The sequence below is a fragment of the Streptomyces sp. NPDC058653 genome, from assembly GCF_042716895.1.
GTDB lineage: Bacteria > Actinomycetota > Actinomycetes > Streptomycetales > Streptomycetaceae > Streptomyces.
Genome location: NZ_JBHXRM010000002.1, coordinates 174,961 through 288,684, shown reverse-complemented (window position 1 = coordinate 288,684; position 113,724 = coordinate 174,961). Strand labels below are relative to the sequence as shown.

Sequence of the window (113,724 nt, the reverse complement as noted above, 5' to 3'; positions counted from 1 at the left end):
GGCGGCCGGGGCAACCCGGACGACCCCGACGACGTGCGCGGCATCCCGCGCATACCCGGCCAGCGCGCCGCCGCGGACGATCTGGAACCGCCCACGGCGGACGCCCTGCGCCGGGCCGTCGAGAGTGCCGCGCGCGCCGCTCGGGCGGCGAAGGAGAGCCGCGAACGGGAAGAGCCGGATGAGGCGTACGAGACCGACGAGGCAGAGGCGAACGACGGGGACGGCGAGGACAGCAAGGACGGCGACGCGCGCGACGCGGCTGGGCCGGGGGCCGACGGCGTTACGGGCGCGGCCCCCGACAGACCGGGCGAGCGGGCCCGGCCGGGTGGACGGACCGGGCCGGGCGAGCCGTCCGTACCGAGCGAGCCCGCGCATCCGCCGGATCCGGCCCGGGAGCCGGACATGACGGGCGGCCGGCACCCGAACGACCCGCCGCCCGGCCCGCCGGCGGACCCCGTCGGCCCGCCTCCCTCGCACTCCGTACTGAAGTCCCTGCTCGGCGCCTGGGCCCTGGCCGCCTGCTCGCCCGAAGAGACGGTCCACGTCGAGAACCACCTCACCGAGTGCGCGCCGTGCGCCGACGAGGCCCTCAAACTCCGTGACGCCGTCGGCCTGTTGCAGGCCGACCGCAATCTGGATCTCCCTCCGCTGCTCCGCTCCCGGGTGCTGGAGACCTGCCTGGACCGCCGGGCCGCCCGTATCCCCGTGCCCGTCTGGGCCACCCCGTACGACGCCGAGACGGCCCGGCTCGACGCGCTGCTGCGGGACATCGGCGACGCGGAGTGGCACGCGCCGCTCCAGCTCAGATGGTTCGAGAAGGAGGAGTCCACCGCGCGCCGGGCCACCGTCGCCGGGGTGATCGGCCATCTCATGACCGTCGACGGGCTGGTGGCGTCGGCGCTGGGGCTGGACGATCCGCTGGGCTCGTCGGCGCCGGCCTCGCCGACCGACCGGACCGAGGCGTTCTGGCGTACGGCGCATCCGCCGCCCACCCGCACGATCCACGAGCCGTGGCGCGACCAGAGCCACACACTGATCAGGACGGTCTCCTTCGCGGGCCGCGGGGTGGCCGAACTCTCCGTCTCCTACGGCGAGTTCGCCCTGCCGTTGCGTGACGCGCTGATCGACCGGGCCTTCGAGTGCTGGATCCACGGCTGGGACATCGCGGCCGCGGTGGACTACCCGTATCCGCCGCCGAGCGGTCCGCATCTGCGCGTGATGATCGACCTCGCCGCGCAGCTGATCCCCTCCGCCCTCGCGGCCCGCCGCCGGGCGGGCCTGGCGTCACCGGCCCGCCAGTTGGTCGTGCCCGGTTCGCCGGGGCGCTCGCTGCATCTGGAGGTCGAGGGCGCGGGCGGCGGGGACTGGTACATCGCGCTGGACTCACCGGCCGCGGTCGGCACCGCCGAGCTCGCGGTGGCCCAAGTGGCGCTGGACGGCGTCGAGTTCTGCCAGCTCGTGGCGGGCCACATCTCGCCCGAGGAAGCGGCGGCGGGCCAGGACGGCGACCGCGAGGCGATCCGCGACGTCCTGTCCGCGGCGGCGTCGCTGAGCAGGCTGTAGCTGCGGGGCGGGTCCCGGCACACGGTGCCGGGCCGGACGGCTCCCCCGCCGGGGCGGGGTTCCGGCGGCGGGCTACGCGAAGATCACCGTACGGCTGCCGTTGAGCAGGATGCGGTGCTCGGAATGCCATTTCACCGCGCGGGCCAGCGCCTGGCACTCCACGTCACGGCCGATCGCCACCAGCTGCTCCGGGGTGACCTCGTGGCCGACACGCTCGACCTCCTGCTCGATGATCGGGCCCTCGTCGAGGTCTGCCGTCACATAGTGCGCGGTCGCGCCGATCAGCTTCACACCCCTGGCATGGGCCTGGTGGTACGGCTTCGCGCCCTTGAAGCTCGGCAGGAAGGAGTGGTGGATGTTGATGATCCGGCCGTTCAGCTGCTTGCAGAGATCCTCGGAGACGACCTGCATGTAGCGGGCCAGTACGACCAGCTCGACGTCCTCGGCGCGCACCAGCTCCAGCAGCTGGGCCTCGGCCGCCGGCTTGGTGTCCCTGGTGACGGGGATGTGGTGGAACGGGATGTCGTAGGAGGCGACCAGCTCGGCGAAGTCGGTGTGGTTGGAGACGACGGCGGCGATGTCCACGGGCAGCGCGCCGGTCCTCGACCGGAAGAGCAGATCGTTCAGGCAGTGGCCGAACTTGCTGACCATCAGGATGATCCGCATCCGGTCCCCGGCGTGGTGGAGCTCCCAGTCCATCCGGAAGGAGTCGCCGACGGCGGCGAAGCTCGCGCGCAGCTTCTCCACGGTCACCGGCGTATCGGCCGAGAAGTGGACCCGCATGAAGAAGAGACCGCTGTCACGGTCGCCGAACTGCTGGCTGTCCTCGATGTTGCATCCGGTCATGAACAGAAAGCTGGACACGGCATGCACGATGCCCTGTTTGTCCGGACAGGCGAGCGTGAGGACGTACTGGTCGGACAGGGTGGCCGTACGGTCGGACACGGCCTCGGGCTGCTGCGGGGCACTCATGGAACCCGAGGATTCCACACGGGACCCTCACCCGCACGGGGCATCCGAAACCGCCGCGAGGGAGCGGGCGGACCCCCATCGCCGGGCGGGCGCCGTGAGTCCCGGCGGGGACCGCGTACGACCGCGCGCGGCGCGCCCACGACCGCGGGTCCGGCCGCGTACGACGTCAGGCCGACTGCGTCAGGATCCGCAGCACGTCCAGCGAGCGCGGCACCGCGTCCGGGTCCTCACCGTCGTTCACGGCGAGCCTGACGTGCGCCTCACGCGCCGCCCGTACGGCCTCCGGCCAGCCGTGGTGCTCCAGATACACCGCGATCGGGGCGTCCGGCCCGACCTGGTGCATGATCCGGAGCACCCGCAGGACGGCGACGTCGACCAGCGCGGCCTCGCCGGAGTCGCGGAAGATCGTTCCGACGTATTTCTCGGCCGACCAGTTGTCCAGCCAGGTGTCCTCGACCAGCCGGTACACGGCGTCGGTGACGTCGCCGTACCCCTCGCGGCCGGCCAGCCAGTACTCCTGGTGGAAGACGGGATCGGAAAGCATGTGCAGCGCCGAGCGCACATTGCTGCGCCAGCGCCACCAGGGAATGTCATTGAGCGGCATGCCGCCCATGGTGGAGGAGCGACGGCCACGACGGGAAGAGTTGTCCGAACCTTGCTGCACAACAGAAGATCGTACGGTCAGTCCGGAAGTGATCACGATTGCCCCCCGTAATTCACCTCTCGGTCATGTGCGGTTGGACAAGCTCCACCTGGCAGTTACCCACAGGCCGGAAGTGTGCGGATACATGACCGGTAGGCAGCAGCGCTCGCCCTTCCCCCGCCCCTTCCGCCGGAATCCAGTGGTCCGTGCCCTGTGCACGCTGGTGGCCGGGGCGTCGGTGGTCACAGGATGTGGCGTTCTCCCTGGAGGCTCGGGGGGCTCCAGGGAGCCTGTCACGGTCATGACCTGGGCGCCCGAGGGGACCGCCGCGACGAACATGCCGGGTATGCCGGCGATGGCCAAGGCCTACGCGCGGTGGGTCAACGCGGCGGGCGGGATCAACGGCCACGAGCTGCGCGTGCTGACGTGCAACGAGCGCAACACCTCGGCGGGCGCGGCGGACTGCGCGCGCCTGGCCGCCGACAAGAACGTGACCGCCGTCGTCGGTTCGTACAGCCAGCACGGCAACGCCTTCATGGCACCGCTGGAGGCGGCCGGAATCCCGTATCTCGGCGGCTACGGCATAGCCGAGCGCGAGTTCACCAGCTTCGTCTCCTACCCGGTCAACGGCGGCCAGGCCGCGCTCCTGGCCGGGAACGGCATGCAGCTCGGCGGGGAGTGCGGACGCGTCTCCATCGTCCGGCCCGACACGATCACCGGTGACGCGATGCCGGAGCTGCTCAACTCGGGTCTGACCAACGAGAAGAACAAGGGCGAGGGAGAGGGCGGGAAGGCGACGGACGTGCGCGCCGCCGAGGACGCCACCGACTACACCGCCTCCGCCGAGAAGGCCCGCGAGAACGCCGCCGACGGCTGCGTCACCGCGGTGCTCGGCGACCGCACGGAAACGTTCTTCGACTCCTACCGGCGGCTTCCCGAGAACGGCGGGAACGTCCGTATCTCCTCGGTCCTCGGCAGCGTCGGCCAGCCGCTGGTGGACCGTACCGGCGGCTCGAAGGGCCTCTTCGAGGGCGCGTACGTCACCGGCTGGTACCCGCAGGCGTCGGACCCGGCCTGGGCGCCGATGCGCGACGTGCTGCGGAAGCACGCGTTCGGCGACGCCGACATCGACCCGGCGGACCCGGGCGTCCAGACCACCTGGATCGCCTACACCGCCCTCAGGTCGGTCATCGAGTCGATCGACCGGGACACGATCTCCTCGGGGACGCTCGCGCACGCCCTGGACACGGGCGCGAAGGTCGACACCGGCGGCCTCACACCGCCGCTGCGCTGGCGCTACGAGGACATGCTCGGGCTGCCCGGCTTCCCCCGCATCGTGAACAGCGAAGTCACGTTCCAGGTCGTGCGCGACGGCCAGCTGGTCGCTCTGAGGAAGGGCTTCGTGGACGTACGCGGGACCCTGAGCGACGCCGACACCAGCGCGTAAGCCCTTCCGGCCGAGCCTCACGGACCCCGGCGTCCGGCACGGCGCCGCGCCGCACCCCCGGACGTGTCCGGGCAGGTCCGGGAGATACGAGGGCGCGTGGCCCCACGCGGGGCCACCGGCGCCGGACGGGCGTCCGCCCGCCCGGCGTCCCACGCACTCGCCGCGCACCGTCACAGCTCCGTCGGGGCCCGCTCCGTGAGGCCGTACTTGGACGCGATGCCGTTCCACAGACCCGACGCCTTCTGCTTCGCCGCCGTCGCCTCGCCGCTCGCGCGGTTGCCCTCGGCCGCCGCCTTCGTCGTACGGGCCTTGCCGTCCTTGCAGCCCTTCTTGGTCTTCGCCTCGGCCGCCCACGTCGCGTAGTGGTCGTCCGCCGACGCGGAGGCCTGCCAGGCGTCGGTCAGCGAGTTCGACAGTTGACCGTGCTGCGGCAGCTTGTCGATGGTCACTTCCTTGAGCCGGGAGACCAGGTCGCGGCGCTGGTCGGCCGCGTCCTTGAGATCGGTGACGGCCTGGTCCAGGTTCTTGCAGCCCTTGATGGACTCGACCGCGCTGATCACCGCCGAGCGGCTGTCGTTGCTCTCGGCGAGAAGCTTGTCGAGCTCCTCGGCCTGCGGCTTGGCGGGGTCCTCGCCGGCCGCCTCGCCGTCCGGACCGGACGGCGAGGACTCCGACGACACCGTCTGGTTCTTGTCCTGCTTCTCGGAGTCGTCCCCGCTCATCAGCCAGCCCGCCCCGAGACCGAGGACCGCGCAGCCGACGACGACGGCGGCGATCAGCGGGAGCGGTGAGGACTTGCGGCGGCCGGCGGCCCGGCCCTGCGGGCCCGAGGGGTCCCCCGGGGCGCCCGGCTGTGTGTACGGGGGCGGGGCGCCGCCCTGGCCGTGGCCCTGCTGTCCGTGGCCCTGCTGGGAGTTCCCCTGCTGTCCCTGGCCCGGCGCGGCGCGCCTGCGGCCGTGACCCGCGCCGGCTCGCGGCCCCGGGGGCGGGGCCGCGGCGGGATCGAAGTGCGGCAACTGCTGGGTCTCGTCGGGCACCGCACCGCCGCCGCCGGGGGTCTCCGTGCGGAAGAGGCTGTCGAACTCGGCGGGCGGCTGACGGTCGCCGGGGGCGCCGGGCCTGATGCCGTACGGCGCGCCCGGGGGCACGGCTGGGATGTCGGTGGGGTCCACCGGGACGGGCGCGATGAACTGCGTCGCGTCCGCCTCCGAGGTGCCCTGTGCGGGCCGGCCCGGCTGGGCGGCGCCGAGGTACTGGGTGGATTCGGCGGGGCGCTCCGGCGGCAGCCCGCCGGGGTTCTGGCCCTGCTGGTACTGCGGCACCGGCGGTATGTACTGCGTGGCGTCGGCGGGACCGCCCCCGGGAGGCACCGGCGGTATGTACTGGGTCGCGTCGGCCGGACCGCCCGCGGCGGGGACCGGCGGTATGTACTGCGTCGCGTCCGCGGCTCCGCCGGGGGGCGCCTCGGCCGGCAGGGGCTGTGCGCCGTACCCGCCGGCTCCCTGCGTCCCGTACGCCCCCGGGGGCTCCTGCTGCGGGGGCAACGCCTGTGGCAGGGGCCCCGGGTGGGCGGGCGGCAGCGGCTGCGGGGGCTGCTGGTACGACTGCTGCTGGGGCGGCTGGTACTGCTGCTCCGGCTGCTGCGGCTGGTGAGGTTGCTGCGGTTGCTGAGGCGACCGGGCCTGCTGCGGGTAGCCGTAGCCCCCGCCTCCGCCCCCGTACGCCCCCGGCTCCTCGTAGGACCCGTAGGCACCCGAGTCCTGCTGGGGCGGCTCCGGCTGCGGCTGTGCCGCACCCGGCCCCCAGGGCTGCCCCCACGGCTGCCCGCCCGCCGGCGCGACCTGGTCGGCCGGGGGTGCGCCGGGGATCAAGGGGGGACCGCCGTCGGCGGGCAGCACGATGCCTTCGTGCGCGGGCCGAGCGGCAGGCGACTGCGGCTCGTCCCTTTGTCCGCTTTGCGTCACCGGGACTCCTAGTGTGGACCTACGGAATCGTCAGTTCACGCTACCGGGTGTTTCAGCGGCCCTGCCACGCGCCTGGAACCAGTCACAACCCCCCTGTTCAAGACAGCTTCCCGGCGTCGGCGACCAATCGGACACGCGTGTCCCGCCGGCCCCGCGACCGGTCCCACCCCCCATCCGTCCCGGTCACGGAGCCGCGCCAGGGGCACACCCCGCCCCGCCGGCCACCGCGCCAACTCCGCACGGTGGCCGTACGACTGCGGCACGGCAGCGCCACCTCCCCCGCCCCGGGCGGAAGTTGTAGCAAAGCCGTGTCACGCGGCCTGCATCTCCAGCCGGGCGCTGAACTCCCGTACCGCCGGCTCCGAGCCGTACGGCTCCAACCGCTGCTGGAGGTCTTCGAGATACTCCGCCCCCCTGCTGGAGCGCAACGTGGCGAGCAGCTCCGCCGCGCGCATGCCCGTGCGGCAGGCCTCCTCCACCTCACGCTGCTGGACCTGGGCGGTGGCCAGCAGGACGAGGCCGATCGCCCGCCGCCTGGACCGGGTCTCGGGGTGTCCCGCCAGCGAGTCGGACGCGTGGCGCGCCGCCGCCTCGGGCTGTCCCAGATCGCGGTAGCAGTGGGCCAACTCGTCGGCGAGATAGGCGTGGTCGAAGTGCGCGATCCACACCGGGTCGTCGTCGGTCTCCGGATCCGCGTGCTCCAGCGCGGTGAGCGCCCGGCCCGCGACCGCGTGGCACTGGCCGGCGTCACCCATCAGCGCGTGCCCCCGGGCCTCGGCGGCCAGGAACATGGCCTGCGCCCTCGGGGTGACCTGTCCGCGCGCGCCCTCCTGCGCGGCCCGCGCCAACTGGGCGATCTCGCGCGGGTTCCCGAGCTGGGCCGCGAGATGGCTCATGGACGCGGCCAGCACATAGCCGCCGTACCCCCGGTCCCCCGCGGCCTGGGCGAGCCGCAGGGCCTGGATGTAGTACCGCTGGGCGAGCCCCGGCTGGCCGGTGTCCACCGCCATGTACCCCGCCAGCTCGGTGAGCCGGGCGACGTTGGCGAAGAGCCTGCGGCCGACCGCCTCCCGGTACGAACCCGAGAGCAGGCCGGACACCACGCTGTTCAGATAGTGCACGACGACCGGGCGGACATGGCCGCTGCCGTAGCGGTGGTCCAGGTCGACCAGGGCCTCGGTCATGGCGGCGACCGCCGCGACGTCCGAATCCCCCACCCGCGCGCCGGTGTTGCGCGCCACCGACGCGTCGGCGCCCGTGATCAGCCAGTCCCTGCTCGGCTCGACGAGCGCCGACGAGGCCACCGCCGATCCGGAGAGGAAGTCCCGCCGGCCCACGTCGCTGCGCCACAACTCGCAGACCTGCTCGATCGCGCCGACGACGGTCGGCGAGAACTGGAGGCCGATGCCGGAGGCGAGATTCTTGCCGTTGGCCATCCCGAGCTCGTCGATGGTGACCGTGCGCCCCAGCTTGCGGCCGAGCGCCTCGGCGATGATGCCCGGGGCCCGGCCGCGCGGCTGCTGCCCGCGCAGCCAGCGCGCCACGGATGTCTTGTCGTAGCGGAGGTCGAGACCGCGCTCGGTCCCGACCATGTTGACCCGACGGGCGAGGCCGGCGTTGGAACAGCCGGCTTCCTGGATGAGTGTTTGCAACCGTTCGTTCGGCTGTCGGGCGACGAGAGGCCTGGCTGCCAATGGATACCCCCTGTGGCCGCAGTGATCGACGGAGTGATCACTGCCCGGCAGTTATGCCGTGAATGCGTGCGATGGTCGAAATCAGCAATCTTCGGTAACTTCTGGGAAACGCCCCCCGCTCGGCGTCGAGGTGTGTGACTCGCCTCACGCCTCCCTGATGGCAACCCTCGGTCACCGAATGTGGTTACCCATCTACGCGCCGCAACCTCGTGCGCGCCCCCGCCCATGCATCAGTGCGCCCCGCGTGCGTGATCGAGCCTCTTCGGCAACGGCCCCGGGCGCCCGTAACCCGAGCTGCGGGCGGGAGTTGTGCTCTCCGTGGACAAGACCATCGGAGTGACGGGCGTCACGGACGCCGCGCAGATCCCCAAGCAGCGGGGCGACCTGCTGCTCGACACCGCCGTGCGGTACGCGGAGGAACGGCACTGGGACGTGTTCCCCGGCACCTGGCTGGAGGCGGTGGGCGGCCACGAGCGCTGCTCCTGCGACCGCTCCGACTGCCCGGCTCCGGGGGCGCATCCCACCCGCCCCGACTGGGCGGCACAGGCGACCGGCAGCGGGGTCGCCGCCCGCAGACTGTGGTCGAAGCAGCCCCGCGCCTCGATCCTGCTGCCGACGGGCCGCACGTTCGACGCCCTGGACGTCCCGGAGTCGGCGGGGTTCCTGGCGCTCGCGCGGATGGAGCGGATGGGGATGGCGCTCGGCCCGGTCACCTGCACCCCCACCCGCCGGATGCTCTTCTTCGTCCTGCCCGGCGGCTCGCTGAAGGTCGGCGACCTCGTCAGGAAGCTGGGCTGGTCGGCGTCGGCGATCGATCTGCTGGCGCTCGGCGAGGCGCGGTACGTGGCCGCGCCGCCCACCCGGGTCGGTGGCGTCGGCGCGGTGCAGTGGGCCCGGCGGCCCACCCCGGCGAACCGCTGGCTGCCCGATGTCGAGGAGCTGATCAGCCCGCTGGCGTACGCGTGCGGGCGGGACGCGGCGGCGGCGCGCGCCCTTCGACCCTGAGGAGCCCCGGGGGGCGCGGTCTTATGGTGGGACTTCTCGACACCTCGAAAAGGGACACCTGAAGGGCAGTGCGGCATGCCGGATCACGTACCGGACCGAGCGGCGGAGCGGACAGGACGAACGGAGCGGGCGGCGCCGGGGGCGGCGGACGCCGTGGGTGCGGCGGGCGGGGCGCGTACGGCCGCCCCGCCCGCCGTGCGTGTGGAGGGCCTGTGGAAGCGCTTCGGTGAGCAGGTCGCCGTCGCGGGGATCGATCTCGACCTGCCGGCGGGCCAGTTCGTGGGTCTCGTCGGCCCGAACGGCGCGGGCAAGACGACCACGCTCTCCATGGTGACCGGCCTGCTGCGGCCGGACATGGGCCGGGTCCAGGTCGCCGGCCACGACGTCTGGGGCGACCCGGCGGCCGTCAAGGCCAGGATCGGCGTACTGCCCGAGGGGCTCCGGCTCTTCGAGCGGCTGTCCGGGCGCGAACTCCTCGGATACACCGGCCGGCTGCGGGGGCTGCCCGGTGACGAGGTCGACAAGCGCGCGACGCAGCTCCTCGACGTACTGGACCTGTCGGGCTCGCAGCACAAGCTGGTGGTGGACTACTCGACCGGTATGCGCAAGAAGATCGGGCTCGCGGCGGCGCTGCTGCACAATCCCGAAGTCCTCTTCCTGGACGAGCCGTTCGAGGGCGTCGACCCGGTGTCGGCGCAGACGATCCGCGGCGTCCTGGAGCGCTACACCGAGTCCGGCGCGACCGTCGTCTTCTCCAGCCATGTGATGGAGCTGGTCGAGTCGCTGTGCGACTGGGTCGCGGTGATGGCGGCGGGCCGGATCCGCGCGCAGGGGACGCTCGCGGAGGTACGGGGCGACGCGCCGTCGCTCCAGAACGCGTTCCTCGAACTGGTCGGCGCGCAGGGCCGCGACACCGGTGAGTCCCTGGACTGGCTGGGCGGTGCCCGGTGAGCGCGGGCCTGTCGGACGCGGTGGGTCCGGCCGGTCCCGCCGGCGCCACGGGTCCCGCCGGACCGGCCGGGCCCGTCGGCTCCGGTACGACGCCGGTCGTCACCCTCGGGACCCGCGCGCTGGCGCCCGTCTTCGTACGGCTGAAGCTGTCGCTGCTGCGCAACGGGCTGCGGCAGTCCACGGGCCGTACCGCCGCGTACGTGGCCTCCGTCGTCTTCGCGCTCCTCATCGCCGCCGGCCAGTTGCTCGGCCTGGTCCTGCTGCGCGGGAACGACGACGCGGCCACCCTCGTCGTCGTACTGACCGCGCTGATGGCCCTCGGCTGGGCGATGCTGCCGCTCTTCTTCCCCAGCGGGGACGAGACGCTCGACCCGAGCCGGCTGGTGATGCTGCCGCTGCGGCCCCAGGCGCTGATCGGCGCGCTGCTGGCCGCGTCCCTGGTGGGGATCGGGCCGCTGTTCACGCTCTGTCTGGTGCTCGGCTCGGCGATCGCCGTGGCGCACGGGGCCGCCGCCGTGGTGGTGTCGGTCCTCGTCGTACCGCTGGCGCTGCTGGTGTGCGTGGCGCTGTCGCGGGCCGTGGCCGCCGCGAACATCCGGCTGCTGACCTCGCGCAAGGGCCGGGACCTGGCGCTGCTGAGCGGTCTGGTGATCGCCGTCGGTATCCAGTTCGTCAACTTCGGCGTACAGCGGCTCGGTGAGGCGGGCGGGCTCTCGGCGCTCGAACCGGTGGCGGACGTCCTGCGGTGGCTGCCGCCCGCGTCCGCGATCGGCGCGGTGGACTCGGTGAGCGAGGGCGCGTACGGGCGGGCGGTGCCCCAATTGCTGCTGTCGCTGGCCGCGCTGGCGGCTCTCCTGTACTGGTGGCGCCGGTCGCTGGTGAGGCTGATGACCGCCCCGGACGGCTCGACGATCACCGCGTCCGCGGGACCGGCCCGCAAGGAGTCGGGGTCCGGGCTCGGCGGGCTGCTGCCCGACGGGCGCACGGGCGCGGTGATGCTGCGCAGCCTGCGGTACGTGTGGCGCGACCCCAAGACCAAGGCGGCGTGGGTCACTTCGCTGGCGGTCGGACTGATCGTGCCGCTGGTGAACGCCCTTCAGGGCAACGGCTCGATCTATCTCTCCTGCTTCGCGGCGGGGATGCTCGGCATCCAGATGTACAACCAGTTCGGGCAGGACACCTCCGCGTTCTGGATGGTGGCCCTGACGATCTCCTCGACGCGTGACGCGTATCTGGAACTGCGGGCGCGGGCGTACGCCCTGCTGGTGATCACGCTGCCGTACTCGGCGCTGGTGACGGTCCTCACGGCCGGGCTGCTCGGCGACTGGCAGGCGCTGCCGGAGGCGCTCGGGCTCTCCTTCGCGCTGCTGGGCGCGATGATGGCGACGGGCGCGCTGGCGTCGGCGCGTTTCCCGTACTCGATCCCGCAGGACAGCGCGTACAAGAACGTGGCCCCCGGGCAGGCGGGGCTGGCGTGGATCTCCATCCTCGGCGGCATGGTCGCGGGGGCGCTGTTGTGCGCCCCGGTGATCGGCCTGACGATCGCCCTGCACGTCTCGGGCGCGAACGCCTGGACGTGGCTGCTGCTGCCGGTGGGTACGGCGTACGGCGCGGGGATCGCGTGGGCGGGGGTCCGGCTGGCCGCGCCACGAACGGCATCGAACCTGCCGGAGATCCTGACGGCGGTGAGCAAGGGCTGAGGGGCGGGCCGGGCCGGGGGCGTGAGCGGGCAGCCGCTCCTCCCCGGTCCTGTCCGGCGGGGAGGCCATAGGCTCGCCGGTATGACTGTCACACTCAGCGCTGCCGCCCGGAAGGTCCTCGACGGCCGCAACCCCGCCGTCCTGTCCACGATCAACCCGGACGGCAGCCCCCAGACCTCCGTGGTCTGGGTCGGCACCGACGGCGACGAGCTGGTCATCTCCTCGCGGGCCGGGCGGCGCAAGGTGACGAACCTCGCCGCCGAACCCCGGGTCAGCGTCTGCGTGTTCGACCAGGCCGACCCGCAGAGTTACGTCGAGGTACGCGGCACGGCCACCGTGACCGAGGACATCGGCAGACGGACGGCCGTCGCGCTCGCCGAGAAGTACGAGGGGCCCGGCGCCGGCCGGACGTATCTGGACCTGCCGCCCGAGGTCGTACGCGTCACGATCCGCGTCACCCCGCTGCGGCTCACGGGCAGGGCGGTCTGAACGTCCGAATCGTCCGAACGTCTGAATCATCCAAATCGCCCGGTCCCAAACGATGCGGGCCGGGCGTCGCCGGACGCACGCGCTACGGCGTCAACGCGCCGTCCAGGAACGGCTCTATCGCGGCGCGCCAGGCCTCCGGCTGGTCGTAGTGCACGAGATGACCGGCGTCGTCCACCTCCGCGTACTGCCCGCGCGGCAGGACCCGCACCATCTCCTGCGCCTCCGCGCGGCCCAACTCGCCGTCCAGGCCCCGCACGACCAGCGTGGGACAGCGGACCTGCGCCAGCTCCTCCCAGTGCGCGTCGTAGACCCAGGTGGCACGTGAGCTGAGCATCTGGCTGCGGGAGAAGACCGGCCACCAGCCGTCGGCCCGCTCGGTCATCACCTCGGCGAAGAACTCGCCCCGGCCCGGATTCGGCCGCTCCAGCCAGGGATCGTCCTCGCCGAACCACTTCCGTACGTCGGCGAGCGTGGCGAACGGCACGGGCCAGGAGTCGAACCAGTCGTCCCACTGACGCTGCGACGCCGCCCCGAGCGCGGACGCCCGCATGTCGCTGATGACCAGCGCGCCGACCAGGTCGGGCCGCTTCGCGGCCAGTTGCCAGGCGGTGAGCGCGCCCATGGCGTGACCGACGAGGGTGACCGGGGCGAGGCCGAGCTGCTCTATCACGGCCTCGGCGTCCGACACGTACGCCTCACGGGTGTACGACGCGTCGGCAGGCTTGGCGCTGAGGCCGTGGCCCCGCTGGTCGAGCGCGACGGTCCGATGGCGCCCGGAGAGCCAGCGCGCGGTGGGGGCCCAGTGCGTGGCGCGGCCCATCAGGCCGTGGAGCAGCAGCACTCCCGGAGTGCTCCCGGTCTCGCCCCGCTCCGTGGGCTTGTCGGTGAACTCCCAGGCTGCGAGCGGCAGCCCGTCGAATCCGCTCACATCGATGCGCTGCACCATGTGCCCTGGCACCCCCTTCGGTCCTGAGTGGTCGAGTCCGATGGCACCGGCCCGATTCCGTGCCGTTCGGTCGCGCCAGACTATCGAACTCCTATTCGAAAACTTGGCTGCCGCGCCCAACACCGCTCGTACGAGTGACCATGGTCAACGGTTGTCCCGAGCGACGCGGGGGAGATCTTCTGCGGGAGGCGGACCACTCGGGGATGAGGGTCCGTGGGGACCGACCCTGGGAGCTCGGGGCTCCGGGTCGGAAATGGGGAGGACAGGCCCCGGCGCCGCGAGGCGCCGGGGCCCTTGCCGTCAGGGCAGGGCCGGGCGCGGCGCGCGGCAGGCATCGAAGCGGCCACAGCGGCAGGCACAGCGACAAGCGTCAGGCACACAGCCCCGCTCCCTCCTCGGCCGCGAAGAATGCTCCGCGCCCGCTGCCCTCGGACTCCAGGGGGTGTCTCCCGGGTCCGCCGGGTCGTGGTCCCTCGCACCGCTCCCCGATCCGCCCCGACCGGAGGACTCTCCCGGCGGGTGCCGTGTGGATCCTGCCGGGCTCGGCCCGACCCGCACGACGCCCCCTCGGTCATATGCCCCCGAGTCAGCCTGGCACGCGAATCGCCCGCCCGCTGCCATTCCGCCGGGATTTCGTATTCTCCGCTGTCGAAGGAATACTCTCCGCAGTCACCACCGGATGCCAAGACCCCCGCCCCGGGGACCCGGGGCGGGGTCCGGGGGCCGGGACCAGGGTCCCCGGGGGACGTCAGCGCTTGGCGACGAAGACGTGCGACGCGACCTCGGAGTCCAGCTCAGCGGCCTCTCCGCTGCTGCCCACGAGCACCCCGCCGACCGGCGACTGGGTCACGCTCACCACGGAGCCGGGCTGTACGCCGGCCCGTCGCAGCGTGTACATGAGCTGGGCGTCGGTCTGGATGGGCTCGCCGATCCGGCGCACCACGACCGTCTTGCCCTCGGTGCCCGGGTCCAGATCCGCCAGGCTCACCATGCCCTCGTCGAGGAACGGGTCGGCCTCGGCGTGCTCGCCGAGCTCCTCCAGGCCCGGGATCGGGTTCCCGTACGGCGACTCCGTCGGGTGCCGCAGCAGCTCCACCACCCGGCGCTCGACCGCCTCGCTCATCACGTGCTCCCAGCGGCAGGCCTCCGCGTGCACCTGCTCCCACTCCAGGCCGATCACGTCGACCAGCAGACACTCGGCGAGGCGGTGCTTGCGCATCACGCGTGTCGCCAGCCGGCGCCCTTCCTCCGTCAGCTCCAGATGCCGGTCGCCCGCGACCTGGACCAGTCCGTCCCGCTCCATGCGCGCCACGGTCTGGCTGACCGTGGGCCCGCTCTGATCCAGCCGCTCCGCGATCCGGGCGCGCATGGGGACCACACCTTCCTCTTCCAGTTCGAGGATGGTGCGGAGATACATCTCCGTCGTGTCGATCAGTCCGGACATACGTGCCCCTCGATGCTGTGACATGAAAACAACCGTGCGCAGGCCCCGCGCTCAATTCTGACGCATCGCACCGACAACCGTGCCGTGCGGGAGGCCGCCGAGGACGAAGCCGTATTGACACGGTAAAGGTCCAGACCGCAACGTGATCCGCGGCACGGGCGGTCCCTGCCCTGTCCGTCTTCTTCTCCGCCCTTCTCCCACCCCCTACGGAAGGTCTCTCGATGAGCGAGAGCACGCTGGCCGGTCAGTTCTTCGGCGCCGCGATCGGTCTGCTGGAGCGCGTAAGCGAAGAGGAGGCCGCGAACATCGAGGCGGCCGGGAAGGCGATCGCCGAGACAGTGGCCTCCGGTGGCCGCGTCTTCGCGTTCGGCGCCGGGCACTCGTCGCTGGCCGCGCAGGACGTCGTCTACCGTGCGGGCGGTCTCGCCGTCATGAATCTGCTCAACGTGCCGGGCGTGATGGGCGTCGACGTGATGCCCGCGACACTCGGCTCCGCGCTGGAGCGGGTCGACGGCCTCGCGAGCGCGGTGCTGGACTCCAGCCCCGCGACGTCCGGCGACGTCCTGGTGATCATCTCGCTGTCCGGGCGCAACGCGCTCCCCGTGGAGATGGCGCTGAACGCGCGGGCGCTGGGTCTGAAGGTGATCGGGGTGACGTCGGTGGCGTACGCGACGGAGACGAAGTCCCGTCACGCGTCCGGGACCTACCTCAAGGACCACTGCGACATCGTCCTGGACAGCAAGATCCCGGTGGGCGACGCGGAGCTGTCGACAGACGGCATCGAGGCGCCGTTCGCACCGGCGTCGACGGTCGTGACGAGCGCGCTGATGCAGGCGATGGTGGCGACGGCGGCGGGCGGCCTGGTCGACCGCGGCATCGAACCGCCCCTGCTGCGCTCGGGCAACGTGGACGGCGGCCACGAGTGGAACCGCCGGGTGATGACGGAATACGGCGACCGCATCTTCTACCGCCACTGAACCCCCGGGGGCGCCGGGCCTGCCCAACCTGCCGACTCGGGCCCCGTCCACGCGGCGGCCCGGCCCCGGCTCATGCGCCGGACCACCCCGGTGGCTCGGGCGCCGGGCGGCGCCCGTGACTCGGACCCCCAGCCGGGGCGCCGGCACCGGGCCGCCCCCGGCCCACCCGGTGGCTCGGCCCCCAGCCGTTCGTCCGGCCACGCGGCGCCCCGGGCTCCGGCCGCTCCGGGGCCTCGGGCCCAACCGCGCCTCCGGCCGCGCGGTCCTTCAGGCCCCTGGCTGGTTCTCCAGCCACGCGGTGCCTTCAGCGCCCGGCGGTCCGGCGCCTCAGGCCCCTCAGGCCCCTCCGGCCACCCAGAGCCTCAGGCGTCGGTCTCGTTCTGCGTCGGTAGCGTGGACAGGAGGTCCAGGGAGAATGCCATCCGGGATGTCACGTCCTCCGCGTACACCGCGTCCTGGCGTTCGAAGGATGCGCGGGTGGCGGCCCGAAGGAAGGTGACCACGCCGAGCGTCCTGCCCCGGCTTCGCAGCACCGTGCAGAGTGCGTGGACGGAGTCGGGGGGCCACTGGCGGGAGACCGACCAGGTCGGGGTCGTCGAGGCGCCCGTGGGGGCGCTCGCGCGTACCGAGCCCGTGCGGGCCACCGCCTGGAGGGCCGGGTGACCGTCCCGGTAGCGCACGGGTATGCCGCCCGCCGCCACCGGCAGACAGGGCCCCGCCGAACCGCCCGGCGTCGCCGCCACCCGCACCAGCCGGGCCGGCGGCACATCGCCGTAGGGCGCGGCCGGCGCCGGCCCGTCCAGGACCAGATCGATCAGCGCGTGGTCCGCGAAGCCCACGAGCGCGAAGTCCAGACAGACCCGCGCCGCCTCCATCGGGTCCTCGCACTCCCCCGCGGCCCGCCCCGCGCGGTGCAGCTGGCTGGTGCGGAAGCGCAGCTTGTCCGCCTCCTGCGCGGCCAGCCTCGCCTCCGTGACGTCCTGGAAGAGCCAGCCGACACCCAGCGGCACCGGTTCCTCGGCGAGCGGGGACGCCAGCCGGACGAAGCCGCTGCGCCAGCAGCGCCGCCGCTCGCTCCCGTCCTGCGTGCGCAGCGTCACCCACAGCTCGGCGAGCGAGCGCGGCGCCCCCTCGGCCAGTACGTGGTGGAGCGCGCCCTCCAGCTCCTCGACCCCCTGCACGACGGTCTCGCCGAGCGGCCGCCCGAGCAGCGCCGTACGGCCCGAGCCGAGCGCACGCGCGGCATGCCCGTTCACGACGGTCGGACGCAGATCCACGTCGACCAGGACCACGCCCCACAGCGCGTCGTCGAAGAGCGCCTCGCTCAGCGCGATGGACCGTTCGAGATCGATCTGCGCGTGCACCTCGCTGAACGCGCAGTACACCCCCGCGGGCCCGCCGTCCGCCCCGCGCACGCCGGCCGACTGTGTCCGTACGAGCACCCGGCTGCCGTCCTTGCGCAGCAGCGCGAACTCGTGCACCAGCCGTCCCGGGACGCCCATCGCCGACATGAGGCGCCCGTGCACCTCGTCGGCGTCGGCACTGCGCACCGCCCAGCCGGCGAATCCGCGCCGCCCGACCGCCTCGTCGGCGGTCCAGCCGAGTATCCGCTCGGCCTCGCGGTTCCAGTGCGTGATCACGCCGTCGGCGTCGAACGCGCAGAGCGCCGCGTCCATCCCGTCCAGCAGCGCCGCGAGCAGATCCGCGCCGGGCCCACTCTCCGGGCCCGCCGCCTCGGCCGCGCCGGATTCCGGTCCGTCGGAGCCGGGCGGGCGAGTGGTCTCACTCCGGGAAGCACTCATCCGTGGCACCCCCTGCCGCCTGCTCGGTCATACCTACGATCATTCAACTCCAGGGTGACCCAAGACACACCTTGTTCCGCGAAATCGTTGTGCGGCGGAAATCCAAATAATCACTTGTGGGGCGCGGGACCACTTCCTAGGGTGGTGAGCACACTAGAAGGGAGGTGGTTCGGAAGTGATTTCAATCCGGACAAGTGAGGTGGCTGCGGGCTGACGCCCGTCGTCGCACTCGTGCGGTGCCGGTGAACCACCGGCCCAATCCAAGCAGTCACCCGACCCGCGTGCTCGCCGGTATGTCCGGCCGGCTCCTCCTCGGAGGAACCTGAGCACGCGGGTCGTCTGCGTTCCCGGGCGGGGGTCTTACGGGCGCGGTTACCGGCCCGGTTCTTACCGGCCCGGTTCCTACGGGCAGAGCCTCTCCACCCGCCAGCCGCCCGCCTCGGCCACGTACCGCAGCCGGTCGTGCAGCCGGTTCTCGTGGCCCTGCCAGAACTCGACCGTCTCCGGGACGACCCGTATGCCGCCCCAGTACGGCGGCACCGGCACCGGCTCCCCCGCCGGATAGCGGGCCGCCAGGTCCTCGTACCGCTCCAGCAGCTCCGCGCGCGAGCCGACCGGCGAGGACTGCTCGCTCGCCCAGGCGCCGAGCTGGGAGCCGTGCGGGCGGGTGCGGAAGTACGCCGCCGTCTCCCCGCGCCCGATCCGGGACGCCGTACCGGTCACGACGACCTGGCGTCCCAGCGGGTGCCAGGGGAAGAGGACGCCGACGTAACGGTTCGCCTCGATCTCGCGGCCCTTGCGGGACCCGTAGTTGGTGAAGAAAACGAAGCCCCGCGCGTCGTACGCCTTGAGCAGCACCGTGCGGGAGGACGGGCGCCCGTCGGGCGTCGCGGTGGACACGACCATCGCGTTGGGCTCGTGCAGCCCACCGGCCACCGCCTCCTTGAACCAGCTCGCGAACTGGTCCATCGGCTCGGCGGCGAGGTCGGTCTCCAGGAAGGCGGCGGCGCGGTACTGCTCGCGCATCACGGCGGGGTCTGGGGTCTCGGGGGAAGGAGTGTGAGGCACGCGACCCATACTCCCGCAATGCGGGAGCCGTGGCATGGTTGATTCGATGTCCGTGCTGGGCAGGACGGTGGTAACGGATGACCGTTCCGGACCGCGAGTCGTACGAGAACGACCGCGGATCCGTATCGGCGCCGACAACTTCTGACATCGGGCGGGCGGGCCGTAGGCCGTGAGCTGTCGTCCGGTTCAGCCGACCGCTTCCGCGTCAGTCACACCAGAGGAGCCGCCTGATGTCCGATTTCGTACCAGGGCTCGAAGGAGTCGTCGCTTTCGAGACGGAGATCGCCGAACCGGACAAGGAGGGCGGCGCCCTCCGCTACCGGGGCGTCGACATCGAGGATCTGGTCGGCCGCGTCTCGTACGGGAACGTGTGGGGCCTGCTCGTCGACGGCGCGTTCAACCCCGGCCTGCCGCCCGCCGAGCCCTTCCCCATCCCCGTCCACTCCGGCGACGTCCGTGTCGACGTGCAGTCGGCGCTCGCGATGCTGGCCCCCGTCTGGGGCCTCAAACCGCTCCTCGACACCGATGAGCGCACGGCCCGCGACGACCTGGCGCGGGCCGCGGTCATGGCCCTGTCGTACGTGGCCCAGTCGGCGCGCGGACAGGGCGTGCCGATGGTGCCCCAGAGCGAGATCGACAAGGCCGAGTCCATCGTCGAGCGCTTCATGATCCGCTGGCGCGGCGAGCCCGACCCCCGGCACGTCAAGGCGGTCGACGCGTACTGGACGTCGGCGGCCGAGCACGGCATGAACGCGTCCACGTTCACCGCCCGCGTCATCGCCTCGACCGGCGCCGACGTCGCCGCGGCCCTCTCGGGAGCCGTCGGCGCCATGTCCGGTCCGCTGCACGGCGGCGCCCCGTCCCGTGTCCTCGGCATGATCGAGGAGATCGAGCGGATGGGCGACGCGACGGCCTATGTGAAGAAGGCGCTCGACCAGGGCGAGCGGCTGATGGGCTTCGGCCACCGCGTGTACCGCGCGGAGGACCCGCGCGCCCGGGTGCTGCGGCGTACGGCCAAGGAGCTGGACGCGCCGCGCTTCGAGGTCGCCGAGGCGCTGGAGAAGGCGGCGCTGGAGGAGCTGCACGCGCGCCGCCCGGACCGGGTGCTGGCGACGAACGTGGAGTTCTGGGCGGCGATCATGCTGGACTTCGCCGAGGTGCCCGCGAACATGTTCACGTCGATGTTCACCTGCGCGCGTACGGCGGGCTGGTCGGCGCACATCCTGGAGCAGAAGCGGACGGGGCGGCTGGTCCGGCCCTCGGCGCGGTACGTGGGCCCGGGGCCGCGCGACCCGCGCGAGATCGAGGGGTACGACGACATCGCGTCCTGACGACGGGCCGTCCCCGGTCGCGTCGGCCGGGAGGCACCGCCGCGCCAGGCGGTGCCTTCCGGAGGGCCGGAGCGGACTCGTGGGGACCGAGCGGATCGGAGCGGACCCGAGCGGATCGAAGCGCATCGGATCGGAGCGCATCGGAGCGCATCGAGGCGGCTCAGGCGTTGAGCAGGTACCAGCCCCCGAGCCCGCTGCACATGCTCGCGTTGTACCCGGCGGTGCGGAAGCCCGCCGGCACGGGCACACCGGGGCAGATGTACAGGCCGGCGCGGGCCACCTGCTGCAACCACAGGCCGAGGCCGCCGCAGCCACCGCTCTGGTGGCCGGTGAGCACATAACCGGCGGGAATCGGCGAGCCCGCGCAGACGTACTGGAAGTCGCGGGCCAGCTCCAGGAACCAGGTGTCGATGCTGCTGTTGCAGCCGATGCCGTGCATGGTGACCGAGTAGCCGGGCGGGATCGGCGAGGTGGCGCAGACCCAGATCCCGTTCGCCACGGGCTGGATGAACCAGGAGCCGGCGCCGTTGCAGCCGTTCGCCTCGCGGAGGGTGATCACATAGCCGTCCGGTACGGGCGTGCCGGGGCAGATCCATCCGGGGGCCGCCTGGGCGTCGGCGGCGGCCGGAGCCGCCCGGGGCGCCGCGGCGACCGGGCCGGCGGCCGTGCCGGTGAGAGCGGTCACCAGCAGCACGACCACCCCCACCGCACCGGCGAGCCGGTTCCCGACCGCCGACGTCCATGAACGACCGCGCGGTTGACGACCCTTGATCTTCACTTCACACCAGTCCCATCCACGGATCGGCGAAGCGCCGCACGACGGGTGTGCGGTGCCGGGGTTGTGGAGCCGAGAGGACCTTATGGGGAACCGATTCGGCGGAAGTGACGGATCGTTCGATCTGACCGGAAGCGGCCAGGAGGAGCGGTCAGCCGAGCGCCGTGTCCGCGATGCTCGCCCACTGCGCCACCACCCGCTTCCGCCGCTGCGTGTCGTCCGTCAGCAGCGTGGCGAGGCCCAGGCCCCGCGCCATGTCCAGGAGCCCCTGGATCGTCTCGCGCACACCCGGCACCGACTCGTCCGCGCCGAGCAGTTCGACGGTCATCCGGTGCGCCTCGCGCCCGACCCGGCCTTCGAGTTCGGTGACACGGGCCCGTAGCTGCTCCTCGTTGGAGGCGGCGACCCACAGATGGAGGGCGGCCCGGAACAGCGGGCCGGTGTAGAGCGCCACGACCTCCTCGACCACCTCACGGCGGCGGTCGGGACCGGTCGGCCCGAGGGCCCGCAGGGCGCTGGTGCGTTCCTCGGCGACGTACTCGACAGCCGCCGTGAACAGGTCCTCGCGGGTGGGGAAGTGGTGCTGCGCCGCGCCGCGCGACACCCCCGCGCGTTCGGCGACGACCGAGACGGTGGAGCCGGCCCAGCCGTATTCGGCGAGGCAGGACACGGCGGCCTCCAGCAGCCGTCGGCGGGTGGCGCGGCTGCGGTCCTGTTTGGGCGCGGCTACCGAACCCATGCCGCGTCCCGCTTCTCGACGAACGCCGCCATGCCCTCGCGTGCCTCGGCCGTCGCGAAGAGCGACGCCGAGCGCTGTACGAGATCCTCCGCGCACTGCTCGAAGCTCTCCAGCACCCGCGCGTTGAGCAGTCTCTTCGACTCGGCCAGGCCCTGCGGGGAGCCTCTTCGCAGCGCGTCGAGAAGCGGCGCGAGCGCGGTGTCCACGTCGTCGACGGCCTCGGTCACCAGCCCGTTCGTCACCGCCTCGGCCGCGCCGAAGGTCTCACCGGTGAGGTAGTGGCGGGCGGCGGCGCGCGGCGCCATCCGGGCCAGCAGCGGCATCGAGATGACGGCGGGCGCGACACCGATCCGTACCTCGGTGAACGCGAAGTCCGAGTCGCTGGAGGCGATCACGATGTCGCAGGCGCCGAGCAGCCCCAGACCACCGGCGCGCACATGGCCGGTGACGCGGGCGACGACGGGCTTGGGGTGCGCCACGATCTGCCGCATCAGCGCGACGAAGGTGTACGGGTTCGGCGGCTCCTTCAGATCGGCGCCGGCGCAGAAGGTGGTGCCGGTGTGGCTGAGGACCACGGCCCGTACGGACGGGTCGTCGGCACAGGCGGTGAGCCCGTCGGCCAACTCGTCGACGAGCCGCGCCGACAGGGCGTTGCGCTTCGCCGGCGCGTTCATGGTCAAGGTGGTGATTCCGCGCTCGTGCGCGGTCGCGACCAGCGTCACGTAGTCTCCGTCTCCGTCTCCCGCTCGCGGTCCGTCGGATTCGTCGGTTCGCATCCGAGGATCCGAGCGCTGGGTGCGAGGTTCAGAGAGTGACAGCGCTCGGGGGATCGATCAAGCATGAATACGGTATTCCCGCACGGGCGTCCGGGCTACGCACCGGTCGGGCGGCCCGGTGGCGTACCGGTACGGATCAGTCGCAGAAGGCCGCGTCCAGCAGCGCGTCGACGGCCTCGCCGGGGTCGCGGGGGTGGTCGGACGTCAGCGCGACCGTGAACCGCCGGCTCCCGTCCTCGGTGGCGAACGCCCAAGCCTGGTACGCGAGGGTGTCACCGTCGTTGCCGTACACCCGCACGCCGCACGTGGTCTCCCGCCGGGCCAGGCCCAGCCCGTACGCCTTGCCGTCGACGGCGGGCCGCTTCATCTCCTCCAGCAGACGGGCGGGCAGCAGGCGCCCGTCGAGCAGGGCGCCGACGAACTCGTTGAGATCCGCGGCCGTGGAGATCATCTCGCCGGAGGCGCCGAACACCGACGGATTCATCGCCGTGTAGTCCGTGGGGTGCGTCGTACCGCCGGGCTCGACGGGCAGGTAGGCGCGGGGACGCGGCTGGGGTATGCGCGGGGACGTCCCCGGCAGGGAGGTGTGGCGCAGCCGCAGCGGCTCGATGATCCGCCGCTCGATCTCTTCGGCGTACGACCGGCCGGTCGCCTTCTCGACGATCTGCCCGAGGAGGATGTACCCGGTGTTGGAGTACGAGTAGCCCGACCCCGGCGGGTCGACGGACGGCGGGTTGACCACCGCGCGGTGGACCAGCTCGTCGGGGGTCCAGGTCCGCCGGCGGTTCTCCACGAACTCCCGGCCCGGGGGCATCGGCAGGGTGCTGACGTAGTCGTACACCCCGCTGGTGTGGTTGAGCAGCTGCCGCACGGTCATACGGTCGCCGCCCGGGACGGCTCCGGGCAGCCATGTGCCGACGGTGTCGTCGAGCCGCAGCTCGCCCTCGTCGACGAGTTGCAGTACGACGGTGGCGACGAAGGTCTTGGTGATGCTGCCGATCCGGAAGTGGCTGCGCGCCGCGACGGCACGCGTGGTGCCCAGCTCCGCGACGCCGCTGGTGCCGCGCCAGACGCCGTGTCCTCCACGGACCTCCGCCAGCGCACCGACGGCACCGGTGCCCACGACTGCGTCCAGCCGCGCTTGCAACGGCCGTCGTTCCGGCGCCTGTTGCCCACCGGGCACGGCAAAGGCACCGGTCGACCCCACGGTCACCGCGACGACGGTGGCCGCGACCACCCACACCCGTTGCGCACGCTTCATCCTGGCCCCCGTGATCGCTCAGTCCAGCTCCGTACGGAGGAGCCTGCCGGAGGTGCGGGGGCGGCCACGATGGGGCGCGTTGCCGTATCGGGCGGGGGGTTATCCCCACCAACGGGCGCCAATGCGCCCTGCCAGAGGCGGGCACGGCTCCCTACGGTGGGAGGGTGAACGAACGCATTCCGGAGGCGAGCATGGAAACGGTTGCAACGGCCAAACACCGTAACCCCATCAGCGACGACGGCCACCAGCCCGGCCGACCCGTCCCGCCGGCGCAGCCAACACCGCCGCCTCCCCCGAAGAAGTAGGTGAAGTGGACACACCAGCATGGTCGACGGCTGAACTCACCGAGCGACTCCTCGCCGAGATGGCCCAATTCATCGGCCCCCTGCCGTCCGCCTTCGACCGCGCCGTGCGCGCGGTCCCGCGGCATCTCTTCCTCCCGGCAGTCATCTGGCTGCGCGACGGGAACGGCGGTCACCGGCCGTGCGACCGGGGCGCCACCCCGGACGAGTGGCTGAACGCGGCGTACAGCGACGCGCCGTTGGTCACCCAGTTCACCGACGGACTACCGACGTCGTCCGCGTCCATGCCCTCCATGGTGCTGCGCATGCTCGCTCTGGCGGACCTGGATCTGGACCCGGACCTGGAGCCGGCAGGGCGCCGCGTTCTCGAACTGGGCGCGGGCACCGGGTTCAACGCGGCTCTGCTCTGCCATCTCTGCGGTGATGAGGCGGTCACGACCGTTGAGTTGGACCCTACGCTCGCGGCGGAGGCGGAGCGGAATCTGAAAGCCGTCGGCCACACGCCGGAGGTGGTGCGCGGTGACGCCGGGGCCGGCCGGCCGGCCGGGGCTCCGTACGAGCGGATCATCGCCACGTTCTCGGTCGACCGCATCCCGTCGGCCTGGCTGGAACAGACAGAACCGGGCGGCCGCGTCGTCACCCCATGGAACTCCGCCTGGTGCGGCGGATACGGCACGCTGGTACTGACGACGGCACCGGACGGCGGCGGCGAGGGCAGATTCCACGACTTCGCCTCGTTCATGCCCATGCGGGAATCCGCCCCGTCGGCCGCCGACGTGCCCACCGAAGACGGTGCGACGCCCGAGCGGAGGGCATCTTCCGCCCTGTCCCCCTGGTCCGTCGCCGGAGGCGATCTGAACGCGGAGTTCCACGTCGGTCTCGCCGTACCCGGAGCCTGTTGCGTCTGGGACACCAGCGGCGAGCACGCGCCCGCACGGCTCGATGTGGCGGACGACAGCGGACCGTCCTGGGCCACGGTCGACTACGACGGCCACCACGCCGACCGGTTCACCGTCACCCAGGCCGGTCCCCGACGTCTGTGGGACGAGATCACCGCCGCGTACGCCCACTGGGAGAGCCTCGGCCGCCCGAGCGTCGACAGTTACGGGCTCACGGTGACGGCCGCCGGGGAGCAGGCGGTGTGGGTGGAGGGCCCGGCCGGCAGGCAGCCCGCCTGATCCACCCCGGCGCTCAGCCCCAAGGCGCCCTGCTTTCGACCTGGCGCAGGCGCTCACAGCGTGCCGCGTGCCGTGCGCGGTGAGCGCAGCTCCTCGGCGAACCGCGCGCGGGGTTCCCCGCTACGACCGGGCGGCCACGCCGGAGAAACGAACCGGTCCCCCAGGTGCGCTACCTCGCCCTTCAGGACCCGCCACTGCCCGTGCAAGCGCTCCTTCGACCCGCCGCCGCCCCGGAGGCTTTCGTACGCCGTGGGGTCGGCCGTCACCCCCACGTCACGGAAGCGCTGCTGGACCGGCTGCTGTCGGATCCGGCCCCCGAGGTCTCCGAGGACGCCGACCGTCACGCCGTCTCCGGCTGCCTCTCGCGCTCCTCGCGTGCCCGCAGCTCGCGGCGGAGGATCTTGCCCGAGGCCGCCCGGGGGACGCCCCCGATGAACTCGACGCGGCGGACCTTCTTGTGCGGGGCGACGTGTTCGGCGACGTACGACATGACGTCCGCCTCCGTCAGTCGGCCCGCCGACGGCTGGCGGACGACGTACGCCTTGGGGATCTCGTTCCCCTCCTCGTCCTGGACGCCGATGACGGCCGCGTCGGCTATGGACTCGTGGGCCAGCAGCAGTGCTTCGAGGTCGGCGGGGGCGACCTGGAACCCCTTGTACTTGATGAGTTCCTTCACCCGGTCGACCACGAACAGCCAGCCGTCGGCGTCGACGCGGCCGATGTCCCCCGTGTGGACCCAGCCCTCGGTGTCGATCATGTGGGCGGTCTCGTCGGGCCGGCCGAGGTAGCCCTTCATGACCTGCGGGCCCCGGATGAGGACTTCGCCGTCGGTGCCGACGGGGGCGTCCGTGCCGGGGTCGTCGAGGGAGGCGATCCGCATCTCCGTGCTGGGCAGGAGCTTGCCCACCGCGCCGGCGGGCGGGTTCTCGGCGGCGAGCGGGACGACGTGCGTGCCCGGTGACAGCTCCGTCATGCCGTACGCCTGGCGGACCTGCGGCAGTCCGAGCCGGGCCGAACAGGCGGCGGCGAGGCGGGCGTCGAGAGGGGCGGCGGCGCTGACGATGTAGTCGAGCGAGGAGAGGTCGTAGCGGGCGACCGCCGGGTGCTTGGCGAGGGCGAGGACGATCGGCGGGGCGACGTACAGGCCGTTGATGCGGTGGGTCTGGATCGCGCCGAGGAACTGGTCGAGTTCGAAGCGGGGCAGTACGACGACGGTCGCGCCCTTGCGCAGGGGTGCGTTCATCAGGGCGGTGAGGCCGTAGATGTGGAAGAACGGGAGCACCGCGAGGATGCTGTCGCCCGGGCGCTGGGGCATGACGGGGTCGAGCTGCGCGAGGTTGGTGGCGATCGAGCGGTGCGTCAGCATGACGCCCTTGGGGGACGCGGTGGTGCCGGAGGAGTACGGGAGGGCCGCGATGTCCTCGGCGGGGTCGATCACGACCTCGGGCGCGGGTGCCGGTTCGGCGCCGATCATGTCGAGGAGCGAACGGTGGCCCGCCGCCCGGTCGCAGACGAAGATCTCCTCGATGCCGCCCACCAACTCGGCCGATCTGCGGGCGACTTCGAGCAGCGGCGAGACCGTGATGATCCACCGGGCCGAGGAGTCCCGGAGCTGCTTCGCGAACTCCTCGGCGGTCGACAGCGGATGGACGGTGGTGACGGACGCCCCGGCGCGGGTGGCTCCGTAGAACGCGACCGGATACGCCACGCTGTTGGGGCTGTGCAGGGCCAGCACATCGCCCTTGCGCAGCCCGGCCTCCCGCAGCCCGGCGGCGGTACGGCGGTGGAAAACGTCCAGCTGGGCGTAGGTGACGGTGGTGCCGTCCGTACCGTCCACGAGGGCGACGCTGTCGCCGAACTCCGCCGCGCGGCCCAGGACCGCGTCGTGGATCGGCAGATCGACCGTGTCGACGTCCGCGTACTCGCTGTGAAAGATCATGAAGACGACCCCTTCGACGCGTGGACGGACAGAATGACCTGTCTCAGTACGACTTGGGGAGACCCAGGGACTGGTGGGATACGTAGTTCAGGATCATTTCGCGGCTGACGGGTGCGATTCGGGCCACGCGTGAGGCCGTGATGAGGGACGCCAGACCGTACTCCCGGGTGAGGCCGTTGCCGCCGAGGGTGTGTACGGCCTGGTCCACCGCGTGTACGCAGGCCTCCGCCGCCGCGTACTTGGCCATGTTGGCGGCCTCGCCCGCCGCCGCGTCGTCGCCGGCGTCGTAGAGGTGCGCGGCCTTGCGCATCATCAGGCGGGCGAGCTCGATCTCGATGTGCGCCTGGGCGAGCGGGTGCGCGACGGCCTGGTGGGCGCCGATGGGCTCCTTCCAGACCTGGCGGGTCCTCGCGTAGTCGACGGCCTTGTCGAGCGCGTGGCGCGCCATGCCGAGGGCGAAGGCGGCGGTCATGACGCGTTCGGGGTTGAGGCCGGCGAAGAGCTGGAGGAGTCCGGCGTCCTCGTCGCCGACGAGGGCGTTCGCGGGGAGGCGTACGTCGTCCAGGACCAGCTCGAACTGCTTCTCCACCGCCTGGAGTTCCATGTCGATCTCGGTGCGGTGGAAGCCGGGGGCGTCCCGCGGGACGATGAAGAGGCAGGGCTTGAGGGAGCCGGTCCTCGCGTCCTCGGTGCGGCCGACGATGAGCGTGGCGTCGGTGATGTCGACGCCGGAGATGAAGACTTTGCGGCCGCTGAGTACCCAGCCGCCGTCCGTCTTGCGCGCGGTGGTGGTGATGCGGTGCGAGTTGGACCCCGCGTCGGGTTCGGTGATGCCGAAGGCCATCGTTCGGGAGCCGTCCGCGAGACCGGGGAGCCACTCGCGTTTCTGCTCGTCGGTGCCGAAGCGGGCGATGACGGTGCCGCAGATGGCGGGCGAGACGACCATGAGGAGCAGGGGGCAGCCGGCGGCGCCCAACTCCTCCAGGACGATGGAGAGTTCGGCGAGCCCGCCGCCTCCGCCGCCGTACTCCCCGGGGAGGTTGACGCCGAGGTAGCCGAGCTTGCCCGCCTCGCTCCACAGCGTCTCGCGGTCGAAGCCCCGGCCGTGGCGGCGGCCGAGCGCGGCGACGGCGGCGCGGAGGTCCTGGTGTTCCTGCGTTTCGACGATGCTCATTCGTCCCCCTGTGAGACGTCGGTGACTACGGCGAGGAGCGCGCCGACCTCGACCTGGCTGCCGGGGGCGGCGTGGAGCGCGGTGAGCGTGCCGGAGGCGGGAGCGGTGATGCGGTGCTCCATCTTCATGGCCTCCAGCCAGATGAGCGGCTGCCCGGCGGTGACGGCGCTGCCCGCACGGATGCCGTCGGCGATCCGCACGACGGTGCCGGGCATGGGCGCGAGCAGCGAGCCGGGCGCGGGCGCGGTGCGGGGGTCGGTGAAGCGGGGGTGGGCGAGGAGGCGGTACGAGGCGGTGGGGCCGTCGACGTGGACGTGGTCGCCGCCGTGTTCGGCGACGTCGAAGTGGCGCTGTACTCCGTCGACTTCGAGGGTGACGCGGTGGGGTGCGACGGCGATCACGCGGACGGCTCCGTCCTCGGCACGGAACCCGTCGCGGGTGCGGTGGTAGCGGACCTCGTGCTCGCCGTAGGTCTTGGTCTGCGGCGCCGACGGGAGGTTCCGCCAGCCGCCGACGGGGTGCCCGTGGCGGGCGGCGTCGGCGAGCGCGGCGGCGAGGGCGGCGTGCCGGGCGCCGCTGTCGTCGGCGTCCGGTGCGGTGAGCGCGTCGAGGTGGCGCTCGTAGAACCCGGTGTCGACGGCCCCGGCGACGAAGTCGGGGTGACGCAGGGACCGTACGAGGAGCTCCCGGTTGGTCACGGGCCCGTGCACCCGCGCCCGGCGCAGCGCGTCGGCGAGCAGGCGGACGGCCCCGGCCCGGGTGGGCGCCCAGGCGACGACCTTGGCGAGCAGGGAGTCGTAGTGCACCCCGACGCGGTCGCCGGGTCCGTAACCGGTGTCGACGCGCAGGCGCGGACGATCGCCGTCCCCCGCGCGGGCGGGAGCGGGGCCGGTGCCTGTCGCACGGGCCCCGGCCGGGGCCGCGCAGCCCGTGCCCGGGACCGTCAGCTCGTGGACCGGCCCCGGCTGGGGCGCCCACCCCCGCGCCGGGTCCTCCGCGTAGAGGCGGGCCTCCAGCGCGTGGCCGTGGGCGGGCGGGGGGTTCGGGGGGAGCCGCTCGCCCTCCGCCACGGCGAGTTGGAGCGCCACCAGGTCCAGGCCGAACACCTCCTCCGTCACCGGGTGTTCGACCTGGAGGCGGGTGTTCATCTCCAGGAAGTACGCGTGGCCCGTCGGTGAGATCAGGAACTCGACCGTGCCCGCGCCCCGGTACTCCACGGCGCGCGCCGCCGCGACCGCCGCGTCCGTGAGGGTCGCCCGCAGCTCGGCCGGAAGATCCGGGGCCGGGGACTCCTCGATCACCTTCTGGTGCCGGCGTTGCAGGGAGCAGTCGCGGGTGCCCAGCGCCCACACCGTGCCGTGCGCGTCGGCGAGGATCTGGACCTCGACGTGCCGGCCCCGTTCCACGTAACGCTCCGCGAAGACCTCGCCGTCCCCGAAGGCGGACAGCGCCTCGGCCGAGGCCGCCCTCAACTCGTCCGCCACATCGCGCAGTTGACGGACGACACGCATCCCGCGGCCCCCGCCCCCCGCCGCCGCCTTGACCAGCAGCGGCAGGTCCGCCTCCGTCACCGACGCGGGGTCCAGCGGCGCCAGGAGCGGGACGCCCGCCGCGGCCACGAGCGCCTTCGCCCGCGTCTTGGACGCCATCGCCTCGATCGCCTGCGGCGGCGGCCCCACCCAGATCAGCCCGGCGTCCAGCACGGCCCGCGCGAACTCGGCGTTCTCCGAGAGGAATCCGTAGCCGGGGTGCACCGCGTCCGCGCCGGCCGCGAGCGCCGCCTTCACGATCAGGTCGCCGCGCAGATACGTGTCGGCGGGCGCCGCGCCCGGCAGCCGTACGGCCGTGTCCGCGTCCCGTACGTGCAGCGCGCCCGCGTCCGCGTCGGAGAAGACCGCGACCGTGCCGATGCCGCGCTCACGGCAGGTACGGAAGACGCGGCAGGCGATCTCGCCGCGGTTGGCGACCAGAAGATTCGAGATCATCGGGGTCCTCATCACTGACATTCGACCATCACTCACATTCGGAAGACGCCGAAGCCGCCCCGTACGCCCTCGACCGGCGCCGTGTGGACCGCCGAGAGGCACAGGCCGAGCACCGTACGGGTGTCGCGCGGGTCGATGACCCCGTCGTCGTAGAGCCGCCCGGAGAGGAACACCGGCAGCGACTCCGCCTCGATCTGCTCCTCCACCATCGCGCGCAGCGCCGCGTCGCCGTCCTCGTCGTACGGCTGCCCCTTGGCCGCGGCCGCCGCCCGGGACACGATCGAGAGCACGCCGGCCAGCTGCTGGGGGCCCATCACCGCGGACTTGGCGCTCGGCCAGGCGAAGAGGAACCGCGGGTCGTAGGCCCGGCCGCACATGCCGTAGTGCCCGGCACCGTACGACGCGCCCATCAGGACCGACAGATGCGGGACCCGGGAGTTCGCGACCGCGTTGATCATCATCGCGCCGTGTTTGATGATGCCGCCCTGCTCGTACTCCTTGCCGACCATGTAGCCGGTGGTGTTGTGCAGGAAGACCAGCGGGATGTCGCGCTGGTTGGCGAGCTGGATGAACTGGGCGGCCTTCTGCGACTCCTCGCTGAACAGCACGCCCTGCGCGTTGGCCAGCACCCCCACCGGATAGCCGCGCAGCCGCGCCCAGCCCGTCACCAGGCTCGGCCCGTACACCGGCTTGAACTCGTCGAAGTCCGACCCGTCGACGATCCGGGCCACCACCTCGCGCGGATCGAAGGGGACCTTCAGATCGCCGGGGACGATGCCCAGCAGCTCCTCCTCGTCGTACTTGGGCGGCTCGACGGTCACCGGGTCCGGATCGGCGTACGCCTTGCGGTGGTTGAGGCGGGCGACGACGCGCCGCGCCTGCCGGATCGCGTCGGGCTCGTCCACCGCGAAGTGGTCGGCGAGCCCGGACGTACGGGCGTGCATCTCCGCGCCGCCGAGCGACTCGTCGTCGCTCTCCTCGCCCGTCGCCATCTTCACGAGCGGCGGTCCCCCGAGGAAGACCTTCGACCGTTCCTTGATCATCACGGTGTGGTCGGACATGCCGGGCACGTACGCGCCGCCCGCCGTCGAGTTGCCGAAGACGACGGCGACGGTGGGGATTCCGGCGGCGGACAGCCGTGTCAGATCGCGGAAGAGCGCGCCGCCGGGGATGAAGATCTCCTTCTGGGAGGGGAGATCGGCGCCGCCGGACTCGACGAGGCTGATGAGCGGCAGCCGGTTCTCGTACGCGATCTGGTTGGCGCGCAGGGCCTTCTTCAGCGTCCAGGGGTTGGACGCGCCGCCGCGCACGGTCGGGTCGTTGGCGGTGATGACGCACTCGACGCCCTCGACCACGCCGATCCCGGTGACCATGGACGCGCCGACGGGGTAGTCGCTGCCCCAGGCGGCGAGCGGGGACAGCTCCAGGAAGGGGCTGTCGGGGTCGACCAGGAGCTCGATCCGCTCGCGGGCGAGGAGCTTTCCGCGGGTACGGTGCCGGGCCACGTACTTCTCACCGCCGCCGGCCAGCGCCTTGGCGTGCTCGGTGCCGAGCGCGGCGAGCCTGCCGAGCATCTCGGCCCGGTGGGCGGCGTAGTCGGGGGACGCGGGGTCCAACGCCGAGTGGAGCACGGTCACAGCAGAACCTCCGGGATGTCGACGTGCCGGGAGCGCAGCCACTCGCCGAGCGCCTTGGCCTGTGGGTCGAAACGGGCCTGGGCGGCGACACCTTCCCCGAGAAGGCCCTCGACCGTGAAGTTGAGCGCCCCGAGATTCGGCAGGACGTGTCTGGTGACGGGCAAGTCGGCCGTTTCCGGGAGGAGTCGAGTGAACAGCTCGACGGTCAGGGTGTGCGCGAGCCACCGCCAGGCCTCGTCGGTGCGCGCCCAGACGCCGACGTTGGCGTCGCCGCCCTTGTCGCCGCTGCGGGCGCCGGCGACCAGGCCGAGGGGCGCGCGGCGGGTGGGTCCGGCGGGGAGCGGGCCGGGGAGCGGGGGCGGCGGGACGGGCTCAAGTGCTCTTGTCCGTATGGGAGTCGGCATCCGCGCGCGGGTGCCGTCGGGCAGTACCGCCGTGTGCGGGACCTCGGCCGCGTCGACGTACGCGGCCTCGAAGACGCCGTAGGGGGCGCCCTTGCCGGGCGGCGCCGTCACATGGAATCCGGGGTAGCTGCCGAGCGCCAGCTCGACGGCGGCGCCGCTGACCGCGCGGCCGACCGCGTCGGGATCGGGGTCCCGGACGACCAGCCGCAGCAGGGCACTCGCCGTCTCCTCGCTGCCGGCGTCCGCCCGGTCGGTACGGGCCAGCTCCCAGCGGACGCGCTCCGGCGCCCGGTCGGCCCGCGCGAACGCGTCGGCGACCTGGTCCTTCACCAGCCGGGCCTTGGCGTCGATGTCGAGCCCGGTCAGGACGAACACGATCTCGTTGCGCCAGCCGCCGATCCGGTTGAGCCCGACCTTGAGCGTGGGGGGCGGCGCCTCGCCGCGTACGCCCGCGAGCCCGACCCGGTCGGGGCCGTCCTGGGTGAGCCGTACGGTGTCGAGCCTGGCGGTCACGTCGGGGCCCGCGTACCGGGCTCCCCCGGTCTCGTACAGCAACTGCGCGGTGACGGTGCCGATGTCGACGATCCCGCCGGTGCCGGGGTGCTTGGTGATGACGGCCGAGCCGTCGGCGTGCAGTTCGGCGAGCGGGAAGCCGGGGCGGCGGACCCCGCTCCCGGAGCCGTGCGCGGCGAAGAAGGCGTAGTTGCCTCCGGTGGCCTGGGTGCCGCACTCCAGGACGTGCCCGGCGACGACCGCGCCCGCGAGCGCGTCGAGATCGTCCGGGGCCCAGCCGAAGTGCGCGGCGGCGGGGCCGGTGACGAGGGCCGCGTCCGTGACCCGTCCGGTGACCACGACGTCCGCTCCGGCGCGCAGGCACGCCGCGATACCGGCCCCGCCGAGGTAGGCGTTGGCGCTCAGCACGCCCTCGCCCCACGCGTGGGCGGACCCCAGCAGATCGTCGCCCTCGACGTGCGCGACGCGCACCGGGACGCCGACGCGTCCGGCCAGTTCGCGTACGGCGGCGGCCAGCCCGGCCGGGTTCAGGCCGCCCGCGTTGGCGACGATCTTCACGCCGCGCTCGTGGGCGAGCCCGAGCCCCTCCTCCAACTGACGCAGGAAGGTTCCGGCGTAGCCGGAGGCCGGGTTCCGCTGCCGGTCGCGGCCGAGGATGAGCATGGTCAGCTCGGCGAGATAGTCGCCGGTGACGACATCGAGGGGGCCGCCGGTGAGCATCTCGCGCAGCGCGTCGAAGCGGTCGCCGTAGAAGCCGGAGGCGTTGGCGATCCGCAGGACGCCGGGGGTGCCGGCCGTCATGCGTTCCTCGCCGCCCGCCCGGGTCCCGCCGGTCCGGCGAACGCCTGCGCGATGTCCAGCCATCGGTCGGCGTCCGCGCCCTCGGCCCGTACCGCGAGGTCCGCGCGGTGGGCGCGCTGGGTCACCAGCAGACAGAAGTCGAGGGCGGGCGCGGTGACGCGCTGGGCGGCGTCCTCGGGGCCGTACGACCAGAACTCCCCGCCGGGGCCGGTGAGTTCGACCCGGAAGGGGGCGGCGGGCGGCTGCTCGCCGTGTACGAGGTAGGCGTAGTCGCGGGCCCGTACGCCGATCCACGCCACATGGCGCAGCCGCGCCGTCGGCTCACGCCGCGCACCGAGCGCGTCGGCGATGTCCTGGCCGTGCGCCCAGGTCTCCATCAGCCGCGCGGTCGCCATCGACGGTGCGCTCATCGGCGGCCCGTACCAGGGGAAACGCGCACCGGCGGGCAGGGAGCGCAGCGCCTCCTGGAGCCGTTCGCGGCCCTCGCGCCAGCGGGTGAGGAGCCGGCCAGGCGGTAGTACGGCGCCGGCCTCGGCGCCCTCGTCCACGAAGGTCCCGGGGGCCTCCCGCGCCCTCGCGGCCTCATCGGCGAAGGCCCTCTCGTCGGTCACGGCGAGAAGTGACGCGGTGTCGGTCCAGGCCAGATGGGCGATCTGGTGGGCGACGGTCCAGCCCGCCGCCGGGGTCGCGAGCGACCAGCCCGTGTCGTCCAACGGGGCGACGAGCCGGTCGACCTCCTCACTCTCGCTGCGCAGATCGTCGAGGATGGGCGCGGGGGGGTCGGACACGTGGGGCGCTCCGATCGGACTCTCGGGACACGGCGTCGTACGTGTCCCGGAGCATGGCAGCGCCCCGATAAACAATCAAGCGTGCTTGGTTTACTTTTTGCCGGTCGCCGGCTCCACGGGCGCCGCTTTTCCCGCCCGGGTGCGGACCGCGCCCATGCTCGCCGCGATGACGAGAGCGATCGCGACCGCGTCGGTGAGGGAGAGGTCCTGGTGCAGGACGAGGAAACCGGCCATGGCCGCGACCGCCGGCTCCACGCTCATCAGGATCGCGAACGTCGGCGCGGGCAGCCGCCGCAGCGCGAGCAGTTCGAGCGTGTACGGCAGGACGGACGACAGCAGCGCGACCCCGAGCGCCAGCCCGACGGTGGAGGGCACCACCAGTTTCGAACCGGCCTCGACGATGCCCAGCGGCAGGGTCAGCAGGGCGCCGAAGGCCATGGCGAGCGCGAGCCCGTCGGCCTGCGGGAAGCGCCGTCCGGTCCGGGCGCTGAAGACGATGTACGTGGCCCACATCGCCCCCGCCGCGAGCGCGAACGCGGCGCCCACCGGGTCGAGCCGGTCGAACCCGCCCCCGCTGAGCAGCACCACACCGGCGAGCGCGAGTCCGGCCCACAGGACGTTGCCGAGCCGGCGCGAGACGATCACGGAGAGGGCGAGCGGCCCGAGGACCTCCAGGGTCACGGCGGCGCCCAGCGGGATGCGGTCGGCGGCCTGGTAGAAGAGCAGGTTCATCGACGCCATGACGGCACCGAAGACGAGGACGGTGCCCCAGTCGGCGCGCGAGTGCCCCTTGATCCTCGGCCGGCAGACCGCGAGCAGGACGAGGGCGGCGAGCACGAGCCGCAGCGTCACCACGCCGACGACACCGGCACGCGGCATCAGCAGGACGGCGACGGAGGCACCGAACTGCACGGACAGCACGCCCCCGAGCACCAGCGCCACGGGCGCGAGGGTCCGCCTCGACGCCCGTCCACCGCCGTCGAGGGCCCCCGCGGCCTCCGGGGCGGAGACGGCGACACCGACGGCTGCGGTACGCGGCTCATCCACCGGGGACCTCCTCCAGATCATCCAGGCCAGCACAATGGACTTTCCGATCTAACATACTGCACTCGAAAAACGCGCCGTCCACCGAGTCGGCTTCCTGCGGCAGGGGCACGCGGAGGCCGGTCGTCCGGGCCGTGTCGCACCACTCCCTCCCGGGGCGCGCTTCGACGTCACCGCGGGAGGGCGCGTCCGGTGACCGGACCGTCGGGGGACTCCAGTGCCTCCGCCAGTACCTCCGCCAGGTGCCTCGCGCCCCCGTCCGCCAGCTGGTCCAGCTGGGTGCGGCACGAGTAGCCGTCCGCGAGGAGTTGCGTGCCCCGCGGGGCCGACCGGACGGCGGGGAGCAGCTGGTCCTCCGCGCACGCCACCGAGACCTCGTAATGGCCCTTCTCGAAGCCGAAGTTGCCCGCGAGACCGCAGCAGCCGCCGCTCAACTCACCGGTCAGACCAGCCCGTTCACGCAGACGGCGTTCCGCCGCGTCGCCGATGACCGCGTGCTGGTGGCAGTGGGTCTGGCCGGCGACCGGGCGGTCGACCCGGGGCGGGCGCCAGTCGGGGGCGCACTCCTCCAGGGCCTGCGCGAAGGTGCGTACGGACGCGGCGAGGCGGGCCGCGCGCGGGTCGTCCGCGAGGAGTTCGGGCAGGTCGGTCCTGAGCGCCGCCGCGCAGCTCGGTTCGAGGACGAGGACCGGCAGGCCCCGGTCGAGCGCCGGTTCCATCCGGTCCAGGGTGCGGCGCATCACCTCGCGGGCCTGGTCGAGCTGGCCCGTGGAGACGTACGTCAGCCCGCAGCACACCGCGCGCGGCGGCAGGGTGAAGCCCACCCCGGCGGCGTCCAGGACCTGTACGGCCGCGCGCCCGACCGACGGCGACAGATGTTCGGTGAAGGTGTCCGGCCACAGCACCACCGCCGGGGTGCTCGAAGGCGCCCGCCCCCGCAGCCACCTGGTGAACGTCTGCGGCGCCAGTCGCGGGATGGACCGCTCCGGGGCGATCCCGCCCAGCCGCTTGGCGAGCGCGGCGGCCCCCGGCAGCCGCGCCGCCGCGTTGAGCACCCGTGCGAAGGGCGCCGCCGCCCGCAGCCAGCGGGGCAGCCGCCCCATCGCGTAGTGCGCGGCGGGCCGCCGCCGGCCCGCGTAGTGGTGGTGCAGGAACTCCGCCTTGTACGTGGCCATGTCGACCCCCACCGGGCAGTCGCTGCGGCAGCCCTTGCAGGACAGGCAGAGGTCGAGCGCGTCCTTGACCTCGGTGGAGCGCCAGCCGTCCGTGACGACCTCACCGGCGAGCATCTCGTGCAGCAGCCGGGCGCGCCCGCGCGTGGAGTGCTGTTCGTCGCCGGTCGCGCGGAACGAGGGGCACATCACGCCCGGGCCCGAACTCGGTCCTTCCACACGGCACTTGGCGACTCCCACACAGCGCCGTACGGCCGCCGAGAAGTCACCGCCCACCACGCCGTCGGCCTCGCCGTCGTGCGGGTAGGCGAAGGCGACGTCGACCCGCTCGCGCGGCAGGACCGCGAAGCGCAGGTTCTCGTCCAGCCGGGCGGGCCGGGCGATCGAGCCGGGGTTCATCCCGCCCGCCGGGTCCCACACGTCCTTGAACCGCCCGAAGAGAGCGGTCAGTTCGTCCCCGTACATCGTCGGCAGCAGCTCGGAGCGCGCCAGGCCGTCGCCGTGCTCGCCGGAGAGCGAGCCGCCGTGGGCGACGACGAGGGCGGCGACGTCCTCGGAGAAGCGGCGGAACCGCCGCACGCCGTCGGTGCTCAACAGGTCGAAGTCGATCCGGACATGGATGCAGCCGTCGCCGAAGTGCCCGTACGGCGTGCCGCGCAGCCCGTGCTCGGCGAGCAGCGCCCGGAACTCCTTGAGATACGCGCCGAGTTGGGCGGGTGGCACGGCGCAGTCCTCCCAGCCGGGCCATGCCTCGCCGCCGTCGGCGCCGCGGGTCGCGGTGCCGGACGCGTCCTCCCGTACCCGCCACAGGGCCCGCACCCCGGCCGGGTCGGTCATGACCGTGGCGTCCAGGGCGTCGGCGGCGCGCACGATCCGCTCGGCGTGCGCGCGGGCCTCGGCGACGGTGGCGCCGCCGGTCTCCACGAAGAGCCAGGCGCCGCCGCGCGGCAGGTCGTGCGGGCCGGGGACGAGGTCGTCGGCCATGCCCTCGACGGTGAGCGGGTGGTACGGCAGCAGTCCGGCCGCCGCCTCGGCCGCCGCGCTCTCGTCGGGGTAGCCGAGGACGGCGAGCACCCGCACGGGCGGCGACTCGACCAGCCGTACGACGGCTTCCGTGACGATGCCGAGGGTGCCCTCGCTGCCGCAGAAGGCGCGGGCGAGGTCGGTGCCGTTCTCGGGGAGCAGCGCGTCGATCGCGTAACCGGAGATACGGCGCGGCAGACCCGTGGGGTAACCGGTGCGCAGGAGCGCGAGATTCCCCTCCACCAGGGGGCGCAGCCCCTCGGGCGCGCCGTCCCAGCTCCCCCGGCCGAGCCGCAGCTCGTCGCCGCCGTACGTCATGACCGACAGCTCGTGGACGTTGTCGGCGGTCGTCCCCCACGCGACGGAGTGCGATCCGCACGAGTTGTTGCCGATCATGCCGCCGATCGTGCAGCGGCTGTGGGTGGAGGGGTCGGGCCCGAAGGTCAGGCCGTGCGGGGCGACGGTGTCGCGCAGCCGGTCGAGAACGACCCCGGGCCGGACGACGGCGGTCCGCGCCTCGGCGTCGACCGACACGATCGAGCGAAGATGCCGGGTGAGATCGAGGACGACGCCGAGGCCCGTCGCGTTGCCCGCGATCGAGGTGCCGGCGCCCCGTGGCACGACGGGGACGCCGTGCGTACGGCAGACCTCCAGGGCCGCCGCGATGTCCGCCGTGTCACGGGGGGCGACGACGCCGACGGGGACCCGGCGGTAGTTGGACGCGTCCATGGTGACCAGGGCGCGGGCGGCGGAACCGAAGTCCACCTCGCCGCGGACGGCCCGGCCGAGGTCTCTGGCGAGGGCGGTCGCCGCCGCCGTGACCGCCGCCCCCGTCGCCGCCGACGAGTCCGCCTTCACAGGTGCCGTACGCATCGCCGTCTCCCGCTTCCCGTGCCGCTCCCGGTCCTCAGCCATTCCCCCAGGATGCCCCGCCGGACGCATCTCACGACGTGAACCACTCGCCTGAGGGCCCCCTTCGAGCGTCTAGGCTGCGCCCGTGGCCGATATTCAGATTCCCGCTGACATCAAGCCCGCCGACGGTCGATTCGGCGCTGGCCCCTCCAAAGTGCGGACGGAGGCGGTCGACGCCCTGGCCGCCACCGGTACCTCTCTCCTCGGCACGTCGCACCGCCAGGCCCCGGTGAAGAACCTGGTCGGCGCGGTGCGTGACGGTGTGCGCGAGCTGTTCCAGCTCCCCGAGGGCTACGAGGTGATCCTGGGCAACGGCGGCTCCACCGCCTTCTGGGACGTCGCGACGCACGGCCTGATCGAGAACAAGTCGCAGCATCTGAGCTTCGGCGAGTTCTCCTCGAAGTTCGCGAAGGCGTCGAAGCTCGCGCCGTGGCTGGCCGAGCCGACCGTCATCTCCTCCGCGCCGGGCAGCCACCCGGAGCCGGCGGCCGAGGCGGGCGTGGACGTGTACGCGCTCACGCACAACGAGACCTCCACCGGTGTCGCCGCGCCCGTCAAGCGCGTCGCGGGCGCCGACGAGGGGGCACTGGTGCTGGTCGACGCCACGTCCGGGGCGGGCGGCCTGCCGGTCGACATCGCCCAGACGGACGTCTACTACTTCGCCCCGCAGAAGTCCTTCGCCTCCGACGGCGGACTGTGGATCGGCGTCTTCTCACCGGCCGCGCTGGAGCGCGCGGCGCGTGTGCACGGTTCGGGCCGGCACGTGCCGGAGTTCTTCTCGCTGCCGACGGCGATCGACAACTCGCTGAAGAACCAGACGTACAACACCCCGGCGCTGGCCACGCTCTTCCTGCTGAACGAGCAGCTGACCTGGCTGAACACCCAGGGCGGCCTCGAATGGTCGACGGCCCGCACGGCCACGTCGGCGCGGGCGCTGTACGGCTGGGCGGAGTCGTCCAAGTACGCGACCCCGTTCGTGGTCGACCCGGCGCAGCGCTCGCAGGTCATCGGCACGATCGACTTCGCGGACGAGATCGACGCGGCGGCGGTCGCCAAGGTCCTGCGCGCCAACGGCATCGTGGACACGGAGCCGTACCGCAAGCTGGGCCGCAACCAGCTGCGGGTGGCGATGTTCCCGGCGATCGACCCGTCGGACATCGAGGCGCTGACGGCGTGCGTCGACTACGTGATCGACAAGCTCTGACCCCGTTCCCTCCGACGCCGACCGGCCCCGCCCCCGTCTCGGGGGCGGGGCCGTCACTCTTCCGCTGCACGTCCTGACCGACCCCGTCGAGGACGACTACGCCAGCCACCGGATCCACGCTCCGGGCGGGCAGGTGGTGCTCCCCGAGCCGGTCGGCGCCGAGGTGAAGCTCGACGTCTCGGCGTTGCTGATGCTTGGGGAGTCGGCAGACTGAACGGGCCCGATCCAGCCGTCGAGGGCGTACGTGTCCCCGTACCGCTTCCGGATCGCTTCGGCACGTACGGCGTATTCGGTCACTGCCCCTCCGGAGGGAAACGAGCGCGGCACGGCATTGCGTACGATGTACCCATTGAGCGTACACAGTACCCAGTTCATGCGCGGCCGATTAGGGTGAGGCCATGACGACGACGGACAGCAGCGGTGGCGGAGACGTCTCCCGCAGCATGGAACTCCTGTGGGGCACCGGCGAACGGGCCACCCGTGGCCCGAAACCGGGGCTCACGCTCGACCGGATCGTCACGGCGGCCGTGCGGATCGCGGACGCGGAAGGGCTCGCGGCGGTCTCGATGCGCAGGCTCTCCACCGAGCTGGGCGCGGGAACGATGTCGCTCTACCGTCATGTGCCGGGCCGGGCCGAGCTGGTGGACCTGATGCTGGACCGTGTACAGGGCGAGAGCGCACGGCCGTCCGACCCCTCCGCGCCGGCTCCCGGCTGGCGCGAGACCGTCGAGAGCTCGGCCCGTCAGGAGCTCGCCCTCTACCGGGCCCACCCCTGGGTGCTCTCCGTCAACCAGACCCGGCCCGTCCTCGGCCCCGGCGCGGTCGGCGGCATGGAGACCATGCTCGCCGGGATCAAGGGCATGGGCCTGGGCGATCCCGAGCTGGTCTCCGTGATGATCATGGTCAGCGGTTATGTCTCCGGGGTCGCCAGGACCCAGGTGCAGGCGGTCGAGGTCCAGAAGGCGACCGGGCTGAGCGACGACGAGTTCTGGCAGGCCCAGGAGCCGGTCCTGTCGGCGGTGATGACCAGTGGGCGCTACCCGCTGATGGCCACGCTGTCGGCGGAGGCGTTCGGCCCCGATTTCGACCACTTCGAGTTCGGTCTCCAGCGGCTGCTCGACGGCCTGGAGGTGCTGGTCGAGCGGCGCGCCGCGAGCGCCGACTAGGACCTGTCCGGCGAACGGGCCCTGGGCCCGGGGCGTGCGCCGTTACGAACCGCCCCGGCGTCTGAAGCCGAAGAACAGCACGGCCGCGCCGATCAGCACCACCGCGCCGATCGTGATGTTCCCGCCGTCGGTCCCGACGCCGTCCTCCCCCGCGCTGCCGCTCCCGCCCGCGCCCCCGCCCCCGGACGAGCCGTCGCTCTCCTTCACGTCGACGCGCTCGACCTCGCTGCGCGTGCCCTCCGTGCCGAACATCAGGGCCGAGCCGTCCAGGGTGTACGACACCGACTCCGACTGCCCCTGGATCGGGGCCCGGACGCGATGGTCCGCGCCGAGGCGGCCGTTCCTCCACGCGTAGCCGCGTGCGCTGAAGTACGAGCGCAGCACCAGTTCCCTGCCGTCGGGCGAGAACGCGCCGTCGGTCACCCAGGGCACCTCGCCGACCCGCGTGAAGGTGTTCGTGCCGTCGGGGGTCAGCTCGGCGGGGCCCTCGTAGAGCCCGCCGCCGTCCTCGTTCTTCGAGGCGATGTAGACGCGGCCGGTGACGGGATGGACCATCAGCGCCTCGGCGTCGCGGGGGCCGTCCGCGTACTTCACGGTGAACTGCGTCGCGTCGACCGTCGCGTCCGCGAGCCGCTTCGGCTCGGGAAAGCGGTAGATCCAGACGTGGTCCCAGCCGCCGCCCAGATTGTCGCCGATGTCGCCGACGTAGACGGCGCCGTCGGCGCCGACGGAGATCGCCTCCATGTCGCGGGGCTCCCCGACCCCGCGCAGGGTGATCGTCGCGACGGTCTCGCCGGTGCGCGAGTCGACGGCGAAGACACGGGGCCGGTCCTGGTCGTTGTGCGTCCAGTAGACGCCGGGGTGCGCGCGGCTCGCGGCCAGCCCGCTGGACTCGGTGATCCGCGGGTCGGTCATCCGGAAGGTCCGGTCCGGGTCCGCCGTGGTACCGGCGACGGCGCCCGCCGCGGGCACCAGGGCGAGCAACGCCGCCGCGACAGCGGTGGCGAGCGGACGTGGGAACGGACGCGTGACCTTGACCATGGCCCAAGACTGCCACCTTCCCGGTCCCGGCTCGGCCGCCCTCCCGGGATCGGGGATGATGTCCCGATGCGTTTCATGTTCGTCGGCGACTCGATGACCATCGGCCGCGCCGGCGACCTCACCTGGCGCTACCGGATGTGGCAGCACCTGAACGCGACGTACGGCGCCCCGTACACGATCGTCGGCCCCCGCACCGCGCTGTACGACACCCGGGCCGACGCCCCCGTCTCGCACGCGTACGGCGCCGCCGACTTCCCCGAGCGGGCGTGGGGGCATCTCGCGGGCTGGGGCGAGGGGTGGCAGCACATGGCACCGGTGATCCGCGGGGCGGTGGCCGGTCACCGGGCCGACGTCCTGCTCGTCTCGCTGGGCCTGATAGATCTCGGCTTCTACACCGACAGCGACGAAACGGCCCTGTACGCACGGAAGTTCATCGCCGAGGCACGGGCGGCGAACCCGCGCGTCCGGTTCGTCCTGCTGCCCGTCATACCCAACGTCCGCGCCACGACCGACCCGGCGTTCGCCGCCGAGGTCGAGCGCTTCAACGATCTGCTGGCCAAGGCGGTCGCGGACCTGGACGACCCGGCCTCGCCGCTGCTGCCGGCCACCCGCCCGGAGTCGTACGACGTCGCCCGCGACACCTACGACGGGACGCACCCGGGCCCTTCGGGGGAGCATCTGATCGCCGGAGCGTTCGCCGACGCGATGCACCGGGCGTGGGGGCTGGGCGCGCCGTACGTCACCGGTCGCGCCCCGGCGCCCTCCCGCACCTCCCCGCCACCGTCCACCGGGTCCGCCTCTCCCGCCGGCCGTCGTCAGGGGTGCTCACCCGTCGTCGCTGTCGAACCGTCATGAGTCCCCCGCGAGTGCCAAGTCCGCGTCGGACATGGGGTCTTGCTTCGAGCGCGCTCGAAGCAGTTGGCTGTTGAGCCATGAAGTACACGCAGCTCGGACGCACCGGACTCAAAGTCAGCCGACTCGTCCTCGGCACCATGAACTTCGGACCTCACACCAACGAGGCCGACAGCCACGCCATCATGGATGACGCGCTCGGCGCCGGCATCAACTTCTTCGACACCGCCAACGTCTACGGGTGGGGTGAGAACAAGGGCCGTACGGAGGAGATCCTCGGCACCTGGTTCGCCCAGGGCGGCGGCCGTCGTGACAAGGTCGTGCTCGCCACCAAGGTGTACGGCAACATGGCGGCCGAGGGCGACGCGTGGCCCAACCACGACAAGCTGTCCGCCCTCAACATCCGCCGCGCGGTGGACGCGAGCCTCAAGCGGCTCCAGACCGATCACATCGATCTCTACCAGTTCCACCACATCGACCGTGCCACCCCGGTCGAGGAGATCTGGCAGGCGATAGACACCCTGATACAGCAGGGCAAGATCCTCTACGCCGGTTCCTCGAACTTCCCCGGCTGGAAGATCGCCCAGACCAACGAGACGGCCCGCCGACTGGGCTCGTACGGACTGGTCAGTGAGCAGTGCCTGTACAACCTCGCCGAGCGGCGTGCCGAGATGGAGGTCATCCCGGCCGCCCAGGAGTACGGCCTCGGGGTCATCCCCTGGTCGCCGCTCCAGGGCGGGCTTCTCGGCGGCGCGATCCGCAAGGAGCGCGAGGGCGGCAGCGGCAAGCGTTCCGGCGACCGGCTGGCGGACACGAAGATCCGTGAGCAGGTGCAGGCGTACGAGGACCTGCTCGACAAGCACGGCATCGAGCCGGGCGAGGCGGCGCTGGCGTGGCTGCTCACCCGTCCCGGCGTGACGGGACCGATCGTCGGCCCGCGCACCGCCGAGCAGTTGGAGTCCGCGCTGCGCGGTGTCGAACTGGAGCTGTCGGACGAGGTGCTGGCGTCCCTGGAGGAGATCTTCCCGGGTACGGGCCCGTCCCCCGAGGCGTTCGCCTGGTAGCGGCGGGAGGCCCGGTGGCACTCACGTGCCGCCGGGCCCCTACGCGTCAGCCGGCCGGCCTCAGCCGAACGCCGCCGTCACGGCGACGATCACGAACATCAGCACGAGCGCGGCGGCCATGATCCGGTTACGGGTTTTGGGGTCCACGCGTCGAGGTTAACGGCCGTCCGCGCCGGGCCGCGCGGCGGGCTTCCCACCCGGCGCGTTCCCCGGCCCGTTCCCCGGCGTGTTCCCCGGCCGGCCACCCGGATTCCCGCCCGGCCGCCGCACACCCGGCTTCGCCGTCGGGCAGCGCACCAGTGTCTCGTAGCGCGGCTGCGCGCCCGGCACCCCGTCGACGGGCAGTCTGCTGCGTACCAGCGCCAGCTCCCCGACCTCCCAGGGCGTGCCCTCGAAGCCGTCGAGCGCGTCCACGTACGGGCGGAGATCGGTGTCGGCCGACGAGCGCGCCAGGGTCAGATGGGGCCGGTAGGCGCGGTGCTCCTCCATCGGCAGGCCCGTACGGCGCGCGGCGGCGTCCGCGCGCTCCGCCAGGCGCCGCAACTGCGCGATGCCCCCGGCGGCGCCGGCCCACAGGGCTCGCCCGCCGAAGTGCCCCCCGCCGTGGAGACGCAGCGGGAAGGCCTCCGAACGGCTCGCGGCCCGTCCGAGCCGCTCGGTCAGTTCGGGCAGCAGCCCGTCGTCCACCTCGCCCATGAAGGCGAGCGTGAAGTGCCACCCCTCCTGGCCGGTCCAGCGCAGCCCGTCGGCGCCGCGGAGACCGCGCAGCCGCTCGTCGAGCGCCGCGGCGAGTTCGTCGGCGGCGTGGGCGGGGGGCAGTACGGCGGCGAAGAGACGCATCCGGGAAGTCTGGCATCCCGCCGCGCCCCGGCACCATGGACCGGCGCCGTGCGCCGCCGCCCGCTCACGCGGCCGTCGCCAGCCGCTCCCGCTGCACGAACGTCACGCGCGGACGCCCCCGCTCCATATCGATCTTGACGCGCAGGCCGCCCGCCCGTACGAGCATCACGCCCACGCCGACCGCCGCCAGCGCGGCGACCGCGCCGCCGGCCGCGAAGCCGACCCTGACGCCGTAGGTGTCGGTGACCCAGCCGACGAGCGGGGCGCCCAGCGGTGTACCGCCGGTGAAGACCATCATGAACAGGGCCATCACCCGGCCGCGCATGGCCGGGTCGGTGGTCATCTGGATGCTGGAGTTGGCGGTGACGTTGACCGTCAGTCCGCACATGCCGACCGGCACGAGCAGCGCGGCGAAGACCCAGAACGTCGGTACGGTCGCGGCGACGATCTCCAGCACACCGAAGAGGACGGCCGCCGCCACCAGCAGCCGCATCCGGGAGGTGCCCCGGCGGGCGGCGAGCAGGGCGCCGACGAGGGAGCCGATCGCCAGCAGGCTGTTGAGCAGTCCGTACGTACCGGCGCCGGCGTGGAAGACGTCGTCCGCGAAGGCGGACAGCCAGATCGGGAAGTTGAAGCCGAACGTACCGATGAAGCCGACCAGCACGATCGGCCAGATCAGTTCGGGTCTTCCCGCGACGTAACGCAGCCCTTCCCGCAGCTGCCCCTTGCCGCGCGTGGTGCGCTGGACCCGGTGCAGCTCCGAGGTGCGCATCAGCAGCAGGGCGGTGAGCGGTGCGACGAAGGAGAGTCCGTTGAGGAGGAAGGCGTAGCCGCTGCCGACGGCGGTGATCAGCACACCGGCGACGGCCGGGCCGACGAGCCGCGCCGACTGGAAGTTGGCGGAGTTCAGACTCACGGCATTACGGAGTTGGTCGGGGCCGACCATCTCGTGCACGAAGGACTGCCGTGCGGGGTTGTCGACCACCGTGACCAGGCCGAGTACGAAGGCCGTGGCGTACACGTGCCAGACCTGGACATGGCCGGTGAGGGTGAGGGAGGCGAGCGCGAGGCCGGTGATTCCCATGGCGGCCTGGGTGCCGAGCAGCAGGGTGCGTTTGTTGCACCGGTCGGCTATGACGCCGCCGTAGAGGCCGAAGAGCAGCATCGGCAGGAACTGGAGGGCCGTGGTGATGCCTACGGCCGTGGAGGAACCGGTGAGGGTGAGCACCAGCCAGTCCTGGGCGATGCGCTGCATCCAGGTGCCGGTGTTCGACACGACCTGCCCGGTGGCGAAGAGCCGGTAGTTGCGGATCTTCAGCGAGCTGAACATGCTCGTGCGGGTCGGTCCGGTCTGTTCAACGGGGTCGGGGGTGGTCGGTGCGGGGGCGGAGTCTGCTCCGGGTCCCGTACTCAAAGTTGGTTCGCCTCCTCGGCGCGGACGACGTTCTTCTGCGGATACGGCGGGTACGTACGCGTACTTCCTCAGGTGTACGGGCCGGTGGCGGGCAGCGCGCTGCCGGTCACCGGCCCGGGGCGGGACGGCTACAGGTGTGCGAGCTTCTCCAGCACCGGCGCGGCGGCGCGGAGCTTGGACCATTCGTCCTCGTCCAGCCCTTCCGCCATTGCGGTGAGCCAGGCGTTCCGCTTGCGGCGGCTCTCTTCGAGCATCGCCTCGGCCTGCTCGGTCGAGGTGACCACCTTCTGCCGGCGGTCGTCGGGGTGCGGCTCCAGCCGTACCAGTCCCTTGGCTTCGAGCAGGGCCACGATGCGCGTCATCGAGGGCGGCTGTACGTGCTCCTTGCGGGCCAGCTCGCCGGGGGTGGCCGAGCCGCAGCGGGCAAGGGTGCCGAGCACCGACATCTCCGTCGGGCTCAGGGTCTCGTCGACGCGCTGGTGCTTGAGGCGCCGGCCCAGCCGCATGACGGCCGAGCGGAGTGCGTTCACGGCGGCCACGTCGTCGCCGTCGGATAGATCAGCCATGTTCTTTAGCGTAACTCATTACCTATGCTAAGGAAAACCGGGATCACCCCTCCTCCGGGCAGGACGCACAGATTCCACACATCGAGCGCGGCTCGCTCACTCGAACGAGTGAGGAAGCAGGGGAAAGCCACCCGGGCTCCCGCGCCCGCCCCCGACCCTGGTCGGTAGGGATCGACAGTGCTCAGCCTGCGGACGGTGATCTGCTGGACCGGCTTCGGCAGCATGCCGCCCGACGCGGAATGAGCGTCCAGGACCATGTGGTCGGGACGCTCACGCGCGACGATTTCAACGAACGCTTCCGGGCGTCCGTCGACGAGACGGAGAGGTTCTACGGCGCAGCGCAGGACCCGCTCCCGACGCGCGGTGCCGGTGCCCGGACCGGCCGTCAGGTCAGACCCAGCGCCGGCATCGCGTAGTAGAAGACGAACACCGCCGAGACGACGTACATCGCCACCGGCACCTCGCGACCCCGGCCGGCCACCAGCCGCAGCAGGCTGAAGGTGATGAAGCCGACGCCGATGCCGTTGGTGATGGAGTAGGTGAACGGCATCGTCACCATCGCCAGGAACGCGGGAACGGCGACGGTGTGGTCGTTCCAGTCGATGTCCCTGACCGATCCGGCCAGGATCAGGAAGCCGACCGCCAGCAGCGCGGGGGTGGCGGCCTGGGAGGGGACCATCGTCGCGAGCGGCGTGACGAAGAGCGCCAGCCCGAAGAGCGCCCCCGTCACGACGGACGCGAGCCCCGTCCTGGCCCCTTCGCCGACACCCGCCGTGGACTCCACGAAGCAGGTGGTGGCGGAGGACGAGGTCGCGCCGCCGGAGGCGACGGCGATGCCGTCCACGAACAGCACCCGGTTGATACCGGGCAGCCGCCCCTTCTCGTCCATCAGCTTCGCCTCGTCGCCGACGCCGAGGATCGTGCCCATGGCGTCGAAGAAGGTCGACAGCAGCACGGTGAAGACGAAGAGGACACCGGTGAGGACGCCGACCTCCGCGAAGCCGCCGAAGAGACTGAAGTCGCCGATCAGTCCGAAGTCCGGGGTGGACACGGGGTTGCCCGGCCACTTCGGTGTCGTCAGCCCCCAGCTCGGCACATCGGCGACCGCCTCGACGACGAGCGCGACGGCCGTCATCGTCACGATGGAGATCAGGATCGCGCCGGGCACCTTGCGGATGATCAGCGCGAGGGTGAGCAGCGCGCCGAGCGCGAAGACCAGCACGGGCCAGCCGTTGAGATGGCCGTCGGAGCCGAGCTGGACGGGCACGGTGGTGTGGGCGGCGTCCGGGACGCGGGTCACGAAGCCGGAGTCGACGAGGCCGATCAGCAGGATGAAGAGGCCGATGCCGATGGCGATGCCCTTGCGCAGGCCGGTCGGTACGGCGTTCATCACCCGCTCCCGCAGCCCGGTCGCCACGAGCAGCATGACCAGGAATCCGGCGAGGACGACCATGCCCATCGCGTCCGCCCAGCTCATCCTGGGGGCGAGCTGGAGCGCGACGACCGTGTTGATGCCGAGCCCGGCGGCGAGCGCGATGGGCACGTTGCCGATCACGCCCATCAGGAGGGTGGCGAAGGCGGCCGTCAGCACGGTGGCGGTGACCAGCTGGGCGCTGTCGAGCTGATGGCCGTGCAGGTCCTTCGCGCTGCCGAGGATGATCGGGTTGAGCACGATGATGTAGGCCATCGCGAAGAAGGTGGCGAAGCCTCCGCGCACCTCGCGGGCGACGGTGGAACCGCGCTCCGAGATCTTGAAGAAGCGGTCGACGGCGACCGGAGCCGCGGCCGTGTCCGGGGAGGGCATGCGCAACCTCAGTCGTCGTGATCATTCCGGATGTTCGAACGCAGGGAACTGGCCGGACCGGCCGTTCGCAAAACTGTTTCAGTATGAACAGAGTGTTCGATGATCGCTATCTCCGCGCGTAGAGCCCGCGCGGAGGCGGCCGGGAGACCGCCGCATAGACTGGGGCCATGGAGAAGTGGACACCGACGCACGAGGCACCCGAGCCCCTGGAGGGGCCGGTCGTCCCGACCATCGTCGGCGGCACGGTCATCTGGTTCGTCCTCTTCCTGGTGCAGCTCCCCTTCTACGGCTGGTTCGCCGACCACGGCCACCTCTGGTGGGTGTGGACCTGTCTGGCCGGTGGCGGGCTCGGCCTGATCGGTGTCTGGTACGTCCGCAGGCGCGACGCCGCGATCAAGCGCGCGGCGGCCGGCGACGGCCCCGGCCGGCCCGACGGCCCGGGGGTCCCCCGGCAGTCCGCTCCCTGATGTGCCGTAGTGCCCTGGTTGGACTTCCGGTCCCCCCTCTCGTACCTCGGTCGGATCTTCGGGCCCCCCGGCGGGTGAACGCCCCCCTCCGGCCGTAACGTCGATCCCATGACTCAGCGGGCGAAAATCGGCACCGACGGCGGCGAGCCGCGCGACCCCCTCGACACGGGCGCGCGGCTCAGTCCCTCGAAGGAGCCGCGGGGACCCGCCGGGCGCGCCACCGGGCTGACCTCGGCGGAGGTCGCCGAGCGGGTGGCGCGGGGCGAGGTCAACGACGTCCCCGTACGCAGCAGCCGCTCCACCGCCGAGATCATCCGCGCCAACGTCTTCACCCGGTTCAACGCGCTCATCGGCGTGCTCTGGGGCATCGTGCTGCTGGTCGCGCCGATCCAGGACAGCCTCTTCGGATTCGTGATCATCGCGAACACCGGTATCGGCATCATCCAGGAGCTGCGCGCCAAGCGGACGCTGGACGGTCTGGCCGTCATCGGCGAGGCGAAACCGGTCGTACGACGGGACGGTGTCGCCGCCGGGATCTCCACCTCCGGGATCGTCCTCGGCGACATCGTCGAACTCGGCCCCGGCGACAAGGTCGTCGTGGACGGCGAGATCGTCGAGGCCGAGGGCCTGGAGGTCGACGAGTCGCTGCTCACCGGTGAGGCCGACCCGGTCCTCAAGCGCCCCGGCGACACGGTGATGTCGGGCAGCTTCGTCGTCTCGGGCGGCGGCGCGTTCCGCGCGACGAAGGTGGGACGGGAGGCGTACGCGGCCCAACTCGCCGAGGAGGCCTCGCGCTTCACGCTCGTCCAGTCCGAACTGCGCACCGGTATCAGCACGATCCTCAAGTACGTGACCTGGATGATGATCCCGACGGCCATCGGGCTGATCATCAGCCTGCTCGTCGCCGAGAACCGGGAGTTCAAGGACTCCGTCGCCCGGACCATCGGCGGCATCGTCCCGATGATCCCGGAGGGCCTGGTCCTGCTGACCTCGGTCGCCTTCGCGATCGGTGTCATCCGGCTGGGCCGTAAGCAGTGCCTGGTCCAGGAGCTGCCGGCGATCGAGGGGCTGGCCCGGGTGGACGTCGTCTGCCTCGACAAGACGGGCACGCTCACCGAGGGCGGCATGGACGTCACCGAGCTGCGTCCGCTGAACGGCGGTGACGAGGCGTACGTACGCAGGGTGCTCGGCGCCCTCGGCGCCTCCGACCCCCGGCCCAACGCCAGCCTCCGGGCGATCATCGACGCGTATCCCGACGAGTCCGGGTGGCGCGTCACGGCGGCGCTGCCGTTCTCGTCGGCCCGCAAGTACAGCGGCGCCACGTTCGAGGGCGACCCCGAGGGCGGCGGCGGGCCCGTCGGCTGGCTCCTCGGCGCGCCCGACATCCTGCTGCCCGCCGACGACCCCGCGCTCGCCGAGATCGACTCCCTCAACGAACAGGGCCTGCGTGTGCTGCTGCTGGCCCGCGTGGAGAGCGGCGTCGCCCTCGACGCGCCCGACGTGACGGCCGGCGCGACGGCGACCGCGCTCGTGGTGCTGGAGCAGCGGCTGCGCCCCGACGCCGCCGAGACCCTGAGCTACTTCGCCGACCAGGACGTCCGGGCGAAGGTGATCTCCGGCGACAACGCGGTCTCGGTCGGCGCCGTCGCCACGAAGCTCGGACTGCCGGGCGCGGACCGTACGGTGGACGCGCGCGGGCTGCCCAGCGACCGGGAGGGGATGGCGGACGCGCTCGACTCGGCCTCGGTCTTCGGCCGGGTCAGCCCCCAGCAGAAGCGCGAGATGGTGGGCGCGCTCCAGTCGCACGGCCACACGGTCGCGATGACCGGCGACGGGGTGAACGACGTCCTCGCGCTGAAGGACGCCGATATCGGCGTGGCGATGGGCTCGGGGTCGGAGGCGACCCGGGCGGTCGCCCAGATCGTGCTCCTCAACAACAGCTTCTCCACACTGCCCTACGTGGTGGCCGAGGGCCGCCGCGTGATCGGCAACATCACGCGCGTCGCGACGCTGTTCCTGACGAAGACGGTCTACTCGGTGCTGCTGGCCATCCTGGTGGTCTGTACGCAGGTGGAGTATCCGTTCCTGCCCCGGCATCTGACGCTGATCTCCACGCTCACGATCGGCGTGCCGGCCTTCTTCCTGGCGCTCGCGCCCAACAAGGAGCGCGCGCGGCCCAACTTCGTACGCAGGGTGATGCGGTACTCCGTCCCGAGCGGCGTCATCGCCGCCGTCACCACCTTCGCGACCTATCTGCTGGCCCGTACGCACTACAGCGGGCCGGGCTCGCTGTCCGCCGAGACGAGTGCGGCGACGCTGACGCTGTTCCTGGTCACGATGTGGGTGCTGGTGATCCTCGCCCGCCCGTACACCTGGTGGCGGGTGGTGCTGGTGCTGTCGATGGGGTTCCTCTTCCTGGTCGTGCTGGCCGTGCCGTGGCTCCAGGACTTCTTCGCGCTGAAGCTGGTGGGGACGGAGCTGCCGTGGACGGCGGTGGCGATCGCGGGCGTGGGCGCGGTGCTGCTGGAAGTGGCGTGGCGGCTGGTGGACCGGAAGTACCCGGCCTAGGGGGAGCGCGGCACGGCGAAGGGCCCCGCGCGTGGTGCGCGGGGCCCTTCGCACGACCGCCGGCCGGCGGTCCGGACTACTTCACGTCGACGAAGTCGCCGGCCGTGATGATCGCCGGTGTGGTGGACGTACCGGCGAAGTTCCAGCGCCAGTAGCCGTCCACGGTGGCCTTGGACGTGGTCTTCAGCGTGCCGGTGCTGGAGGTCTTGACGCCCTTGACGTTGGTGTAGGCGGTGCTGGTGCTCTTGCGGAACTGGAGCACCACGGACTGGGTGGCGTACCCCTTGTAGGTGCCCGTCTCCCAGTTGGCGCGGCTCAGCTTGCCCGTGATCGTGACCGTGCCGCCCTTCGCCACCGGCTCGGGCGCGGCGTTGACGTCCAGCTTGGACAGACGCTGGAGGCTGGTCTTGCCGAACTTGTCGTTCTGGGTGCTGTAGGAGTCGTTCGCCTGTGCCCAGACGCCGACGTTCCAGGTCTTGGAGTCGCTGTTGACGAGCCACAGCGGGTCGACCGTGATCGTCTGGGTGCAGGTCGAGGTGGTGGCGCTGACGACCGCGCAGTCGAACGCCTCGGGCGCTCCGAAGCCGAACGAATCCGGGTCGTCGAGGCTGGAGCCGATCCAGATGATCGCGTCCGCGTCGGCGATGCCGGACGGGTGGGACGCGGTGATCGAGACGGAGACCTTCTTGACGGCCTTGGCGCCGACGACGATGGGCTTGCCGCCGTTCACCACCGCCTTGGTGATGACCGGGGCGTCGGCGGCCGCCCTGGCCGTGCCCTTCGGTGCGGCGGAGCCCTGGTGGGTGGCGTTGCCGTAGGACGGCACGCCCGGACGGTCGCCCGCGGGCGCGGCCTGGGTGGCCGGTACGGCGAGAGCCGACAGAGCCAGGGCACCGGTCGCGACGGCAACAGTGGCGCGGATTCGCATGCATTTCCCCATGTGTCAGTGAGCCTGTTGGCTCGCCTGGTCAGACGAGGAGCGGAGACCGATGGTTGTGTGCGACGTGACTTTTTCGTGAAGGTCACACATCCGGGTCGCGCGGGCGGACGTGCGCGGTGCCGGCCGGAGCGCCGTCAGTCGAACCAGCGGTCCCGCGCCAACTCCTCGGTGCGCGAGGCGTCTTCCAGCAGCGCGGCCACCTCGAAGCGGCGCGGCCACTGCCCCGCCGACCACGCCAGCCCGGCGGCGACGCCCTCGACGGTGGACGCGTGGACCGTGCCGTCCGGTGTGCGCCGCCAGTCCAGCTCCACACCGCCGGCGAGGAGCCGCTCGTGCTCGACGTAGGTGTCGGGGGTGCCCGCGCCGAGCAGTACGTGGACGGACTCCGGGACCTCGTACTCCTCGCCCTCCGTCGTCACCTCCGCCGTGACGCACTCCCCGAGCCGCCCGACCTGGAGCAGCTCGGCGAGTTCGGCGGCGCGCGCGGGGGCCACCGGCAGCAGGGGCATCCCCCCGGTCAGCGGCAGCAGATCGGGTACGTCCGCGATCACGGCGTCCGCCGCGTCCACGATCCGCACCTCGCCGTCGACGACGGCGCGCAACTCGTCGGGGAGCGTGACCTGTTCGGGGTCGAGATCCGCGATCGCCGTGTAGAGGGCGTGCAACTGACGGGCCGTCACCTCCCGGTCGGGGTCGGCCAGCCGGGAGAGCAGTTCGGCGGCGCCGCCCGGCTCGTCCAGCAGGGCGGCCACCGAGGTCCGTACGCCCAGCGCGCGCAGCACCTCGGTGTCCTCGAACCCGGAGGCGTCCACCGCGTCGTAGAGCCCGGCCAGCAGCGGGTCGCCGCCCGCCGCGCGCAGACCGGCCGGGCGCCGTCCGTCGAGCACGGGGTGGTCGCGCAGCCACCAGGCGGTGTACGAGCGCACGCTCTCGGTCGTGCCGTCGGGCAGCAGTACACGTACGGGCGTGGTGAGCGCGTCGCGCAGCGGCGGCCGGGCCAGCAGGGCGAGGGCCTGCGGCCAGGCGTCGTCGTCCACGAGGTCCAGGTCGCGTACGGCGACGATCTCGGTGGCGACCGGCGGCACGGGCGTCTCGGGCAGCCGGTCCAGGACGTCCTCGCACCAGACGTCGACGGCGTCGAGCAGCCCGGCGTCGTCCGGCTCGGCGAAGTCGCCGTCGCGCGGCTCCAGTTCGTCCGGGTCCAGGACGACGTCCGTGGCGCGTACGAGGGTGAAGTTCGCCAGCACCCCGCAGGCGGCCAGCGGCTGTTCGCCCCAGCGCTCGGCCAGCTCGGCGTCGCACAGGGCGAGTTCGTCCTCGCGCATGACGGAGGCGAACGGGCTGCTGGGCAGCACGAGTTCACCGGCGGGGGCGAGTTCGCCCTCCTCGTCGGGCAGGGCGAGCGCGGCGAGCCACGGCTCGTCGCCGACGTCCAGGTCGGCGTCCCGCACCAGCGCGAGGACCGTCTCGGCCAGCTCGTCGGAGTCCAGCGACCGCTCCTGGTCCCAGACCTCGCCCGCGTCCAGCGAGGCGGCGACCGCCGCCCGTACCTCCGGCGTCGTCAGTACGGCGCGGGGGGTCGCGGGCAGGGCGCCCAGCTTCTCCAGCAGCGGGTGGGCGGCGTCGGGGTGCGCCACCTTCAGTCCGAGCCTGGCCAGATCGGCCGGGGTCTCCGCCAGCGGCAGCAGGACCCGGCGGGGGCCGATCGCCGTACGGCCGCCGACGAGCGGCACCGGCAGTCCTGACAGCCGGTCCGGGTCGACGCCGGCCAGGGACTCGTAGAGCCGCCGCCACCACTCGGGGTCGCGCTCGCTGCCGCCGATGCGCTCGATGGCCTCGCCGAGCGGCAGCCGGCCCACGGTCAGGGACCGCAGCTCGGTGCGCCGTTCGAGCCCGGCGGGCAGCAGCGTGGGCAGCACCTCGGCCAGTACGCGTACGGTGTCGGCGCCCGCGCCCTCCACGACCTCGGCCTCGAAGGGCCGCAGCGCGGTCAACTCCTCGCTGGGGGCGGCCGGTTCGAGGAAGGCCACTCGCGGCAGCCGCTTCAGGACCGCGGCCCTGAGCACACCGTCCAGCTCGCCCTTGCCGAGCGGTCCCGGCACCAGGTCGATGGTGCCGGTGGACACCGGTCGCCAGTCGCCGAGGAGTTCGGCGTACGCGTCGGCGGCGCGCTCCACGAGGAAGTCGGTGAGCGGTCCCGGCGCGGGGTGCCGCCGGGTGGTGTCCAGGGGCAGCGAGGCGATCAACAGGGCCGGGACGCCCAGGGGTTCGTCGGTCGGGGTGGGCGCGTGCACGACGGGCGCGGTACGGGGCGGCACGGGGGCACCGTCGGCGTCCACGGGCACGGCCCAGGTGACCGCCCAGTGGGGCCGCAGACGCTCCTCCACGGGCCGGCCTTCGAGCAGTTCGGGCGCGGTCGCGCCATGGCGGCTGACGACCCGCCAGCGGCTCGTGGCCCCGGCCTCGCTGTCCTCGACGTGCACGTAGGGGCCGTGCTCGGAGCGCCTCAGCACCCGCTCGCCGCCGGGGGTCTCGACGACGATCTCGGCGAGCCCCGGCAGGGTCAGCAGCAGCGCGTCGTCGATCGCGCCGAGCAGCCGCTCCACCAGGTCGAGCGCGGTCCCGTCCCGCAGGGGGAGTACGACCACGGTGTCGTAACCGTCGGGGGCGCTGCCCTCGGCGGGCAGCGGCAGCCGCAGCAGCGGCACCTGCCCGTCGCGGCGGCGCAGCTCGTCGGCGAGCCCGGGGCTCGTCGCGGCGGTCTCCCGGGCCAGCTCGCGGGCCTCGGCCAGCGACCACCGCACACCGCCGTGCCGGCCGACGACGGCGGGTTCGTCGCTGACGGCGATGACGGCGGCGAAGCCCACACCGAAGCGTCCGACGGCGGACTCGTGCCCCTCGCGCTTGGCGGAGGCGCGCAGGGTGCTGAGGGATTCGGCGCCCGCCGCGTCGAGGGGCGCGCCGGTGTTGGCGGCCACGAGCACGGCGGGGCCTTCGGCGGTGGCCGCCCGCAGGGTGAGCCGGAGCCTGCCGGGGGCGCCGGCCCGGGCGGCGGCGTCGGCTGCGTTCTGCGCCAGCTCCACGATCAGCCGGTCACGGTAGCCGCCGAGGGCGAGATCCTCCTCGGCGTTGGCGTCCTCCCGGAAGCGGGCGGGAGCCGCGCCCCACGAGGCCAGTACCGCACGCCGCAGCCGAGCCGTTCCGAACGGGTCGGCCCCCTCGGTCGTCGTGACGCTCACCTGTGACTCCGCTCTCTCCGCCTGCCGGTCCCGCATCGGTAAGTGTGCGGCCCGAAGGTACCGCGCGAGGAGGACGGGCAGGGGCGCGGTGCCCGGCATGTGGAAGGCACCCGCCCCACGCGGGCACGAACGTCCAGGTCACACCGGATCAGCGAGTTCCGGACAGCTTCGCGAGAGCGGCCGGGCGGCGGAGAAGGGCCCCCGGCGGAGGGCTAGTCGGTGTCGGCGGGCCCCAGCGGGAACGCGTCCGCGCCCAGTTCGTCCAGTACGTGCGGTGCCGGGCGGGGTGGTGTCGGCATCACCGCCGCCTCGGAGTGGCCGCCGCAGCCGTACGCCAGCGAGACCACCCGGCCGTCGGCCGGGGAGAACTCGTTGGCGCAGACGCCGAACGCCTGCCGCAGCGAGCCCGCGAGCGGCAGGAGGAAACCGCAGGAGACACAGGGCGCGGGTGCCGCCTGTGCCATCGGGGTCTTGGCGCCGAAGGACTCGTCCCAGCGGTCGGCCGCGATATGGAGCCCGTACCGGGAGAGCACTCTGGCCCGGCGCATGCCCAGTTCTTCGGCGACCGCCGCGATCGTGCCGCGCACGCTGAGCGGGGTGGACCCGTCGGCCGGTGCGGCGCCGCGGTCCGTCTCCTCGGCGTCCTCCGCCTCGACCAGCTCGGCCAGCGCCTGCGGGGTGACGGCGTCCGGTACGGCGGAGTTCGGCGGTGGTGTGTCCTCACCGCTGTAGCCGGGCTCCAGGCGCAGGTCCTCCGCCTCGGTGGGCAGCAGATCGCCGGGGCCCATGTCGCCGGGGCGCAGCCGGTCGCTCCAGGGCACCCATTCGGGCGCCTGGAGGGAGTCGGGGCCGGGCAGCAGCACCGTTTCGTCGAGGGTGACGAGCTTGGAGCGGGACGCGCGGGCGACGGTCACCGCCCACCGCCAGCCGCGGTAGCCCATCTCCTTGCATTCGAAGAGGTGCGTGACTACACGGTCGCCCTCGGACACCACCGCCACATGCTCGCCGACGACACCGGGCGCGGCAGCCTCCTCGGCCGCCGACCTCGCGAGGTCCACCGCCTCGGCGCACAGGCGGTCGGGGGTTCGGCTTCGAGTCGTCGCAGCACTCACAGGTCTCGCTTCTCTCCTACGCCGTTTCACGGGTGCGCCGGCCGATTCACGATGCACGGGCCGAGGGCGGAGCGGACCAGAGGGCCGCATCGACGTCCACGCCCGACTTCTCCCGGGCACACCTACCGTCAACCATTCTGCGGGATGACGAAGAGGCGCGCGGCCGAGAACAACCGCCGGTGGCGCGCTACGCACGCTACCCCCTCCACCGCCCGCCGCCCACCTGCACGCCCCCTTTCCCGGAGTTCGGGCAGCCCGGGGGCGGTGCGACGCCCCGGGAAAGGGTCCGCGACCGTCCGCGTACAGGGCTCCTGGGCGGCTGTGAAATCTCGGCAAAGTAATGAGAAGAACAGCTGAAGTCCGCGCGTCAGGGACGTCACGGGCGTTCCCCCACCCGAAGTGGGGGCACTATGACGGGGTGGCAGCCGTCAGGTCGTCCGAGCGCTCCGGTCCGCTCCGCAGAGCGGGGCGGACGGTCGGGCGCGCCCTCCACCTGCCGTTCACCGGCACCGCGAGGGGCATCCGCAAGGCCACGCACGCGCACGGCGCGGGCGAGTCCGGGCTCGGCAGACTGATCGAGCTGCACGCCGTGAACGGCGCGGGTGACGTCATGATCACCGTCGCCCTCGCGTCGACGGTCTTCTTCTCCGTACCGACCGACGAGGCCCGGGGCCGCGTCGCCCTCTACCTCGCCGTCACCATGGCTCCCTTCACGCTCCTGGCCCCGGTGATCGGCCCTCTCCTGGACCGCCTGCCGCACGGCCGCCGGGCCGCGATGGCCGCGGCCATGCTCACCAGGGCACTGCTCGCGCTGACCATGTCGGGCGCGGTCGCGTCGGGCGGGCTCGAACTGTATCCGGCCGCGCTGGGCGTGCTCGTCGCGTCGAAGGCGTACGGGGTCGTCCGCAGCGCGGTCGTACCACGGCTGCTCCCACCGAACTTCCCCCTGGTCCGGGCCAACTCCCGGGTGACGCTCGCGGGACTGCTCGCGACGGGCGCGGCGGCCCCGATCGGGGCCGGCCTCCACCAGATCGGGCCCGAGTGGCCGCTGTACGGCGCGTTCGTCATCTTCGCCGCGGGGACCTTCCTGGCGTTCACGATGCCGCCGAAGGTGGACTCGGCGAAGGGCGAGCGCCGGGTGCGGCTGGTGGCGCGCGGGGCGAAGAAGCGGCCGAGCCTGCGCTCGGTGGGCCCGTCGGTCTTCAACGGCCTCCAGTCGAACGCGGCCCACCGCGCGCTCTCCGGCTTTCTGATCTTCTTCCTGGCGTTCCTGCTGCGGCAGCATCCGCTCGCGGGGCAGAGCGCCGCCGTCTCGCTGGCGATCGTGGGTGTCTCCGCCGGTACGGGCAACGCGGTCGGTACGGCGGTCGGCGCCTGGCTCAAGGCCCGGGCGCCCGAGCTGATCATCGTGACCGTGCTGGGGCTCGCGCTGACGGCGGCGGTCCTCGCGGCGGTGTTCTTCGGCGGCGTGATGATCGCGGTGCTCACCGCCCTGGCCGGTTTCTCGCAGGCGCTGTCGAAGCTGTCGCTGGACGCGTGCATCCAGCGGGACGTGCCGGAGGAGGTCCGTACGTCCGCCTTCGCCCGCGTCGAGACGCTGCTCCAGATGTCCTGGGTGGTGGGCGGCGCGATCGGGATCGCCCTGCCGCTCAACGGGGTGCTCGGCATGTCGGTGGCCGCCGGTCTGCTGGCGACCGGGGCGGCCTTCTCCGTGCGCGGGCTGCTCGGCGCGGCCCGGCACGGCGCGCCGCACCCGCGCGCCGCCTGAGCACGGCCGGGCGATAGCCTTCGGCTCATGACCGTCCCGTTTCTCTCTGCCAGGGTCCGCCGGACCGGTGCCGCGTTCGGCGCCATGTCCGCGGGCCTGCTCGCCCTTTCGGCCTGCGACAAGCCGACGCCGCTCGCGACGCTGACGGTCGGCACGGACTCCGTGCACTCCGAGGCGGCCTGTTACAACGACGGAAACTCGGTGGGCACGGAGGCGGCGCTCGACAAGTGCCTCAACGACACCTCCGGCCGTAAGACGGTCAAGGTCTCCCCCGACGACAAGATCCACTTCGGTGTCGACCCGGAGATCGCGGACAACGGCTGGACCTTCTACATCGAGGGCCAGCGCGTCGAGCCCGAGCCGGACAAGAACACCTACCGCACCTTCCCGGCCGAGGTGTTCTTCTCCTCGCAGACCGGTGAGCAGATCTCGTCCGTCAGCCTGAGCATCGTCGAGACGAGCGAGAAGAAGCGGGCCGTGACCGGGGTCTGGAACTTCCAGCTCAAGAAGAAGTCCTGACACCTGGCGGTGTCGCCGGACTTCCGGGCGAGGGAGGGGCGTTCGTGCGCGTACTGGTGGTGACGGCCGTGCGGGCCGAGGCCGACGCGGTCTGCGGCGGGCTCGGCGCGGTGACGGACATGCCGGTCCCGAACACGACGGACGCGACGGACACGGCCGGGGAGCGCCGGCTGCCGGGCGGTTACGTCCTGACCTCCCGCCCCGGCGCCGATGTGCTGGCGGCCGGGGTCGGCCCCGCCGCCGTCGCGTCCGGTACGGCGACGGCCCTCGCCCGCGCGGAGCTCTCGTCCGCGCCGTACGACCTGGTGGTCTCCGCCGGCATCGGCGGCGGATTCCGGCCGCACGCCCCCGTCGGCTCGCTGGTGGTGGCGGACGCGATCGTCGCCGCCGACCTGGGCGCCGAGACGCCCGAGGGCTTCCTCCCGGTGGACGAGCTGGGCTTCGGCCGCACCGTCCACCGCCCGCCGCCGGAGCTCTCCACCCGGATCGCGCGTCTGCTGGACGCCGTCCACGCGCCCGTGCTCACCGTCTCCACCGTGACCGGATCGGCCGCCCGCACCGCCGAGCTGACCGCACGTCATCCGCGCGCCGCCGCCGAGGCCATGGAGGGCTTCGGCGTCGCGGAGGCGGCGGCGGCGTACGGCGTGCCGGTGGTCGAGATCCGCGCGGTCTCCAACGCCGTCGGCCCGCGCGACCGTTCGGCCTGGCGTATCGGCCAGGCGCTGGAGGCGCTGCGGTACGCCTGCGGGCAACTCAGCCCCGTCTTCGAGGAGTCGCCATGATCCACGCCGCCGTGCCGCCCCTGCGGATCGCGTACTCGCCCTGTCCCAACGACACGTTCGTCTTCGACGCCTGGGCCCACGGGCGGGTGCCGGGCGCGCCCGAACTCGACGTGACGTTCGCGGACATCGACCTCACCAACGGCATGGCCGAGCGCGGCGAGCTGGACGTACTGAAGGTGTCGTACGCCGTGCTGCCGTGGGTCCTCGACGAGTACACGCTGCTGCCGTGCGGCGGCGCGCTCGGCCGGGGCAACGGCCCACTGGTCCTGACCCGGGGGCCGGACACCGACCTGACCGGCGCGACCGTCGCCGTCCCCTCCGAACGCTCCACCGCCTACCTGCTGTTCAGGCTCTGGGCCGCCGACGTCCTGCCGGGCGGGGTCGGCCGGATCGTGGTCATGCCCTTCCACGAGATCATGCCGGCGGTGCGCGACGGCGAGGTCGACGCGGGGCTCGTCATCCACGAGGCGCGCTTCACCTACCAGGACTACGGGCTGCACAGCCTCGCCGACATGGGTGAGCACTGGGAGTCCACGACGGGCCTGCCGATCCCGCTGGGCGCGATCATCGCGAAGCGGAATCTGGGCGCGGACACGCTCCAGACGCTGGCGGAGTCGGCGCGTACGTCGGTCCGGATGGCGTGGGACGACCCGGAGGCCTCACGCCCCTACGTCCGGGCGCACGCGCAGGAGATGGACCCGGCGGTCGCGGACCGGCACATCGCGCTGTACGTCAACGAGTTCACCGCCGACCTGGGCCCGGACGGCTACGCGGCGGTCCGGGGCCTGCTCACCCGCGCCTCGGACGAGGGCCTGGTCCCGAAGCTCTCCCCGGACGCGCTGACCTTCGGCTGACCCGGGGGACCTGCGGGACCTAGGGCTCCGGCCCCCGGGGGAGTGGTCCCCGCGGCCGATACGCGCTCCCCGGCACCGGCATAGCGTCGCCGCATGACGAACGACGCGAACACCGGCGGCATTCTGGAAGAGGCCCTGGAGCGGCTGCACGCGGCGGGGCCCGAGATCTACGAGTGGCGCCTGACCAACCACGCCCCCATGGTGGTCGAGGCGCTCGCCTACTGAGGCCGCCGCGCGCCCCGGTCGGGACCGGGTCCGATACGGCTCAGACGTCGAGTTGGTCCGCCACCGCGCGCAGCAGGCCCGCGATGTTCGCCCCCTGGGCCTTGTCGGGGTAACGGCCCCGCTCCAGCGTGGGTGTGATGCTCTCCAGAAGCGTCGTCAGGTCCTGGACGATCGAGGCCAGTTCGTCCGGTTTACGGCGCTGGGCGGCCGCCACCGAGGGCGCCGGGTCGAGGACCGTGACCGAAAGGGCCTGGTCACCGCGCTGGCCTGCGACGACGCCGAACTCGACGCGCTGGCCCGGCTTCAGTGCGTCGACTCCGGCAGGGAGGACCGATGAGTGCACGAAGACGTCGCCGCCGTCGTCACGGGAGAGAAAGCCGAAGCCCTTCTCACGGTTGAACCACTTGACCTGGCCGGTAGGCACGTCTGTCCTCGTCCTCATATGTGTTGGGGGCGCTGGCGCGCACAGAACGGCTCTGGATAGCACTACAGCGGGTCGGACGACCCGCCGTCCCCAAGGCTAATGGTCCAGGGGCTGGTGACAAGACGTCGCCGGTTGGTTCCTGTCCGCAGGGAACTACCCTGGTGGAGTGAGTGCTACTCCTTCGTCACCCGCGGCCGAACCCACCACCGGGCCCCTGCCGGAACCGCCGGCGCGGACCGCCGGGCCCGGCGACCGGCTGGTGCGGATCGGCGCGCTCGTCTTCATCGCCGGCGCGGTCGCCACACTGGTCACCGTGGCCCCACTGTTCCTCGGGACGGACCCGTTCCCGACGGTCGCCTACGCGCTCAGCATGCTGATGGCGGTCGGTTTCGTGATCGCCGGCGCCGGACTGTTCCGGTCGATCGCCGCGCAGCGCCGTCAGGCCAGGTCCGCCTCGACCGCCGTCTCCCCGGACGGCCCGTCCGCCACGTAGGACGTCAGCCACTCGGGGAACGCCAGCAGGTCGGGCAGGACCACGTCCGCGCCCGCCGCCCGCAGTTCGTCCTCGTCGCAGGGGCCCGTCGGCACCGCGACCGAGAGCGCACCCGCCGTACGGGCGCCCCGTACGTCGCCGGTGTGGTCGCCGACGTACACACTCGCGCCGTGCGCACGCAGCGCCTCGCCCTTCGCCTCCGCCCACAGCCAGCCGATCACCTCGTCCGGCTCGACGCCGAGATGCGCGAGATGCAGCTTCGCGTTCGGCTCGTGCTTCGCCGTCACGACGATCGCCCGCCCGCCGAGCGCCCGTACCGCGGCGATGGCCTCGCGGGCGCCGGGCATCAGGAGGGTCGGCGTGATCGCGTGTGTGGGATAGATCTCCCTGTACCGGTCACCCATCTCCCCGATGCGCTCGGCCGGGAACCAGTGCGCCAACTCCTCGTCGAGCGGCGGCCCGAGCCTCGTCACGGCCAGGTCGGCATCGATCAGAACGCCGGTCTCGGCGGAAAGTGCCAGGTAGGCGGCGTGAATGCCCGGCCGGGAGTCGATGAGCGTCATATCGAGGTCGAAGCCGACCGTCAACGGCCGGGGGGAGCCGGACGACGGACGCGAGGCCGGGAGCGGGGCGGGGGCCGGGACCGGGATCGAAGTCATACAAGCATTGTGCATGGCCCCCTCGGCCGGTCGATGGCTTGATTCGATGCATAGACTTAGCCAAGCCTTACCAAGCTTCGCCACACCCCAGTACCCGATTGGTCCCGATGCCAGCCGCCCCGACGACCCACCGCACCAGACGCGTTCTGGTCGCCCGCCGTATCGGCTGGACGGCCGCCGCCGCGGCGGCCCTGCTGCTCGCGATCCTGCTCAGCCTCGCGGTCGGGGCCCGCGCCGTCGCGCCGAGCGCCGTGTTCGACGCCCTGCTGGGCGGGGGACACGGCGACGACGCCGAGGTCGTACGGCAGTTGCGGGTGCCCCGCACCGTCGTCGGCCTGATGGTCGGCGCCGCCCTCGCGCTCGCCGGTACGGTCCTCCAGGGCATCACCCGCAACCCCATCGCCGACCCGGGCATCCTCGGCATCAGCCAGGGCGCGGCGGTCGGTGTCGTCATGGCCATCTCGTTCGCCGGGGTGCACACGCTGACCGGCTACGTCTGGTTCGCGTTCGCCGGCGCCGCCCTCGCGTCGGTCGCGGTGTACGCGATCGCCACCCGTGGCAGAGGCGGCGCGACCCCGGTCAAACTCGCCCTCGGCGGCGCCGCCGTCAACGCGCTCCTGGTCTCCGTCACCATGGGCGTCCTGACCACGCGCGCCGCCGCCCTGGACGAGTTCCGCTTCTGGCAGGTGGGGTCGGTGGCGGGCCGGGACGCCGAACTGGTCGGCCAGGTCTGGCCGTTCCTCGTCATCGGTACGGTGCTGGTGGTCTCCGTCGCCCGCGGGCTCGACGCGCTCGCGCTCGGCGAGGACGTCGCGAAGGGGCTCGGCCAGAACGTCGGGGCCGTACGCCTGGTGGGCGGCGTCGGCGCGACCGTGCTCGTGGGGGCCGGTGTCGCGGCGGCCGGCCCGATCGCGTTCGTCGGCCTCGCCGTCCCGCACATCGCCCGCGCGATCGTCGGCAACGACCACCGCTGGCTGATGCCGATGGCCGCGCTGATCGGCCCGGTGATGCTGCTGGTCTCCGACGTGGTGGGGCGGATCCTGTTCCCGCCGGGCGAGGTGCCCGCGGGCGTGATGACGGCTCTGCTGGGCGTGCCGTTCCTGGTGGCTCTCGTACGCAGGAAGGCGGTGCCGGCGTGAGTACGACGACTGTCGACCGGAAGGTCGCGGGCGCGGGCGCGCGCGCCGGGGTGCGGCCCGCCGGTTACGCCCTCGTACGTGCCCGGCTCGGCGGCCGGCCCGTCTCGTTCCTCCTGCACCGGCGCGCCGCCGCCGTCGCGCTCGGCCTCGTCCTCCTGCTCTGCCTCAGCTGCGTCGCCTATCTCAGCGTCGGCGAGAGCTTCGTCTCCCCCGCCGAGGTCCTGAAGGTGGTCCTCGGACAGCCGTCGTCGGACGAACTGGTCGTCGGCACCCTGCGGCTGCCGCGCATGGTGGTCGGTCTGCTCGTGGGCGCCGCCTTCGGTGTCTCCGGCGCGCTGATCCAGACGGTGGCCCGCAACCCGCTCGCCAGCCCCGACATCATCGGTGTCACCCAGGGCGCGAGCGTGCTGACGGTCTTCGCGATGACGTACGGCGTCACGTCGTTCACCGTCCTGCCGTACCTCTCGGTCACCGGCGGAATCCTGGCGGCCGTGCTCGTGTACGTCTTCGCCTGGCGCGGCGGGCTGCACGCCACCCGCTTCGTCCTCATCGGCATCGGCGTCGCCATCGCGCTGCGCTCGCTGACCACCCTGTTCATGACGAAGGGCGACTATCTGGTCGCCCAGCAGGCCCAGGTGTGGATGACCGGCTCGCTCAACGGGCGCGGCTGGGACGAGGCGGCGCCGCTCGGCTGGGTGCTGCTGATCCTGCTGCCCGCGGTGGGGTGGGCGGCGTACGCCCAGCGCACGGTCTCGCTGGACGACGGGACGGCGACCGCGCTCGGCGTACGCCTCGGGCACATCCGGCTCGGGCTGGTGATGCTCGGCGTCGTGCTCGCCTCGGTGGCGACCGGCACGGCCGGGCCGGTGGACTTCGTGGCGCTGCTCGCGCCGCAGATCGCGCGGCGGATGACGCGTACGGCGCAGATCCCGCTGCTCTGCTCGGCGTTGCTCGGCGCGGTGATCGTCGTACTCGCCGACCTGTTCGCGCGCAAGCTGTTCGCACCCACGGAACTGCCCGTGGGCGTGCTCACGGCCGCGATCGGCGCGCCGTATCTGATCTGGCTGATCATTCGCAGCCGCACCACGGGAGCCGGGACATGAGCATGGAGACGAGCGGCGTGAGCGACACGGAGGGCGTGACCGGCACGAGCGGCACGACCGGAGCAGGCGACGCGGACGGCACGGACGGCACGGACGGCGCGGGCGGCTTGAGCCGGCTCACGGCGCACGAGCTGACCCTCGCCTACGACGACCGCACGGTCGTCCACGAGCTCGAACTGGCCGTCCCCGACGGGCGGGTGACCGTCATCGTCGGCCCCAACGCCTGCGGCAAGTCGACCACGCTGCGCGCGCTCGGCCGACTGATGAAGCCGAGGAGCGGTTCCGTGCTGCTGGACGGCGCGGAGCTGGCGGGCATCGCGACCCGGAGGATCGCGCGGTCGATCGGACTGCTGCCGCAGTCCCCTTCCGCGCCCGAGGCGATCACGGTCGCCGACCTGGTCTCGCGCGGACGCCAGCCCCACCAGCGTTGGTGGCAGCAGTGGTCGGAGGAGGACGAGCGGGCGGTCACGGAGGCGATGGCGCGGACGGACGTCACGGAGCTGGCCGAGCGGTCGGTGGACGAACTGTCGGGCGGCCAGCGCCAGCGCGTATGGATCGCGATGGCGCTGGCTCAGGAGACCGACCTGCTGCTGCTCGACGAACCCACGACGTTCCTGGACATCGCGCACCAGGTGGAGGTCCTGGACCTGGTCCGCCGACTCAACCACGACCAGGGCCGCACGGTGGTGATGGTGCTCCACGACCTCAACCAGGCGGCCCGGTACGCGGATCATCTGGTGGCGATGAAGGAGGGGCGGATCGTCGCGGAGGGCCCACCGTCGGAGGTGGTCACGGCGGAGCTGGTCCGCGAGGTCTTCGGCCTCGAATCCGTGGTGATCCCGGACCCCGTGACGGCCTCCCCCCTGGTGGTCCCGGCGGCGCCGTACCGCCCCGGGGACGGCGCGAACGCGGCCTAGTCCCGGGGCACTCGGGGTCACCGACGGGTCGTACGTACTCTCACCGACCGCGCCCGGCCCGGTCCCTCACACCCGCCGGGAGCGCCACACCAGGAACAGGGCCGAGCCGACCGCCGCCACCTGGACGACCGCCGGCCAGGTCGCCGAGATCGCCTCGTTCATCGCGCCCTCCGGGACCGGCTCGCCCCAACGTCCGTTCATCCGGCCCCAGATCCAGACCCCGCCCCCGGCCACGGACGCGATCGGGGGCCCGAAGACCGCCAGCTTCGCCTCCGTACGGCTCAGCCTGCGCGAGGTGTACGCGAGGGCCCAGCCGGCCGCGAGCATCACCCAGTTGGTGAGGACCGCGCCGACGACCAGGAGGGCCGCGGCCAGCAGCAGGAACGGGTTGCCGAGCCGGAAGCCCGCGCGGGGCTCGGCGGCGGCCGTCTTCGCCGCGCGTCGCCGAAGACGTGGCAGCAGCCTGCGGCGGTCCGGCGACTCGTCCCCGTCCGGGGCGTCGTCGTCCTCGCCCTCCACCTGGCGCTCCTTCGCCTTCTCCTTCTCGGCGAGTTCCTCGGGCGTCGGCGGCGGCTTCAGTATTTCCGGGATCTCCACGCCGCCGACGAACCCGGTGACCCCGGTCGCCCCCAGCGGGCCCGGGTCGACGCGCCACCAGTCCGGTTCGCTGCCGGACGGGCCGAGTTCGTCGATGGGGGCCAGATGGGGCGGCGACGCGGTGGGTGCGGCGGGCGGCTCGGGCCGGGCCCCGCGTGTCTGCTTCGGCAGCGAAGGCCCGTTCCCCCGCCGCTCCTTGCGGGGGCCGCCGAGCCCCAGCCCGAGCCTGGAGCGCTGCTTCGGCAGGGCCGGGGGCTCGGGCGGTGCCTCGGGCACCGGCGGCCGGGGGGTGAAGCCGTTCCCCGAGCCGCCGCCCGCCGCCGCCCCGACCACCTGGTCCGGTGTACCGAGCCGCCCCAGGATGCGGCGGACGGCGGCGGGGCTGTCGCCGCCGAACCCGCCGCGCTGCTTCTCGATCTCGCCGCGCAGCTCGGAGACCAGTCTCATCCGTTCGCCGGAGGGCAACTGCCGTTGCTGGGCCACGTCTCCGACCCGGCTCAGATAGTCGTAGACGAGCTGGTCGCTCTCGATCCCCACACTGCCCTCCGCACCCGCACGCGTACCTGCGGCCGATGGTGTCGCGCCTGTACCCGTACGTCCAGTACGACAGGGGCCGCCGGGGCGCTAAGGGGTGTTCGCGGGCGGTGCCGGCGGCCAGGGGACCTCGGCGACGAGGGGCAGGATCACCTCCTCCTCGTAGTCGAGGTGCGCGGTCAGCTCCGTCGTCATCTCCGCCAACTCGGCCCTGAACAGGGAGGGTTCGGCGGACCCGAGGTCGGCGAGCAGCGTGACCAGGGCGTCCTGGATCCGCGCGACCGTACGGTGCTCCGCGCCCAGCCGGTCGAAGACCTCGGTCAAGTGCGGGTGGTACTGGGCGATTCCGGGGAAAAGGTGCCCGTCCTCGCCGGTGTGGTGGAACTCCAGCGCCTGGCAGAACGCCAGACACCGCTGTCTGATCCGGAGCCCCAGACTCGGCGCGGGCGGTTCGCCGGGCCCCTCGTGGGCGGCGAGCGCGGCGAAGTGCGCGTCGACGTCCGCCGTCACCAGCCGCAACTGGGCGCGCAGATGGTCGTGCACCTCCAGGATCTTGTCGGCGAGGGTCCTGACCTCGCGCGGCTCCTCCCCGGCGGGGTGCGCGGCCGGCTCCAGCACCACGACCGGCAGGGTCCGGTCGGTCGCGGCCTGGTAGTCGGCGTAGCCGGGGGCCTCCTTGACGACGCGCGCGAACAGTTCGTCGCGCCTCGCCCCCTCGGCCGGGACCGCGAGCGCCTCGAACACGCGGGTGCCGATCTCCACGTCCACCGTCGGGTGGGCGAGCAGGTTGCGGTACCAGTGGGGGTGTTCGGTCGCTCCGAGGTTGGACGCGACGACCAGGAGCGCGTCGCCGTGGCGGACATAGCCGAGCGGGGTGGTCCTGCGGGTCCCCGACTTCGCGCCGACGGTGGTGAGCAGGAGCAGGTTCGCGCCCTGGAAGGGGCCGCCGACCTTCCCCCCGTTGGCGCGGAACTCCTCGGTGACGGATTCATCGAACGACGTGGGCATACGTTTCTGGGTCTCCGGAAGATGAGGGCGGCGCGCGGGTCCCCGGCACGGCGCGACGATGCCGCGCGCACCGGACCCGGCTGCCGCGAAGGAAGGAAAAGGAAGGAAAGCGAAGAGGAGGGGTGAGACGCGCGACACGCGTGTGGCGCGTCGGACGTGTGGGAGACGCGGCGGTGACGTGCCGCGGCGCGAGCGCTCTCGCTCGACACCCGCTACGTCGGGCCGGATCAGGGACGGGTCGCGATGTACGTACTCATGGCGGATCCCTCGAATGAAGGGTGCTCGCCCGGTCACCGGCCCGCCCACTGCTCTTCGGCCGGTGCCACGCGGCACCTTTTTCATTACACGCGGCGCCGTCGGCACCTGTCAACAGACCGCCGCCGCCCCGCGACCGGCCCCGCGTCGGGGGGTCTCCGCAGCGCACCGCACACCTCGCCGCAGGACCGACACTCCGGCCGGGCGCCGCTCAGGGGCTAACGTGGGCGGATGGGTACCAGCTAGCCGCCCCTGGAGGCGCACGTGTCCGAACGATCCGGCGGAACGCCCCCGCGTACGCTCGCGGAGGCCCTGCGCACCCGCGACGACGACGCGCTGGCCGCCCTCCTGCGCGCGCGTCCCGACCTGCTGAGCCCCGTACCCAACGACCTCGGGCAGCTCGCCACCCGGGCCGGCACCCGCGCCTCCGTCATGCGGGCGCTGGAGCGGCTCGACCGTTTCACGCTCCAGACCGCCGAGGCGCTCGCGGCCTCGACCGATCCCGCGCCGTACGAGGCCGTCCGCGCGCTGATGACCGGTGACGAGGGCGACCCGAAGGTCGAGGCCGCCCTGCCGCGCGCCGTCGCCTCGCTGCGGGAGCAGGCCCTGATCTGGGGCGCCGACGACCGGTTGCGGCTGGTCCGTACGGCCCGCGAGATCCTGGCGCCGTCCCCCAACCACCCCTCCCCGACCGGCCTCGGCCCGACCGTCGCCGAGGCCACCGCCGGGATGTCGCCGGGCCGGATCCAGGAGATCATCACCACCGCCGGGCTGCCCTCCACGCACGACCCGGTCTCGGCGGTCACGGCGCTGGCCGCGCTCTTCACCGACCGCACGCGTATGGCGGCGCTGCTCGACACCGCGCCGCCCGAGGCGCTGAGCGTTCTCGACCGGCTGGTGTGGGGGCCGCCGTACGGCGAGATCACCTCGAAGCCCGCGCCGCCCGTGCAGTGGCTGCGCGACCACGGGCTGCTGCTGCCGACCTCCACGCGGACGGTCGTGCTGCCGCGCGAGGCGGCGCTGCATCTGCGCGGCGGGCGCGCGCACCGGCACGCCGAGCCGGAGCCGCCGGAGATCCTGCCGCACCCGTCCACGCCGAGGACGTCCTCCTCGGCGTCGCCCGGCACCGACCACCCACAGGTGGTGGACAGCGCGGCGGCGGCGCAGGCGTTCACCGCGCTCGCGACGATCGAGGAGCTGGCCAAGGAGTGGAACGAGGGCGGCCCGAGCGTCCTGCGTGCCGGCGGCCTCTCCGTACGCGATCTCAAACGCACCGCCACCGCCCTGGACGTCACCGAGCCCGTGGCCGCGTTCTGGCTCGAACTCGGCTACGCGGCGGGGCTGTTGGCGGCGGACGGCGAGGCGGACGAGCGGTACGCGCCGACGCCGGCGTACGACCAGTGGCCCGACCTGCCCCCGGCCGAACGCTGGGCGCGGCTGGCCACCGCATGGCTCGGCGCCACCCGCACGGCGGGCCTCGTCGGCGGGCAGGACAGCAAGGGCCGTACGCTCGCCGCGCTCGGTCCCGACCTGGACCGGGGCGCCGCGCCCGAGGTACGGCGCCATGTGCTGGAGCTGCTGTCGAGCCTCCCGGAGGGCACCGCGCCCGACCCGGAGAGCGTGCTCGCCCGGCTGCGCTGGGAGCGGCCGCTGCGCGGCGCGGTCGCGGGCCGGCCCGAGGACCTGCGGGCGCGTATCGCCGCGTGGACGCTGAACGAGGCGGAGCTGCTCGGGGTGACCGGGCGGGGCGCCCTGTCCACCCACGGGCGCGCGCTGATCGCACCGGAGGACGGGGCGATGGGCGCCTTCCCGAAGCCCGCGTCGCGTACGGGCCCCGTCACCCCGGGGGAGTCGCGGTCCGCGGGAGCGCGGGCCGCCCGCGCGCTGGCGCCCCACCTGCCCGAACCCCTCGACCATGTGCTTCTCCAGGCGGACCTCACGGCTGTCGCGCCGGGGCCGCTGCTGCGTCCGCTCGCCGAGACGCTGTCGGTGCTCGCGGACGTCGAGTCGCGTGGCGGCGCGACCGTCTACCGCTTCACGCCCGCGTCCGTACGCCGCGCCCTGGACGCCGGGCAGTCGGCGTCCGACCTGCACGCGTTCCTCGCGGCGCACAGCCGCACGCCGGTGCCGCAGCCGCTCAGCTATCTCATCGACGACATGGCGCGGCGGCACGGGCATCTGCGGGTCGGCGCCGCGTCGGCGTACGTACGCTGCGACGACGAGGCCGTCCTCGACGAGATCCTGGCCGACCGGCGCTCCCAGGGCCTGCGCCTGCGCCGTCTCGCGCCCACCGTCCTCGCCGCCCAGGCGGACCCCACGACGCTGCTGGACGGGCTGCGCGCGATGGGCCTGGCGCCGGCGGCCGAGTCCGCCGAGGGCGATGTCCTGATCACCCGCGCCCACGCGCGCCGCACCCCGCCCCGTACCCCGCCGGTCCCGGTCCCGGACGGTCCGCCGGTGCCCGCGCCCACCCTGCTCGGCGCGGCGGTGCGCGCGATCCGGGCCGGGGACCAGGCCGCGACCGTCGTCCGCAAGACGCTCCCGGAACCGGCGGCGACGGCCCCGGCGCCCGGCGAACTGCCCCGTACGACATCGGCCGAGACCCTGGCGACGGTCCAGGCCGCCGCGCTGACGGGCTCGGCGCTCTGGATCGGCTACGTCAACGCGGAGGGCACGGCGAGCCAGCGGGTGATCGCCCCGGTGCGGGTCGAGGGCGGCTTCGTGACGGCGTACGACCACACGGCGGACGAGGTCCGCACGTACCCGCTGCACCGGATCACGGGAGTGGCCGAGCTGGCGGACGACCCGGCGTAGGGCCCGTGGGGCCTACTTCCGCAACCGCCAGGCGATGGTCTTCTTCACCGGGGTCTTCTTGGCGGCGGGCTTCCTGGCGGTGGTCTTCTTCGTCGGCGCCTTCTTCACCGGCGTCTTCTTCGCGGCGGGCGGCTTGACGGCGGTCGGCGCGGCGGCGGGCGGCTCGGTGGCGGTCTTCCCCTCGGCGGGGAGCCCCAGGGTGTGGAAGCGGTGGCTCAACCGCCGCCCCAGCAGCAGATACGCGAGGAACGCGCCGGTCGTATTCATGATCACGTCGTCCACGTCGAAGGCCCGACCCTCGACGATCGCACCCTGTGCGAGCTCGACGACGGTCATCATGATGATCGTCAGCGCCACCACTCGCAGCATCCGGAACCTGCGCGGCACCAGCACCGGCAGCAACAGCCCGAAGGGCGCGCCCATCAGCACGTTCCCGCCGACCTGCTTGCACGCGGCGAGGAAGGTGTAGTCCTCGGCGTACTGCCGCAGCGAACGCCCCGGCCGCAGATTGGCCCCGGCGATCTCCGACGACGCGGGCGACGGGGTGAGCGTCAACTCGGCGAGTACGGCGGCGAACCCCACGAGCAGCAGCAGGGCCACGACGAGCACGACGACCCGCAACACGGCACCGCCCCACGACGTACGCCGACTCGCCCCGTCCACGGCGGGAGCACTCCCCCGCCCCCCGTTCCGTTCAGTCTCTGCGGCCATAGCCCCCGCTTGCCCCCGCGAGCGCCTCCTACGCACCTGATCTCCGGGGTTCGGCCCGGCGTCCGCGCCCGTCCGCCCGCGCCCCGGCCACCGCCGGGCCCGCGTCCGCCCCGAAACCCTCCGCGATGCGCGACACTGGACGTTTGGCCGCGTGTCGTGGCCGTACGAAGGACGAAAGGGCGCAGCTGTGAACGGACCTCTCATCGTCCAGAGCGACAAGACGTTGCTGCTGGAGGTGGACCACGACCAGGCCGACGCCTGCCGTCGTGCGATCGCGCCCTTCGCCGAGCTGGAGCGCGCGCCCGAGCACATCCATACGTACCGGCTGACCCCGCTCGGACTGTGGAACGCCCGCGCCGCCGGGCACGACGCCGAGCAGGTCATCGACGCGCTGGTGGCGTACTCGCGCTACCCGGTGCCGCACGCGCTGCTCGTGGACGTCGCCGAGACCATGGCCAGGTACGGGCGGCTCACGCTCTCCAAGCACCCCACCCACGGGCTGGTGCTGACCAGCACCGACCGGCCGGTGCTGGAGGAGATCCTGCGGTCGAAGAAGGTCCAGCCGCTGGTCGGGGCGCGGATCGACCCGGACACCGTCGTCGTGCACCCCTCCGAGCGGGGGCAGATCAAGCAGACGCTGCTGAAGCTGGGCTGGCCGGCCGAGGATCTGGCCGGTTACGTCGACGGCGAGGCGCACGCCATCGAGCTCGACGAGCGGGAGTGGTCGCTGCGCCCGTACCAGAAACAGGCCGTCGAGGGCTTCTGGCACGGCGGGTCCGGGGTCGTGGTGCTGCCGTGCGGCGCGGGCAAGACGCTCGTCGGCGCGGGCGCGATGGCGCAGGCCAAGGCGACGACGCTGATCCTCGTCACGAACACCGTCTCCGCGCGGCAGTGGAAGCACGAGCTGATCAGGCGGACGTCGCTGACCGAGGAGGAGATCGGCGAGTACAGCGGTACGCGCAAGGAGATCCGGCCGGTCACCATCGCCACGTACCAGGTGCTCACGGTCCGCCGTAAGGGCGTCTATCCGCATCTGGAGCTGTTCGACTCACGCGACTGGGGCCTGATCGTCTACGACGAGGTGCACCTCCTGCCCGCGCCGGTCTTCAAGTTCACCGCCGACCTCCAGGCCCGGCGCCGGCTGGGGCTGACGGCGACGCTCGTACGGGAGGACGGCCGCGAGTCGGACGTCTTCTCGCTCATCGGGCCCAAGCGCTTCGACGCGCCGTGGAAGGAGATCGAGGCGCAGGGCTACATCGCGCCCGCGGACTGTGTCGAGGTACGCGTCAACCTCACCGACAGCGAGCGACTCGCGTACGCGACGGCCGAGCAGGAGGAGAAGTACCGCTTCTGCGCGACGACGGCGACGAAGCGCAAGGTGACGGAGGCGCTGGTCCGACGGCACAAGGGTGAGCAGACCCTGGTCATCGGCCAGTACATCGACCAGCTGGACGAGCTGGGCGAACATCTGGACGCCCCGGTGATCAAGGGCGAGACCAGCAACGCGCAGCGGGAGAAGCTGTTCGAGGCGTTCCGGCAGGGCGAGATCTCGGTGCTCGTCGTGTCGAAGGTCGCGAACTTCTCGATCGATCTCCCCGAGGCGACGGTCGCGATCCAGGTGTCGGGCACGTTCGGCTCCCGTCAGGAGGAGGCGCAGCGGCTGGGCCGGGTGCTCCGTCCCAAGGCGGACGGCCATGAGGCCCGGTTCTACTCGGTCGTCGCCCGCGACACGATCGACCAGGACTTCGCCGCGCACCGCCAGCGCTTCCTGGCGGAGCAGGGGTACGCCTACCGGATCGTGGACGCCGACGAGTTGCTGGCCGGCAGCTGAGCCACCGCGGGCCGCCGCGGGGACCTCGGGGACGCGCCCGGCCGTGGCGAGACCCCGGCCGGGAGGCGCGGCACGCCCGCGGACGGCGGCCCGTGCGTGACCGCACGGCGGCAGCGCCACCCCGCGTACCCGAGGAGCGCGAGCGCCACCAGTACGTACGGCGCCGCCAACAGCTGCTGCCACCACGGCAGTTGGAGCTCCGCCTCGCCCTCGTGCGGGACCAGCCGGAAGGTCCGCGCAGCGAAGACCAGCGCCACCGCCGACGCCGTACGCCAACGGCCCTCCGCGAGCAGGACCGCCAGCAGCGGCACGCACCAGACCCACTGGTGCGACCAGCTGACCGGCGAGACGAGCAGCGCGGTCAGGGCGGTGACGAGCACGCCCCAGGTGTCGAGCCCCGCCCGTACGACGGCTCGGCGCGCCAGCCACAGCCCGGCGAACGTGGTGACGAGGCAGGCGACCGCCCAGCCGACACCCGGCTCCGTGGTGTGCAACGCGCGGGCGAACAGCCCTTGCAGCGACTGGTTGTTCGCCGCCCACCCCTCGCCCAGGCGCCCGGTCTCGAACACCCGTAGCGTCCAGAAGTCGAGGCTGTCCCGTGGGAGGACGAGCGCGCCGAGCAGCATCGTGCCGATGAGCGAGGCGAGGGCGGTGAGCCCGGCGCGGACGGCCTCGGCCCGGCCCGTGAGCAGCAGATAGGCGATGAAGAGGGCGGGGGTCAGCTCGACACCCGCCGCGATCCCGAGGGCGAAGCCCTTGCCGAGGGCGTGGTCGGGCCTGGTCAGGTCCCAGAGGACGAGGCAGACCAGCGCGAGGCCGATCTCTCCGAAGAGGACGGTCCGCAGGACGGGTTCGAGCCACAGCCCGACGGCGACGAGCAGGGGCACGCCCAGCAGGACGGGGGCCGCCAGGGCGGCCGAGACCGGTGTGGGGACGGGGGTGACGGAGAACGGGGAGTGGGGGAACCGCCCGGCGAACCGCCAGGACAGCCGGACGAGGAGAGCGAGAAGCAGCACGTTGCCGACGACGACGACCGCGGTGAGCGTGGGAGCCGGCAGCCAGGTGGCCGGGACGAACAGGATCGCCGCGAACGGCGGAGAGGTGGCGGGCAGCCGCCACTCGGTGACCTCGAAGTGGCCGGCGACGGGGATGGACTCGCCGAACCGGTCGGACGGGGCCTGGCAGAACGCCGCGAGTGCGGCGAGCGCGGTCAGCGACAGCAGGAGGGCGCCAACTGCGAGAAGTGACCGGACAGTCACGGTCGGGTACGTCACGGCCGCGACACTAGCCGATCAGAACCCCGGTGAGACGCTTCGGATCAGCGCAATATGCCCGCATCCTCCCCGTATTCACCGAGCACCGCCACGCTGAACGCGGCTGTCACGAACACCTTGACGGCCCGCAGCGCGTTGCCCACCGGGTGCGGGGCGTGCGGGCCGGAGTGAGGAGCGGAACCGAGCGCCGTCGCCCCGCTGTACGCGGGGCCCACGTGCACGGACTGGACGGGGGTGAAGGTCGCTGTACTCATACTTCAATGGTGCTTCTCCCGCGACCGAAACACATCGCTCCCCGGGGGGAAACCAAAACTCCCCTCCGTACGCCTCCAGGGATACGGCATCCCCTACGGGGACTACTCCCCCGCCCCTGAGACCCACCGGGGAAGGACGGCGACCGGAGGGAGACCCCGAGGTGACGCGGGGGTACGCGGTCGTACGCCGTCGACGGCCGGGCGTAGAAACCCGTTCGCCCCGACGTCGCCCGATGACTACACTCTCCCTCTTCTCCCGCCTCCCTCCGAGGAGCGCCGCCGTCCGGTCGGAAACCGGACGGCTGCCCTGACGTGATCCCCCACCGACGTGCGCCGCCGCCCCGCCCCCCACCGGGTCGCGGCCCGTCGGCCTGCGTACATTCCGGAGGCACCACCGTGTCCGCGCACGACCCCGCACCGACCCAGCCGGTCAGCAGCACCGGCACCGGCACCGCAGATCCGCTCCTCGCCCGCGAGCGCGCGCATCTCAGCGCCTCCCGCGCCGCCCTCCGCTCCATGCGCGAGGACGTCCAGTCCCTCGACATCCGCGACGTGACGGCGAACTGGGTCAACGCCGCCGTCCTCGAAACGCAGATCGAGGACCGCATCAAGGCCCTGGCCGACCTCTCCCACACCCCCCTCTTCTTCGGCCGCCTCGACTATCTGCACGCCGTCGGCGCCGACGAGGCCGAGGGCGCCGAGGGCGAGCGCTTCTACATCGGCCGGCGGCATGTCCACGACGCCGACGGCGACCCGATGGTCATCGACTGGCGCGCGCCCGTCTCGCAGCCCTTCTACCAGGCCTCCAAGAAGAACCCGCTGGACGTCGGCCTGCGCCGCCGCTTCGGTTACACGGCCGGCGAACTGACCGCGTACGAGGACGAACACCTCTCCGACCCGACGGAGACCGCCCACTCCAGCAAGCTGCTCCAGGCCGAGATCGAGCGCCCGCGCGTCGGCCCCATGCGCGACATCGTCGCCACGATCCAGCCCGAGCAGGACGAGATCGTCCGGTCCGGGCTCAGCGGCTCCGTCTGTGTGCAGGGCGGTCCGGGCACCGGAAAGACCGCCGTCGGCCTGCACCGGGTGGCGTATCTGCTGTACGCGCACCGCGACCGGCTCGCCCGTACCGGCACCCTCGTCATCGGACCGAACGCCTCCTTCCTCCACTACATCGAGCAAGTGCTCCCCGCGCTGGGCGAGTTGGAGGTCAAGCAGGCGACTGTCGACGAACTGGTCGCCTCGGGCCCAGGCCAGGTGCGCGTACGGGGCGTGGACAGCGCGGCGACCGCGGTCGTCAAGGGCGACGCGCGCATGGCGCAGGTGCTGCGCCGCGCGGTCCGCTCGCACGTCACGCTGCCGACGGAGCCGGTCATGGTGGTGCGCGGCTCCCGGCGCTGGCGCGTCCCGGCGTACGAACTCGAAGAGCTGGTACGGGAGTTGCTGGACCGCGACATCCGCTACGGCGCCGCGCACGACGCCCTCCCCCAGCGCATCGCGCACGCCGTGCTCGTACAGATGGAGAGATCCGGCGAGGCACCCGACGACCGGGTGCAGGACGCGGTGGCCCGTAACCCCGCCGTGAAGGCCGCCGTCAAGGCGATGTGGCCCGCCGTCGACCCGGCGAAGCTGGTGCTGCGCCTGCTCTCCGACGCGGACTTCCTCGCGCGGCACGCGGAGGGGCTGCTGACGGCGGACGAGCAGAAGGCGCTGCTGTGGGAGAAGCCGCCCCGGAGCCTGAAGACGGCGAAGTGGTCGTCGGCGGACGCGGTGCTGATCGACGAGGCGAACGACCTGGTGTCCCGTACGCACTCGCTCGGCCATGTCGTACTGGACGAGGCGCAGGACCTGTCACCGATGCAGTACCGCGCGGTGGGTCGGCGCTGCTCGACCGGCTCGGCGACCGTGCTGGGGGACCTCGCGCAGGGCACCACGCCCTGGGCGACGGCGAGTTGGGCGGAGGCGCTGACGCATCTGGGCAAGCCGGACGCGGTCGTCGAGGAACTGACGGCCGGTTTCCGCGTACCGCGCGAGGTGATCGCCTACGCGTCGCGCCTGCTGCCCGCGATCTCGCCGGGGCTGACGGAGGTGGCGTCGGTCCGTGAGTCGCCGGGTTCGCTGTCGGTACGCGCCGTGGCGGCGGGCGACCTGGACGCGGCGGTCGTCGCGGCCTGCGTGGAGTCCTCCCGTCACGAGGGCTCGATCGGCCTGATCGCGGCGGACGCCCGTGTCCCGGCGCTGGCCGCCGCGCTGTCGGCGGCGGACCTGCCGTATCTGGCCCCCGGCGAGGAGACGACGGCGGCCTCGCGGCTCACCCTGGTCCCGGCCTCGCTCGCGAAGGGTCTGGAGTACGACTACGTGGTCCTGGACGAACCGTCGGCGGTGGTCGCGGGCGAGCCGGACGACCGCACGGGCCTGCGCCGTCTGTACGTGGCCCTGACCCGGGCGGTGTCTGGCCTGATCGTGGTCCACGGCTCCCCGCTGCCGGACGAACTGGGCACCCCCTGGGCGGGCCCGGCCCGGTAGGCGACACTGGGCGGGTGAACTCGAACGATGAGCCCGAGGCGGAGACGACGGTGGCTGCGACGGATACGCCGGGGGCGCCCGGTGCGGAGACGGGGGCGGTGCCCGGGGGCGGCCCCGCCACGGCGACCGCCGGGCCGGTCGATGCGGGCGGTACGACGCCCCCCGGCCGCCGCCTCTTCCGGTCGGCCCTCGCGGTCGCCCTCGCGCTCCTGCTCGTCGACCAGGCCACCAAGTGGTGGGCCACCAGCGCGCTGGGCGACTCCGAGACGATCCAGGTCGTCGGCGACACCATCCGCTTCCTGCTCGTCTACAACCCGGGCGCCGCCTTCTCCATGGGCACCGGCGTGACCTGGGTCTTCACGGTCTTCGCCGGTGTCGCCGCGGTGGCCATCGGCTGGTACGCGTGGCGGGTGCGCTCCACCCCGTGGGCGTACGCGCTCGGGCTGCTCCTCGGCGGCGCCACGTCCCACTTCGGCGACCGTCTCCTCCGCCAGCCCGGCTTCGGGCACGGTCATGTGGTCGACTTCATCGACTACTCGGGCTTCTTCGTCGGGAACGTCGCCGACATCGGGATCTTCGCGGGGGCGGTCACCGTCATGGTGCTCTCGTTCAAGGGCATAGAGGCGACGGACCCCCCGGGGCGCAAGGAGCCGACCGAACCGACCGAACCGACCGAACCGACGGACTGACCGCCCGCGCCGGGTGGCCGGCGCCTCGCAGCGCGCCGGAACGCGTCGAACGCACCTCAGGCACCACAAGGTGGTGACACCCCGCACCGGCCGTACCGCACCGGCGACACGCGCCCCCCGCCTACGCGTCGATCGCCTCGCGCCACTCCCGTACCGTCGCCTCGTCCACCGGCGCGCCCCAGCCGTTCGGCCGCGCGGCGCCGCCGATGTGGAACGCGTTCAGGCCCGCCTCGCGCAGCCGCGGCAGATGGTCGAGCCGCAGCCCGCCGCCGACGAGGAGCTCGGGCCCGTACCCCGGTTCGCCGTCGACGGCCGACGCCGCCTCCGCCAGCAGGACCGGGATGCCCGCGTCGACCCCCCTCGCCGAACCCGCCGTCAGATAGGTGTCCAGGCCGGGCAGGTCCGCCAGCTGCCTGCGCAGCTCGTCGCGGTCGGACGCGCGGTCGATCGCCCGGTGGAAGGTCCAGCGGCAGGGGTCCAGCTCGGCGACGAGCCGTTCGACGGTGACGAGGTCCGCGTTGCCCGCGATGTCGAGGAAGCCCAGCACGAACTCGTCGGCGCCCTCGACCCGCAGGGCGCCCACCAGGTCCACCAGCGCGTCGACCTCCTCCGGCGAGCCCGCCAGGAACCCGTCCTGGAGTCTGAGCATCACGCGCAGCGAGATGTCGACGGAGGCACGGATCTTGGCAAAGGTCTCGACCGCCGGGGTGAGGCCGTCCGCCGCCATGTCGGTGACCAGCTCAAGGCGGTCCGCCCCGCCGGCCTGGGCCGCGACGGCGTCCTCGGCGTCGAGGGCGATCACCTCCAGGACTGCGCGCTTGCTCATGGGAACCCATTCCGTTCGGGAAGCTGGTCGTGGGGGATGGACGCCGGACCGGACGTGGGGCGGCCGGCCGGCACTCGACCCGCTGCGGGTGCTACAGGTCTAGTCCAATAGGCAGCCTACGATGCCGCACGGCGCGTCCGCATCACCGAATCCCCAGCACACCACATCAGTGACTCCCGGTCCGCACCGTGAACGCCGCGGTCCGGACTTTCCCCTCGTGCCGGAAGTCGAAGAACAGCCGGTACGTGCCCTCGCTCGGCGCGGTCGCCCCGAAGGACACGTTCGCGCCGGAACGGCCGTCCGGATGGACGTGCAGATAGGCGAGATCGCCGGCACGCAGGGCGACGAGATGGCCGTACGCGCCCAGGTAGGGCTGGAGGTCGGTGACGGGCCTGCCGTCCTTGCCGACCGTCAGCCTCAGTTCGCTCGCCCTGCCCGGGGTCAGCGCGCCCTTGAGCGTGACCCGGTATCCGTCGACCTCGGCGGTCGCGCGGACGGGCGGGAGCGCGGAGGGCTCGTACGGCCCCGATACGGCGAGGTCCGCGCCGAGTGTGAGGTTCGTCGCGGGGCCGGCGTGCCCGCCGTCGCCATGAGCCCCGCCCTCCTCGACGGCGGCCCCACCGGGCGTGAAGTCGGCGAAGACGCGGTAGTCGCCCGCCCGGGGCAGCTCGACCGGGACGGCCCAGACGCCGTCGGCCGCGCGCGCCGGGTGCAGATGACGGAAGACGGTCAGATCGCGCGAGGCGACGATGAAGTGGAGCTCCTTCTCGTGCTCGCGCTTGTACGAGGTGAGGGCGCGGCCGTGCGTGTCCTTGATCGAGAACCTCAGTTCCGTACGGGCCCCGGCCGCGACCGCGGTCTTTTCGAGGTCGAGGCGGTAGCCGCCGTCGGAGATCCGGAGCCCCCCGGCGGCCGGCTCCGCCGCGCCCGGCTCCTCGCGCCCGGCGGGCGGCGGCTTCTCCGCGTGTTCCCTCTCGTGCTTCGCGGGCGGCGGCTTCTCGGCGACAACGGGGTCCACCCCCGTCCCCACCCCGTACGCGACGCCGAACGTCGCGGCGAGCGCGGCGGCGTACGCGGTGATCCTGACTCCGGTGTTCGCGGTGATGTTCATGGTTCGAAGATACCCCCAGGGGGTATAAAGTCAAGCGAGGAACTACCCTTGCTCCCGATAGGGGCGAGGGGTATACCTGGAGCGGCGACCGGATACCCCCCAGGGGTAGCAGCCGTGAAGGCGCCCCGGCCGCGATACGCCCGACACAGAGGAGAAGGCGAGCCATGAGCACCACACCGGCAACCGACACGTCCGTCGGCGCCCCCGACGCCCCGGCCACCCCGAGGGCCTCCGTCGAGCTCGCCATCGGTGGCATGACCTGCGCCTCCTGCGCCGCCCGTGTCGAGAAGAAGCTGAACCGCATGGAGGGCGTCGAGGCGACCGTCAACTACGCGACGGAGAAGGCCAGGGTGAGCTACGCGCCGGGGGTCCTCTCCGTGGGCGATCTGATCGCCACCGTCGAGCGGACCGGCTACACCGCCGTCGAGCCACCCCCGCCCGAACCGCCGCGGGGCACCGCGGACGCCGGCGCCCAGGACCGGGACCGCGCGCGGGAGGACGACGAACTGCGGCCCCTGCGCGAGCGGTTGATCACGGCCGTCGTCCTCTCGGTGCCGGTGGTCGCGATGGCGATGGTCCCGGCGTTCCAGTTCGAGTTCTGGCAGTGGCTGTCGCTGACGCTGGCCGCCCCGGTCGTGACGTACGCCGCCTGGCCGTTCCACCGGGCCGCCTGGACCAACGCCAGGCACGGCGCGGCGACGATGGACACGCTGATCTCGGTCGGTACGTCCGCCGCCTTCCTCTGGTCGCTGTGGGCGCTGTTCTTCGGTACGGCGGGCATGCCCGGAATGACCCATCCCTTCGAGCTGACGATCGAGCGCGGTGACGGCGCGGGCAACATCTACCTCGAAGCGGCGGCGGGCGTCACCGCGTTCATCCTGGCCGGGCGGTATTTCGAGGCCCGCGCCAAGCGCAGGGCGGGCGCCGCGCTCAAGGCCCTGATGGAGCTGGGCGCGAAGGAGGTCACGGTCCTGCGGGGCGGGGCCGAGGTGACCGTGCCCACGGGTGAGCTGGCGGTGGGCGACCGGTTCGTCGTACGGCCCGGGGAGAAGATCGCCACCGACGGCACCGTCGCCGAGGGCACCTCCGCCGTCGACGCCTCGATGCTCACCGGCGAATCCGTCCCGGCCGAGGTCGGCCCCGGCGACACCGTCACCGGCGCGACCCTCAACGCGGGGGGCCGTCTCGTCGTGACCGCCACCCGGATCGGCGCGGACACCCAGCTCGCCCGGATGGCCCGGACGGTCGAGGACGCGCAGAACGGCAAGGCCTCCGCCCAGCGCCTCGCGGACCGTATCTCCGCCGTCTTCGTCCCCGTCGTCATCGCGCTCGCGCTCGGCACGCTCGGCTTCTGGCTGGGCAACGGAGCGGGCCTGACGGCCGCGTTCACGGCCGCCGTCGCCGTCCTGATCATCGCCTGCCCCTGCGCCCTGGGGCTCGCCACCCCGACCGCGCTCATGGTGGGTACGGGGCGGGGCGCCCAGCTCGGCATCCTCATCAAGGGCCCGGAGGTCCTCGAATCCACCCGCGCGGTCGACACGATCGTCCTCGACAAGACCGGCACCGTCACCACCGGCAGGATGACCCTCCTCGCCGCCCACCCCGCCCCCGGCACGGACGAGTCCGCACTCCTGCGCCTGGCGGGCGCCCTGGAGCACGCCTCCGAGCACCCCGTCGCCCGCGCGATCGCCACCGGAGCCACCGACCGCACCGGCCCCCTCCCCGCCCCCGAGGACTTCGCCAACGTCCCCGGCCTGGGAGTCCAGGGCGTCGTGGAGGGCCACGCCGTCCTCGTCGGCCGGGCGAAACTGCTCGCCGAGTGGGAGATCCACCTCCCCGAGGACCTGGTGGCCCGGAAGAGGGCCGCGGAGGCCGCGGGCCGCACCGTCGTCGCGGTCGCCTGGGACGGGGAGGCACGCGGCGTCCTCGAAGTCGCGGACGCCGTCAAGGACACCAGCGCCGAGGCGATCCGCCGCCTGCGCGCCCTCGGCCTGACCCCGATCCTGCTCACCGGCGACAACACCACCGTCGCCGCTGCGGTGGCCGAGGAGGTCGGGATCGACGCCGGGCAGGTCATCGCGGAGGTCATGCCGCAGGACAAGGTCGATGTCGTGAAGCGCCTCCAGGCGGAGGGCCGATCGGTGGCGATGGTCGGCGACGGTGTCAACGACGCCGCCGCACTCGCCCAGGCCGATCTGGGCCTCGCGATGGGCACCGGCACGGACGCCGCCATCGAGGCGGGCGACCTCACGCTCGTCACCGGCGACCTGCGCGCCGCCGCCGACGCCATCCGGCTCTCGCGCCGGACCCTCGGCACCATCAAGGGCAATCTCTTCTGGGCCTTCGGCTACAACGTCGCGGCGATCCCCCTCGCGGCGGCCGGGCTGCTGAACCCGATGATCGCGGGCGCGGCCATGGCGTTCTCGTCGGTCTTCGTCGTCGGCAACTCCCTGCGGCTGCGGGGCTTCAAGGCGACGGTCTGACCGGTCCGACGGGTCGGCGGGCTGGTCCAGACCAAAGTCTTGACAGGGTGGCGCTTCACTTCTTAGATCGAAGGGAAGCGCTTTCTGTTGTCACCGCCCGTCCCCCGATCCTTCTGTCTGTCATATACATGACAGTCCCCCACTCAGGAAGGGATCGTCACGTGCCCACCACGACACGTCTCGCCCAAGGCCCGCTCCGCCTGTTCCTGCTGCTCGCCGTCCTCCTCGGGCTGGCCGCGGTACCGGCCACCGGACCGGCGGCCTCGGCCGCCCCCGCCGCCAAGCAGGCCGCGGACTTCAAGGTCCTCGGCTTCTACAGCGGCACCTGGGACGCCGCGCACATCAACTTCGTTCAAGAGGCGAACAAGTGGTTCCCGCAGACCGCCGCGGCGAACAACTTCACGTACGAGTCGACCAACAACTGGAACCGGCTGACCGGCAGCGGCCTCCAGGGCGTCGACGTCGTCCTCTTCCTCGACGACCTGCCGAAGAGCGCGGCCCAGCGTTCCGGCTTCGAGCAGTACATGCGCAACGGCGGAGGCTGGATGGGCTTCCACGTGGCGGCCTTCACCACCGGCGCCCAGTCGTGGCCCTGGTACCACAACGAGTTCCTGGGCAGCGGGAACTTCAAGTCCAACACCTGGGGCCCGACCACCGCCAAGCTGAAGACCGAGAACTCCTCGCACCCGGCGCTCGCGGGCATCCCGTCGACCTTCACCTCGTCGGTCAGCGAGTGGTACAGCTGGTCCAGCAATCTCCGCTCGAACCCCAACATCAAGGTCCTGGCCTCGGTCGACCCGTCGAGCTTCCCGCTCGGCACGGACCCCAACCAGTCCTGGTACAGCGGTGACTACCCGATCCTCTGGACCAACAACAACTACAAGATGCTGTACGCGAACTTCGGCCACAACGCCATGGACTACAACACCAACACCGGCCTGTCGTCCACGTTCGCCAGCGCGACGCAGAACCGCTTCGTGATCAACGGTCTGAAGTGGCTGGCCGCGCAGTAGCGGCGCGGTAGCGGTCCGACCGGGGCCGGTGACCCCGACGCGTGCCCCCGAGACAGAGACCGGTCTCGGGGGCACGCGTCGCGGTCACCGGCCTCCGCCATGTCTCCCCCGGTGCGACACCACACGAGCGCCACGCCCGTGAACCGTCTGGGAAGCCACTCTCAGGGCACCCTGAAGAGCGGGCAGCAGGACAGGACGGCTGCCCGGCCCGACCGCCGACCACCCACCGGGGAGACCAGAGTGCCCAAGCCCCATCCGGCACACCACTGGTGGCCCCCGCATCCCCGGCGCGTCCACCGCCCCCGGCCCGACGGCCGCCGCTACGCGACGGCGCTCCGGCGCGTCCCACTGGCGCTGTGGCGTGAGGACGCCACCGACTGGGCCGCCGCCCTCACGTACTACACCGTCCTCGCGATCATCCCGTCCCTCCTGATCACCGTCGCCTCCATCGGCCTCGCCGGCTCCCAGGCCACCAGCGAGTTCTCCCACCAGATCGCCTCGCTCGTCCCGGAGCAGTCCCGGCATCTGGTCCGCGAGTGGCTGGCCGAGATGGGGCACCAGCGCACCGCCGCCTGGCTGCTGCTGATCTTCGGTGTGGTCGGCGCGCTCTGGTCCTCCTCCAGCTACCTCGGCGTCTTCCGCCGCGCGCTGCACCGGATCAACGGCGCCGTCGACCACCGCCCGCCGTGGCGCAAGGCCCCGCGTCTCGTCATCACGGCGATCGTGCTGCTGACGCTCCTCGTCACGAGCGCGTTCACGCTGGTGCTGACGGGCGACGTGGTCCACGACATCGCTCCGGCGCTGGGCATCAGGAGTACGGCGACCGTGGTCTGGACGGTGGTGAAGTGGCCGCTGCTGCTGGCGCTCGCGGCGGTCCTGGTCCTCCTCGTCTTCCGTACGGGCCCGCCCGACACCCGCCATCTGCGGCTCGCGCTGCCCGGCGGGGTGCTCGCCGTGCTGCTGTGGCTGGGGACGTCGGCGCTGTTCGCGGTGTACGCGTCGCACTCGGGGACGTACAGCCGGGTCTACGGCTCGCTCGCGGGCAGCGTCGTCTTCCTCATCTGGGTGTGGCTGTCGAACCTGTCGCTGGTCGCGGGCGCCCAGTTCAACGCGGAGCTGGCCGCCGGACCGGGCGGCACGGCGGCCTCGCCGCGCCCCACCGGCATGGGGAGCGGATCGCTGCCACCCGGGTCCACCCGGGAGACCGGTACACAGCAGGTTCTAGGCTCTCCCCCCATGGCAGCAGTTCACGACGTGCCCGACGACCGCATCCGCAGCCTGCGCGACCGCTGGCAGCACACCCTCATCGCCGTACGGGGAGGGGTCACCGCCCCCGACGCCCACCCCTTCGCCGACAACCTCCTCTCCCGATGGGCCGAGCCCCAGCGCCGGTACCACACCACCGCCCACCTGGCCGCCGTCCTGGACCACATCGACACCCTCGCGGCCCACGCCGACGACCCCGACGCCGTACGCCTCGCGGCCTGGTTCCACGACGCGGTGTACCACCCCGAGCGCTCCGAGAACGAGGAGCGCAGCGCCGTCGTCGCCGTCCGCGCGCTCACCGAGGCGGCGGTACCGGCCGACGTCACGGAAGAGGTCGCCCGTCTCGTCCGCCTCACCGTCACCCACGACCCGGCGCCCGGCGACACCAACGGCGCCGTGCTGTGCGACGCGGACCTGGCGATCCTGGCGAGCGAACCGGAGGCGTACGAGGCGTACACCCGTGCCGTACGGGAGGAGTACGGCTTCGTCCCCGAGGACGCGTTCCGGGCCGGCCGGGCCGCCGTACTGCGCCAACTCCTCGATCTGGAACGGCTGTTCCACACACCGCACGGTGCGGCGCTCTGGGAGGAGCGGGCCCGCGCCAACCTCAACGGCGAGCTGACGAACCTCACCTGAGAGCGGACCGGAATGACGGGGCCGGGCACGGTGGTTGTACGTGCCATGCCAGACTCCGCTCCCGTCGCCCCCCGCCACGCCCGTATGCCGCTCGCCGTCTACATCCTCGGGCTGTCCGTCTTCGCCCTGGGCACCAGCGAGTTCATGCTCTCCGGGCTGCTGCCGCCGATCGCCGACGACATGGATGTCACCATCCCCCAGGCAGGTCTGCTGATATCCGCCTTCGCGATCGGCATGGTGGTCGGCGCCCCGCTGCTCGCGGTGGCGACGCTGCGGCTGCCCCGCCGTACGACCCTCGTCGCGCTGATCTCCGTCTTCGGCCTCGGCCAGGTCGCGGGCGCGCTCGCGCCCACCTACGAGGTGCTCTTCGTCTCCCGCGTCGTCAGCGCTCTCGCGTGCGCGGGCTTCTGGGCGGTCGGCGCGGCGGTCGCCATCGCGATGGTGCCGAAGACGTCGCGCGCCCGCGCGATGGCGGTCATGATCGGCGGACTGTCGATCGCCAACGTGCTCGGCGTGCCGGCCGGCGCGTTCCTCGGTACGCATCTGGGCTGGCGTTCCGCGTTCTGGGCGGTCGGCGCGGCCTCCGCGGTGGCACTGGTCGGTGTCGCGACCCTCATCCCGCGCATCCCGGTGCCGGAGGAGAAGCCGGAGCTGCGACGCGAGTTGCTGATCTACCGCGACCGCCAGGTCTGGCTCGCGATCGCCATCACGGCACTCGCCGCGGGCGGTGTCTTCTGCGCCTTCTCCTACCTCGCCCCGCTGCTGACGGACGTGGCCGGGCTCGACGAGGGCTGGGTCCCGACGGTGCTCGCGCTGTTCGGCGTCGGCGCGCTGATCGGCACGGTGATCGGCGGCCGGGTCGCGGACGCGCACCTCTTCGGGGTGCTGCTGAGCGGTGTGGTGGCGTCGGCGGTGTTCCTGGCCGCGCTGGCGCTTCTCGCGTCGAGCGCGGTCGCGGTGGTGGTGCTCTCCCTGCTGCTGGGCTTCTCGGCGTTCTACACGGCGCCGGCGCTCAACGCCCGGATGTTCAACGTGGCGGCGGCGGCCCCGATCCTGGCGGGCGCGACGGCGACCTCGGCGTTCAACATGGGCAACACGGGCGGCCCCTGGCTGGGCGGCACGGTGATCGACGCGGGCCTCGGCTTCGCGTCGACGGCATGGGCGGGGGCGGCGATGACGGTCGTCGCGGTGGCCCTGGTGCTGCTGGCGATGCGCCACCAGCGCACGGGCCGTACGCGACTGGTCGCGAAGGGCGCGCCGGTGCCGGCGACAGCGCCGACCGTGGCAGGCGAGCCCGTCCCGCGCGTCTGAAGCCCCCGGCCCGCCCGTCCGCCGCGTCCGAAGCCGCACGCCACCGCGCCTACGACGGCCCTCCGCCCCACCGCTTCCGCTGTCGCAGCCCCGCCCCCGTCAGCCTCCGCACCAGCTCCCGCGAGCCCACCTCCACCGCGCCCGCCCGCACCGCCTCGCCGTACCGATGGGCCGGTACGTCGTAGTGGTCCCGTTCGAACGCGCGCGGCGGGCAGCCGATCCCCGCCGCGAACGCGTGCAGTTCCTCGTACGACACATCGCTGACCATGTGCGACCACAGCCGCCCGTGCCCCGCCCACGTCGGCGGGTCGATGTACACGGTCATGTCACCCGGCCCCCAGCACCGCGCCCAGCGACCCCACCGGGGCCACCACGACCGCCGCCTTCCCGCACACCCAGTGCGGATCGGCGCCGAGCTCCGGCTCGATCTCCAGCGCGTGCGGTCCGCCCTCGGCCGCCAGCTCCGTCCGGGACTCGCCGCAGACGGGGCAGAGCGGCCACCGCCCGTGGCTCTCCAGAAGGGCGTCCTGCACGTCCTGGGCGACCAGCCCGGCGACGTACTCGACCCCCTCCGGCCACTGCTCCACCCACCAGCGTCGGTGCGACACGGCGTCCTCCACCAGTGAGACGATCTCGGCCCGCGCGACGTCACCCGCCGCGAGGTCGGCGAGGACCAGGGCGCGTGCGGTGTGCAGCGCCTGCTCCAGGGGGTTCATGTCTTCCATGCCCCCATTGTCGTACGCGTCCCCCGTGACGACCGCGTCATGGCTTGACGTCTCCCAGTGCTGAAATTATCTTTCACCCGTGACCAGTGACGTGAAGGAAATTTACAGCGGTGGCGCCCCTCCGGCCCCCGCCGCCCTCGCGGCCAAGGTGCGCACCCTCGCGCCCTCGATGACCCGCTCCATGCAGCGCGTCGCCGAAGCGGTGGCCGCCGACCCGGCGGGCACCGCCGCCCTCACCGTCACCGGCCTCGCCGAGCTCACCGGTACGAGCGAGGCCACCGTCGTCAGGACCGCCCGCCTCCTCGGCTACCCCGGCTACCGCGATCTGCGTCTCGCCCTCGCCGGCCTCGCCGCCCACCAGGAGTCCGGGGCCGCCCCCGCCGTCACGGCCGACATCGCGGTGGACGACCCGATCGCCGACGTCGTCGCCAAGCTGGCCTACGACGAGCAGCAGACCCTCGCCGACACGGCCGCCGGGCTCGACACCGTCCAGCTCGGCGCGGTCGTCACCGCCGCCGCGGCGGCGCGCCGTATCGACATCTACGGCATAGGGGCCAGCGGTCTCGTCGGCATGGACCTGGCGCAGAAGCTCCTGCGCATCGGCCTGATAGCGCACGCGCACAGCGATCCGCACCTCGCCGTCACCAACGCCGTCCAGCTCCGGGCGGGCGACGTGGCCATCGCGATCACGCACTCCGGCTCGACGGGGGACGTCATAGAGCCGCTGCGCGTGGCCTTCGACCGCGGCGCGACGACGGTCGCGATCACCGGCCGGCCGGACGGGGCGGTGTCGCAGTACGCGGACCACGTCCTCACCACGTCCACGGCCCGTGAGAGCGAGCTGCGGCCGGCGGCGATGTCCAGCCGCACGAGTCAGCTCCTTGTCGTGGACTGCCTGTTCGTGGGCGTCGCACAGCGGACGTACGAGACGGCCGCACCCGCGCTCGCCGCGTCCTACGAGGCGCTGGCGCACCGCCACTCGCCACGCACACGCTGAACCGCGCAGGCGCCGAACCGCGCGTCGCTGTACCGCGTCACCGCACATCAACGGGGCTTCCTCAGGTTTCTGCCAGCTCGCCAGAAAGAGCCGCTTCTTCATGACCTCCATGCCCACCGACGCCTCCTCCTCTCCCTCGTACGGCGAACTCCGCGCCGAACTCGCCACGCTCACCACCGAGGCGTTCCGCCCCGAGCTCGCCGAGATCGACCGCCGCTCCACCGAGGAGATCGCCCGCGTGATGAACGGCGAGGACCAGACCGTCCCCGCCGCCGTCGCCGCGCAGCTCCCCCGTATCGCCGCCGCCATCGACGCCACCGCCGAGCGGATGGCCCGTGGCGGCAGGCTGGTCTACGCCGGCGCGGGCACGGCCGGCCGCCTCGGCGTCCTGGACGCGAGCGAGTGCCCTCCCACCTTCAACACCGACCCGTCGGAGGTCGTCGGCCTGATCGCGGGCGGGCCCGGCGCGATGGTCAAGTCCGTCGAGGGCGCCGAGGACTCCAAGGAGCTGGCGGCGAAGGACCTGGACGAGCTGAAGGTCGACGTGAACGACACGGTCGTCGGCATCTCGGCCTCCGGCCGCACGCCGTACGCGATCGGCGCGGTCGAGCACGCGCGTGCGCTGGGCGCGCTCACCATCGGCCTCTCCTGCAACGAGGACAGCGCGCTCGCGGCGGCGGCGGAACACGGCCTGGAGATCGTCGTGGGCCCCGAACTGCTCACGGGATCAACGCGGTTGAAGGCCGGCACGGCGCAGAAGCTCGTCCTCAACATGATCTCGACGATCACGATGATCCGCCTGGGCAAGACGTACGGGAACCTGATGGTCGACGTCCGCGCCTCCAACGAGAAGCTGCGGGCCCGCTCCCGCCGCATCGTCGCGCTCGCGACCGGCGCGCCGGACGAGGAGATCGAGGCGGCGCTGGCGGCGACGGACGGCGAGGTGAAGAACGCGATCCTCACCATCCTGGGCTCGGTCGACGGCCCGAGGGCGGCCGAGCTCCTGGCGGAATCGCACGGCCATCTGCGGGTGGCGCTCCAGGCATCGAAGAACGGCGACGGTACCCCTCACGGGCGCCCTTGACCTCGAAGAGGCGCGATGGAAGCGCCCGGCGTCCCGCACGACGGGCGCTCCGGGGAACGCCGCGGTGTCCAGCGCCGTCCCGACCGGCTCGGGCAGCACGACCGGATTCCCGAACGGCACCTGCTCCCCCGGGCGGCCGACCCGCCCGGGGAAGCCCGGCCCGCTAAGCCGGCCTCACGGCAGGCGGCGGGCGCGGTTCATCTCCGTCACCTTCGCGCGCAGCGTCTCGTTCGGCGGGGCCGGATGGATCCAGCCCGATGGGCAGTCCCACTCCACGCCGCCACCCGGCGGCCGTAGCTGTACGCAGTCGTCCTCCAGCGCCATCACCTGCCCCACGCGCCCGTCCCGCGAATCGACCGCGTACGTCCCGACCTCCGGCACGAACCCGCCGTCGACGCCGCCGCTCACGGCCGGGCCCCTTCCTCCAGCACCGCGGCCATCTGCCGTGCGGTCGCCAGGTTGCAACGCCCCAGCTCCACCAGCGGATTGACCGGCCCGTCGCCCGAGCACGAGACCGGGTCGATCCGCAGCGACGGGAGGACGATCCCGGCCGCCGCGAGCCCGGACCTCAGTTGCTCGACGGCTTCCTCGGCCGCCTTTACCTGATCGAAAGCCACCTTGCGCCGTTCTTCCGCAGACTTGTCCACTGAACGCCAACCTCCACTCTGAGTGCTCGCTTCCACCACACAGAGTGGTCATCTCTGGTTAGCCTGAACAGAGACATCCGGCCAACAAGCCCACGTGATGTACGTGCCGTCGATGGGAGTTGCCATGCCCGGCCCCAAGAAGCTCGACCCGTCGTCCTCACCACGAGCCCTGCTGGGAGCGGAGCTGCGGCACGCCCGTGAGAGAGCGGGCATGACCCAGGAGGCGCTGGGCGCGCCCCTGTTCGTGAGCGGGGCGTTCATCGGCCAACTTGAGGCGGGTACGCGTCGGATGCAACTGGAGTACGCGGTGAAGCTGGACGAGATCCTGGGCACGGCGGGTTTCTTCGAGCGGAACTGCGACGCGGCGACGAAGTCGAAGTACCCGGACCACTTCGCGGACGCGGCGGAGGCCGAGGCGATCGCGACGGCGATCAAGGAGTACGCGCCGCTGCTGATTCCGGGGCTGTTGCAGACGGAGGGGTATGCGCGGGCGGTGTTCCGTGCCGGTCTACCCACTGCCACGGAGGACGTGATCGACGAACTCGTCGCAACGCGACTCGAACGAGCAAAGCTGCTGTCGGATCCAACCACCCCGCTGTTTTGGGGAATTCTTGACGAGGCGACGCTCCGACGTCAGGTAGGCGGCCCTGCTGTGATGGCGGAGGCACTGCACCATGTGGCGAATCTGGCAGGCCGCCACCGAATCATCGTGCAAGTGCTGCCGTTCAGCGCTGGTGGACATATGGCTCTCGGAGGTGCGTTGAAGCTGATGTCCTTCTCCGACGCCCCTCCTCTCACCTATCTCCAGAGCATGGGCTCAGGCCAACTCCTCGATGATCCGGCATCGGTCGCGCAATACGAGCTGACTTACGATTTGGTTGGGGCCAGCGCGCTGTCACCGCGCGACTCCCTAGCCCTCATCGAACAGTTGGCGGAGGATTACAACCATGAAGCGCATCAATGAGTACGACCTGAGTGCGGCGACCTGGCACAAGTCCTCCTACAGCGACGCCAGCGGCGGCGACTGTCTGGAGATGGCAACCTGGCACAAGTCCACCTACAGCGGTGGGAGCGGCGGCGACTGCCTCGAAATGGCGACCTGGCGCAAGTCGACCCACAGCGATGGCAGTGGCGGCAACTGCCTCGAAGTCGTCGACGGCCTCCCCGACATCGTCCCCGTCCGCGACTCCAAGTCCCCCGAGATCCCCGGCGTCGTCTTCCCGGCCCAAGCCTGGTCCGCGTTCGTCGCGAGCCTCAAGACCGGGTCGCCGCTCGCGTAGTCCCCGCCGTGCTTGCCGCTCTCGCGTGGGCGCGGCTCAGCGCGTCGTGCCCGGTCGGGTGTTGAGGGACCAGGCGTGGGTGCAGCGCGGGCACTGGAGGTGGAGTACCGGGCCGTTGTTGGAGATCAGATAGCGCCAGTGGTCGCCGCAGTTGCGGCGGGAGGCGCAGGTCTCGCAGTGGCGGGCGTCGTCGCAGACCGGGCAGGGGAGCCAGGCGCGGCGGGAGGGGTCCGCCTGGGGGTCAATGGGTAGCCGCACGGCCCGGCTCGTCCCCTGGGAGGACACCGGCCGCCACCAGCCGGTCGTAGGTCGCCTGCTGCTCGGCGTCCAGGCCCGAGTAGAGCAGCGCGTACGCCTCGTCCTCGCCCCGGATGGCCTCGACCGGGTCCCAGTCGGGACCGAGCGCGGCCAGGACCTCGGCCCTCCGCCGGGCTTCGTCCTGGGTCAGATCGAAGGTGAAGGGGGTGAGGTCGTCGTTGTTTTCCTGGTTCATGGCAAGACTTCCGATGTACCGATGTACCTGTGTGCCGATGGAACCCTTCCATCTTTACCAGGCACCCCCACAAGAGGGAAGGGTGCCCTAAGTCGCCCGCTGTGACCTGCGGCGACGTAACTCCGTCGGACAGGACGACGGGGGTGGGCCGTTGCTGTCCCCGGCCGGGTGAGCCGGAGCCCGCCCACTCACCCCAGTGTGACGCACTTCACCGCGAGCCGGCGGGGTGCGGCGGGCCCGGGGCGGCGGCTCCGGGGGGCGGTGGCTAGGGTGCGCTGCCATGGATGTCGCTGATCTTGACCGCCGGGGCCGGACCCGGTCCGGCTGTATCCCTCCGGCCCTCGTCTCCCGGCTTCTCGATCTCGGCCACGAGGACGAGGTGAGGTTCCAGGCGGGCCGTGGGGAGTGGTTCTGTGCGCGTGAGTGGGCGCGGCTGCTCGGTGGGAGGGACCAACAGGCCGAGGCGTTGGATGTGCTGGCACCGTACGTCGCCACCGGCTGGTGGCCCGCCGCCAGGGCCGAGGCGGAACTGCTGGAGTCCTGGGGGCGCGCGGAGGAGGCGATCGCGCTGACCCGGCCGTACGCGGCGGCGGGCGGGACCGCGCTGGACTTCTTCGCCCGGCTGCTGGCCCGGCACGGGGGTGAGGACGAGGCGGTCGCGCTGCTGAGCGCCGGGATCGAGGACTGGTTCCTCGCCACCGCGCTGGTGGACATCGCGGAGGGAACGGGCCGCGACGAGGAGGTCGCCGCGCTGCTGGCCACCCGGCTCCCGGCCGGGCACCGGTGCGAGAGCCCCTGGTGCTGCCGGGGCCTCGCACCCCATATGGTCCTCGGTCTCCTCGCGACGATCCATGAACGCCAGGGCCGCGTCGACGAGGCGATAGCCCTCCTGCGCACCCGGCAGGAGATCACCTCCGTCAACAACCGCGATCAGCTGGCGGATCTGCTGGCGAAGCAGGACCGGATCGAGGAGCTGCGGGCGTACGCGGAGGCCGAGCCGCTCGGGATCGCCCTGCGCCGCCTCGCCGAGGTGCTGGAGGAGCGCGGCGACGTGGAGGGCGCGATCGCCGTGTACCGGGAAGCGCACGGCTCGCGGATCGGCCGGGGCAACCGCGCGGTGGAACTGGCGCGGCTCCTGGCCCGGCACGGCCGGGGCGACGAGGCGATCGAGGTGATGGGCACGCTCGTGGACTCCCCCGGCGGCGCGGAGGACTGGCTCGTCGACACGCTGTGCACCCTGTACGCCGTCCACGGCCGCGCCCGGGAGGGCCTGGCCCGTCTCGACGCCCTCAAGGCGCGCCGCGACGGCGTGGAGGAGTGGGAGCTCCTGAGGCCCCGGCTCCTGCTCATGGCCGACGCGGGCCTGCTCGACGCGGCCGTCGAACTGGCGCGGTCGCACCCCGAGGGAGACTCCTCGTACGCGGCGGAGACCGTCGCCGACCTCCTCGCGGAGGCCGGTCGGACCGAGGAGGCGGTCACCGTCCTGGAACCGTTCGCGCGCACCAACCCGGATCCGCTCGCCGGCCACCTCGTGGAGCTGGGCCGGGTGAAGGAGGCGGTGGCGATCGTTCAGTGGCGCGAGCCGGAGCCGTTCACACCCGTCTGGTCCGGCACGTTCACCACCGAACCCCCTTTCTGAGCGGGGCGGTTGAGGCGTTCGGCCCGGGGCCGTCGGGCCGAAGGGTGCACCGGGCTCGGGGCGGAGCCCGGCGCACGTCTCATCGGAGCGGCGTGTCGGGCCCGGCTAGTGGAGCGGGACCGCGACGGCGTTGTACGTCGTCTCCGGGGTCGGCGGCGTCGAGAACCGCGCGTTGACCAGGTAGAGGCGGTTGCCGAAGCGCGCCGCCGTCGTCGGGACGTCGAAGCGGGGGTCGGTGATGGAGCGCCGCAGCGTCGCCGTGCGGGCGCGGGCGTCCAGCTCGAACACGGTGACCAGGTTGAGCCGGTTCTGCACCACATACAGCAGGTCGCCGACGCGCACCAGACCGTCGCCGTTGACGACGTTCGGCGCCCCCTTGAGGGTGATGTTCGTGGCGTGCCCGGTCGTCGGGTCCACCCGGAACAGTTTGCCGAGCGGGCTGTTGACGATGATCAGCGCGCGGCCGTCCGGCGTCGTCTCGATGCCGTTGGCGCTGATGCCGGTGGGTGCCTGCTCCCACTCGCCGCCGAGCGGGACGCTCCGCAGGCCGTCCTTGCCGCGCCGCTTTCCGCCGCGCGGCACGGTGTACAGGACGGGCGCGTGCGAGTTGGTGAACCAGGCCCGGTCCCCGTAAAGGATCACGTCGTTGACGAAGCCGGCGGTCGTCGGCTGGTACGTGGCGGTCAGCCGGTTCGTACGGGTGTCGAGCACCTTGATCGAGCCGCTCACACCGCCCGAGACGTACAGCAGGCCGTCGCGGTCGAGCTTCAGACCGTTGGCGGCGCCGCCGGTCGCGCCCGCCAGGACGGTCCGGCTCTCGCCGGTGCGCAGGTCGGCGCGGCGGACCGAGCCGTCGGCGAGGGAACCCATGTAGGCGTACGGGCCGCCGCCGATGGCGATGCCCTCGGGGCGGAAGCCGTTGGGCAGCGGGAAGTCGGTGGGCCAGGAGGGGCGGCCCGGACGGCCGGGCCTCCCGTGGCGGGAGTCCGCCGTGGCCGTACCGCCGGCCGCCGTGGTGGCGAGCGCGAGCGTGGCCGCCGCCGCACCGCCGAGCAGCGCCCGGCGGGAGGGGCTGGAGGGGCGGGAGGAGTCGGATGGGGTCTGAGACATGGCGTCGAGCCTCCGGGGCTTCGGGGTGCCTGGGGACAGAGAGCAACTCCGGTGCGCTATGCGCTGACGTAACGCCCCGCACCCGGCGGCGAGTTCCCCGTGTGGGTACGGATGGGGCGCGGCTGTAGCCTCGGCGGCATGTCAGCGAATGATCGGGAGACCCTGTCCGGCGACGTGACGGGCTGGCTCTCGGAGAACGCCCTGCCCCTGAGCGGCGGTCTGACCGCCGGCGCGCCCACCACCGACCTGCGCCCGCTGAAGGAAGTCCTCGACGGTGTGCGGATCGTGGGGCTCGGCGAGTCCACCCACGGCACGAGCGAGTTCTTCCGGCTCAAGCACCGGCTGCTGGAGTACCTCGTCACCGAGCTGGGCTTCACGACGCTGGCCATGGAGGCGAGCGCGTCCGCGGGCCCCGCCGTCGACGCGTACGTACGGGGCGGTGTCGGTGACGCCTCGCAGGTGCTGACCGGGCTGGGGTTCTGGACCTGGCGGACCGAAGAGGTCCTGGACATGATCGAGTGGATGCGGACGTACAACGAGGGGCGTCCGGAGGGCGACAAGGTCCGCTTCGTCGGCGTCGACCCGCAGCGGTCCGGCGATTCGCTCGCGGTGCTGGAGGCGTTCCTGACCAGCGTGGCGCCGGACCGGCTGCCCGCCCTGCACTCCTCGCTCGGCGTGCTCGCCACCGCCTATCCGGGATCGCGCCCGGACCCCGAGCAGAAGCTGATGCGCGAGGCGGTGAACCTGCTGGAGTTCGTCCGCGATCACGAGGACACCCCGGCCGGGGCCGTGGCGGTGCGGCACGCCCGGATCCTGGTCCGTGCCGCCGACCTGGTGACGCGCAGCGGACAGCACCAAGACCCGGAGCGGTCGGTTCTCGCCGCGCGCGACCGGTACATGGCCGAGGCGGTCGGCGAGATCCTGGACGACCCCGCGGCCAAGGTGGTGCTCTGGGGCCACAACAGCCATGTGGCGAAGGGCCGTACGGGCGACGACTCGGCGACACTGCCGCTGGGCGCGCATCTGCGCGAGCGGTTCGGCGACGCGTACTACGCCTTCGGGTTCCTCTTCGGCGCGGGCAGCTTTCGCGCGCACCGTCTCTGGCCCGGGCCCTGGAGCGGGATCGGCGGTCTGACGGGCCGTATCGCCGAGGGCAACCCGATCGGCGCCGCGCCCAGCACAACGGTGGAGGCCCGACTCGGCGCCGCCACACCGGCGGACCATCTGCTGGACCTGCGCCCGGCGGAGGCGGACGACGCGCCGCGCGCCGTACGGGAGTGGGTCGACGCCACGCACGAGACGCGGACGTTCGGCGCGCTGGTGACGCGCTGGTTCTACCGGCGTGAGACCGCCCCGGTCCGTCTGTCGCGGGAGTACGACGGCCTGGCGTACGTCGCGGTGTCGACGGACTCGCGGCCGATCCCGCCGTACCGCCCTGTGCGGACATGACGCGGTAGGGCCCCAGTAGCGCCACCGAAGCAGCACATGACACCACCCCAACAACACACTGGCACCGAATGACGCCAGATCACTTGCAATGGCACCACGATGGTGCCACTATTGCGTCATGGACCTCACCCCGTACGTCGACAACCTCCGCCACGAGCTCGGAGCCGGCGCCGAGGCGGACGATGACGAAGGCCGCGCTCTGGCGGAACGGCTCGCCGGGCGGCTCGAATCGGCCGTCCGCCTGACGCTTCTCAACGCCCTGTCCGACGCTATGGACGAGGTCACGCGCGAGCTGGCGCCCGGCTCGGTCGACGTACGGCTGCGGGGGCGCGACCCCGAGTTCGTCGTCACCGTGCCGCCGGCCGTCGGCACCTTCGAGGAGCCCGGCATCCGGGTACGGCCGCCGGCGCCCCCGGTCCCCGCGGAGACCGAGGAGGGCGGCACCTCCCGTATCAACTTCCGGCCGCCCGCCCAGCTCAAGCACCGGGTCGAGGAGGCCGCCTGCCGCGAGGGCCTGTCGGTCAACGCCTGGCTGGTCCGGGCCGTCGCCGCCACCCTCGGACTCGCGGCCGACCGCGCACCCGGAAGCCCGACGGGTCCGCACCCGACGGTGGGTCAGCGCCTCACCGGCTGGGCCCACTGACGCCGGACGCGGTCCGACCTCACAGCCTTCACCCTTCGCTCACGCACTCACTCACTCACTCACCAAGAGGACGGCACAGCCATGCCTACTTTCACCACTCCCGAGCCCCTCTCCGCCACCGTCGAGATCGAGATCGGGTGGGCCAGGATCATCACCGGCAAGCGCACCGACACCGTGGTCCAGGTGACGCCGAGCGACCGGCACAACAAGCGGGACGTCCAGGCCGCCGAGGACACCGAGGTCTCCTGCGCGGGCGGCAGACTCCTCGTCAAGGGCCCCAAGAAGCGCGCGCCGTTCGCCAAGATCGGTGCGGTCGACGTGACCGTCGAACTGCCCGCCGGCTCCGAGCTGATCGTGAGCACGGGGCTCGGCGACATCATCGGCGAAGGCCACTTCGGCAACTGCCGTCTGACCACCGGCGCCGGGAACATCCGGCTGGACGAGGCCACGACCGTCTTCCTGAAGACCTCGCACGGCGACATCGTCGTGGAGCGTACGACGGGCGCCACCGAGATCCACGCCTCGGGCCGGCTGCGGGTCGGCCGGGTCGACGCGGACGCAACCGTCAAGAACCTCAACGGCGAGACCGCGATCGGCGAGGTCACCGGCGAGCTGCGGGTGACCTCGTCCAACGGCTCCATCGGTGTCGTCCGCGCCGAGTCCTCGGTCACCGCCGGGACGTCGAGCGGCTCCATCCGTATCGACGAGGTGATACGGGGGCGGGTCAGCCTGGAGTCCGCGGCCGGCGGCTTGGAGATCGGCATCGCGAAGGGTTCCGCGGCCCACCTGGACCTGGAGTCCTCGGTGGGGCGCGTCCGCAACGAGCTGGGGATGACGCGGGGCCCGGCGGACTCGGAGGAGAGGGTCGAGGTCCGGGGCCGTACGAGCGTCGGCGACATCGTCATCCGCAGGGCCTGACTCCCGTCTCCGGGCCGGCGTGTCACGCCGGCCCGGAGCGGGTCCCCGCCCCTGCTTTCCGCACTCCGCGACCTCGCGCCCCCGCGACCGCCGCCAGGCACCGACACCACTGCGCGCCACATTGAACCAAGCTGGCGCCACAGTGACTCGCCATGGCGCCATGCGTATGCCATGATGATGACGCAAGCACAGCACGGCGCCAGAGTCTGGCACCACGCGCCTGGCGACCCGGTGTGCAGCACCCCGTACCGCCCGCACCACGCACCACCCGCATCACGCGTCGCACCACCGCCGGCAGTCCCGGAACCGACACTCCCCAGAGAAGGGCCCGCTCCCATGAACACCGCGACCACAGCGGCCACCTCCACCCGCGCGACCGCGATCTCCGCGGTCGGTCTGCGCAAGTCGTACGGCGACAAGGTGGTGCTCGACGGCATCGATCTGCGGATCCCCGAAGGCACCGTCTTCGCCCTGCTCGGCCCCAACGGGGCGGGCAAGACCACCACCGTGGAGATCCTCTCCACCCTGATCACCGCCGACTCGGGCGAGGCGCGGGTCGGAGGCCGCGACGTGGCCGCCGACGCCGACTCCGTACGCCGCCAGATCGGCGTCACCGGACAGTTCGCCGCGGTCGACGCGCTGCTGACCGCCGAGGAGAACCTGCTCCTGATGGCCGACCTGCACCATCTGAGCCGCGGCGAGGGCCGCCGTCGGGCCGCCGAGCTCCTGGAGCGGTTCGAGCTGACCGAGGCGGCCCGCAAGAACGTCGGAACCTTCTCCGGCGGTATGCGGCGCAAGCTCGACCTCGCGATGACCCTGGTCGGCAAGCCGCGCATCATCTTCCTCGACGAGCCGACCACCGGTCTCGACCCGCGCAGCCGCCGGGTGATGTGGGAGCTGATCCGGAACCTGGTCGCCGACGAGGGCGTGACCATCTTCCTCACCACGCAGTACCTGGAGGAGGCCGATCAGCTCGCCGACCGCATCGCGGTGCTGGACCACGGCACGCTCGTCGCCGAGGGCACCGCGCAGGAGCTGAAGCGGATGATCCCCGGCGGCCACGTCAGCCTCCGGTTCGCCGACGAGGCCCACCTCGCCGCCGCCGTCCCGCTCTTCGGCATCGCCACCCGCGACGACGACGAACTCTCCCTCCAGATCCCCAGCGACGGCTCCCTGGCCAATCTCCGGGCCATCCTCGACGTCCTCGACACCACGGGCGTACAGGCCGAGTCGCTCACCGTGCACACCCCCGACCTCGACGACGTCTTCCTCACCCTGACCGGCCGGCAGGACGCCGGCACCGTCCCCGCCGCCCGCAAGGAGTCGAACCGATGAGCACCGCCACCCTCACCCCCGCCAAGTCCTCGAAGTCCTCCCGCTCCTACGCGCTGCGCGACTCCATGACGATGCTGCGCCGCAACATCACGCACATGCGGCGCTATCCCTCGATGACCATCTCGATCCTCGTGATGCCGCTGCTGATGCTGCTGCTGTTCGTGTACGTCTTCGGCGGCGCGCTCGGCGCCGGTATCGGCGGGGGCGGCGACCGCGCCGACTACATCAACTACCTGGTCCCCGGCATCATCCTGATGTCCGCCACCTCGGGGGCCGTGGCGACCGCCGTGTCGGTCTCCACCGACATGACCGAGGGCATCGTCAAACGCTTCCGTACGATGTCGATCTCCCGGGGCTCCATCCTCACCGGCCATGTCTTCGGCAGCGTCCTCCAGGTCTCGGCGGTCCTCGTCCTGATCACCACGGTCTCCCTCGCGATCGGCTTCCGGCCCAACGCCTCGGTGATCGAGTGGATGGCCGCCCTGGGCCTGCTGCTCTTCCTGGCCCTCGGCATGGCCTGGCTCTCCGCCGCGATGGGCATGGGCGCCAAGACCGTCGAGTCCGCGAGCAACGCCCCGCTGCCGCTGACCTTCCTGCCCTTCCTCGGCAGCGCGGTCGTCCCGCCGGACTCCATGCCGACCGTCCTGCGCTGGTTCGCCGAGTACCAGCCCTTCACCCCGATCAACGAGACCCTGCGCGGCCTCTTCCTCGGGACCGGGATCGGCAACGACGGCTGGATCGCCCTTGCCTGGTGCGTCGCTCTCACCCTGCTCGGCTACTTCTGGTCCCGCGCGGTCTTCAACCGCGAGGTCACCCGCTGAGGCCGGCGCCACGCGCGAACGCCCGAGGGCGGCACCCCCTTGCCGGGAGTGCCGCCCTCGGTCCGTACACGTGCGTAGGAGCTACGCCATGAACCGCCGATCCGTCAGGATCAGAAGTCCATGTCACCGCCCGGCATGCCGCCCGGCGCGCCGCCGGCGGCGGCCTTCTCCGGCTTGTCGGCGATGACGGCCTCGGTGGTGAGGAACAGCGCCGCGATGGACGCCGCGTTCTGCAGGGCGGAACGCGTGACCTTCGCCGGGTCGATGATGCCCTCGGCGATCATGTCCACGTACTCGCCGGTCGCGGCGTTCAGGCCGTGACCGATCTTGAGGTTGCGGACCTTCTCGACGATGACGCCACCCTCAAGACCCGCGTTGACCGCGATCTGCTTGAGCGGGGCCTCCAGCGCGAGCTTGACGGCAGCGGCGCCCGTCGCCTCGTCGCCTTCGAGCTCCAGCTTCTCGAACACCGAGGAAGCCTGGAGCAGAGCCACGCCACCACCGGCGACGATGCCCTCCTCGACGGCGGCCTTGGCGTTGCGCACCGCGTCCTCGATGCGGTGCTTGCGCTCCTTGAGCTCGACCTCGGTCGCGGCACCGGCCTTGATGACGGCCACGCCGCCGGCCAGCTTCGCGAGGCGCTCCTGGAGCTTCTCGCGGTCGTAGTCCGAGTCCGAGTTCTCGATCTCGGCACGGATCTGGTTCACGCGACCGGCGACCTGGTCGCTGTCACCGGCACCGTCGACGATGGTGGTCTCGTCCTTGGTGATGACGACCTTGCGGGCGCGGCCCAGCAGGTCGAGACCGGCGTTCTCCAGCTTGAGGCCGACCTCCTCGGAGATGACCGTGCCGCCCGTGAGGATGGCGATGTCGTTCAGCATCGCCTTGCGGCGGTCACCGAAGCCCGGAGCCTTGACGGCGACGGACTTGAAGGTGCCCTTGATCTTGTTGACGACGAGCGTGGACAGCGCCTCGCCCTCGACGTCCTCGGCGATGATCAGCAGCGGCTTGCCCGACTGGATGACCTTCTCCAGGAGCGGCAGGACGTCCTTGACGTTGCCGATCTTGGAGTTGACGATCAGGATGTACGGGTCGTCGAGCGACGCCTCCATACGCTCCATGTCGGTGGCGAAGTACGCCGAGATGTAGCCCTTGTCGAAGCGCATGCCCTCGGTGAGCTCAAGCTCGAGACCGAAGGTCTGCGACTCCTCGACGGTGATGACGCCTTCCTTGCCGACCTTGTCCATCGCCTCGGCGATGAGCTCGCCGATCTGGGTGTCGGCGGCGGAGATGGAGGCCGTCGAAGCGATCTGCTCCTTGGTCTCCACGTCCTTGGCCTGCTCCAGGAGCGCACCGGAGACGGCCTCGATGGCCTTCTCGATGCCGCGCTTGAGGGCCATCGGGTTGGCGCCGGCGGCCACGTTGCGCAGGCCCTCGCGGACCAGGGCCTGGGCCAGGACGGTCGCGGTGGTCGTACCGTCACCGGCGACGTCGTCCGTCTTCTTGGCGACTTCCTTGACCAGCTCGGCGCCGATCTTCTCGTACGGGTCCTCGAGCTCGATCTCCTTGGCGATGGACACACCATCGTTGGTGATCGTGGGGGCGCCCCACTTCTTCTCGAGGACGACGTTTCGGCCCTTGGGGCCAAGGGTTACCTTGACGGCGTCGGCGAGCTGGTTCATCCCGCGCTCGAGACCGCGCCGTGCCTCCTCGTCGAACGCGATGATCTTGGCCATGTGAAGTGGTCCTCCCGGACATGGGGTGGATTGCTCCGGACCGTGCCGACGCCCGCGACGGACGGCCGAAGAGCCGTGCGGTTCCTTGCCCCACAGGCTCTCGGGCCTCGCTGACCCGGTCCATAAGTTGTCACTCTCACCAGCAGAGTGCTAACGCCAATGATTAGCACTCGACCCCCGAGAGTGCAAGCGACTCCCGAGCGGCCCCGGCGCCTCGGGGAGATGAACGCGCACGCACGAGGGGCCCGCATCCCCTGCCGGGATGCGGGCCCCTCGTGTGTGAGTGCGTCGTTGGCCGATCGCGCCGGGATCAGACGGCGAGCTTGACCATGTCCGCCTGCGGACCCTTCTGGCCCTGCGAGATCTCGAACTCAACTCGCTGACCTTCTTCAAGGGTGCGGTAGCCGTCCATCTGGATCGCGCTGTAGTGGACGAAAACATCCGCACCACCGTCGACCGCGATGAAGCCGTAGCCCTTCTCCGCGTTGAACCACTTGACGGTGCCCTGAGCCATGCCTAACTCCCCTATTACTGGCCCCTGCGCGGGACCGCACTTCGCGCCGGAACGCGTCGACCGCGGCTGAATGTATCTGCCCAACTGCCCTCTGCAACAGGTCAATCGGACGAGAATTATGGCCGCGCCGGAACACGCAAAGAGGTGAAATGCCGGTCCACCAGGGGCAAGTCGGGCCGGGCAAAGCGCAAGGAACCGCGCAAACAGCGTCCACACTTTGACCGCATCTTGTCGGCGAACTCATATGCTCGGGGCACAGGCGGCGGCGGAGCTACCCCGACTCTACCGCGTTCAACCCCATGGAATTGCCCCCTCCGCTTCTCTTGCGGAGGGGGCAACACCGTTCACTGTGCGTGCCGTTCAGCCTCCGGCGACCGCCGGGATGATCGAGATGCCGGCGCCGTCCGGGGTGGCGGTCTCCAGGCCCTGCTCGAAGCGGACGTCGTCGTCGTTCACGTACACGTTGACGAAGCGCCGGAGCTTGCCCTGGTCGTCCAGGACGCGCGCGGCAATCCCGGGGTGGTTGGTCTCCAGGGACTCGATCACCTGGGAGAGGGTCGCGCCCTCGGCCGGAACCTCGGCCTTTCCGCCGGTGTAGGTACGGAGGATGGTGGGGATACGGACGTTCACGCTCATCGGTTTCTGCCTTCCGGGGAGTAGCGGGTCACTGGGCGGGCTCGACGTGGCTCAACGCGCCAGACCGGCGGCGCGGAACGCGTCGAGGCTCGGCGCGATCGTCGCGGTCGGCCCCGTCGTCGGCGCGACGGCGTCCAGCGTCTTGAGCCCGTCGCCCGTGTTCAGGACGACCGTCGTGAGCGCCGGGTCGAGCAGTCCGGTCTCGATGAGCTTGCGCGTCACGCCCACGGTCACCCCGCCCGCCGTCTCGGCGAAGATCCCCTCGGTCCGCGCGAGCAGCTTGATCGCGTCCACGACCTGCTCGTCGTCCACGTCCTCGACGGCGCCGCCCGTGCGACGGGCGATGTCCAGGACGTAGGGGCCGTCGGCCGGGTTTCCGATCGCCAGCGACTTGGCGATGGTGTTCGGCTTCTGCGGCCGTACGACGTCGTGGCCCGCCTTGAAGGCGACCGACACCGGCGAGCAGCCCTCGGCCTGCGCGCCGAAGATCTTGTACGGCTTCTCCTCGACCAGGCCGAGCGCGATCAGCTCCTTCAGCCCCTTGTCGATCTTCGTCAGCTGCGAGCCGGAGGCGACCGGGACGACCAGCTGGTCGGGCAGCACCCAGCCGAGCTGCTCGCAGATCTCGTACGCGAGGGTCTTGGAGCCCTCGCCGTAGTACGGGCGGAGGTTGACGTTGACGAAGCCCCAGCCCTCGCCCAGCGGGTCCCCGATGAGCTCGGAGCAGAAGCGGTTGACGTCGTCGTAGTTGCCCTCGATGCCGACGAGTTCACCGCCGTAGACCGCGGCCATGACGACCTTGCCCTGCTCCAGGTCGTGCGGGATGAAGACGCAGGAGTGGAAACCGGCGCGGGCGGCGGCGGCGCCGACGGCGCCGGCCAGATTGCCGGTGGAGGAGCAGGAGAGCGTGGTGAAGCCGAAGGCGCGGGCCGCCTCGACGGCGATGGCGACGACGCGGTCCTTGAAGGAGTGCGTCGGGTTGCCGGAGTCGTCCTTCACGTACAGACCGCCGGTGACGCCCAGCTCACGGGCGAGGTTGTCGGCCTTGACGAGCTTGGTGAAGCCGGGGTTGATGTTGGGCTTCGACGCGACGTCGGCGGGGACGGGCAGCAGCGGCGCGTAGCGCCAGATGTTGTCGGGACCCGCGGCGATTCGCCTCTTCAGCTCCTCGGGGTCGCCCGTCGGCAGGTCGTAGGCCACTTCGAGCGGGCCGAAACAGCTCTGACAGGCGAAGATCGGGCCGAGTTCGAAGCGTTCCCCGCATTCGCGGCACGAGAGGGCGGCGGCGGGTCCGAGATCCACGGTGCCGGCTGAAGCGGCGGCATCGGCGGAGTTGTCGGATTCGTGAACAGTCTGCACAGCCATGAAGGCGAGGCCCTTTCCTCATCTTCCTCGCGACGCGTCTCGCCGCAAGACGGAATTGGCACCTTCCCCACCGTGACCTCGCGGTCGGCGGGAGGGTTGCCGGGGCTTCAACGGGCCGTTCCCTCTGCCCCTCTGGATGAGCGGTATTCGATTGTCAGCGTGGTGACCCCCGGCATGCGACGGTCGTCCGCGTTGTTCAAGACTGTAACCGAACCCCTGGACGGTTGAGACCCTCGTCCGATCCGCGAGATGGAGATCACGTGCTGCAGGAAGTGGAGCGCTGGCTGGCCCGGCGGTCCTGGCCGGCGGCGGACCGGCCGGTCGACCGGCTGCTCGCCGCCAAGAAGGGTGCGCAGGTCAGCGTGGTGCTCCCGGCTCTGAACGAGGAGGCGACGGTCGGCCCGATCGTGTCGGTGATCCGGCACGAGCTGATGGCGGGTCCGGCGCCGCTCGTCGACGAGCTGGTGGTGATCGACTCGGGCTCGACCGACCGTACGGGGGAGTTCGCGGCGGCGGCCGGGGCGCGCGTGGTGCACCGCGACGAGATCCTGCCGAGGCTGCCGGCCGTGCCCGGCAAGGGCGAGGTGCTGTGGCGCTCGCTGCTGGTGACGAGCGGCGACATCGTCTGCTTCGTGGACGCGGATCTGCGGGACTTCACGCCGGAGTTCGTGTCGGGGACCGTGGGGCCGCTGCTCACCGAGCCCGACGTGCAGTTCGTGAAGGCGATGTACGACCGCCCGCTCGGCGACGAGCCGGGGCAGGGCGGCCGGGTGACGGAGCTGGTGGCGCGTCCGCTGCTGAATCTGCACTGGCCCCGGCTGGCGGGGTTCGTGCAGCCGCTGGGCGGTGAGTACGCGGTACGGCGCTCGCTGCTGGAGCGGCTGCCGTTCCCGGTGGGGTACGGGGTGGAGCTGGGGCTGCTCGTGGACGCGCTGCACACGGTGGGGCTCGACGCGCTGGGCCAGGTCGACGTGGGGGTGCGCAGGCACCGGCACCAGGACGGGCAGGCGCTGGGGCGGATGGCCGCGGCGATCTACCGGACGGCGCAGCTGCGCCTGTCGCGCGGGCATCTGGTGCGGCCGGAGCTGACGCAGTTCGAGCGGGGCGACAAGGGCTTCGAGCCGCGTACGTACGCGGTGGACACCGAGGAGCGGCCGCCGATGCGGGAGATCGCGGAGTACGCGGCGCGCCGCGCGGCATAGGGGCCAAGTTCGTATGATTTAAGTATCGATTGCCTATATTGCCTGTTATGCCGATGACTGCGATGGCCCTGGCGGCCCTGACCTCGGAACAGCTCTGGTTGCTCGGGGGCATGGCCCTCGCTCTCGTCGGCGCCGGGGTGGTGGCGCTGGCGGCGACCCGCGGACGGGGCCGTGGCTGATCCACGCCGACCTGAACCGTACGTTTGAGCGTTTCCGCGAAGGGCTAGGTTTCGCCACATGGTCTCCGAGATGGTCCCCGAGCAAGCCGCCCAGGTCCTTGTCGCCTCCAATCGCGGCCCCGTCTCGTACAGACTCGGCGAGGACGGCACGCTGACCGCCGGGCGCGGCGGCGGAGGCCTCGTCTCCGGGCTCTCGGCCATCGGGGCCGACGCGAACGCCGTCTGGGTCTGCGCCGCCCTCGGGGACGGCGACCGTGAGGCGGTGCGGCGCACCGGCGGCCGGCTGGACCCCGGCGACACGGGCGGACAGCGGGTCAGGATGCTCGGCATCCCGCCGGAGATCTACGCGGACGCGTACAACGGCGTCGCGAACTCCACGCTCTGGTTCGTCCACCACCAGCTCTACCAGACACCGCTGGAGCCGGCCTTCGGCGCCGAGTTCCGGGCGCAGTGGGCGTCGTACGAGGCGTACAACCGCGCCTTCGCGGAGGCCCTGGCCGACGAGGCGGCCGACGGCGCCGACGTACTGATCCAGGACTACCACCTGGCCCTGGTGCCCGGGATGCTCCGCGCGCTCCGCCCCGATCTGCGGATCGGGCACTTCTCGCACACGCCGTGGGCGCCGGTGGACTACTTCCGGCTGCTGCCCGACGACATCGCGCGCCAGCTGCTGCGCGGCATCCTCGGCGCGGACCGTGCCGCGTTCCTGACCCGCCGCTGGGCCGACGCGTTCACCGCCTGCTGTACGGAACAGCTCGGCGGCACGGGCAAGACCCGGATCGGTGTGCACGGTCTGGGCGCCGACGCGGACTTCCTGCGGGAGCGCGCGCACCGGCCCGACGTGGACGAGCGCCTCACGGAGCTGCGCGAGCAGATCGGCGGCTCCGACCGGGAGCCGCGCCGGACGATCGTGCGGGTGGACCGCACGGAGCTGTCGAAGAACATCGTGCGCGGCCTCCTCGCGTACCGGCAGCTGCTCACCGACCGGCCCGAGTGGCGCGAGCGCGTCACGCACGTGGCGTTCGCCTATCCCTCCCGGCAGGACCTCGCCGTCTACCGCGCCTACACCGCCCGCGTCCAGGAGGTGGCCGACGAGATCAACTCCGAGTTCGGCACACCCGGTTGGACCCCCGTGGTGCTGCACGTCAAGGACGACTTCGCGCGCTCGCTCGCCGCGTACCGGCTGGCGGACGTGGCGCTGGTCAACCCGATCCGCGACGGCATGAACCTGGTCGCGAAGGAGATCCCGGTCGTTTCGGAGAACGGCTGCGCGCTGGTGCTGTCGCGGGAGGCGGGGGCGTACGAGGAGCTGGGCGACGACGCGATCGTGGTGAACCCGTACGACGTGACGGCCACGGCCGCCGCGCTCCACGAGGCCCTGACGATGGACGCCGACGACCGCGCGGCCCGCACGAAGCGCCTGGCCGCCGCGTCGACGGCGCTGCCCCCGCAGAAGTGGTTCCTGGACCAGCTGGACGCACTGCGCGAGGCCTGAGCCCGGGCCGGCGCGGGCGCCGGCCGGGGTGACCGGCCGGGGGCTCACCGGCCGGGGCTCACCAGGCGACGGGGGCTCACCGGCCGGGGCTCACCAGGCGACGGGGCGGTAGTCCTTCAGCAGGACGCCGTGGACCGGGCGCGAGGCGTCCGTCCGGTGTCCTCCGCGTTTCGGCCCGTCGACGGGGGGCCCGGCGTTCAGAGCCCGGCCGCCACCGACGCGAGGAAGCCGACCAGCGCGCCGGGGCCGGGCAGCACCAGGTCGGCCTTCTCGGCGAGTTCGGGGACGTCCCCCGTACCGCTGCACAGCAGCAGCCCCGAACAGCCCTTCGTACGGAGGGAGTCGACGGCCGCGTAAGCGGGGAGGTCGCCCAGGTCGTCGCCGCCGTAGACGACCGTCTCGGCGCCGACCTCGCGGACGTACTTCTCCAGGGCCACGCCCTTGTCCATGCCCGGCGGGCGCAACTCCAGGACCATGCGGCCCGGTTCGAGCACCAGGCCGTGTCTGGCCGCCAGATCGGCGAGGGGCCCGCGCAGGGCGTCGAACGCCCCCTGCGGGTCGGCGGCCCGGCGGGTGTGGACGGCGACCGCCCGGCCCTTCTCCTCGATCCACGTACCGCTCCAGGACTCGAACCGTTCGAGAAGCCCCGGGAGTTCGGCGCGGACGGCCTCGACCCCCGGATGCGGCTCCGGGGCGGTCACGGTGCCGCTGACCGCGTCCCAGCGCTCGGCGCCGTAGTGGCCGAGCACCACGAGGTGTTCCAGACCGGGTACGCCGGCGAAGCCGCCGTACTCCACGGCGACGGCGGCCGGGCGGCCGGTGATCACCGCGACGGACGCGACGTGCGGGGCGAGGGCGACGAGGGCGGGAACCGCGCCGGGGTGGGCGCGGGCGCTCTCGGGGTCGGGGACGATGTCGGCGAGCGTGCCGTCGAAGTCGAGGGCGACGACGGCTTTCCCGGGCCGGGCGAGAAGCGCGGCCAGGCCTTCGGCGCCGGCGGAGGTGACGGGGGTCGGCAGGGGGTGCGAGTGGCTGCCCATGCTCCGACCCTATCCGCGCGAGCCTCCGTACGGCGGCGAAAGACCCCGCTCAGCGACGGGCGCGGCGGGCGTCCCTGATCCGGCGCAGCCGGTTGACGGTCACCGGGTCGTGGGCCAGTGCCAGCGGATCGTCGATGAGCACGCCGAGGAGCTGGTAGTAGCGGGTCGGCGAGATGCCGAGGCGCTCCCGGATGACGCGCTCCTTGGCACCGGGGCCCGGCCACGAGCGCTTCTCCACGGCGAGGACGGCGCGGTCCCGCTCGGTCAGCTCCGACCGTCCGGCGGGACCGGGCCCCTCGTCCGGCGCGGGCTCGGGCGACGCCCCGGAGCCGGGCCCCGGCGGGGGCTCCGGCCCCGGCCCGGGCTCAGGGGTGGCTGCGGTCATAGGGCTGACACGCTACTCGGAGTTCTCCGCCGTGATGGCGTCCCGGCTGATCCTCGCCAGGATCTCCGCCGGCACCGCGCCGGGCTGCACCGCCTTGCCGATGTTCTTCTTGACGTCCTCGCTGACACCCGCCCACGACGTCTTGCCGAAGGGGTACAGCTCCGAGGTGGGCAGCGCCTCCAGGAACTGGCGCAGGTCCTTGTGCTCCTCGTCCGCGACCATCGTCTCGGACGCGCTGTAGGTCACGGGCAGGAGGTCGTACTGCCCCACGAAGTCCATCACGTTCTTGTCCTCGAAGGTGAAGTCGAGGAACTTGCCCGCCTCTTCACGGTGCCCGGCCTGCTTGAAGGCCATGATCCAGTCAGCGACACCCATCGTCGCCTTGGACTTGCCGGTGGCGCCCGGCAGCGGCACCATCCCGACCTGGACGCCGGCCTTCTCGGCCTCCTGCATCATCGTCGGGTGCCCGTTGAGCATGCCGACCTTGCCGCTGGTGAACGCCTTGAAGGCGTCGGCGCGGTCCAGCTCGCCGGGCGGTACGGGACCGGTGAGGCCCTTGCCGACCAGCTGCGTCTGGAGCCATTCGAAGGTCTTGATGTTCGGCTCGGAGTCGACGGCGTACGAGTCGTCGACCGTGTCCGTGTAGCCGCCGCCACCGCTGAGCATCCACATCATGGTCTCGGCCTGCGCCTCCTCGGCGCCGAGCGGGAGCGCGAACGGGGTCGGCACGCCCTTCGCCTTGAGCGCCTCGGCGTCCGACTTGATGTCGTCCCAGTTCTGCGGCGCCGAGAGACCGGCCTCCGCGAAGAGGCCCTTGTTGTAGAAGAGCAGCCGGGTGCTCGCGACGAACGGCATTCCGTACTGGGTCTGTTCGACCTTTCCGGCGTCCGCGAAACGGGACAGGAAGTTCGCCTGGGTGGGGATGGAGAGCAGTTCGTCCGCGCTGTACAGCTCTTCCTTCTTCACGTAGTCGGCGTACGCGCCGATCTGCGCGATGTCGGGGGCCTCACCGTCCCTGACCATCTTCGCCACATCGGCGTCGACGGTCTTCCAGGAACGGACGTCGACCTCGACCTTGATGCCCGGGTTCTTGGACTCGAACTCCTTGGCCAGGCCGTTCCAGTATTTCTCCGAGCTGTTGGCGGGACTGTTGCCGTAGTCCGCCGCGACGACTTTCAGGGTGACCTCACCCGACCCGCTTGAGCTGCCGCAGCCGCTCAGCGCCATCGTCATGCCCAGTGCGGCTATCGCCGCGGTATGCCCCAGGAAGCGCTGCTGCACAGCTCTTTTCCCACCCTTGTTTTCGCTCGGCCGTCTCCACGGCGTTTCTGTCCCAGTCGGTCCCCCGCGACGTCCTGCGTTGACGAGCTGCGATTTTCCACGATGCGCTGTCGGGGGTCTACACCGGCCCCATATCGCTTCGGCAACTTCTTTGCCAGGGGGGTTTGGCGAAGGCTTTGTATGGGCTGGCAACAATCCCGCACAGTGGACTAGACCTTTCTTGGGTTTTCGCGCGAGAATGCGCTTGTGAGACACGTCATCGCCCTGGATGTGGGCGGCACAGGCATGAAGGCCGCCCTGGTCGGGACGGACGGCGCGCTGCTGTACGAGGCGCGCCGGGCCACCGGCAGGGAGCGGGGCCCCGAGGCGACCGTCGAGACCATCCTCGGCTTCGCGGCGGATCTGCGCGCCCACGGAATCGAGCGTTTCGGCGAGAGCGCGGTCGCGGCGGGGGTCGCGGTACCCGGCATCGTCGACGCGGCACGCGGGATAGCCCTGTACTCCGCGAACCTCGGCTGGCGTGACGTACCGCTGCGGGATCTGCTCGGCGCGCGCCTCGGCGGCGTACCGGTCGCGCTCGGCCACGACGTACGCACCGGCGGGCTCGCCGAGGGGCGGATCGGCGCGGGCAAGGGCTCGGACCGGTTCTTCTTCGTACCGCTCGGCACCGGCATCGCGGGCGCCATCGGCATCGACGGCACCATCGAGGCCGGCGCGCACGGCTACGCGGGTGAGATCGGGCACGTCGTGGTCCGGCCCGACGGGCCCGTGTGCGGCTGCGGCCAGACCGGCTGCATGGAGACGCTCGCGTCGGCGGCGGCCGTGACCCGGGCCTGGGCCGAGGCCAGCGGCGACCCCGAGGCGGACGCGGCCGACTGTGCGAAGGCCGTGGCCTCCGGCGACCCGAGGGCCATGGCGGTCTGGGCGGACGCGGTCGACGCGCTCGCCGCGGGGCTGGTCACCGCGCTCACCCTGCTCGACCCCCGAAGGCTGATCATCGGTGGCGGTCTCGCCGAGGCCGGGGAAACGTTGTTCACACCCCTGAGGGCCGCGGTCGAGGAGCGGGTCACGTTCCAGAAGCTGCCCGAGATCGTCCCGGCGGCCCTCGGGGACACCGCCGGATGCCTGGGCGCGGGCCTGCTCGCCTGGGATCTTCTCTCCACGGAGGTATCCGCCTGATGGCCGTACGCGCCGAAAGCACTGTTCTCACCGGCGCCCGGGTGGTGCTGCCGACCGGGGTCGTGGAGAACGGACGGGTGAGAGTCGAGGACGGACGGATCACCGAGGCGGGGCCGACGGGCTCCGGGACGGCCGCGCCCTCCGTAGGAAGTGACGCCGACGCCGGGGCGTTCGACCTGACCGGCCACTGGGTGGTGCCCGGCTTCGTCGACATGCACAACCACGGCGGCGGCGGGGCCTCGTTCACCTCGGGCGACGCGGACGCGGTCCTCAAGGGCGTCCGTACGCACCAGGAGCACGGCACCACCACGCTCGTCGCCTCCACCGTCACCGGCGAGATGGACTTCCTCGCCCAGCGCGCCGGATTCCTCTCCGAACTGGTCGAGCAGGGCGATCTGGCCGGCATCCACTTCGAGGGGCCGTTCATCTCGCCGTGCCGCAAGGGCGCGCACAGCGAGGCGCTGCTGCGCGACCCGGACCCGGCCGAGGTGCGCAAGCTCCTCGACGCGTCCCGGGGCACGGCGAGGATGGTGACCCTCGCCACCGAACTGCCGGGCGGTATCGACTCCGTACGGCTCCTGGCCGAGCACGGCGTGATCGCCGCGATCGGGCACACGGACGCGTCGTACGAGCAGACCGTCGAGGCCATCGAGGCGGGCGCGACCGTCGCGACGCACCTGTTCAACGCGATGCCGCCGCTCGGCCACCGCGCGCCCGGACCGATCGCGGCGCTGATGGAGGACGAGCGGATCACCGTCGAGCTGATCAACGACGGCACGCATCTGCATCCGGCGGCGCTGGAGCTGGCGTTCCACCGCGCGGGCGCGGGGCGGGTCGCGTTCATCACGGACGCGATGGACGCGGCCGGTTTCGGCGACGGGGTCTACCAGCTCGGGCCGCTGGAGGTCGAGGTCAAGGACGGCGTCGCGCGGCTGGCCGTGGGCGGGTCGATCGCGGGCTCCACGCTCACGCTGGACACGGCGTTCCGACGGGCCGTGACGGTCGACCGGCTGCCGGTCGCGGACATCGTCCGGGCGATCTCCGCCAACCCGGCGAAGCTGCTGGGTGTGTACGACCGGGTGGGCTCGCTGGAGCCGGGCAAGGACGCCGACCTGGTGATCCTGGACGGGGACTTCGCGGTCGCGGGGGTGCTGCGGCGGGGCGAATGGGTGGTCAAGCCCCAAGTGGCCCAGGGCGTGGCGCGGAGCTGACGCCGTTGGCGGCCCGCGTCGGCGGGAGGGCGGGACCCACGGCGATCGTGGACGACCCCTCCACCGGACGGCCTGCGTTTGGCATGATCAGGTCCGGAACGGTGCGGGCAGGCGGGCCCGCTCCCCGGCACAGTCCGACGATCCGGAGGGAGGGCACGGCGCATGATCCTCACTGTCACGCTCAACACCGCCCTCGACATCACCTACCGGACCACCGCGCTCACCCCGCACACCACCAACCGCGTCACCGAGGTCTGCGAACGGCCCGGCGGCAAGGGCCTCAACGTCGCCCGCGTGCTGGCGGCGCTCGGCCACGAGACCGTCGTGACCGGCTTCGCGGGCGGCCGGACGGGAGACGCGCTGCGCGAACTGCTCGCCGCCGACGGCCCGTCCGACGCGCTGGTACCCATCGAGGGCACCACGCGCCGCACGATCGCCGTCGTGGACGAGGCGACCGGTGACACGACCCAGCTGAACGAGCCCGGCCCGACCGTCACCCCCGCCGAATGGGCCGCGTTCCTCGCCTCCTACGAAGGGCTCGTCGCCCGCGCGGACGCGGTGGCCCTGTGCGGCAGCCTGCCGCCGGGCATCCACGTCGGCGCGTACGCGGAGCTGGTACGCGCCGCGCGGGCGGCCGGCCGGCCCGTCCTGCTGGACACCAGCGGCGAACCGCTGCGCCGGGGCATCGCCGCCCGCCCCGACTTCGTGAAGCCCAACGCCGACGAACTCGCGCAGCTCACCGGCTCCCGCGAGCCGGTCCGCGCGACCCGCGACGCCCGCAGACGCGGCGGCCGGGCGGTGATCGCCTCGCTGGGCGCGGCCGGAATGTTCGCCGCGACCCCGGACGGCGCCTGGCGGGCCACCCCACCGAAGACGGTCCGGGGCAACCCGACGGGCGCGGGCGACTCGGCGGTCGCCGGCCTGCTCTCGGGCCTGGTGGAACACCTCCCCTGGCCCCAAAGACTCACCCGAGCGGTGGCCCTCTCGACGGCCACGGTCCTGTCCCCAGCGGCGGGCGAGTTCGACGAATCGACGTACGCGGACCTACTGGGCCAGATCGACGTGACGGAGCAGGTGCTGTGAGGAAGGCTGCGGAAGGTCGGGCACTGCGGGCCAGGCAGCCGACACGTCCGCTACAGCCCGCCCGCCCGACGCGACCGGTACCGCCGACGGAGTCGGACCGGCCCGCACGCCCGGCGCAGCCGACAGTGCGCCAGCGGGCCGGACGGCCGACACGGCAGGAACGGGCCCTGCGGACGGCAGGACCGGAACGGCCGACGGAGTCGGCGCAGTCTGTGCTGCCGACACGGCCTCAGCAGGCCGGGCGGTCAGCGCGACCGGCACGGCCGCTACAGCCGACGAAGTCGGAGCAATCCGCGTACCCAGCGCAGCCGGTACAGCCGACGGAGTCGGCGCAGTTCGTCCGCTCGGCGCAGCCGACACGGCCCCAGCGGGCCGGACGGCCGAAACGACCGGAGCGGGCCCTGCGGACGGCAGGACCGGGACGGCCGACGAAGCGGGCGCAGTCTGTGCTGCCGACACGGCCACAGCAGGCCGGGCGGTCAGCGCGACCGGCACGGCCGCTACAGCCGACGAAGTCGGAGCAATCCGCGTACCCAGCGCAGCCGGTACAGCCGACGGA

100 protein-coding genes, 3 pseudogenes and 1 riboswitch (1 of these 104 only partly in view) are annotated in these 113,724 nt (G+C 72.4%); of the genes and pseudogenes, 50 read left to right on the top strand and 53 right to left on the bottom strand.

The genetic code is table 11. The features are described 5' to 3' along the window. Window positions 1-1,563: the 3' portion of a maleylpyruvate isomerase N-terminal domain-containing protein gene (locus ACFWU9_RS03000; protein WP_384314242.1), read on the top strand. 18 nt of this gene lie to the left of the window's left edge; the window shows 1,563 of its 1,581 coding nt (coding positions 19-1,581); its start codon lies beyond the left edge, outside the window; it ends in the stop codon at window positions 1,561-1,563. A 72-nt stretch (window positions 1,564-1,635) separates the two neighbouring features. Here ACFWU9_RS03000 and purU read toward each other — a convergent pair whose 3' ends face one another. After that, on the bottom strand, window positions 1,636-2,535 hold the full coding sequence (gene purU / locus ACFWU9_RS02995; RefSeq protein ID WP_384314240.1) for a formyltetrahydrofolate deformylase: 900 nt from the start codon (window positions 2,533-2,535) through the stop codon (window positions 1,636-1,638). A gap of 166 nt (window positions 2,536-2,701) precedes the next feature. After that, window positions 2,702-3,148, bottom strand: coding sequence for a hypothetical protein (locus ACFWU9_RS02990; RefSeq protein WP_384314417.1), 447 nt, complete (start codon window positions 3,146-3,148; stop codon window positions 2,702-2,704). A 175-nt stretch (window positions 3,149-3,323) separates the two neighbouring features. Between ACFWU9_RS02990 and ACFWU9_RS02985 the strand changes: the two genes are divergently transcribed. Next, entirely contained in the window at window positions 3,324-4,625 is a 1,302-nt protein-coding gene (locus tag ACFWU9_RS02985; RefSeq protein WP_384314238.1) for an ABC transporter substrate-binding protein, read from the top strand. A gap of 170 nt (window positions 4,626-4,795) precedes the next feature. On the opposite strand, the gene ACFWU9_RS02980 is transcribed toward ACFWU9_RS02985, so the two are convergent. Both ACFWU9_RS02980 and ACFWU9_RS02975 read right to left on the bottom strand, forming a co-directional pair. Next, a complete protein-coding gene (locus ACFWU9_RS02980) occupies window positions 4,796-6,589 on the bottom strand; it encodes a hypothetical protein (RefSeq protein WP_384314236.1) in 1,794 nt (597 codons plus the stop codon). 311 nt (window positions 6,590-6,900) lie between these two features. Next, window positions 6,901-8,283, bottom strand: coding sequence for a transcriptional regulator (locus ACFWU9_RS02975; RefSeq protein WP_384314235.1), 1,383 nt, complete (start codon window positions 8,281-8,283; stop codon window positions 6,901-6,903). Window positions 8,284-8,592: 309 nt separating this feature from the next. Between ACFWU9_RS02975 and ACFWU9_RS02970 the strand changes: the two genes are divergently transcribed. From ACFWU9_RS02970 to ACFWU9_RS02955, 4 genes are all read left to right on the top strand, one after another. Beyond that, entirely contained in the window at window positions 8,593-9,288 is a 696-nt protein-coding gene (locus ACFWU9_RS02970; protein WP_384314233.1) for a bifunctional DNA primase/polymerase, read from the top strand. Window positions 9,289-9,363: 75 nt separating this feature from the next. Further along, window positions 9,364-10,239: an ABC transporter ATP-binding protein gene (locus ACFWU9_RS02965; RefSeq protein ID WP_384314231.1), complete on the top strand. Its 876-nt coding sequence runs from the start codon at window positions 9,364-9,366 to the stop codon at window positions 10,237-10,239. A 119-nt stretch (window positions 10,240-10,358) separates the two neighbouring features. Then, a complete protein-coding gene (locus ACFWU9_RS02960) occupies window positions 10,359-11,939 on the top strand; it encodes a transporter (protein ID WP_384314415.1) in 1,581 nt (526 codons plus the stop codon). Window positions 11,940-12,020: 81 nt separating this feature from the next. After that, window positions 12,021-12,428: a PPOX class F420-dependent oxidoreductase gene (locus ACFWU9_RS02955; RefSeq protein ID WP_384314229.1), complete on the top strand. Its 408-nt coding sequence runs from the start codon at window positions 12,021-12,023 to the stop codon at window positions 12,426-12,428. Window positions 12,429-12,510: 82 nt separating this feature from the next. Here the strand turns inward: ACFWU9_RS02955 and ACFWU9_RS02950 are convergent, their stop codons facing one another. Together ACFWU9_RS02950 and ACFWU9_RS02945 are read right to left on the bottom strand one after the other, a co-directional pair. Further along, on the bottom strand, window positions 12,511-13,374 hold the full coding sequence (locus tag ACFWU9_RS02950; protein WP_384314227.1) for an alpha/beta fold hydrolase: 864 nt from the start codon (window positions 13,372-13,374) through the stop codon (window positions 12,511-12,513). Window positions 13,375-14,122: 748 nt separating this feature from the next. Further along, window positions 14,123-14,818, bottom strand: coding sequence for a metal-dependent transcriptional regulator (locus tag ACFWU9_RS02945; RefSeq protein WP_384314225.1), 696 nt, complete (start codon window positions 14,816-14,818; stop codon window positions 14,123-14,125). 221 nt (window positions 14,819-15,039) lie between these two features. Here ACFWU9_RS02945 and ACFWU9_RS02940 point away from each other — a divergent pair, with 221 nt between their 5' ends. Continuing rightward, a complete protein-coding gene (locus ACFWU9_RS02940; protein ID WP_384314223.1) occupies window positions 15,040-15,795 on the top strand; it encodes an SIS domain-containing protein in 756 nt (251 codons plus the stop codon). Window positions 15,796-16,157: 362 nt separating this feature from the next. Here ACFWU9_RS02940 and ACFWU9_RS02935 read toward each other — a convergent pair whose 3' ends face one another. Together ACFWU9_RS02935 and pdxH are read right to left on the bottom strand one after the other, a co-directional pair. Further along, the gene (locus ACFWU9_RS02935) at window positions 16,158-17,597 is read right to left on the bottom strand and encodes a PAS domain-containing protein (protein ID WP_384314221.1); all 1,440 of its coding nucleotides are present in this window, start codon (window positions 17,595-17,597) and stop codon (window positions 16,158-16,160) included. Window positions 17,598-17,999: 402 nt separating this feature from the next. Then, window positions 18,000-18,623 carry a pyridoxamine 5'-phosphate oxidase gene (gene pdxH, locus ACFWU9_RS02930; protein ID WP_384314412.1) on the bottom strand — a complete coding sequence of 208 codons (624 nt, stop codon included), beginning with the start codon at window positions 18,621-18,623 and terminating at the stop codon, window positions 18,000-18,002. 272 nt (window positions 18,624-18,895) lie between these two features. Here pdxH and ACFWU9_RS02925 point away from each other — a divergent pair, with 272 nt between their 5' ends. After that, window positions 18,896-19,996 carry a citrate synthase 2 gene (locus tag ACFWU9_RS02925; protein WP_384314219.1) on the top strand — a complete coding sequence of 367 codons (1,101 nt, stop codon included), beginning with the start codon at window positions 18,896-18,898 and terminating at the stop codon, window positions 19,994-19,996. A gap of 160 nt (window positions 19,997-20,156) precedes the next feature. On the opposite strand, the gene ACFWU9_RS02920 is transcribed toward ACFWU9_RS02925, so the two are convergent. From ACFWU9_RS02920 to ACFWU9_RS02905, 4 genes are all read right to left on the bottom strand, one after another. Next, window positions 20,157-20,774, bottom strand: a complete 618-nt coding sequence (locus tag ACFWU9_RS02920; RefSeq protein WP_384314217.1) for a hypothetical protein — start codon at window positions 20,772-20,774, stop codon at window positions 20,157-20,159. A gap of 148 nt (window positions 20,775-20,922) precedes the next feature. After that, a complete protein-coding gene (locus tag ACFWU9_RS02915) occupies window positions 20,923-21,510 on the bottom strand; it encodes a TetR/AcrR family transcriptional regulator (RefSeq protein WP_384314215.1) in 588 nt (195 codons plus the stop codon). Then, window positions 21,498-22,232 carry an enoyl-CoA hydratase family protein gene (locus ACFWU9_RS02910; protein WP_384314213.1) on the bottom strand — a complete coding sequence of 245 codons (735 nt, stop codon included), beginning with the start codon at window positions 22,230-22,232 and terminating at the stop codon, window positions 21,498-21,500. Before ACFWU9_RS02910 ends, ACFWU9_RS02915 begins: the two co-directional genes overlap by 13 nt. A gap of 190 nt (window positions 22,233-22,422) precedes the next feature. After that, a complete protein-coding gene (locus tag ACFWU9_RS02905; RefSeq protein WP_384314211.1) occupies window positions 22,423-23,547 on the bottom strand; it encodes a serine hydrolase domain-containing protein in 1,125 nt (374 codons plus the stop codon). Between the two features lie 310 nt (window positions 23,548-23,857). Between ACFWU9_RS02905 and ACFWU9_RS02900 the strand changes: the two genes are divergently transcribed. Further along, window positions 23,858-25,027: a methyltransferase domain-containing protein gene (locus tag ACFWU9_RS02900; RefSeq protein WP_384314209.1), complete on the top strand. Its 1,170-nt coding sequence runs from the start codon at window positions 23,858-23,860 to the stop codon at window positions 25,025-25,027. 53 nt (window positions 25,028-25,080) lie between these two features. On the opposite strand, the gene ACFWU9_RS02895 is transcribed toward ACFWU9_RS02900, so the two are convergent. The 9 genes from ACFWU9_RS02895 to ACFWU9_RS02855 all read right to left on the bottom strand — a co-directional run bounded on the left by ACFWU9_RS02895 (window position 25,081) and on the right by ACFWU9_RS02855 (window position 38,380). Beyond that, a complete protein-coding gene (locus ACFWU9_RS02895) occupies window positions 25,081-25,371 on the bottom strand; it encodes a hypothetical protein (protein WP_384314208.1) in 291 nt (96 codons plus the stop codon). Beyond that, window positions 25,368-26,966 (bottom strand): 4-coumarate--CoA ligase family protein, encoded by a 1,599-nt coding sequence (locus ACFWU9_RS02890; RefSeq protein ID WP_384314206.1) that lies wholly within the window; start codon window positions 26,964-26,966, stop codon window positions 25,368-25,370. Before ACFWU9_RS02890 ends, ACFWU9_RS02895 begins: the two co-directional genes overlap by 4 nt. Before the next feature lie 43 nt (window positions 26,967-27,009). Then, on the bottom strand, window positions 27,010-28,140 hold the full coding sequence (locus ACFWU9_RS02885; protein WP_384314204.1) for an acyl-CoA dehydrogenase family protein: 1,131 nt from the start codon (window positions 28,138-28,140) through the stop codon (window positions 27,010-27,012). Beyond that, window positions 28,137-30,125, bottom strand: coding sequence for a biotin carboxylase N-terminal domain-containing protein (locus tag ACFWU9_RS02880; protein WP_384314202.1), 1,989 nt, complete (start codon window positions 30,123-30,125; stop codon window positions 28,137-28,139). The genes ACFWU9_RS02885 and ACFWU9_RS02880 overlap by 4 nt, the downstream gene beginning before the upstream one ends. 32 nt (window positions 30,126-30,157) lie before the next feature. Continuing rightward, window positions 30,158-31,762 carry an acyl-CoA carboxylase subunit beta gene (locus tag ACFWU9_RS02875; RefSeq protein ID WP_384314200.1) on the bottom strand — a complete coding sequence of 535 codons (1,605 nt, stop codon included), beginning with the start codon at window positions 31,760-31,762 and terminating at the stop codon, window positions 30,158-30,160. After that, window positions 31,759-33,480: an acyclic terpene utilization AtuA family protein gene (locus tag ACFWU9_RS02870; RefSeq protein WP_384314198.1), complete on the bottom strand. Its 1,722-nt coding sequence runs from the start codon at window positions 33,478-33,480 to the stop codon at window positions 31,759-31,761. Before ACFWU9_RS02870 ends, ACFWU9_RS02875 begins: the two co-directional genes overlap by 4 nt. Next, window positions 33,477-34,268 carry a TIGR03084 family metal-binding protein gene (locus ACFWU9_RS02865; RefSeq protein WP_384314197.1) on the bottom strand — a complete coding sequence of 264 codons (792 nt, stop codon included), beginning with the start codon at window positions 34,266-34,268 and terminating at the stop codon, window positions 33,477-33,479. The genes ACFWU9_RS02870 and ACFWU9_RS02865 overlap by 4 nt, the downstream gene beginning before the upstream one ends. Window positions 34,269-34,358: 90 nt before the next feature. Next, window positions 34,359-35,315, bottom strand: a complete 957-nt coding sequence (locus ACFWU9_RS02860; protein ID WP_384314195.1) for a DMT family transporter — start codon at window positions 35,313-35,315, stop codon at window positions 34,359-34,361. A 167-nt stretch (window positions 35,316-35,482) separates the two neighbouring features. After that, complete coding sequence (locus ACFWU9_RS02855; protein WP_384314410.1) at window positions 35,483-38,380, bottom strand: FAD-binding and (Fe-S)-binding domain-containing protein; 2,898 nt, start codon at window positions 38,378-38,380, stop codon at window positions 35,483-35,485. Window positions 38,381-38,504: 124 nt separating this feature from the next. Between ACFWU9_RS02855 and serC the strand changes: the two genes are divergently transcribed. Further along, complete coding sequence (gene serC, locus ACFWU9_RS02850; protein ID WP_384314193.1) at window positions 38,505-39,623, top strand: phosphoserine transaminase; 1,119 nt, start codon at window positions 38,505-38,507, stop codon at window positions 39,621-39,623. A gap of 96 nt (window positions 39,624-39,719) precedes the next feature. Here the strand turns inward: serC and ACFWU9_RS02845 are convergent, their stop codons facing one another. After that, window positions 39,720-39,920: a hypothetical protein gene (locus tag ACFWU9_RS02845; RefSeq protein WP_384314191.1), complete on the bottom strand. Its 201-nt coding sequence runs from the start codon at window positions 39,918-39,920 to the stop codon at window positions 39,720-39,722. Window positions 39,921-40,021: 101 nt separating this feature from the next. Here ACFWU9_RS02845 and ACFWU9_RS02840 point away from each other — a divergent pair, with 101 nt between their 5' ends. Then, entirely contained in the window at window positions 40,022-40,789 is a 768-nt protein-coding gene (locus ACFWU9_RS02840) for a TetR/AcrR family transcriptional regulator (protein WP_384314189.1), read from the top strand. A gap of 42 nt (window positions 40,790-40,831) precedes the next feature. Here ACFWU9_RS02840 and ACFWU9_RS02835 read toward each other — a convergent pair whose 3' ends face one another. Beyond that, window positions 40,832-41,830, bottom strand: coding sequence for a WD40 repeat domain-containing protein (locus ACFWU9_RS02835; protein WP_384314187.1), 999 nt, complete (start codon window positions 41,828-41,830; stop codon window positions 40,832-40,834). 66 nt (window positions 41,831-41,896) lie between these two features. Between ACFWU9_RS02835 and ACFWU9_RS02830 the strand changes: the two genes are divergently transcribed. After that, on the top strand, window positions 41,897-42,685 hold the full coding sequence (locus ACFWU9_RS02830) for a GDSL-type esterase/lipase family protein (protein ID WP_384314186.1): 789 nt from the start codon (window positions 41,897-41,899) through the stop codon (window positions 42,683-42,685). A 77-nt stretch (window positions 42,686-42,762) separates the two neighbouring features. After that, on the top strand, window positions 42,763-43,746 hold the full coding sequence (locus ACFWU9_RS02825; RefSeq protein WP_384314184.1) for an aldo/keto reductase: 984 nt from the start codon (window positions 42,763-42,765) through the stop codon (window positions 43,744-43,746). Window positions 43,747-44,031: 285 nt separating this feature from the next. On the opposite strand, the pseudogene thpR reads toward ACFWU9_RS02825, so the two are convergent. The 3 genes and pseudogenes from thpR to ACFWU9_RS02810 all read right to left on the bottom strand — a co-directional run. After that, window positions 44,032-44,586 (bottom strand): annotated as a pseudogene (gene thpR / locus ACFWU9_RS02820) (RNA 2',3'-cyclic phosphodiesterase); the annotation flags it as partial. Between the two features lie 64 nt (window positions 44,587-44,650). Next, entirely contained in the window at window positions 44,651-46,000 is a 1,350-nt protein-coding gene (locus ACFWU9_RS02815; protein ID WP_384314182.1) for an MFS transporter, read from the bottom strand. Between the two features lie 128 nt (window positions 46,001-46,128). After that, a complete protein-coding gene (locus ACFWU9_RS02810) occupies window positions 46,129-46,566 on the bottom strand; it encodes a MarR family winged helix-turn-helix transcriptional regulator (RefSeq protein WP_384314181.1) in 438 nt (145 codons plus the stop codon). A gap of 170 nt (window positions 46,567-46,736) precedes the next feature. Between ACFWU9_RS02810 and ACFWU9_RS02805 the strand changes: the two genes are divergently transcribed. After that, window positions 46,737-46,982 carry a hypothetical protein gene (locus ACFWU9_RS02805; protein WP_384314408.1) on the top strand — a complete coding sequence of 82 codons (246 nt, stop codon included), beginning with the start codon at window positions 46,737-46,739 and terminating at the stop codon, window positions 46,980-46,982. On the opposite strand, the gene ACFWU9_RS02800 is transcribed toward ACFWU9_RS02805, so the two are convergent. Continuing rightward, complete coding sequence (locus ACFWU9_RS02800; RefSeq protein ID WP_384314178.1) at window positions 46,952-48,370, bottom strand: NCS2 family permease; 1,419 nt, start codon at window positions 48,368-48,370, stop codon at window positions 46,952-46,954. The genes ACFWU9_RS02805 and ACFWU9_RS02800 overlap by 31 nt on opposite strands. Before the next feature lie 167 nt (window positions 48,371-48,537). Between ACFWU9_RS02800 and ACFWU9_RS02795 the strand changes: the two genes are divergently transcribed. Together ACFWU9_RS02795 and ACFWU9_RS02790 are read left to right on the top strand one after the other, a co-directional pair. Then, window positions 48,538-48,837 (top strand): DUF2530 domain-containing protein, encoded by a 300-nt coding sequence (locus ACFWU9_RS02795; protein ID WP_384314177.1) that lies wholly within the window; start codon window positions 48,538-48,540, stop codon window positions 48,835-48,837. A 108-nt stretch (window positions 48,838-48,945) separates the two neighbouring features. Next, window positions 48,946-51,405: an HAD-IC family P-type ATPase gene (locus ACFWU9_RS02790; RefSeq protein ID WP_384314175.1), complete on the top strand. Its 2,460-nt coding sequence runs from the start codon at window positions 48,946-48,948 to the stop codon at window positions 51,403-51,405. Window positions 51,406-51,481: 76 nt separating this feature from the next. Here ACFWU9_RS02790 and ACFWU9_RS02785 read toward each other — a convergent pair whose 3' ends face one another. From ACFWU9_RS02785 to ACFWU9_RS02775, 3 genes are all read right to left on the bottom strand, one after another. After that, window positions 51,482-52,333, bottom strand: coding sequence for a DUF5707 domain-containing protein (locus tag ACFWU9_RS02785; RefSeq protein WP_384314174.1), 852 nt, complete (start codon window positions 52,331-52,333; stop codon window positions 51,482-51,484). A gap of 146 nt (window positions 52,334-52,479) precedes the next feature. After that, complete coding sequence (locus ACFWU9_RS02780; RefSeq protein ID WP_384314172.1) at window positions 52,480-55,620, bottom strand: sacsin N-terminal ATP-binding-like domain-containing protein; 3,141 nt, start codon at window positions 55,618-55,620, stop codon at window positions 52,480-52,482. A gap of 176 nt (window positions 55,621-55,796) precedes the next feature. Further along, window positions 55,797-56,696, bottom strand: a complete 900-nt coding sequence (locus ACFWU9_RS02775) for a DUF3027 domain-containing protein (protein ID WP_384314170.1) — start codon at window positions 56,694-56,696, stop codon at window positions 55,797-55,799. 418 nt (window positions 56,697-57,114) lie between these two features. Here ACFWU9_RS02775 and ACFWU9_RS02770 point away from each other — a divergent pair, with 418 nt between their 5' ends. From ACFWU9_RS02770 to ACFWU9_RS02750, 5 genes are all read left to right on the top strand, one after another. After that, a complete protein-coding gene (locus ACFWU9_RS02770; RefSeq protein WP_384314168.1) occupies window positions 57,115-58,464 on the top strand; it encodes an MFS transporter in 1,350 nt (449 codons plus the stop codon). A gap of 27 nt (window positions 58,465-58,491) precedes the next feature. Continuing rightward, complete coding sequence (locus tag ACFWU9_RS02765; RefSeq protein ID WP_384314166.1) at window positions 58,492-58,983, top strand: DUF2771 domain-containing protein; 492 nt, start codon at window positions 58,492-58,494, stop codon at window positions 58,981-58,983. Between the two features lie 44 nt (window positions 58,984-59,027). Beyond that, a complete protein-coding gene (locus ACFWU9_RS02760) occupies window positions 59,028-59,765 on the top strand; it encodes a futalosine hydrolase (RefSeq protein WP_384314165.1) in 738 nt (245 codons plus the stop codon). Then, window positions 59,762-60,619 (top strand): 1,4-dihydroxy-6-naphthoate synthase, encoded by an 858-nt coding sequence (locus ACFWU9_RS02755; RefSeq protein ID WP_384314163.1) that lies wholly within the window; start codon window positions 59,762-59,764, stop codon window positions 60,617-60,619. Before ACFWU9_RS02760 ends, ACFWU9_RS02755 begins: the two co-directional genes overlap by 4 nt. Before the next feature lie 93 nt (window positions 60,620-60,712). Beyond that, window positions 60,713-60,844, top strand: a complete 132-nt coding sequence (locus tag ACFWU9_RS02750) for a hypothetical protein (protein ID WP_384314423.1) — start codon at window positions 60,713-60,715, stop codon at window positions 60,842-60,844. 40 nt (window positions 60,845-60,884) lie between these two features. Here ACFWU9_RS02750 and ACFWU9_RS02745 read toward each other — a convergent pair whose 3' ends face one another. Further along, on the bottom strand, window positions 60,885-61,268 hold the full coding sequence (locus ACFWU9_RS02745) for a cold-shock protein (protein ID WP_023540819.1): 384 nt from the start codon (window positions 61,266-61,268) through the stop codon (window positions 60,885-60,887). Between the two features lie 214 nt (window positions 61,269-61,482). On the opposite strand from ACFWU9_RS02745, the gene ACFWU9_RS02740 reads away from it, so the two are divergent. After that, complete coding sequence (locus tag ACFWU9_RS02740) at window positions 61,483-61,761, top strand: hypothetical protein (protein WP_384314405.1); 279 nt, start codon at window positions 61,483-61,485, stop codon at window positions 61,759-61,761. On the opposite strand, the gene ACFWU9_RS02735 is transcribed toward ACFWU9_RS02740, so the two are convergent. Next, window positions 61,707-62,420: an HAD family hydrolase gene (locus ACFWU9_RS02735; protein ID WP_384314160.1), complete on the bottom strand. Its 714-nt coding sequence runs from the start codon at window positions 62,418-62,420 to the stop codon at window positions 61,707-61,709. The genes ACFWU9_RS02740 and ACFWU9_RS02735 overlap by 55 nt on opposite strands. Before the next feature lie 107 nt (window positions 62,421-62,527). On the opposite strand from ACFWU9_RS02735, the gene ACFWU9_RS02730 reads away from it, so the two are divergent. The 3 genes from ACFWU9_RS02730 (at window position 62,528) to ACFWU9_RS02720 (ending at window position 65,579) form a co-directional block, all read left to right on the top strand. Then, the gene (locus ACFWU9_RS02730; RefSeq protein WP_384314159.1) at window positions 62,528-63,559 is read left to right on the top strand and encodes a FecCD family ABC transporter permease; all 1,032 of its coding nucleotides are present in this window, start codon (window positions 62,528-62,530) and stop codon (window positions 63,557-63,559) included. Next, entirely contained in the window at window positions 63,556-64,662 is a 1,107-nt protein-coding gene (locus tag ACFWU9_RS02725) for a FecCD family ABC transporter permease (protein WP_384314157.1), read from the top strand. Before ACFWU9_RS02730 ends, ACFWU9_RS02725 begins: the two co-directional genes overlap by 4 nt. Window positions 64,663-64,769: 107 nt before the next feature. Continuing rightward, on the top strand, window positions 64,770-65,579 hold the full coding sequence (locus ACFWU9_RS02720) for an ABC transporter ATP-binding protein (RefSeq protein WP_384314403.1): 810 nt from the start codon (window positions 64,770-64,772) through the stop codon (window positions 65,577-65,579). A gap of 66 nt (window positions 65,580-65,645) precedes the next feature. On the opposite strand, the gene ACFWU9_RS02715 is transcribed toward ACFWU9_RS02720, so the two are convergent. Together ACFWU9_RS02715 and ACFWU9_RS02710 are read right to left on the bottom strand one after the other, a co-directional pair. Then, the gene (locus tag ACFWU9_RS02715; RefSeq protein WP_384314155.1) at window positions 65,646-66,713 is read right to left on the bottom strand and encodes a hypothetical protein; all 1,068 of its coding nucleotides are present in this window, start codon (window positions 66,711-66,713) and stop codon (window positions 65,646-65,648) included. 87 nt (window positions 66,714-66,800) lie between these two features. Then, a complete protein-coding gene (locus ACFWU9_RS02710) occupies window positions 66,801-67,718 on the bottom strand; it encodes a nitroreductase/quinone reductase family protein (protein WP_384314153.1) in 918 nt (305 codons plus the stop codon). A gap of 519 nt (window positions 67,719-68,237) precedes the next feature. Here ACFWU9_RS02710 and ACFWU9_RS02705 point away from each other — a divergent pair. Then, complete coding sequence (locus ACFWU9_RS02705) at window positions 68,238-70,787, top strand: helicase-associated domain-containing protein (RefSeq protein WP_384314151.1); 2,550 nt, start codon at window positions 68,238-68,240, stop codon at window positions 70,785-70,787. A gap of 12 nt (window positions 70,788-70,799) precedes the next feature. On the opposite strand, the gene ACFWU9_RS02700 is transcribed toward ACFWU9_RS02705, so the two are convergent. Then, a complete protein-coding gene (locus tag ACFWU9_RS02700; RefSeq protein ID WP_384314149.1) occupies window positions 70,800-71,450 on the bottom strand; it encodes a VanZ family protein in 651 nt (216 codons plus the stop codon). Between the two features lie 235 nt (window positions 71,451-71,685). Between ACFWU9_RS02700 and ACFWU9_RS02695 the strand changes: the two genes are divergently transcribed. Then, window positions 71,686-73,329 carry a DNA repair helicase XPB gene (locus tag ACFWU9_RS02695; protein WP_384314147.1) on the top strand — a complete coding sequence of 548 codons (1,644 nt, stop codon included), beginning with the start codon at window positions 71,686-71,688 and terminating at the stop codon, window positions 73,327-73,329. Here the strand turns inward: ACFWU9_RS02695 and ACFWU9_RS02690 are convergent. Both ACFWU9_RS02690 and ACFWU9_RS02685 read right to left on the bottom strand, forming a co-directional pair. Continuing rightward, window positions 73,287-74,603 carry a glycosyltransferase 87 family protein gene (locus ACFWU9_RS02690; protein ID WP_384314146.1) on the bottom strand — a complete coding sequence of 439 codons (1,317 nt, stop codon included), beginning with the start codon at window positions 74,601-74,603 and terminating at the stop codon, window positions 73,287-73,289. The two genes, ACFWU9_RS02695 and ACFWU9_RS02690, sit on opposite strands and share 43 nt — an antisense overlap. A gap of 44 nt (window positions 74,604-74,647) precedes the next feature. Then, window positions 74,648-74,857: a hypothetical protein gene (locus ACFWU9_RS02685; protein WP_384314144.1), complete on the bottom strand. Its 210-nt coding sequence runs from the start codon at window positions 74,855-74,857 to the stop codon at window positions 74,648-74,650. A 396-nt stretch (window positions 74,858-75,253) separates the two neighbouring features. On the opposite strand from ACFWU9_RS02685, the gene ACFWU9_RS02680 reads away from it, so the two are divergent. Both ACFWU9_RS02680 and ACFWU9_RS02675 read left to right on the top strand, forming a co-directional pair. Beyond that, the gene (locus ACFWU9_RS02680) at window positions 75,254-77,383 is read left to right on the top strand and encodes a HelD family protein (RefSeq protein ID WP_384314143.1); all 2,130 of its coding nucleotides are present in this window, start codon (window positions 75,254-75,256) and stop codon (window positions 77,381-77,383) included. Window positions 77,384-77,397: 14 nt separating this feature from the next. Further along, entirely contained in the window at window positions 77,398-78,072 is a 675-nt protein-coding gene (locus ACFWU9_RS02675) for a signal peptidase II (RefSeq protein ID WP_384314141.1), read from the top strand. Between the two features lie 121 nt (window positions 78,073-78,193). Here the strand turns inward: ACFWU9_RS02675 and ACFWU9_RS02670 are convergent, their stop codons facing one another. Then, window positions 78,194-78,898: a copper homeostasis protein CutC gene (locus ACFWU9_RS02670; RefSeq protein WP_384314139.1), complete on the bottom strand. Its 705-nt coding sequence runs from the start codon at window positions 78,896-78,898 to the stop codon at window positions 78,194-78,196. Between the two features lie 166 nt (window positions 78,899-79,064). Continuing rightward, complete coding sequence (locus ACFWU9_RS02665) at window positions 79,065-80,009, bottom strand: hypothetical protein (protein WP_384314137.1); 945 nt, start codon at window positions 80,007-80,009, stop codon at window positions 79,065-79,067. 164 nt (window positions 80,010-80,173) lie between these two features. Between ACFWU9_RS02665 and ACFWU9_RS02660 the strand changes: the two genes are divergently transcribed. The 5 genes and pseudogenes from ACFWU9_RS02660 (at window position 80,174) to ACFWU9_RS02640 (ending at window position 86,718) form a co-directional block, all read left to right on the top strand. Then, window positions 80,174-82,492, top strand: a complete 2,319-nt coding sequence (locus ACFWU9_RS02660) for a heavy metal translocating P-type ATPase (protein ID WP_384314135.1) — start codon at window positions 80,174-80,176, stop codon at window positions 82,490-82,492. A gap of 128 nt (window positions 82,493-82,620) precedes the next feature. After that, window positions 82,621-83,493 (top strand): annotated as a pseudogene (locus tag ACFWU9_RS02655) (ThuA domain-containing protein); the annotation flags it as partial. Between the two features lie 111 nt (window positions 83,494-83,604). Beyond that, a pseudogene (locus tag ACFWU9_RS02650) lies at window positions 83,605-84,567 on the top strand (YihY/virulence factor BrkB family protein); the annotation flags it as partial. Between the two features lie 174 nt (window positions 84,568-84,741). Further along, on the top strand, window positions 84,742-85,407 hold the full coding sequence (locus ACFWU9_RS02645) for a hypothetical protein (protein ID WP_384314400.1): 666 nt from the start codon (window positions 84,742-84,744) through the stop codon (window positions 85,405-85,407). Window positions 85,408-85,491: 84 nt separating this feature from the next. Next, the gene (locus ACFWU9_RS02640) at window positions 85,492-86,718 is read left to right on the top strand and encodes a Cmx/CmrA family chloramphenicol efflux MFS transporter (RefSeq protein ID WP_384314399.1); all 1,227 of its coding nucleotides are present in this window, start codon (window positions 85,492-85,494) and stop codon (window positions 86,716-86,718) included. A 49-nt stretch (window positions 86,719-86,767) separates the two neighbouring features. On the opposite strand, the gene ACFWU9_RS02635 is transcribed toward ACFWU9_RS02640, so the two are convergent. Continuing rightward, window positions 86,768-87,043, bottom strand: a complete 276-nt coding sequence (locus tag ACFWU9_RS02635) for a DUF4031 domain-containing protein (protein ID WP_384314133.1) — start codon at window positions 87,041-87,043, stop codon at window positions 86,768-86,770. Window position 87,044: 1 nt separating this feature from the next. Continuing rightward, on the bottom strand, window positions 87,045-87,443 hold the full coding sequence (locus tag ACFWU9_RS02630) for a hypothetical protein (protein WP_384314131.1): 399 nt from the start codon (window positions 87,441-87,443) through the stop codon (window positions 87,045-87,047). Between the two features lie 79 nt (window positions 87,444-87,522). Between ACFWU9_RS02630 and ACFWU9_RS02625 the strand changes: the two genes are divergently transcribed. Both ACFWU9_RS02625 and murQ read left to right on the top strand, forming a co-directional pair. Continuing rightward, window positions 87,523-88,440 carry a MurR/RpiR family transcriptional regulator gene (locus ACFWU9_RS02625; protein ID WP_384314129.1) on the top strand — a complete coding sequence of 306 codons (918 nt, stop codon included), beginning with the start codon at window positions 87,523-87,525 and terminating at the stop codon, window positions 88,438-88,440. A 100-nt stretch (window positions 88,441-88,540) separates the two neighbouring features. Continuing rightward, window positions 88,541-89,524 carry an N-acetylmuramic acid 6-phosphate etherase gene (murQ, locus tag ACFWU9_RS02620; RefSeq protein WP_384314127.1) on the top strand — a complete coding sequence of 328 codons (984 nt, stop codon included), beginning with the start codon at window positions 88,541-88,543 and terminating at the stop codon, window positions 89,522-89,524. Between the two features lie 174 nt (window positions 89,525-89,698). Here the strand turns inward: murQ and ACFWU9_RS02615 are convergent, their stop codons facing one another. Together ACFWU9_RS02615 and ACFWU9_RS02610 are read right to left on the bottom strand one after the other, a co-directional pair. Then, window positions 89,699-89,932, bottom strand: a complete 234-nt coding sequence (locus tag ACFWU9_RS02615; protein ID WP_384314125.1) for a hypothetical protein — start codon at window positions 89,930-89,932, stop codon at window positions 89,699-89,701. Further along, entirely contained in the window at window positions 89,929-90,171 is a 243-nt protein-coding gene (locus tag ACFWU9_RS02610; RefSeq protein WP_384314123.1) for a hypothetical protein, read from the bottom strand. Before ACFWU9_RS02610 ends, ACFWU9_RS02615 begins: the two co-directional genes overlap by 4 nt. Before the next feature lie 124 nt (window positions 90,172-90,295). On the opposite strand from ACFWU9_RS02610, the gene ACFWU9_RS02605 reads away from it, so the two are divergent. Together ACFWU9_RS02605 and ACFWU9_RS02600 are read left to right on the top strand one after the other, a co-directional pair. Beyond that, the gene (locus tag ACFWU9_RS02605; RefSeq protein ID WP_384314121.1) at window positions 90,296-91,135 is read left to right on the top strand and encodes a helix-turn-helix domain-containing protein; all 840 of its coding nucleotides are present in this window, start codon (window positions 90,296-90,298) and stop codon (window positions 91,133-91,135) included. Next, window positions 91,119-91,451: a DUF397 domain-containing protein gene (locus ACFWU9_RS02600; RefSeq protein WP_384314120.1), complete on the top strand. Its 333-nt coding sequence runs from the start codon at window positions 91,119-91,121 to the stop codon at window positions 91,449-91,451. Before ACFWU9_RS02605 ends, ACFWU9_RS02600 begins: the two co-directional genes overlap by 17 nt. A 36-nt stretch (window positions 91,452-91,487) precedes the next feature. Here ACFWU9_RS02600 and ACFWU9_RS02595 read toward each other — a convergent pair whose 3' ends face one another. Beyond that, window positions 91,488-91,709, bottom strand: a complete 222-nt coding sequence (locus ACFWU9_RS02595; protein ID WP_384314118.1) for a hypothetical protein — start codon at window positions 91,707-91,709, stop codon at window positions 91,488-91,490. Beyond that, the gene (locus ACFWU9_RS02590) at window positions 91,693-91,944 is read right to left on the bottom strand and encodes a DUF6400 family protein (RefSeq protein WP_384314117.1); all 252 of its coding nucleotides are present in this window, start codon (window positions 91,942-91,944) and stop codon (window positions 91,693-91,695) included. Before ACFWU9_RS02590 ends, ACFWU9_RS02595 begins: the two co-directional genes overlap by 17 nt. A 280-nt stretch (window positions 91,945-92,224) precedes the next feature. Here ACFWU9_RS02590 and ACFWU9_RS02585 point away from each other — a divergent pair, with 280 nt between their 5' ends. Beyond that, the gene (locus ACFWU9_RS02585; RefSeq protein WP_384314115.1) at window positions 92,225-93,583 is read left to right on the top strand and encodes a tetratricopeptide repeat protein; all 1,359 of its coding nucleotides are present in this window, start codon (window positions 92,225-92,227) and stop codon (window positions 93,581-93,583) included. Between the two features lie 105 nt (window positions 93,584-93,688). Here ACFWU9_RS02585 and ACFWU9_RS02580 read toward each other — a convergent pair whose 3' ends face one another. After that, window positions 93,689-94,693, bottom strand: a complete 1,005-nt coding sequence (locus tag ACFWU9_RS02580; protein ID WP_384314113.1) for a superoxide dismutase — start codon at window positions 94,691-94,693, stop codon at window positions 93,689-93,691. Window positions 94,694-94,831: 138 nt separating this feature from the next. Between ACFWU9_RS02580 and ACFWU9_RS02575 the strand changes: the two genes are divergently transcribed. The 5 genes from ACFWU9_RS02575 to ACFWU9_RS02555 all read left to right on the top strand — a co-directional run bounded on the left by ACFWU9_RS02575 (window position 94,832) and on the right by ACFWU9_RS02555 (window position 99,859). Next, window positions 94,832-96,142 carry an erythromycin esterase family protein gene (locus ACFWU9_RS02575; protein ID WP_384314111.1) on the top strand — a complete coding sequence of 437 codons (1,311 nt, stop codon included), beginning with the start codon at window positions 94,832-94,834 and terminating at the stop codon, window positions 96,140-96,142. A gap of 118 nt (window positions 96,143-96,260) precedes the next feature. Next, window positions 96,261-96,785 (top strand): hypothetical protein, encoded by a 525-nt coding sequence (locus ACFWU9_RS02570; RefSeq protein ID WP_384314109.1) that lies wholly within the window; start codon window positions 96,261-96,263, stop codon window positions 96,783-96,785. Window positions 96,786-96,866: 81 nt separating this feature from the next. Beyond that, the gene (locus ACFWU9_RS02565; protein ID WP_384314108.1) at window positions 96,867-97,703 is read left to right on the top strand and encodes a DUF4097 domain-containing protein; all 837 of its coding nucleotides are present in this window, start codon (window positions 96,867-96,869) and stop codon (window positions 97,701-97,703) included. A gap of 336 nt (window positions 97,704-98,039) precedes the next feature. Next, window positions 98,040-99,038, top strand: a complete 999-nt coding sequence (locus ACFWU9_RS02560) for an ATP-binding cassette domain-containing protein (RefSeq protein WP_384314106.1) — start codon at window positions 98,040-98,042, stop codon at window positions 99,036-99,038. After that, window positions 99,035-99,859: an ABC transporter permease gene (locus ACFWU9_RS02555; RefSeq protein ID WP_384314104.1), complete on the top strand. Its 825-nt coding sequence runs from the start codon at window positions 99,035-99,037 to the stop codon at window positions 99,857-99,859. The genes ACFWU9_RS02560 and ACFWU9_RS02555 overlap by 4 nt, the downstream gene beginning before the upstream one ends. A gap of 110 nt (window positions 99,860-99,969) precedes the next feature. Here the strand turns inward: ACFWU9_RS02555 and groL are convergent, their stop codons facing one another. The 4 genes from groL to thrC all read right to left on the bottom strand — a co-directional run bounded on the left by groL (window position 99,970) and on the right by thrC (window position 104,110). Next, window positions 99,970-101,595 carry a chaperonin GroEL gene (gene groL, locus ACFWU9_RS02550; RefSeq protein WP_384314102.1) on the bottom strand — a complete coding sequence of 542 codons (1,626 nt, stop codon included), beginning with the start codon at window positions 101,593-101,595 and terminating at the stop codon, window positions 99,970-99,972. A gap of 310 nt (window positions 101,596-101,905) precedes the next feature. Continuing rightward, on the bottom strand, window positions 101,906-102,109 hold the full coding sequence (locus ACFWU9_RS02545) for a cold-shock protein (RefSeq protein ID WP_005315736.1): 204 nt from the start codon (window positions 102,107-102,109) through the stop codon (window positions 101,906-101,908). 360 nt (window positions 102,110-102,469) lie between these two features. Then, window positions 102,470-102,745 carry a ubiquitin-like small modifier protein 1 gene (locus ACFWU9_RS02540; RefSeq protein WP_383633166.1) on the bottom strand — a complete coding sequence of 92 codons (276 nt, stop codon included), beginning with the start codon at window positions 102,743-102,745 and terminating at the stop codon, window positions 102,470-102,472. A 51-nt stretch (window positions 102,746-102,796) separates the two neighbouring features. Next, a complete protein-coding gene (gene thrC / locus ACFWU9_RS02535; protein WP_384314100.1) occupies window positions 102,797-104,110 on the bottom strand; it encodes a threonine synthase in 1,314 nt (437 codons plus the stop codon). 15 nt (window positions 104,111-104,125) lie between these two features. After that, window positions 104,126-104,253: riboswitch (SAM riboswitch) on the bottom strand. A 117-nt stretch (window positions 104,254-104,370) separates the two neighbouring features. On the opposite strand from thrC, the gene ACFWU9_RS02530 reads away from it, so the two are divergent. Genes ACFWU9_RS02530 through ACFWU9_RS02520 form a run of 3 tightly spaced genes read left to right on the top strand, consistent with a single transcriptional unit; the run spans window position 104,371 to window position 106,986 of the window. Beyond that, entirely contained in the window at window positions 104,371-105,312 is a 942-nt protein-coding gene (locus tag ACFWU9_RS02530) for a glucosyl-3-phosphoglycerate synthase (protein ID WP_384314099.1), read from the top strand. Window positions 105,313-105,359: 47 nt separating this feature from the next. Next, complete coding sequence (locus ACFWU9_RS02525; protein ID WP_384314097.1) at window positions 105,360-105,491, top strand: hypothetical protein; 132 nt, start codon at window positions 105,360-105,362, stop codon at window positions 105,489-105,491. A gap of 58 nt (window positions 105,492-105,549) precedes the next feature. Further along, window positions 105,550-106,986 carry a trehalose-6-phosphate synthase gene (locus tag ACFWU9_RS02520; RefSeq protein ID WP_384314095.1) on the top strand — a complete coding sequence of 479 codons (1,437 nt, stop codon included), beginning with the start codon at window positions 105,550-105,552 and terminating at the stop codon, window positions 106,984-106,986. Between the two features lie 197 nt (window positions 106,987-107,183). On the opposite strand, the gene otsB is transcribed toward ACFWU9_RS02520, so the two are convergent. From otsB to ACFWU9_RS02505, 3 genes are read right to left on the bottom strand one after another with little or no spacing between them, the layout of a single operon-like run. Continuing rightward, entirely contained in the window at window positions 107,184-108,026 is an 843-nt protein-coding gene (gene otsB, locus ACFWU9_RS02515) for a trehalose-phosphatase (RefSeq protein WP_384314094.1), read from the bottom strand. Window positions 108,027-108,075: 49 nt separating this feature from the next. After that, window positions 108,076-108,411, bottom strand: a complete 336-nt coding sequence (locus ACFWU9_RS02510) for a DUF3263 domain-containing protein (protein WP_384314092.1) — start codon at window positions 108,409-108,411, stop codon at window positions 108,076-108,078. A 12-nt stretch (window positions 108,412-108,423) separates the two neighbouring features. Continuing rightward, the gene (locus ACFWU9_RS02505; RefSeq protein ID WP_384314397.1) at window positions 108,424-109,644 is read right to left on the bottom strand and encodes an extracellular solute-binding protein; all 1,221 of its coding nucleotides are present in this window, start codon (window positions 109,642-109,644) and stop codon (window positions 108,424-108,426) included. Between the two features lie 294 nt (window positions 109,645-109,938). Here ACFWU9_RS02505 and ACFWU9_RS02500 point away from each other — a divergent pair, with 294 nt between their 5' ends. From ACFWU9_RS02500 to ACFWU9_RS02490, 3 genes are all read left to right on the top strand, one after another. Next, window positions 109,939-110,871: an ROK family protein gene (locus ACFWU9_RS02500; RefSeq protein WP_384314090.1), complete on the top strand. Its 933-nt coding sequence runs from the start codon at window positions 109,939-109,941 to the stop codon at window positions 110,869-110,871. Next, window positions 110,871-112,082 carry an N-acetylglucosamine-6-phosphate deacetylase gene (nagA, locus tag ACFWU9_RS02495; RefSeq protein WP_384314088.1) on the top strand — a complete coding sequence of 404 codons (1,212 nt, stop codon included), beginning with the start codon at window positions 110,871-110,873 and terminating at the stop codon, window positions 112,080-112,082. Before ACFWU9_RS02500 ends, nagA begins: the two co-directional genes overlap by 1 nt. Window positions 112,083-112,244: 162 nt before the next feature. Further along, a complete protein-coding gene (locus tag ACFWU9_RS02490) occupies window positions 112,245-113,165 on the top strand; it encodes a 1-phosphofructokinase family hexose kinase (protein WP_384314086.1) in 921 nt (306 codons plus the stop codon). Window positions 113,166-113,724 lie beyond the last annotated feature (559 nt).

Bases quoted from the DNA above. Each gene is read 5' to 3' on its own strand.
- purU (WP_384314240.1), bottom strand. From the start codon at position 2,535: ATGAGTGCCCCGCAGCAGCCCGAGGCCGTGTCCGACCGTACGGCCACC.
- ACFWU9_RS02990 (WP_384314417.1), bottom strand. From the start codon at position 3,148: ATGGGCGGCATGCCGCTCAATGACATTCCCTGGTGGCGCTGGCGCAGC.
- ACFWU9_RS02985 (WP_384314238.1), top strand. From the start codon at position 3,324: ATGACCGGTAGGCAGCAGCGCTCGCCCTTCCCCCGCCCCTTCCGCCGG.
- ACFWU9_RS02965 (WP_384314231.1), top strand. From the start codon at position 9,364: ATGCCGGATCACGTACCGGACCGAGCGGCGGAGCGGACAGGACGAACG.
- ACFWU9_RS02955 (WP_384314229.1), top strand. From the start codon at position 12,021: ATGACTGTCACACTCAGCGCTGCCGCCCGGAAGGTCCTCGACGGCCGC.
- ACFWU9_RS02950 (WP_384314227.1), bottom strand. From the start codon at position 13,374: ATGGTGCAGCGCATCGATGTGAGCGGATTCGACGGGCTGCCGCTCGCA.
- ACFWU9_RS02945 (WP_384314225.1), bottom strand. From the start codon at position 14,818: ATGTCCGGACTGATCGACACGACGGAGATGTATCTCCGCACCATCCTC.
- ACFWU9_RS02940 (WP_384314223.1), top strand. From the start codon at position 15,040: ATGAGCGAGAGCACGCTGGCCGGTCAGTTCTTCGGCGCCGCGATCGGT.
- ACFWU9_RS02935 (WP_384314221.1), bottom strand. From the start codon at position 17,597: ATGAGTGCTTCCCGGAGTGAGACCACTCGCCCGCCCGGCTCCGACGGA.
- pdxH (WP_384314412.1), bottom strand. From the start codon at position 18,623: ATGCGCGAGCAGTACCGCGCCGCCGCCTTCCTGGAGACCGACCTCGCC.
- ACFWU9_RS02925 (WP_384314219.1), top strand. From the start codon at position 18,896: ATGTCCGATTTCGTACCAGGGCTCGAAGGAGTCGTCGCTTTCGAGACG.
- ACFWU9_RS02915 (WP_384314215.1), bottom strand. From the start codon at position 21,510: ATGGGTTCGGTAGCCGCGCCCAAACAGGACCGCAGCCGCGCCACCCGC.
- ACFWU9_RS02905 (WP_384314211.1), bottom strand. From the start codon at position 23,547: ATGAAGCGTGCGCAACGGGTGTGGGTGGTCGCGGCCACCGTCGTCGCG.
- ACFWU9_RS02890 (WP_384314206.1), bottom strand. From the start codon at position 26,966: ATGATCTTTCACAGCGAGTACGCGGACGTCGACACGGTCGATCTGCCG.
- ACFWU9_RS02885 (WP_384314204.1), bottom strand. From the start codon at position 28,140: ATGAGCATCGTCGAAACGCAGGAACACCAGGACCTCCGCGCCGCCGTC.
- ACFWU9_RS02880 (WP_384314202.1), bottom strand. From the start codon at position 30,125: ATGATCTCGAATCTTCTGGTCGCCAACCGCGGCGAGATCGCCTGCCGC.
- ACFWU9_RS02870 (WP_384314198.1), bottom strand. From the start codon at position 33,480: ATGACGGCCGGCACCCCCGGCGTCCTGCGGATCGCCAACGCCTCCGGC.
- ACFWU9_RS02855 (WP_384314410.1), bottom strand. From the start codon at position 38,380: ATGCGTACGGCACCTGTGAAGGCGGACTCGTCGGCGGCGACGGGGGCG.
- ACFWU9_RS02840 (WP_384314189.1), top strand. From the start codon at position 40,022: ATGACGACGACGGACAGCAGCGGTGGCGGAGACGTCTCCCGCAGCATG.
- ACFWU9_RS02835 (WP_384314187.1), bottom strand. From the start codon at position 41,830: ATGGTCAAGGTCACGCGTCCGTTCCCACGTCCGCTCGCCACCGCTGTC.
- ACFWU9_RS02830 (WP_384314186.1), top strand. From the start codon at position 41,897: ATGCGTTTCATGTTCGTCGGCGACTCGATGACCATCGGCCGCGCCGGC.
- ACFWU9_RS02825 (WP_384314184.1), top strand. From the start codon at position 42,763: ATGAAGTACACGCAGCTCGGACGCACCGGACTCAAAGTCAGCCGACTC.
- ACFWU9_RS02810 (WP_384314181.1), bottom strand. From the start codon at position 46,566: ATGGCTGATCTATCCGACGGCGACGACGTGGCCGCCGTGAACGCACTC.
- ACFWU9_RS02800 (WP_384314178.1), bottom strand. From the start codon at position 48,370: ATGCCCTCCCCGGACACGGCCGCGGCTCCGGTCGCCGTCGACCGCTTC.
- ACFWU9_RS02795 (WP_384314177.1), top strand. From the start codon at position 48,538: ATGGAGAAGTGGACACCGACGCACGAGGCACCCGAGCCCCTGGAGGGG.
- ACFWU9_RS02790 (WP_384314175.1), top strand. From the start codon at position 48,946: ATGACTCAGCGGGCGAAAATCGGCACCGACGGCGGCGAGCCGCGCGAC.
- ACFWU9_RS02785 (WP_384314174.1), bottom strand. From the start codon at position 52,333: ATGCGAATCCGCGCCACTGTTGCCGTCGCGACCGGTGCCCTGGCTCTG.
- ACFWU9_RS02780 (WP_384314172.1), bottom strand. From the start codon at position 55,620: ATGCGGGACCGGCAGGCGGAGAGAGCGGAGTCACAGGTGAGCGTCACG.
- ACFWU9_RS02765 (WP_384314166.1), top strand. From the start codon at position 58,492: ATGACCGTCCCGTTTCTCTCTGCCAGGGTCCGCCGGACCGGTGCCGCG.
- ACFWU9_RS02755 (WP_384314163.1), top strand. From the start codon at position 59,762: ATGATCCACGCCGCCGTGCCGCCCCTGCGGATCGCGTACTCGCCCTGT.
- ACFWU9_RS02750 (WP_384314423.1), top strand. From the start codon at position 60,713: ATGACGAACGACGCGAACACCGGCGGCATTCTGGAAGAGGCCCTGGAG.
- ACFWU9_RS02735 (WP_384314160.1), bottom strand. From the start codon at position 62,420: ATGACTTCGATCCCGGTCCCGGCCCCCGCCCCGCTCCCGGCCTCGCGT.
- ACFWU9_RS02730 (WP_384314159.1), top strand. From the start codon at position 62,528: ATGCCAGCCGCCCCGACGACCCACCGCACCAGACGCGTTCTGGTCGCC.
- ACFWU9_RS02710 (WP_384314153.1), bottom strand. From the start codon at position 67,718: ATGCCCACGTCGTTCGATGAATCCGTCACCGAGGAGTTCCGCGCCAAC.
- ACFWU9_RS02685 (WP_384314144.1), bottom strand. From the start codon at position 74,857: ATGAGTACAGCGACCTTCACCCCCGTCCAGTCCGTGCACGTGGGCCCC.
- ACFWU9_RS02670 (WP_384314139.1), bottom strand. From the start codon at position 78,898: ATGAGCAAGCGCGCAGTCCTGGAGGTGATCGCCCTCGACGCCGAGGAC.
- ACFWU9_RS02665 (WP_384314137.1), bottom strand. From the start codon at position 80,009: ATGAACATCACCGCGAACACCGGAGTCAGGATCACCGCGTACGCCGCC.
- ACFWU9_RS02660 (WP_384314135.1), top strand. From the start codon at position 80,174: ATGAGCACCACACCGGCAACCGACACGTCCGTCGGCGCCCCCGACGCC.
- ACFWU9_RS02645 (WP_384314400.1), top strand. From the start codon at position 84,742: ATGGCAGCAGTTCACGACGTGCCCGACGACCGCATCCGCAGCCTGCGC.
- ACFWU9_RS02640 (WP_384314399.1), top strand. From the start codon at position 85,492: ATGCCGCTCGCCGTCTACATCCTCGGGCTGTCCGTCTTCGCCCTGGGC.
- ACFWU9_RS02635 (WP_384314133.1), bottom strand. From the start codon at position 87,043: ATGACCGTGTACATCGACCCGCCGACGTGGGCGGGGCACGGGCGGCTG.
- ACFWU9_RS02630 (WP_384314131.1), bottom strand. From the start codon at position 87,443: ATGGAAGACATGAACCCCCTGGAGCAGGCGCTGCACACCGCACGCGCC.
- murQ (WP_384314127.1), top strand. From the start codon at position 88,541: ATGACCTCCATGCCCACCGACGCCTCCTCCTCTCCCTCGTACGGCGAA.
- ACFWU9_RS02605 (WP_384314121.1), top strand. From the start codon at position 90,296: ATGCCCGGCCCCAAGAAGCTCGACCCGTCGTCCTCACCACGAGCCCTG.
- ACFWU9_RS02600 (WP_384314120.1), top strand. From the start codon at position 91,119: ATGAAGCGCATCAATGAGTACGACCTGAGTGCGGCGACCTGGCACAAG.
- ACFWU9_RS02590 (WP_384314117.1), bottom strand. From the start codon at position 91,944: ATGAACCAGGAAAACAACGACGACCTCACCCCCTTCACCTTCGATCTG.
- ACFWU9_RS02585 (WP_384314115.1), top strand. From the start codon at position 92,225: ATGGATGTCGCTGATCTTGACCGCCGGGGCCGGACCCGGTCCGGCTGT.
- ACFWU9_RS02580 (WP_384314113.1), bottom strand. From the start codon at position 94,693: ATGTCTCAGACCCCATCCGACTCCTCCCGCCCCTCCAGCCCCTCCCGC.
- ACFWU9_RS02575 (WP_384314111.1), top strand. From the start codon at position 94,832: ATGTCAGCGAATGATCGGGAGACCCTGTCCGGCGACGTGACGGGCTGG.
- ACFWU9_RS02570 (WP_384314109.1), top strand. From the start codon at position 96,261: ATGGACCTCACCCCGTACGTCGACAACCTCCGCCACGAGCTCGGAGCC.
- ACFWU9_RS02565 (WP_384314108.1), top strand. From the start codon at position 96,867: ATGCCTACTTTCACCACTCCCGAGCCCCTCTCCGCCACCGTCGAGATC.
- ACFWU9_RS02560 (WP_384314106.1), top strand. From the start codon at position 98,040: ATGAACACCGCGACCACAGCGGCCACCTCCACCCGCGCGACCGCGATC.
- ACFWU9_RS02555 (WP_384314104.1), top strand. From the start codon at position 99,035: ATGAGCACCGCCACCCTCACCCCCGCCAAGTCCTCGAAGTCCTCCCGC.
- groL (WP_384314102.1), bottom strand. From the start codon at position 101,595: ATGGCCAAGATCATCGCGTTCGACGAGGAGGCACGGCGCGGTCTCGAG.
- ACFWU9_RS02545 (WP_005315736.1), bottom strand. From the start codon at position 102,109: ATGGCTCAGGGCACCGTCAAGTGGTTCAACGCGGAGAAGGGCTACGGC.
- ACFWU9_RS02540 (WP_383633166.1), bottom strand. From the start codon at position 102,745: ATGAGCGTGAACGTCCGTATCCCCACCATCCTCCGTACCTACACCGGC.
- thrC (WP_384314100.1), bottom strand. From the start codon at position 104,110: ATGGCTGTGCAGACTGTTCACGAATCCGACAACTCCGCCGATGCCGCC.
- ACFWU9_RS02525 (WP_384314097.1), top strand. From the start codon at position 105,360: ATGCCGATGACTGCGATGGCCCTGGCGGCCCTGACCTCGGAACAGCTC.
- ACFWU9_RS02520 (WP_384314095.1), top strand. From the start codon at position 105,550: ATGGTCTCCGAGATGGTCCCCGAGCAAGCCGCCCAGGTCCTTGTCGCC.
- otsB (WP_384314094.1), bottom strand. From the start codon at position 108,026: ATGGGCAGCCACTCGCACCCCCTGCCGACCCCCGTCACCTCCGCCGGC.
- ACFWU9_RS02510 (WP_384314092.1), bottom strand. From the start codon at position 108,411: ATGACCGCAGCCACCCCTGAGCCCGGGCCGGGGCCGGAGCCCCCGCCG.
- ACFWU9_RS02505 (WP_384314397.1), bottom strand. From the start codon at position 109,644: ATGACGATGGCGCTGAGCGGCTGCGGCAGCTCAAGCGGGTCGGGTGAG.
- nagA (WP_384314088.1), top strand. From the start codon at position 110,871: ATGGCCGTACGCGCCGAAAGCACTGTTCTCACCGGCGCCCGGGTGGTG.
- ACFWU9_RS02490 (WP_384314086.1), top strand. From the start codon at position 112,245: ATGATCCTCACTGTCACGCTCAACACCGCCCTCGACATCACCTACCGG.